A 113,494-nucleotide genomic window follows, 5' to 3' on the forward strand; every position below is an offset into this window, starting at 1 on the left:
AAAGCGACGGCGTTGGGTTTGAACGTCGCGTCCTACGCTCTGCGGCGCAGAGATCGACATGGAGGGCGTATTTCGTTGAAAAACTATGCTTGTTTGGTGGCCTGAGCGCCGATTCAATCTCCCTGGGTGGAGGGGATATCGATCGCGATGTTGAGACCGAGGCAGGAAGTACAAGCGGCGCTGTTTTACGAGTTTTCGATTGAGGATCACGTTCCGCAGGACCACCTTCTTCGATCAATCGACCGTTTCGTAGACTTGGACAACATTCGCGATCATCTCGCTCCGTTCTGTAGCCATACTGGCCGACCGTCGGTTGATCCGGACCTACTGACCCGGATGTGTACAGCATCAAGGCCATGGGAACCCACGAATTTTCTTCCGATAGTCAGATTTTGTATTTGGGCTCAGTGTGAATGAACCAATGTCCCTGTTGGCCACCCACGATCGGTCGCTGAATAGGAAAAACGACATGAAACACACTGATCGAAACGAAAGGGTGCGAAAGCTCCTTGACCAGATCGATGCTGCGCGAGACGCGCTTGCGCGAGAATACCTGTCCGCGTGCATTGAAAAAGAAAGGGTAATTCCGCCGAAGGACTTTGTGCCTTGTGAAACTGAGATTTTGAGCGAAGCATACGAAGTAGCCGACCACTATGCGTATTTGGTTGACAGTGGTCGGGATTACGATTGGGTTGATGCCTCAGATTTCATTTGAAAACGCGCGGGCAATGCCCCGGGAAACCGAACCGAACTGTCCAATGATCCCTCTGGTTCAGCGCAATCACGTGGAAGCAGCCGAGGTTTTCCAGCCATTTCCTGGCCCTCCAATCTGCGGGATTATCATATCCCAGTTGGAGAGCCACGTCCTTTGGGGCATTCCACAAGCGCGAACTCGCCGGTTAGCAGCGGCGTGAGAATCCGACCTTCCGATGCCGGCGGGGCTTCTGGCGCTCAATCAGAACCGGACAGTACTTCCGGGTTGATCATGTGGGTCGGGGCGCCCTCTGAATAGGCGACGATCTGATCGAAAATATCACTGAACTGAAGATCGAACTCATCCTCCGTCACGAAGCCGATATGTGGTGTGGCGATGAGGTTGGGGTGGGCGAGCAGGGGGTCGTTCGGATTGGTCATTGGTTCGCTATCAAACACGTCGATGGCGGCCATGCCTGGGCGGCCGGCATTCAGCGCATCGAGCAATGCACCGGGTTGGATCAGGCCCGCCCGGGACGTGTTCACGAAGAGCGCATCCTTTCGCATCATCTTGAGATCGTCTCGCGTGATCGCCCCCCGCGTGCCGGGCTTCAGACGAACGTGGATCGAGACCACATCGCTGTCGGTGAAGAATGCTTCGCGGCTCTCGGACACGGTCATGCCAGCAGCCGCAGCGCGCGCTCGGCCGTCTTGCGACCCCCACCAGACAACCTTCATTCCGAACGCCTCCGCGTAGCCGGCAACAGCCTTTGCGATCCGGCCATACCCATACAATCCAATCGTGCGCCCACGGAGCGTTTTGCCGACGCCCATCTGCCATCGTCCCGACTTGACAGAAGCGATCTGCGCCGGGATTTGCCGCATAGAGGCAAGGATGAGCGCCCAGGTCAGTTCGGCAGCGGCATAGGACGGGGCGCCGGCAGGCATTCTTGAGCAAAGCAATATGCCAAGGTCTGTGCAGGCCGGCACATCCACATGTGGATAGACCCCGCGCTGGCTGATCAGTCGAAGGTTCGGAAGGCGTTGCATTAGGGCACGTGTCACTCTCGTGCGTTCTCGGAAGAGAACCAGCGCATCGGCTTCTCCCAACCGATTGGCCAAGGTTTCAACGTCGGCGGTGTGGTCGGTCCAGACGGTCACGTCGTGCCCGTCGAGCTTCTTATAGCACGGCAGCCCGCGCAACGTGTCGAACCAATCGTCGAGGATATGGACTTTCACTGGTCTTGGTCCTTGTCGGTTGATTTCTCAGGAGTTCTGGCCAGCCTGAGTCCGCGCCAGCATCTTTCGCAATTCCCGGGGCTTAGTCCCAATCAATCGGGGATTTCTTGCGCAGGGCCCCGCCAAGATGCTGCCGCATCGCATAGGAGGCTTCGATCAGTTCACCACGCGCAATCAGGTCGAGAATGCCGAGATGTTCCTTGCACTGGACGGCCAGGCGATCCGGATCGATCTTCGCGCGGTACTCCATCAACCGGCGCATGCGGTTCACACGAACCAGCGCGGTGTGGAAATACGGGTTGCCCGACATCCTGATCAGTTCCTCATGGAACTCGGTTCCCTTTTCCAACCGGTTGAAGGTTGGAACACGCGAGGTGTCGCTCTCAAGGATCCGCAATTGCTGGGCGCGGAGGCCTTCGATCACGTCGGACGAGGCCTTGAAACTCGGCTCCAGGATTGCGGCGGGTTCGATCACCATCCGGAAACGATAGACCTGGTCGAACCCTTCCGGCGTCTTTGCCACCGGCAGAAGGTGCCAGCCGTAGCCCTGTTTGCGTTCGGCCCAGCCCTCGTGGCTCGCGCGGTGCAGGATTTCACTCACGCCGGCCTTGGTCAGGTCGTAGCGGTCACGCAGCATCTGCTCGGTGACATCTGCCGGGATCGCATCGTCCAGCCATTCCTCGGCAAATCGCAGATAGGGGTCGTCGGAGGCTTCGGCATTCTCGCCGTTCTTGATATCCAGGCTCCGCTTGCGCGCCGAGGCCGCAACGAAATACCCCCTGTTCTTCTCCCGCAGCAGGATCTTCTTGTCTTCCAGCAATGTCAGAGCTTCGCGAACCGGCGAGCGTGAGACACCGAATTCGTCGGCGACCTTCTGCGCGCTGAGATGCGCTCCGGGCTCAAGCACACCCGACGCGATGCGTCCGGCGAGGTTGCTGGCGATGGATTGCGGAAGGGACGAGGTTTTCATGATATTTGGGCCGCTATGAACTGATTTGGCCATAAAAGCCGATTTTCTGGACTTATCAGACTTGAAAAGCCAATTGTCGTCAAGGCAACATCCGCCGGAACAAGGCTGGCTGACGGGTCGAGGGGGATAGCATCCGTCATTTCTACCCTCTTTGCGCAGCCATGTCCGAACGGGAGCGCCCGCTCCATTCCTGCATCCAGGACAGGTGATCGGTTGTTGCGCCGCTTGGGATGTACTCGAAGCCGATTGTCCCCGCATAGCCGACCTTTGCGAGCAGTCCGAGCAGGTGCTCGAAATTCAGGCGTCCGGTGCCGGGTTCATGCCGCCCGGGGAAGTCCGCGATGTGAACGTGACCGGGTCGGAGCTTCGCGCTCGCGAGGAAAAGACCGATGGAGTCGTTGTTGTTGGCAGCGTGGAACGTGTCGAGCAGAACGCGGACATCGTGTTGGTAAGGCGCAAGGACGGAGATCAGCGCAGCGTGATCATTGATCAGGTATCCCGGTGCAAAGGCGCAGCTGATCGCCTCGACAAGGACGGTGACGGGGCTTTGATCGCAGAGGCGAATGGCAAACTCGATATTGCTGCGATAGGTCGCTTCAGCCGCACCGCGGGACAGCCCGGTCGGCACGATCCCTGCCATCGGGTGTACGAAGGGACAGCCTATCCGCTCTGCATAATCGACCGACCGCCGGAAAGCCTCCTGGAAATCCGTTTCCTTGCCTGGAAGGCATGCCAACCCCTTGAGCCCTCCGCCCCCAATGCCGGATGAAAGCTGTGCAAAGCGCATCCCCTCGCCATCCAGGATCCGCGCCATCTCCCGGGCCGGGATTTCAAATGGATCGGGATGCTCCACAGCTCCAAACCCGGCGGCCCGTGCCGCACTCACCCTGTCGCGCAGCGCGAATTCGGAGAAGAGATATCCAATATGGGCGGAAAGCGGGAAGGTTCCGGTCATGCGACGCATCCGTCCGTCATTCGCGGGAAAGCCGCCCCCGTTTCGGAGGCAAGCTTCTTCAGGTCGGCCACGACGTTGTCGGTGATCGGGATTCCGTCTCTCGCACGCTGCGCATGGCACCTCTGCTCGGGCTCTCCGGGCAACAGGATTTCGTCGCAGCCAACGGCGCGCGGCAGCGTCTTGATGCGCTCGTAGAAGCAATCCATGCGCCCCTCGAAATCTTCCAGCGCCATGAAGAGATCCGGGCGGAAGGCAAAGAAGAGATGGCCGAGATTTTGCGGCTCGGAATGGTCGAAGTAGAGGCTCTTCACGTCACCGCCGAAATTGGCCCCGGTCAGGACGCCACTCATCAGGTCCATGAGCGTCGCCAGGACAGATCCCTTGACGCCGCCAAATGGCAGGCAGACGCCTTCGAAGGCGTCCGCGGCATCTGTTGTCGCCCGTCCCTCGGAATCGAGGGCAAGCCCCTCGGCAATCGGCTCGCCTCGCATCGCCGCGAGACGGATCTTGCCGCGGGCAATCACCGTCATCGACATGTCCATCACGTAGGGCGGGTACTTGCCGCCCGGAATCCCCGCCGCGAGTGGGGCGGCGCCAAGAAAGGCTGTCCGCCCTCCATGCATGGCAAGGGCCGGCGACGAGTTTGTAAAGACCAGCGAGACATAGCCTTGCTCGATAGCCTGCAGGGCATAGAGAGCGCCCATGCCGAAATGGGTGCTGCGGCGCACACCGACGAGACCGATCCCGCTGTCGCTGGCAAGTCGCGTCGCCTCGTCCATCGCCGCATGCGCCGCGATGAAGCCCATTCCATCGTCGCCATCCACAAGCGAAACCGCGGTCGTCCGGGGGGCGATGGTGACCTTTGGCCGTGGGTTCACGACGCCACGACGGATACGCTCGACATACATCGGAAGTCGGGACACCCCGTGGGACGCCAGACCACGCAGATCGGCATGCACAAGGTCGCGGGCAACGGTGTCCGCATGGTCCTGGGACAAGCCTGCCCCGGACAGGATCTGGCAGGCCAGGACCTGCAGATCCGTGTGTCTGAACACAGTGGCTTTCCCCACGATATCCTCCTATTGGCTTTTGAGGCTTACTAATCCAATAAATGCAAAATATCAAGCACCCACATTGGCTTTGTGGCGAGATCGCCCCGAGGCACGCTCCGAGTCAACTGGCGATGAAGGTCACAGACCCATGTTGATCCGTATGGACTGGGGCGGATTGGCTCTTTGGACCGTGATTGTACAATCTTCCGGACCGCAGATCGCCGCTCCCCGTTGGCGCCGCTGATGCGAAAGTTCAAATCGAAGGGTGCCTCAAGATCCCCTCCAGTGAGAAATTGTTGTTGAAAATCAATGTGTAAACGTACTCCGCTATCGCCACCACACGGACGAATATGGACAATGAACTTCAAAAATCCAATTTAGTATTGGCTTTTGTCACGATCATATGCAATCTCAGTGGCGAGCGAAGATTCGTTTCGCTTTCGATTCTGCACAGGGAGGAAACCCGCATGATCACGAAAACCCTCAAGCTGGGTGCGGTCGCGCTGATCGCCGCAACCGGCGCCTTTTCGGCGGCTCAAGCCGAAGGCTTCAAGGCCGAGAACCCGCATTGCATCGCTCCCTCGAACCCCGGGGGCGGTTGGGACTTCATCTGCCGCACGACGGCCAAGTACCTCTTCGATCTCGGAGTGATCGAAGATTCGATGCAGGTCACCAACATGTCCGGTGGTGGCGGTGGCGTCGCCTTCGCGCATGTGACCAAGGAACGCAACGAGGACAACAACCTGATCGTCGCCGCCTCCATGAGCACCAGCGCCCGCATCGCGCAGGGTATCTATGAAGGTGCCGTGCAGGATGATGTCCACTTCCTCGCGACCTTCGGCGCCGAATATGGCGCGATCGCCGTGGGCAAGGATTCCAAGTACGAAACCCTCAACCAGATGATGGATGACATCATCGCCGATCCGAAATCCGTCGGCATCGCCGGTGGCTCCTCGGTTGGCAGCTTCGACCATATCAAGCCGATGCTGGTCGCGCAGAAGGCCGGGCTCGAGGATGTGCGCCAGATGAAATACGTCTCCTTCTCCGGCGGTGGCGAAGCGATGACCGGCCTGCTCTCCGGCTCCGTCGAAGCGCTTTCGGGTGACTTCTCGGAAATGCTCGGCTTCCTCGAAAGCGGCGATATCCGCATCATCGCCATCCTCGCCCCCGAACGCCTGAAGAACTTCCCCGACATCCCGACCGCCAAGGAACAGGGCTATGATGTGGTCGGTGCCAACTGGCGCGGCCTCTACATGCCCGCCGGCGCTTCGGATGAAGCCAAGGAGTTCTGGAAGGGTGCGATCATGACCATGGTGGAGGATCCCGCCTTCCAGGAGACGCTCGAAGCAGCCGCCATCGCGCCGTTCAATAATTTCGGCGACGACATGTACGACTTCGTTGCCGGCAGCATCGCAGATGTGAAGAAGCTCTCCAAAGAGATCGGTATCATCGAGTAATGCGAACCGGGGCCGGCTCCCAGAGGGTCGGCCCCCAATCGGCATCAAGTCGGGAGGAACAACAATGAGTGACCGCATCTTCGGCGGTTTCGGACTGGCCCTTGCCATCTTCTACATCTGGGCCGCGTCGATCATCAAAGACAGCTTCATGGTCGATGTCGTCGGTCCGCGCGCCTTTCCCTATATCGTCGGCACCGTCCTGGGCCTGACCTCGATCTATTTCATGCTTCGGCCCGATGACGAGCCAGAGTGGCCGGCCTTCCGCGACTTCGCCGAGATCGTCTTCGCCTGCGCGGTGATGTTCCTCTACGCCTGGGCGCTGCCCGAAATCGGCTTTGTCATCTCGACCATCTTCGCGACCGCCTACCTGACCTGGCGGCTGGGAACGGCCCCGCTCTGGTCGCTGGTCATCGGGTTCGCAACCTCCATCGGCATCTACGTCACCTTCCACCTGATCCTTGGCCTTTCGCTTGCCAAGGGACCGCTCGGCTTCTGAGGAGACATACAGATGGAAACCCTATCCCTTCTTGCAGATGGCTTCTCGGTCGCCCTGACCGCGCAGAACCTCTTCCTCGCCGTGCTTGGCTGCTTTCTCGGCACGCTCATGGGCGCACTGCCCGGCCTCGGCCCGGCAAACGGCGTCGCCATCCTGATCCCGATCGCCTTCTCTCTGGGGCTTGGCCCGACGCCGTCGCTGATCCTTCTGACCTCCGTCTATTACGGCGCGATGTATGGCGGGAGGATCTCTTCGATCCTGCTCAACATCCCCGGCGATGAACCGGCGATGATGACCTGCCTCGACGGCCACCCGATGGCGCTCAAGGGCCAGGCGGGTGAAGCGCTCTCACTGTCGGGCGTTGCCTCCTTTGTCGGTGCCTTCGTCGCCACCTGTGGCCTGGTCATCCTGGCGCCGCAGCTGGTAAAGATCGCGCTGCTCTTCGGTCCGGCCGAATATTTCGTGCTCTTCACCGTCGCCTTCGCCACTCTTGGCGGCATCTCCTCGACGAACCAGGCGAAATCGGCTTTCGCCGCAGCCCTGGGCCTCGGCGTGGCGATGATCGGCAGCGACTCGCAGACCGGCTCGCAACGGTTCACCTTCGACCATATCCACCTCTATGACGGCATCGACTTCCTCATTGCCATCGTCGGCCTGTTCGCTGTCAGCGAGGTGTTCATCTTCCTCGAACGTCATCGCGGCCAGTCGCCCAACGCGACCAGCGCGTCCAATATCGGCCGCATCCTGCCCGACCTCGGGATGATCAAGCGCTGTCTGCCCTCCATGGCGCGCGGCACCGGGCTCGGCTTCTTCGCCGGTGTGCTGCCGGGGGCAGGGGCCTCGCTCGGCTCCTTCCTGGCCTATTCGCTTGAAAAGCAGACGGTCGACCATGATGGCAAGACCTTCGGCAAGGGCGACCCGCGCGGCGTTGCCGCCCCCGAGGCCGGCAACAACGCGGCCTCCGGCGGTGCCCTTGTGCCCATGCTGGCGCTTGGGGTGCCGGGATCGGGGACAACCGCGGTGCTGCTCGCCGTGTTGCTCCAGCTGAACATCACCCCCGGCCCGCTGCTCTTCCAGAAGAACCCGGACGTCGTCTGGGGCCTGATTGCCGCGCTCTTCATCGCCAACATCATCCTGCTGGCCATGAACATCCCGCTGGTGGGCCTCTTTACCCGGGTGCTGATGGTTCCGACACGGATCCTGATGCCGGTCGTGGCGATGATCTCTTTCGTGGGCATCTACTCGATCACCGGTTCCACCTTCGATGTGATGATGATGGTTGGCTTCGGCTTCGCCGGATGGGTGCTGCGCAAGCTCGACGTGCCGCTGGTGCCGATCATCCTCGGCATCCTGCTGGGCAACCAGATGGAGGTGAACCTGCGCCGCGCCATGACGATCTCGGATGGTGACTGGTCCGTCCTCGTCGGCAGCCCGCTCGCGATCATCCTCTGGCTCATCGCCATTACCGGCTTTGTTCTGCCGATGTTCATGGGCAAGCGCATGAAGGCCCGCATGCAGAAGAGCCGCACCGAAAGCGTTTCCGAAGGTGTGTCCGAAGGCGGCTGACACGTCCCCGGCGCCGCGGCCCTCGCGGCGCCTCTCCCGAAATACCCCTCTCAAGCGGCCCCTGCAGGGACCGCACTGACCCGACACGCGTAAAATCTGGAGAAATCCCATGCGTATCATGACATTGCCCTGCGACGGTATCGGCCCGGAAATCATGGCAGCGACGCTTGAAGTGGTTGAAACGGCCAATGCGAAATTCGATCTCGGCCTGACGTTTCACGAAGAAGAAAGCGGCTTTCCCAGCCTCGAGAAATACGGCATCACGCTGCGCGAAGAGGTGCTCGACCGCGCGCGCACGGAGTTCGATGGCGTGATCCTCGGCACCCAGTCCCACATGGACTATCCGCCGGTCGTAGAAGGCGGTCGGAACGTTTCCGCCGGGTTCCGCATCGGGCTTGACCTCTATGCCAATGTCCGCCCGGCCCGGACGCGCGAGTTCCTGCCCTCCAAGGCGCCCGGCATGGACCTGGTGATCATGCGCGAGGCGACCGAAGGCTTCTATCCCGACCGGAACATGTTCAAGGGCGTGGGCGAGATGATGCCCACCGAGGATATCGCGCTGTCCGTTCGCAAGATCACGCGGGCCAGCTGCATGCGGATCTGCCGTCAGGCCTTCATCCTCGCCATGCAGCGCCGCAAGAAGGTCGTGGCGATCCACAAGGCCAACTCCTTCCTGATGACGGACGGTCTGTTCCTCGAATGCTTCTACGCGGTCGCCAAGGACTTCCCAGAGGTCGAGGTGGACGACAAGATCGTCGATGCCTTCGCCGCCCTGCTGGTGCGCCAGCCGGAAATCTATGACCTCGTCGTCACCACGAACTTCTATGCCGACATTCTGTCGGACCTCGCCTCCGAACTGTCCGGAAGCCTCGGTCTTGCCGGTTCGATCAACGCCAACGCCGAGACCGGCCTTGTCTGCGCCCAGGCACAGCACGGCTCCGCCCCGGACATCCAGGGGCAGAACATCGCCAATCCGACCTCGTTGATCCTTTCGGCGGCCATGATGCTGAGTTGGCTCGGCGAGCAGCGCGGCATCGACAAGTTGATGACTGCGGGCGACGCCATTTCCAAGGCCGTCGATGACGTGCTGGACGATCCGGCAAAGCGCACCCGTGATCTTGGCGGGTCTGCGAACTGCGACAGCTTCGGCACATTCGTGGCCGAGGCCGTGACAGCGGGCTGATCTCCCTCCCTGCATCAGCCCCTTCGGGTGGCGCCATCCCGCGATGGCGCCACCCCCAACCGACCCAAGGATTTTGGCCTATGGCGAGACTTGTCCTGATCCACGCAACCCGGCTGGCAATGGAGCCGATCGAGCAGACCCTCCGGCAGGACTGGCCCGAGGCTGAGGTGGTTTCGATCCTCGAAGAGGGCCTCTCCATCGACCGCGCCAGGCCCGCTGCTTCCAACGAGGACCTCGACCGTCGTATTGTGGCTCTGGCCCGATATGGTGAGAGTATTGCGGCTGATGGAATCCTCTACACCTGCTCCGCCTTTGGACAGGGGATTGAGGAAGCGGCGCGCACCTCTCCCTTGCCGGTACTGAAACCCAACGAATCCATGTTCAAATCCGCCTTCAAGGCGGGTGATAGGGTGGCAATGGTCTACACATTCGAACCAGCCGTTGCCGGGATGGAGCGGGAGTTCCGCGAAGAAGCCGCGAGGCGACGCCCCTCGGCCACCATCCGGTCGATCCTCGCCCCCGGCGCGCGCGACGCCCTGCAGGCCGGGGACGCGGATACGCATAACCGGATCATCGCCGAGACAGCCGAAAACGTGACGGATGCCGACGTGATCCTTTTGGCGCATTTCTCGATGGCGCCGGCCGCCATTGTGACGCGCGAGATGACCCGCACACCTGTTTTGACCAGCCCGGAAGCCGCGGTGGAAGAGATGAAGCAGCTCATTGCCGGGAAGAAGGACCAGGCCTGATGCTGATCGGTGTGATTGCAGACGACTTTACCGGTGCAAGCGACATTGCCAACACGCTCGCCAAGGGCATCGAACCCCAAGGTGGGTTGGTAACGGCGCAGTTCCCGGGGATCCCCGACGGCCCGGCACCGGCGGGGGTCGAGGCCGGGGTCATCTCGCTCAAGAGCCGCTCCGCGCCCGTCAAGGAGGCTGTTGCGGACTCGCTCGCGGCACTCGACTGGTTGCGTGCGCAGGGGTGCCGGCAGATCATATTTAAATATTGCTCCACCTTCGATTCCACGCCGGACGGCAATATCGGCCCGGTGGCCGAGGCTTTGGCGAGTGCTCTCTCGGCGAAGGCAGCCGTTGTCTGCCCTGCCTTCCCGACCACCGGTCGGACCATCTACCAAGGGCATCTCTTTGTCTTCGACAAGCTCCTGAGCGAGAGCGGGATGCAGAACCACCCGCTCACCCCGATGACCGACCCGGACATCCGCCGCTTCCTTGCCCGCCAATGCAAAGGCGTGGTCGGGCATGTCCCACAGACAGCGGTTCAGGCAGGCGTACTTTCGGTTGCAGGCGCACTTGCGGCAGAGGCTTACAAAGGAACTGGACTCTGCGTGGTGGATGCGATTTCCGACGCAGATCTCCTGACAATCGGAGAGGCGATCGCCGAGGCTCCGCTTGTCACCGGTGGGTCGGGAATTGCCCTTGGCCTGCCACGGAATTTCATCCGGCGTGGCGAGGCGAAAGGCGGCAGGAGCGCGTTCCAGCCTGTGGTTGGACCGGAAGCCATACTCGCTGGTTCTTGTTCCGGCGCCACACGTGGCCAGATCGATCAGCACGCACAAAACCACCCCGTCTACCCGATCGACGTCCCCGCCGTCATGTCCGGCGATGTCACGCCGCAGACTCTCGCTCAATTCATGGCGGAAAACGCAGGTCGCGCACCACTGGCCTATTCTTCGGGCGCACCGGAAGACGTGACAGCCCTTCAGAGACGCTTCGTTCGAGAGGCCGTCTCGGCAAGGCTCGACACACTCTTTGCTGAGACGGCGCGCGCGTTGCTGGCCCAAGGCTGTCGACGGATCGTTGTCGCCGGTGGCGAGACCTCTGGTGCCGTCGCGCAGGCTGTTGCCAGTGCGCTTGGTTCGCCTGCCATGGTCATCGGCCCGGAGATCGACCCCGGCGTACCGATACTGACCCTCGGGTCGGAGGCGCCCGTCGCGCTCGCTCTCAAATCCGGCAATTTCGGCGCATCCGATTTCTTCGCCAAGGCGCTGTCCATCATGGAGACTGGCCAATGACGACGACCGAATGCCGCCTTCGCGAACAGATGGCAAGGTTGTGCCGCTCCCTGTTCGAGCGGAGGTTCTCGGTCGGGTCGGCCGGGAATGTCTCGGTTCGTTTGCCCGACGGAATGCTGATGACACCCACCAACGCGAGACTGGGGGAGGTCGATCCGCATGCAATCGCCAAGATCGGTCTCGACGGGCAGCACATATACGGTGGCCGTCCCACAAAGGAGGTTGTCCTGCACCGGGCCTACTACGAGACCCGACCCGAAGCGGGCGCCATCGTTCACCTTCATTCGACCTGGGCCACGGCGCTTTCCTGCATGGAGGAGACGGACCCCGAGGACTGCATTCCAGCGATCACGCCCTATGTCGTAATGCGGGTAGGGACGGTGAAGATGGTGCCCTATGTCAGGCCCGGTGATCCGGCTATGGGCGACAGGATCCGCGCTCTGAAAGGGAGGCACGCCGCCGTGCTACTCGCCAATCACGGGCCGGTTGTTTCGGGCACGGACCTGCATTCCGCCGTCAACGCTGCGGAAGAGTTGGAGGAAACCGCGAAACTCCTGGTCGCATTGCGCGGCGTTCCGACCCGTATGTTGTCGCCGGAGAAAGTCGTCGAATTGAAATCGACTTTCGGAACCATCTGAGGACAGACATGAAAACCGCAGACCTGATCGACTCGCATGCAAGCAAGCTGACCCTTGTCCACCTCCCGTTCCGCCAGTTTGGTTCCAAACCGTTCTTCCGGGGGATGGTGCAGACCGTGAAATGCTTCGAGGACAACACGGAGGTTCGCGCGCAGCTCGAACAGCCCGGAGACGGGCGCATCCTGGTTGTCGATGGGGGCGGCTCCACCCGGATTGCGCTCCTCGGCGACATCCTCGCCGATCTCGCGATCAACTCGGGCTGGGCCGGGATCGTCGTCAATGGCGCAATCCGTGACAGCGCCGAGATCGATATGATGCCGACGACCGTCTTTGCCCTTGCCACCTCCCCGGTGAAGAGCGCCAAGGAGGGCTGGGGCAAAACCGGCGGTGCGATCAGCTTCGGCGGTGTCGTATTCCGGCCTGGCGGTTGGGTCTTTGGCGATGCCGACGGTGTTCTCTACAGCGACGATGAACTGGCCTGACGGACGGGGAAGGGACGGCATGCGAACCGAGATCCGAGTTGAGACGGCCTCCGGGCCGCTGACGGTCACGGACCTGCGGAGCGTTCTCGGTTCGCGGGTCACCCGCCTTCCACACGTCCTGCGCCTCCTGTCCGAGAACCACATTCGCGCAACCGGTGGTGGGATCACACCGCTCCTCGACGCGCTCGACGCCTGGCTCGACGGCCGGCCAAGCGGTTTCGAGTTCACCTTCCAACCCAATCGCATCCTGATGCATGACACGACCTGCACCCCGGCGCTGGCCGATATTGCCGGGCTCCGGGATGCGCTGGCCGAGGCCGGGCACGATCCCGAAATCCTCGCTCCCCTCCTACCGGTTGAAGTTTCGATCGATCACTCGCTCGCCGTGGACTGCTACGCCACGCCGGAGGCATTCGAGATCAACCGGAGCAACGAGATCCGGCGCAACGCCGAGCGCTATGGCTTCCTGAAATGGGCTGCGCAGACCATGGAGACGGTGCGCGTCAACCCGCCCGGCACCGGCATCATGCACACGATCAACCTCGAACAACTGGCAAGCGTGCTGGAGATCGGCGAGGACGGCAGGGCACATCCCGACATGCTGCTGGGCACGGACAGCCATACGCCAATGATCAACGGCATCGGCGTGCTGGGCTGGGGGATCGGCGGGCTGGAGGCCGAGAGCGTCATGTTCGGACAGGCGACCTCGCTCGCCATACCCGAAATTGTCGGTGTGCGTCTGGAGGGGCGCTTGCCGGCCGGAACCCTTTCAACGGATCTTGCGCTCGAAGTGACCCACCAGCTGCGCAGGATTGGTGTGGCAGGGGCGTTTGTGGAGTTCTACGGCCCCGGAGTGGCGGATCTTTCGGCCGATGACAGGGCCGTCCTTGCCAATGTGGCGCCGGAATACGGCGCCTCCACCGGTTTTTTTGCCGTCGACGCATCGACGGTTTCCTATCTCGAACGTACCGCGCGGCCAGAAGCGCTCGTCGCCTCGATCGAACCCGTCTTCCGCGCGATGGGGCTTTGGTTCGACACAACCGAGGCTCCACGTTTCGATCGAGAGATCACCATTGATCTCGGCACGCTTTCGCCGCTGATTGCTGGACCGCGCAGACCGCAGGACCGGAGGCCGCCTCGAGAGGCTGTTCCGGCTATCGAGGCCGCGATCAGCCGAAAGCTGCGTCATGAGGACGGTTCTGGCGTACCGGACGGCGCCGTCGGGGTTGCCGCCATCACCTCCTGCACCAATACATCCGATCCGCGCCTGCTGATCGCGGCCGGGCTTCTGGCACGCAAGGCGAGGGCGAAAGGGCTCAGCCCGCCCTCCTGGGTCAAGACCTCCTTGGCGCCGGGCTCCCCCTCCGCGCGCGCTGTCCTCGAACGCGCGGGCCTTTTGGAGGATCTTTCTGCCGTCGGCTACGACATTGTCGGCTTTGGCTGCACGACCTGCATCGGCAATCCCGGCCCCCTGCCGGATGTGATCGAGACGGCTCTGGCCGATGGCAAGGCAATCGCGGCCATCCTTTCCGGCAACCGGAACTTCCCCGGACGGGTCCATCCGAAGCTCGACCTTGCTTACCTGGCATCGCCGCCGCTCGTGATCGCCTACGCGCTCAAGGGCGACGTATATGGTGATGTCCTGCGCGACCCGCTTGGGATAGATCCGGCCGGGTCCCCAGTTTACCTGTCGGATATCTGGCCCACAGGCTCCGAGATCGATGCCGCAATGGAGACTGGCTTCCGCGCCGCGGATGTTCCCCAGGCCTTCAAGGCGGCTTGGCGGAGCAAGGCCTGGGACGCGATCAACGCTCCGAGCACCGCCCGCTTCCCTTGGAACCCGACATCGCGCAATCTGCGCCGGCCGAAATTCGCCTCATTTGACGAAGGAAGTCGCCTGGGGTGCTACAGCGCCCATCCGTTGATGGTGCTTGGCGACGACATGACCACGGACCATATCTCTCCCGCCGGCTGGATCGACACGGAAAGCGAGGCCGGAAAGTGGCTTGTCGCACGCGGCGGCGATCCGGATGATCTCAATGTCTACGCGTCCTATCGCGGAAACTGGGAGGTCATGCTGCGCGGAATCTTCACCAACCGGCTGGCGCGGAACTATCTCGCCCGCGACCTGCCGCCAGCGCACACCCAGATCGACGACGGAACGATCCTGCCTGTTCACGTCGCCGCCGAACACCTGCAGGCCCAAGGCGCGTCAAATGTGATCCTCGCCGGCGAGCGATACGGGATGGGGTCCAGCCGGGACTGGGCTGCCAAGGGCGTGGCTCTCCTTGGGACCCGCGCAGTCGTCGCCCGAAGCTTTGAACGCATCCACCGATCGAACCTCATCGGTATGGGCGTCATGCCGATCGAAATTCTGGATGACTTCAATCCGCAATCCGCGGGAATAGCCTGTTCTGACCGGATTGAAATCGACCTTCCTGCGAACCGGCTTTCCCGACGCCTGGAGTTCCCAGTGGGTCTTGTACGGGCCAATGGTCTTCGTGAAACAATCTCCGCAAGAGCAGCCGTGGAAACGCTCCAGGAAGTGGAATTGCTTCGTTGCGGTGGAGTTCTTGCCGCCATATTGGGAAGGTCTGCTTCCGCTGATGGACCATGAGATCGGTGCGGCTGTCGTGAGTTTCGGAAAACCGACGTTCTTGATCTACTCCGTTATCGCGAAGCTAGCAGAATTGCGCTCGCAGCGAAGGTCCGCAATGTCGGCAATCTACCAGCTCCTGCGAACGGCTGCATTCGAGATTTCGGGTTCGCTCCAACCGTCCGCCGCGGCTGACATGAATGACCGGATTGGGCCGTTCACGCTCGTTGGGCCGAACAGAGAACCTCCCATGTTCGCTGATGCAGAAACCTACAGGGAGGGCGGATTGCCGACATTCGCTGCTACCATCGAGTAGGTCCACAGTGCGGAAAAATCGGTCGTTCAGTTTCTTTCGCCGCACAGCAACGTCCCACCCTCAGCGGCCATTCATTGGGCTTTATCGACCGGCCATGACAGAGCCAAACCGGAAGTGCGACCGTCTGCGTGGTCCCACTCTAAGCTTGGGGCGCGCCGCGGATCGACCGGGTTCAGTTGACCTGTTCGATCTCCGGAAAGGTCCAACTGCCGTCGAGGATTTCCGCGCGCGGCTCATAGAGGCGGATGGAATGGTTCCAGCCGGGCGAGATCGGGATGCAGTTGATCCGGCCATCCTCGCAGCTGCCGAAATGCAGTGTGTAGGACCCGTCATCATTCGGCTTGGCGCTGACATCGTTGTAGCTGTTCACGCCAAGATCGTTCGGTTCCAGGTAGCCATCGGCATTGTAGACGGTGACGGACCAGAACGCATCCACCGGCACGTCCTTGATCGTCACGGCATGCGCAACCTCGCCATCATTGGCGGCCACGCTATCCACGACATAAGAGGCAGCGGTGCGCGGCAACCCGCCCCAGCCCGCCGCGGCGCCGACAAGGTGGTCGATTGGGCGCACCTCATCCTTGCTGCCAAAGGCGAAATCCGCATTGAAACCAAGCACAGCGACGTCGCTCAGGGCTTGGCGGGCCACGGTCAGAGCCTTGAGGTCCCAGTCGGGCGTCTCGAACGGACCTTCGCCACCGCCACTGACCTCGATGGCGTCTTGCGCGGCGTGTGCCTTTTCAATGTCGTCCGGGTTCGAGACATCAACGAATGTGCGGAAGCTGACAGAGGCAAATCGGGTCCCCACCTCTTCCTCGGTCAGCGTGTAGGTTCCGGGCTTGGCCTCGGCGAACATATAGTGATCCTGACTGACCACATGCATGGACTGATAGCGGCCGTCGATTTCAGGCAAGGTGATCTCGGCCGGCTCAGAGAGGTCCAGCACCAAGCCGGAATACAGCGTGTCCTGGTTCATGCGAATTGTCGGCTGGTTGTCCGGCGCAATTGGGTCGCGCAAATGATGCAGCTCCCCCAGCCCATAGCCGAAGGCCTCCATGTTTGCCCGGATGTTGTAGTCGGATTCCGCGCGGACGAAGGTTTCGACCGTTACGCTTTCAGCAACGGCCAGTGTCGGTGCGCAGAGCGCAACTGTCAGCAGTAGCTTGGTTTTCATGTTCATTTCCTTCAATTGGCAGGAATAACGGTGGGGAAGGTCCAGCTGCCATCGATGACCTGTTGCTCGGGCCGGTACATCCGCACGATGTAGTTCCACCCCTCCACCAGCGGCAGGCAGTTCACACGGTCGTCGTCGCAACCGCCAAGATGGATCGTCATCGAACCGTCGTCGTTTGACGTCCCCATGACCGAATTCACGTTGTAGGCGTTGCGGTCATTCTTCTCGAAGAAGCCGTTTTTGTTGTACAGGCTGACCGACCAGAACGCTTCCACCGGCACATCCGCGGGAATTTCGATCTTGAATTCGCCCACGGGCAACCCCGGATCGGCGCCATCATAGAACGCCTCGCGTTCGGGCAAGCCGCCCCAGCCGATCGCGGTGTTGAGCAGGTGGTTGATCGGATCGACCTCGTCCTTCGAACCAAAGGCGCCGGAGCTATCGGCCAGGAATGGCAGCAGCGCGTTCAGCCCCGCGACCAACGCTTCATAGCTCTCCTCGTCATAATCCGGCAGGATGAATGGCTGCGACGACGCGGCTTCAATCGTCATCTGATCCTGAATCGCATGCACGGCCTCGACGTCTTTGGGATCGCTCGCATCCACAAGCGTGCGCATGAAAACAATGACATAGGGCGTATCAAAACTCTCTGTGTCGAGCGTGTAGCTGCCCCCGCCATGGAACACATCGTTGATATAGTGGTCCTGGTTGACGATCATCGCGGACATGTAGCGTTCGCCCACCTCGGGCAGTGTCAGCTTCGCGCCCTCGCTGATATCGACAACTGCGGTGCTGTAGAGCGTGTCGAAATTCATGCGGATGGTCGGCTGGTTTTCCACGTCCCCCGGCTCGCGGAAGTGGAAGAAACGGTTCACGCCACCGGCGAGAGAAACGTACTTGGCCAGTTCGATATCGGTCGCGGCGCGGGTGAAGTTGCCGATCATCACCGGGATTTCCCGGGCCTCTACCAGGGCCTCAAGAGTGGCGCCCGCGTTCTGCGCGTCGGCGCCCGCCTCCCCAAGGAATGCCGCCCCGGTCAGGGCGAACGCAAATGGCGCAATCCGGCCATGGGTGGTTTTTTTCATTTCTTGCTCCCTTTCTGGCAGTTTCTGGAAGTGGCGCTTCAGGTCATTCAAATGCTTCGAACGTTTCCTTGACTGCAATATCGACAGCGCCGGACAACAGCCTGCCCGGATCATCATCACAGGCGTCTTCCAGTTCTTCGACGAATTCGTCCTTGAGGCTTGCACGGTCCTGTTCGCCGGGAACCTCTGCCAGGACGTCGATCTGGCGATTGTAGAGGGAAACCATCGCCATCAGGCGCACGATCTCCGCAACCTTGTCCTCGTCATCGCCATAGGTGTCGAGAATGCTTCCACAGCTGTGGTGCATGTACGGTTGGGCCTCGGCGAAAGTCTGGTCCATGATCTCGTCGGCTTGCGCAAGACCGCCAAGGGCGAACAGGCACGCTGTCGCGGCGGCAAGGTTTGTAAAGGGGCGTATCACTATGAATTCCTCGTCGTTTTGGGTCAGGTCATTCGGGCGATCAGAGGATCATCTTTTCTTTCTGTAACCAGAAATCGCACCGACAACGGCTCCGCCTTTCGCTCCGTTATTGCCACCGACAAGGTAGCCGACACCTGCTCCCACCACCGCGCCGCCAACTGTGTTCTCGAGCTGTTTGTTCGCCACGGCGGGCGAGGAGATCGCAAAGCCCATCGCCAGTGCCATTGCGAATGACGCCGTGAGGACCGTTTTTCTGTTTGGCATGTGGAATCTCCATTCCTGTTGGGTGAAAAAAGGTGCGGCGTCGCACCCTTTTCTTGTGAAACTCTGACACTCGGCAACGCGTAGGATGCTCGGGCTGCTGCCCGCATCACCCCTTCGGGAACACGAACTGAAGCTGCAGGCGAAATCGCCAGTCCTCCGGCCCGCCCTCGGGGCTCTCCAACCATTTGCCGACGCCGGCCTGGAAATTTATGGGTTTGTCGCCGATGACCGCCAGCTTGGACACCGAGGCGTTCAGGGGCACAGACCAGCTTTCCGTTTCCCAGTCATAGGTGCTTTCGCTTTGGAGTGAGTAGGTCCACGCGCCTTCCGTTGAATAGGCCACAAAGGGCTGGACGAAACTGGCATTGGTGGGCGCCTTCGGATCGTCTTCCAGATCCCACAGGTGGTTGGACAGCATGCCAAGGGTCCACGGGCCCGTCTGCTGCAGCACAATGCCGGTGATGCCGGCAGCCCAGGTATCGCTCGAGACGTCGGAATAGGTCGGGAAGCGGACAACCGGACCAACGCCCCAGGTCAGGTTCGCCTCGGTGGTCCGGGAATGCCAGGCCTTCGCAAGAACGTCGCCGAAGCCGCTCTGAGAGGTGCCGGGGATCACGTCCTCCTGCCAGATATAGGGGATGATCGTTCGCGTGATGATGGTGGCACCGTTGTCGAGCGCAAAGGGAATGATCGGCTGCAGGTTCAACGTTGTCCGGTTGCCTTCATTCGTCAGACCGAGATTGTCGTCATAGTTCAGCTGGAATGGGACGGAGTTGATGGCCGCGAGTGGGTTCGCCAGTTCTTGTGCCAGCTCGGCAGCGTCCTGCGCTGTGGTCGCCAAGGGAAAGCACAGACAACCGATTGCCAGTGATACGCGAAGACGGTTGGTTGTCATCTTTCGGGCCTCCCTGCGACTTTGTTCGAGGAACAGGACCAGTCCGTCGCTTCACCCTGCCGACAGGATAGCATTGCATCACCGGACATTTTGCGACAATGCGGTCCCATGCATGGTAAACTGGTGAACCTCATCGAACTCGCTCACGTTGTGGACCTGCTGGATCGGTTCGCAGGGCGGTTGATCGTGGACAGGGCGCTTCGGTCGGCGGGGCTTGATCGCACGATGCTCGACGGTGTGTCGGGTTTCATCCCCTATGCGTCTGAGGCCGTCTTGATCGACACGGTCGCTCGTGCGATCGGCGATCGCCATCTCGGAGCACGGATCGGGCAGGCCTACGAGTATTCGGCCTATGGCGCGTATGCTCATTTCGTATTGGGCGCGCCGGATTTGGCATCGGCATTGGAACGCGGGCGGCGGGCCTTGTTGTTTACGCATCCCGGCTCGGAGATCACCCTGCGGGAGACCGAGACGCACTTGGTCGTCGGACGCGATTCCAAGGGTCTGTCCGTGGTCGGGCACCACCATCTTGACGAAGGCGCGCTGTTTGTTATCGGGCACGTTGTTCGCCATTTCCTGGGCTCCGAATGGACGCCGGATTGGGTCGAAGTGCCGGAAACCAACGCCCGCGAACTCGCGGTCCTCGAAGACCTCTTGGGCACCACGATCCGCGCGGGCGCCCCGGTTCCGGGCATTGCCATTCGCGTGAGCGACCTCACGGCGGTCAACCCGGGACCACCACAGCCGGAGAGAACGATCTCCCTCGGCGAATTGGGGCGCCTGATGGACATCGCGCCGGCTCAAACCATGGAAGCTGCCGTTGTTCAGATGCTGACCATAACGTTCCCGACCGGTCTGACGGATGAAAACACCGTCGCCGGGTTGCTTGCCATTGGACCGCGATCCCTCCAACGCGCCTTGAAGGACGAGGCCACGACGTTTCGCCAGGTCCGGGCGCGGGTCGTCTCGGATCGTGCACGGTCGCTTCTGTCGGAAACGGACATGTCCCTCGCCGAGATCGGCAAGCTGTTGGGATACTCAGATCCGAGAGGCTTCCGGCGAGCCTTCAAGGATGCAACAGGGCTTTCCCCGAGCGCTTTCCGGAAGGCTGAACAAGCACGATGAACAATGGGCGGATGTCAGGCTCAACCGTTCCAAAGCACCCGGATTGCGGGCGGTTGCTGAGATGCTGCTACAGATGGCATAGTCGTCCACTGCCCCGTCGACTCGAAGCTAAGCTGTCGACAGTAGATTTTGGGATCCGCAATTCTGAACGGCAGATATGTAGCCATCTCGGTCATCGGAGCGTCGCTCACCGAAAGCCTGAAGACCGCCCTTGTCGACCAATGCTGCGCTCGCAAAATGCCTGCATGGGACTCATCGCTGTCGTTCGCCGTGTGAAGCATGAATGACTGGCTTGGGCCGAAACCGACTGTCTTTGGGTCGAACGGCACGCTGCCGACGCCGCGGCGCAGAAATGTGCAGGGAGGGCGGGAAGCAGGCTTTCTCTGCGACCGCAAAAACGATCTGCCCAAGTCTACAAAGCAGTCGTTGGTTGGACCCCGGTTGCTACCTGCACCTTTCACCCCATTAAAAACCTCGCAGCGGGCCGGCGTGACCTTGGTCACAAACGAAGCCGGGTTATCTCATCGAATTTGGCGGTTTCGACCAGGCTGCTGATCAGGAAATTCACCAAGGCCAACGATGGGGAATGCTTCCCGGCGTTGGCGGGCCAGATCGCCAGCAGTTCCTTGGACGGAAGCTGCCATTTGGAAAGCGGTTCGACCAGTTCACCTCGTGCAACGTGGTGATGGGTCAGGAAGTCCGGCAGGATCGCAAGTCCCATGCCCCGCAGAGCAAACTGGTAGGCAAAATGACGGGTCTCGACGGAGAAGCGGGAGCGGACTGTTGCTTTCTGATAACTCTCCACGTCGGAGACCTGCGAGACAAAGACCGGGCTGCGCTGCATTGCCGGGAAGCCGACAAACCAATGTTTGTCGAGATCCTCTGGCGACTCGAGTAGCGAGCTCGCGTTCAGATAGGCGGGGCTGGCGACCAGCGCCTCGCGGATCTGGACCACATGGCGGCATTTCAGGGCGGAATCTTCCACCGGACCGACGCGCAGGGCGAGGTCGATCCCCTCTCCGATCAGATCCGTGTTGAGATCGGAGAAGCTCAGGTTGATGGTGATTTCTGGATATTGCGCCGAGAAACGCGCGATTTCGTCGACAAAGGCTCCGTTCTGCAGCCAGCTCGGGGCCTGGACCTTGAGTTTCCCGCTCGGGGTCCGCGTGTGTTCCTCGATGATGTCGCGCGCCGAGATTTCGGCGTCGAGAATGCTGCGCCCTTCGCCCGCGATCTTGCGACCTGTTTCGGTCAAGGTCAGCTTGCGCGTGGAGCGATAGAGCAGCGCCACGCCGTAGCGTTCCTCCAGTTGCGAGACATGGCCCGAGACCGCGGCGGGCGAAAACCCGAGCCGCTTGGCCGCGCCGCGAAAGGAGCCGGTTTCAGCGACCACGGCAAAGACGGCGAGGCTGCGTGTATTCTCCAGCATAGGCGCTCCGATACTGTCGGTTTTCTGAACGATGAAGTCAGACCATTCTGGGTTATCATCCAATCTGTCCTGCTGTCTATTGCCCGCGGACGGCATCACCGTCGTACCCGAGAGAGGACAGATGAAACCGGATTTCATGACCGTCGTGAAAGCGGAGCTGACGCCGCAGAAACTCGTGCCGGGCATCGCGTTCGTTGCGCTTCTAATGGGAGCTGCAACCGTCAAGACAATGGTCTGGGCCAGCCATGACGAATGCTCCATAGACAATTTCGCTGCCGACGCCTTCGTGGCCTGGGACAGCAACGGGCGGTTGGCGCATTCGAAATGCTACGACATGTATTTCCGCAACGATGCCGACCTGTCGAACAGCCAGCACTACGCGGAAGCGTTCGAGGCGCTGATGGCGGAGAAATACCCGCGCCAGGGCTACAAGATCGGCCTGCACGACCCCGAACTGCAGGAAATGGTCGGCATTCCCGACAGCATGTTCGGCGTCTTCTATGGCGCGCCGTTCCATCAGAACGGGGACGTGGTGAAGCTCGACGGCCAGACCTTCAACTACGAGCCGGACATGCTCATGAAGGTCGCCGATGCCGGCATAATGGAGGCGACCAACGTCGAAGAGGTGATCAAGCATCTCGACGGCGTCTATGCCTTCATCGAGCTGCCGGCGATGCTGGGAGACCCGGATGAGCTGCCGGATTCAGCGGTTGCCTCCTTCCACATGCAGGCGCTGAACCTCGGCGCGCGCACCGGCGTGATGGGCGAGTACTTTCCCTTCGACCAGTCCGACCCGGACCTGCTGGAGACCCTGCGCAACATGACCGTGGTCTCGGCCAATCCCGACGGCACCGAGCGCTCGATCTATCACACCAACGAGGAAAATGTTCACTGGCTCATCACCGCGGTGGAGACGGTCGAACATATGAAACGCCGGGGCGAGAGCCTGAAAGCGGGCGACCTGATCAGCGTCGGCGCGATGATGGAAGCCTTCATGGACTTCGTCGAGCCCATCGAGGGCAAACGCCACGTGCATTATTACATCGGCGACGAGGTGATCTCCGTCTCCGCCGGCTTTGAGGAATGAGGGCAGGACAGATGAAAAACATCCTCGATTACACCTGCGCATCGCGCTTTGCGGCCAATCACATGCTGCTTCTGCTGACCCTGATCCTGACGGCGGGTTTCTGTTTTGCCGGCTACAACAAGGCGACGCAGTTCTGGATGATGATCTTTGCCTTCGATGGCTACGGGTTGCCGATCTGGTTCATGTCCTTCCTCGGCATGGCGGAGCTCTCGGGCGCGATATCGCTCTATCTCAAACGCTGGGCACTGCTCGGCTCCGTGGGCCTGTGCGTGGTGTTGACCGGCGCCTCCTCCATCCACATCCTCAATGGTGACCCGATCGAGATCGGCGGCATGGCCTGGATCATGACCCCGATGATGTACCTGGTCACCTTCTACCATTTCCGCGCAACCCAGACGGAGATGGAGGCGGCCAGCCTGGCCGCCTGAACCGCCGGATCACAGGTGATGCCTTCGAGCCGTTCTTGCTCTACGCCGAACCCACCTTCCATTTTCACTTCGCCGAAAAGCTGGCGCAGATCATCGAGAAAGCCGCCGAATGACCGAGGAAACTGTCCCGGGGAGTCCCGCCCAGCCGAGCGGCACTCGCCTCTCCAAGCCGGAATTCGTCGCCATGATGGCGCTGCTCATGGCCATCGTTGCCTTCTCGACCGACGCCATGCTGCCCGCCTTTCCGGAGATCGCCGGCACGCTCTCCCCCGGCGCGCCCAACCGGGTGCAGCTGATGGTCACCTTCTTCCTGCTCGGTATGGGGATCGGAACGATCTTCGCCGGGCCGATCTCGGATGCCTGGGGGCGCAAGCCGGTCATCCTCGGCGGAACGGCCCTCTACATCGCCGGGGCGGCGGTCTGCTGGCAAGCGGACAGTCTTGACGTGCTTCTGGCGGGGCGGATCCTCCAGGGGCTTGGCGCCGCCGCACCCCGGACGGTTTCCATGGCCATGATGCGCGACCTTTATTCCGGCCGGCAAATGGCCCAGATCGGCTCGCTGATCATGATGATCTTCGCCATATTCCCGGCCATTGCGCCGACCTTCGGCGCACAGGTCATCGCGCTGGCAGGCTGGCGGGCGATCTTCATCACCTTCGTTCTCGTGGCCAGCACGGGCGCCCTGTGGCTCTGGATCCGCCAGTCCGAAACCTTGCCCGAAACGCGCCGCACCCCGCTTCGGCCGAAATCGCTCTGGAAGAACACGCGCAAGATCCTTTCGATGCGGGTCGTCCTCATCGCCATCACGGTGCAGTCACTGGCCCTTGGCACGCTCTTCGCCATGCTCTCCTCGGTGCAGCAGATCTTCGACATAACCTATGGACGCGGAGAGTATTTCCACTTCTGGTTTGCCGGCATCGCCATCCTTGCCGGTTCCTCCGGCGTGCTCAACGCGGCCTACGTGAACAAGCTCGGCATGCGCTTCATCATTCGCTCGGTCCTGATCGGGCAGATCTGCCTGTCTTCCGTCAGCCTCCTGCTGCTCTGGAGCGGCGCGCTGTTGTCCAATGCCTCGTTCGTCGTCTTCCTCGTCTTCTCGCTCGGGGTGTTCTTCCAGAACGGCCTGATCATGGGGAACTCGACGGCTCTGGCCATGGAGCCCCTCGGCCATCTCGCAGGACTTGCCTCCTCGGCCATGGGCGCCATCGGGACGATCGTTGCTGTCCTGATCGCAATTCCCATCGGACAGGCTTTCAATGGAACGGCCATCCCCATGGTCACCGGGGCGCTCGTTCTGGCCTGTCTGTCCCGTCTCGCCATGAGGTCCATGCCCGAGCGGGCATAGGCGTGGCTTCGTCGGGGGGAGAAGGCCAAAGTCGATGCCTGCTTGCGGATGCAGTGGCGTCTCGGGGTTCGGTCGCAAGGTTGCTTGGTCCTTGCCCGTCGCAACGGAACACTCCATGTCCCCGCGCTTGCGCATCCACTCGACCCTCCGAGCATAAACAACCCCAGCCTCGTTTGTCCGGGCGATCTTCCGTGCGGTCCGGTCGAGACGTGTGACACCAGGACAGGCTTCGAGATCGGAGACGGTTTCGCGCACGCGGGACGGGGGAATGCCGATCTGCCTGGCGGTCACCCGAAAAGAACCACGACCCATGCAATGACGGCAAGGTGATCGAGATGGTCGATCATTGTTCGGTCTGCCGGAACTATGACTTCAGATATGCGTCAATTATTAAAACAATAATTCTCGCATAGGTTTGTCTTCGAAACGACAAGGAGCGGTGAGATGGAGAGCCGAGCAGTGTTCCGGACCGAGAAGGCCAGCCAGTATATCGCCTCGCTGTGCCAGCATTTCGGCCGCAAGGTTCCCGCGAAGACCGACGGCGCCACGGGCCGGATCGAGTTCCCCTTCGGGCAATGTTCGCTGAAGGCCGATGCTGGAGCGTTGGAGTTGACGGTCGCGGCTGATGACCGGGCCGATCTGGAAAAGGCTGCCGAGGTCGTTGGCAGTCACCTGGAACGGTTCGCCTTCCGCGAGAACCCCGAAATCACCTGGCACACAGCCGAGGCCCCGACAGCAACCCGCTAAGCTCTGGCGGCCGCAAGGACGGTCGCCAAATACCCCAGATCCCAAGGAGTCTCCCATGAACACCCGTACCCTTTTTCTGATGACCTCCGCGTCGATTGCTTTTGCCACCCTGGCCCTGGCCGCCGAGACCGCCCCGGTTGAGCACGCGGTGGTCGCGCGCCTTGAAGGCACCCCGGTTGCAACTGCGCTCGACCCGCTTGTCGCCGCCCCACGCGATGGCGCGATCACCGAAAACATCCTGTCGGTGTCCGAACGGATCCTGACCCCCGGCAACCCGATGCTGAAATACAGCAGCGTGCAGCCGGTCGGCGCGACGGGTTTCAGCTCCTGGCAGCTTGCCAGCGACGAAGGCGGCGCAGCGCATGAGCAGACCGCTCCCAACCCGCTGACCTACCTGACCTCGGGCATTGCCTCCAACCTCTACACCAGCCTGCAACGCGCCGTTGAGGTGACGGGGCTCCCGGTCGATGACATTAAGGTCGAGGTCGAGGTGTTCTACCGCTACGACGCGCCCTTCACCGCCGACTGGGCCGGCTTCACGGACAAGGTTGTCGCCAACATCCTGATTGACAGCGACGCGCCGGTCGAAGACCTCGAAACGGTGAAGGCAATGGCGCTGCGTGGCTGGACCGCTGGCGAGGGCATTGGCGGCGACACCGAGATCGACGTTGCCCTCGCCGTGAACGGCGCGCATTGGGGCGCGCGGGGGGCGACGCCCGGAGCTGTCTCCGACCCTGTCTCGCTCGACAACGGCGCGACGCTGTCGCGGAAAATCCCGTTTCCGGCACCGGAGAGCTTCGACTTGGGGGAAGACCTGCCGATGGACGGGTTTACCGGCTCCACGGATGCCATCGCGTTTTCGGTCGTGGCCATCGTGGACTCTGCCGGTGATACCGATCACCCATATCTCCAGCGGATCAACGCCCGGGCCTTGCAGCAGGGCTATACCGGTTGGGAGCTCTTTGCGGATGACAGCTATGGTGTGGGGCGCACGGATGTTGCGCCGACTTCGCTCGACTACCTGACCGCCGGCACCTCGCTCTGCCTGATGTCGCAACTGACCGGCGTTCCTATGGCGCTGCAGCTCGATATCGCGGATTTCCGGGTCGAGCATCTTTTCTCCTACCGGCAGGACGGCTTCATGACCGTCGACATGGCGGGTTTCACCGATGACGTGCAGACGCGGGTCGTGGTGAACAGCACCGAGCCGCAGGAGGCGCTGGAGCAGTATTTCAACGTCTCCCTGAGAGCTTGCTTTGCCGGCGAAGCCTTCGACAACGAAACGCCGATTGAAACCGGCCTCTACGTGAACGGCGCGCAGGTCGATTGACCCCGCAACGCGAACCGAAAAGACCAAACGAGGATAAAGAGATGACCACCCCGATCCCGACGACGAAAATGCAGGTACAGGCAGCGCTTTCCGACGGGATGCGTGTCGATGCCACTCTGCGAGACCACGCATTCGTTATTGACGAGCCGAAGCAGGCCGGTGGCACCGACCAGGGCCCGAGCCCGACCGAGTTGGTACTTGCTGCGCTCGCGGCCTGCGTCAGCATGGTCCTGCGGGTCGCCGCAGTGAAACACGAGATCGCCGTTGCGTCCGTCGATGCGGATGCGGTCGCGAAATTCGACCTTCGCGGCGTGATGTTCAAGGAAGCTGTCGCCGTGCCCTTCCAGGAGATCACCCTGTCGCTGCGCGTGACCGGCAGCGTGGACGATGCGCAATTGGCACTGCTCAAGCAGGCCGTTCATGACTACTGCCCGATCCACCAACTCTTCACACAGGCCGGAACACGGATCCTGGAGGAGTGGCAGGTCACCGCCGGCTGACATCGTCGCGCGCCGGGGGCCCGGCGCACACGAACCGCTCCCCTCGCCATTTTCGACATTGTCGCGACAAGACACAGAACAGGACCCTCCCGATGCCGATCCTTCACACTGACAATCCTGACATAACCTCGCTCAAGGGCTTGCATCTTTATCACGCCGGCATGTCGAACTGCGCCATGCGGGTTCGGTTGGCGCTGGAGGAAAAAGGGCTCGAATGGACCTCACACGAGGTCGATCTCGGCCACCAGGAGAACCTCGAACCCTGGTACCTGGCGATCAACCCCAAGGGGCTGGTGCCTGCGATCGTGCATGATGGCGTGCCGGTGACCGAGTCCAACGATATCCTGCGCTATCTGGAAGAAAACTTCTCCGAGCCCGCGCTCACCTCCTCCGACCCGGCGCTTGCAGCCGAGGCGTGGGAATGGCTCGACCTTGCGGCGTCGTTGCACATGAAGGCCATAAAGACCTGGGTCTATGGCACCACCGGTGGGGCCTCGAAGAAGCGGTCGGACATGGATCGCTACGGCGATATCCAGCCGGACAAGTCACTGGTCGCGTTCCACGAAAAGTCGCTCGACGGCTTCACGGTGCAGGAGATCGAAACCGCGCGCCAGATGCTGGTCGATGTGTTCGACCGTATGGAAGCCCGGCTCAAGGATCACAGCTTTCTCGTGGGAAACGAGCAGAGCATCGCCGACATCGCCTGGGTGCCACAATACGTGCTGCTTGGCATGCTCGGTTTCGATTTCAGCCCCTGGCCCGGCATCGTTGCCTGGGCGACGAACCAGCAGAAACGCCCGGCCTATCAGAGCGCCGTCACTGCCTGGTTGCCGAAGATCCCCGGTTGGGCGTTGCGCAAGGGCATCCAGGCCATGCGTCTCTGGCGCAAGCTCAAGGCCGGCCTTTCGGCGCGCAGGAGCCGGCCCGTTTCCTGAGCCGGAGAAGCGCGGATCCACCGATATGTCGTGACACAGCAGGCCGGCCCTTCTCGGGTCGGCCTCGCGCGGTTGGGGGCATGGCGTTCGCCAGACAGTCAAGGACGGTTCTGTTTTTGGGAACAGTGACTTCCGCAATGAGCGGATACCTGGATCAATGGCGCATCTCTAACTTGCCTTTGAAAGGGTGGATCTTTCCGCTTCCGCAATGGTCACAACGCTCAAAGGAACAAGACAAAGAAAACCGGCCTCTCTACTGTATCTGCCTTCGCAATCGTTCTGGTGCCGGTGGAGCAGGAGCCACCCACTTCATCCGGTTTGGAGAAGCAGCGGCGCTCAGATGCTTTTTCGTTGCGGAGGCGCTGAAGAACCTGATCGGCAATGCCTTGAAACATGGCGGGAAAGCGTTGTCGCTTATCGTGGTTCGAACCGAAAGGGTTGGGGATATGGCGCATGTTACCGTGGATGACGATGGGCGCGGATTGTCCCCGGAGGTGTCCAAGATCGCGTTCAGCCGCTTTTCACAGGTTGAACCATCTGACGGAAGCGGACTGGGCCTCGCAATCGCCTCGTCGGTCGCGGAGCGGCACGGCGGCGTCCTGATAGTCAACTCATCTGCCAACGGAGCAAGCCTTACCATTGGCCTGCCCGTCACGGAAGACCGATAGCAAAATGGAAAGCACACGCTGCGTAGACTCGGCCGCGCGGGGCGGTTGGCGCATTCGAAATTTTACGACAAGTATTTACGCAACGAGCCCAACCTGTCGTACATCCAGAAAAATGCGGAAGAGTTCGAGGCACTGATGGCGGCGACCGGTGCCTCCTCGATCCACATCCTGAACGGAGACCCGTTCGAGATCGGCGGAATGGCCTGGATCATGACCTCGATGATGTACCTCGTCACCTACTACCATTTCCGCGTGACCCAGACGGAGATGGAAACAGACGCCGCGCCCGTAGCGGTCTGAACCGACGGATCGCAGGGCGCGCAGTAAAAGCGCGCCCTATATTGGTGATAGGCCCCAAAAGGGGCCTTTTGCCGTCTTATCAAGCGCCCAGCCCGGCGAACTTCACCCCGCTCAGCTCCGCCATATCGCGTTTCCAGGTGGTGATGTCGTCGTGGTGGAAATCCGAAAGGCTGGAATGGCCGCAAGCACGGGCGAGGACCTGGATGAGTTCGACACTGGCCCCGAAGTAGCGGGCGAGCCTCTCCGCCCCGGTCTGGACATCGAGCCGTTTGCGCAGCTCCGGCTTCTGGGTCGCGATACCGACCGGGCAGTTGTTGGAGTTGCACATGCGCGCGGCGATACACCCGACGGCCTGCATGGCGGAGTTGGACACCGCGACGGCATCCGCGCCGAGCGCCATTGCCTTCGCGAAATCCTCCGCCACGCGCAGCCCGCCAGTGATAACAAGCGTCACCTCGCGACCTGTCCTTGCATCCAGGTGCCTGCGGGCCCGCGCCAGTGCCGGGATGGTTGGCACCGAGATATGGTCGCGGAAAATCAGCGGCGCCGCCCCCGTGCCGCCACCACGGCCATCCAGGATGATGTAATCGGCCCCGACCTCCAGCGCGAAGTCGATATCCTCCTCGATATGGTTGGCCGAAAGCTTGAAGCCGACAGGGATGCCGCCGGAGATCTCGCGCACCTCGTCGGCGACCTTCCGAAAGTCGGCAGGGGTGTCCAGGTCCGGAAAGGTCGCGGGGGAAATGGCGCTCTGCCCTGGTTCAAGCCCGCGCACCTCGGCGATCTTGCCCTGCACTTTGTCACCGGGGAGGTGGCCGCCGGTGCCGGTCTTGGCGCCCTGGCCACCCTTGAAGTGAAAGGCCTGCACGCGGGCCACCAGCTCTGGCTTCCAGCCGAACCTCGCGGATGCCAGTTCATAGAAATACCGCGAGTTCTCCGCCTGCTCCTCGGCCAGCATCCCACCTTCGCCCGAGCAGATGCCGGTTCCGGCCAACTCGGCCCCACGGGCGAGGGCGGTCTTGGCCTCCTCCGACAGCGCACCAAAGCTCATGTCGGAGACAAAGAGCGGGATGTCGAGCTGCAGCGGATTTGCGGCACGCGGGCCGATGGTGACAGACGTGGCAACTTGCACGTCATCAAGCAGCGGCTTGCGCGCCATCTGCGCGGGCAGGATCTGGATGTCGTCCCAATGCGGCAGGTCCTTGCGCGGCACGCCCATCGCGCCCATCTCGCCATGGTGGCCGAGTTTCGACAACCCATCGCGGGCCAGTTCATGGATGCGGGCGACGGTCGGCTCCTCCGGCGTGGCAACGGCCGCCGGCACGTCCGATTTCGGTTCCGGCGCCGAGTCGCCCGCTTCGAAATCGCCAAGACTCGCATGGGTGCCGTCACAGAAGGGTGCGTTGGCACTGGCCTTGCACTGGCAGAGCGCGGCGGCGCCGTCTTTTTCGGCGGTGAACTTCATCGGTGCGAGGCCGGTCCCCGCGTGAGAGCCGTCACAGAAGGGCTGGTTCTTCGACATGCCACAGCGGCACCAGTAATACTCCTTGCCCGCTTCAAGCTCGACCTTCTTGGGAAACTTGGCGGAAATGATCGGAGGGGTCTGGCTCATCTGGCTATCCCTTTTCTTGGATGGCTGGTTTGAAAGACGGGTCGGGGTCAAAAACACTCGGAGTCACGATGCACGGCTCCGTTTCCGAGGCAAGCCTCTTCAGGCCGACGCCAGCAGCCGTTCGACATGTGCCGGGCCGGTGGGGCGAATGCCGCTCGGGTTCAGCGCCTTGATGGCGTAGTAGCCACGGGTGATGTGGTCCAGGTTCACGGTATCGGCCACGCCCGGCAGGCGCAGGATGCGCTCCATATAGGCCGAAAGCCGAGGATAGTCGGCGATCTGGCGGCGGTTGGTCTTGAAGAGGCCGTGATAGGCGGCGTCAAAGCGGATCAGGGTCACGAAGGCGCGGATATCGGTTTCCGTGAGGCGGTCGCCGACCAGATAGTCGCCGGTCAAACGCGCCTCCAATTCGTCGAGCATGGCGAAGACACCGTCCACGGCCTCTTCATAGGCCTCTTGCGTGGTGGCAAAACCGGCGCGGTAGACGCCATTGTTGAGCTCCTCGTAGAGGCGCTTGTTCAGCGCGTCGATCCCGGGCGCGAGGTTTTCGGGATGCAGTCGGATATAGGAGGGAGCGATCCCTTCGAAAGCCGTATCCAGCATTCGCAGGATATCGGCGCTTTCGTTGTTCACCATCACGTTGCATTTCGTGTCCCAGAGGACCGGCACCGTGGCGCGCCCGGTATAGTCCGGATCTGCGTGGGTGTAGATCTCATGCAGATGGCCAGCGCCGAAGAGCGGGTCGTCTTCGGCACCAGGATAGCCCCCGAAGGCCCAGCCTTCTTGCGTCATGACCGGGTTCAGCACGGTGACCGGGAGGATCTCTTCCAGCCCCTTGAGCTTGCGTGCGATCAGTGTGCGCGAGGCCCATGGGCAGATCAGCGCGACATAGAGGCGGTAGCGCCCGGCCTCCGCCGCGAAGCCGCCTTCACCGGTTGGGCCGGGGCGGCCATCGGGCGTGACCCAGTTGCGAAAGCCGGAGACCTGCCGGACGAACCGGCCCATTTCATCCGCGTTCTGGACCGGGTGCCAGGCATCGGCCCATTTGCCGTTCACAAGCATAGGGTGTCCTTTCTCAGGTGTGGAAGACGAAGGAGCGCATGGAAACAGACCCGAGGTCGAAACCGTTCGTCATGAAGGCCAGCCTGTCGCGTTCGTCAGAGGCGCCGGCAATGGTCAGGGCCGGCAGGTAGTGGTCGACAGACGGATGTGCCTGGTGCAGCAGGCTGCCCATGCCCTTGCGATCGGCCAGCGCTGCGAAATCGCGGTCGGTCAGTCGGTCGGCGAAGCGTGTATCGAACTCCAGCGCAAATTCGGGTGGCGTCTTGCTCCGGCTGAGCGCGCCGAGATTATGCACGATATTGCCGGACCCGAGGATCAGCACGCCCCGGTCGCGCAGCTCTGACAGCGTCTTGCCGATATCGAGGTGCCAGTCGAAATCCCGGCTCATGTCGATGGAAAGTTGGAAGACCGGCACATCGGCATCCGGGTAGAGATGCTTCAGCACTGTCCAGGCGCCGTGATCCAGGCCCCAGGTCTCGTCCTCCTGCGCATGGTGGCTGGACAGCAGGGCCACCACGTCGCGCGCAAGCGCCGGATTGCCCATCGCGGTGTAATCCTGATCGAAGAGCTGCTGCGGGAAGCCGTAGAAATCGTGAATGATGCGGGGCATAGCTGACACATCGACCAGCGTCGTGCCGCGGGTCATCCAATGCGCGGAGACGACGAGGATCGCCTGCGGGCGCGGCAGGGTTCGGCCGAGATCGGACCAGCTGCGGGCATAGACACTGTCTTCGATGGCGTTCATCGGGTTGCCATGGCCGAGGAAAACGACGGGCATCCGGTCGGACGCCCGCAGGCGATCGCGCAGGGATTGCAGGGATTGGGAAACGCTCATCGGAAAGCTCCTTTGGAGGTGGCGCCGCCCGAAGACGGCGCCGATTGATCAGGCGAACTGGCCGAGAGCGCGGTCGACGACCGGCAGTTTCAGCGCAAAGGCGCCATTGCCGAGCAGGGCAAGCGAGGCCTGGGCAGCGGCCCAGAAAAGCGGGAATTCCCAGCCGCCGCCTTCATTGGAGAAGAGCCAGCCGGCGCCGGAATGGGCCCAGACCGCGCCAAGCAGCACTGGCAGGACGGCCAGCGAGACGAGCCGGGTGGCGATACCGAGGATCAGCGCGGTGCCCCCGCCAATCTCGGCGAGGATGGTCAGGTAGGCGAAGATGCCGGGCAGGCCGAGGCTTTCGAAGAAGCTGATCGTGCCGGGGAGTGTGAAGACCAGCAGCTTGAGCAGCCCGTGGGCGAGAAAGGCGGTGCCGGTGGCAATGCGCAGGGCAAGCGCGGCGTAGGGGGCGGTGGTCTGATCGATCATTGGATTGGTTCCTGTTTCGGCTGCCCGACCGCGACTGCGGCGGGGTTGGATTTTGCGTCTGAGGAGACGTTAGGCCTTGCAGGACTTCAACAAAATGGCGTCTTTATTGAATGACTGCCCACATTACGTTCCAAATAAAGGCGTACCCCAATGGACCTTGTCGATGGTTTGAAAGCTTTCGTCGCCACCGCCCAGACCGGCTCCTTTACCGCAGCTGCGGAACAGTTGGGGATCTCCAACCGTCTGACCTCGAAATATGTCGGTGCGCTGGAGGCGCATCTCGGTGTGCGGCTGTTCCAGCGCACGACGCGCAAGGTCGGTCTGACCGCGGCGGGTGAGGACCTAATGGCGCGGGCCCCGGCCCTGATGGACGAGTTGGACGACATGCTGGCCGGGGTGACCGAGGACAGCCGTGGTTTCACCGGAACCATTCGCGTCTCTGCGCCCGTGACCTTCGGAGAGACCTATGTGAACGGAATGCTCGGCCGCTTCGCCGCGCGTCACCCAGCCCTGACAATCGACCTGCGCGTGACCGACAGCTTCTCCGACCTCGCCACCGAGGGGATCGACCTCGCCTTCCGCATCGGCAGGACAGAGACGCTCTCTGTCAAGGCGCGCAGGCTCGGCAGTTTCCAGATCCATGTAGCAGCCAGCCCGGAGTACCTCGCCAAACACGGCCGTCCGGAGAGACCTGCGGACCTCGCTGGCCATGTCTGTATCCTCGATACCAACCGCCGGTCACCGACACGGTGGGTCTTTGGCCGGGACGGGGAGGAAACGGCCGTCACGGTTTCCGGAAATCTCAGGGTGAACTCGGCCCGGGCGGCCTGCGAACTCGCGGCCGCCGGTCAAGGCATCACCTACAGCCCGAAATTCGCCCTGTGCGACGCGATCGAGGCGGGGAGGCTGGTTCCATTGCTGGAGGGCTTTGTCGGTGAAACAAGCCCGATCTCGGCGGTCTATCTCGAAGGGCGAACGCTTCCGCGCAAACTCCGCACGCTGATCGACTTTGCGCAGGACGACATCAAATCGGCAGGCATTCTCTGACCGGCCGCCTGCGTGGTGGCCTCACAAGGAGCGGCGCATATCCTTTGGCGAGACGCCGAAATGGTTGTGGAACGAGCGCGTGAAGGACGAATGCGAGGCGAAGCCGCAGCGGTAGGCGATCTCTCCCATCGAGAGCCTGGGCTGCGCATCCGCCGCCAGCAGATCCCTGGCCTTCTCCAGCCGAAGCTGGCGCACCGTCTGCATGAGCGATTGGCCCGAGGCGTTGAAGATCCGGTGCAGGTAGCTTTCGGACAAGCCGCTAAGCCCGGAAATCAGGCCCGGGCTCAGCTCTGCGTTGCCGATATTCTCCTGGATGATCCTCTGGATCCTCAAGCGATGCGCGAAACGAACGCTGGTCTCGTCGGAAACGGGGACGCAATCCTCCTTCTCGACGGCAAGGGCCAGCAGTTCGAGGATGTGTTTCTCGATCAGCCGCGCGGAGTCCGGATCGACCTCCTGGCTTGCTCCTGCGGCCGTCAATTGCTCCAGCATGCAGCTGAGCATCGACATCTTGAAGGATGAGGCCCTGTCGTGGAACAGGATGACCTCCGGCGTATTGGGAATATAGTTGGACAACACCTCGGTGGGGATCATCAACTGGGTGGCGACGAAATCGCCGGGAACGGAAAAGACATTCCCCTTGGGGCTGGAGGAAAACAGCATGTCCCCGGCGCGAACATTCGTCTTCGTACTCCCCTTGGTCAGCGTGCCTTCGCCCTTGTGGACGATATTCAGCGCGTGGAACGATCCGTCGAGAAGCTCGGAATAGCCGGATTTGCGCCGGATCTCCTGCCCTTTGAAGCGAACCTTGTTCAGTCGCAGATTACCGACCTGGTGGCTTTCGACCGTGGCGTCGAAGGCCGTCTTTGACACGGCTGATACATTGGCAGGCCCCCAGAAGTGGGAGAAATACTTCTGCCAACTGGCCATGCGATAGTCCCGGGCGATATTTCCCGCGTCATAGAGGGTATGAGGGCCCTCCTCCCCCGAGCGCGGCTCGCGGTAAGTCATTGAGGCTGTCCTGTTCGCTGTCCCGGCCAGGCAAGGCTGGGTGTCCCTGCGGGGACTCTACCATCCCGGTACGAAGGCGGCCTTGACTCATGTCAACTGGGTGACGTTGGGGGAGGCGCCTTGCCCTTTTTTGTGTGCCGCTGTGTATCTCGGGAAAAGAATGAATGCAGCGGAGGAAAAATTCTCCGCGGGCCCTGCCGGTAGGATCACGCAAGAACATCCCTGCGAACTGAGACCCGACGGAGCCCGCCCATGCCCACCGACATCCCGGACCGCGATGCAGCACCCGCTGCTCGTCCCCCGATCTTCTCCAGAATTGTCCTCCCGGTTCTTGGCATGATCGCCGTGATCGCGATCGCCTTCTCCTGGCTCGTGTTTCCCTACACGATGAGCGGCGACGACATGCTCTACGAGACGGGATCGACGGTGAAGAGCGACCGGGTGAATGCACAAGGCAACCTGACACGCTACCTGTCCCGGCTGGTGCTGGTTCCCGGCGGCACCTCGGTCAAGGCGCTCTACGCGCCGGATGAATACTTCGAGTTCTCCAGCCGCGGTTCGGCCATGGAGGAATTCCGGCCGGACCAGAATTTCGTCTTCTTCATCTGGGAAGACGTGCATACCGAAGACCTGCCGAAGGGGCTGCCGAGTGCCTATCTGGACATCGGCGGCGAATACTACTTCCCCGAGACAACCGAAGGGCCGGAGGTGGCCGAGCATCACAGGCTGACCATCGTCAGTTTCTCCCGGTTCGACGAGGCTGGGCGGCCCATCACCGGCGAAGGTGCCGACGAGATGAAACTGGTGGTCGCACATGAGTGGCTGCGCTCTGGCGAAGGGCTGGACAACCAGGTTTCGGTCGCGTTCGGGTGGCCCTTCCCGTTGGAGATCCCCGAAGAATTGCGTTCGCGCGATACGTTCACAACGGCGATGCTGTTCTCGCTTTCAGCGGGACTCCTTGCGGCGGTGCTCACGCCTTGCCTGCTGCAACTGGCGGTGATCTTTCTCGCCACATTGGGGGGGCTGACGGCACAGGAGGCCGCCAATTCCACCAGCATCTCTCCCGAAGTGCGGCGCAAGGTCTTCTGGGCCGCGGGCGGGTTCGTGATCGGCTATGTCCTGCTGTTCACTGCCTCCGGCGCCCTGATCGGTGCAATGGGCAAGGAGGCGCAGCTCTGGTTTGCGGTCTATTCGCGCCCCGTGGCCATCGGGTCAGGGTTCATTGTCATCGCTTTCGGCTTGTGGATGGGGATCCGGGCGCGCGCGCCGATGATGTGCCGCATTCCCGGCTCGGGCCTGATCGAGAAGATGAAGGCGCGCGGGCCGGTGGGGGCGATTATCGTGTCGATCGCCTTTTCGCTCGGCTGCATGTCCTGCTTTGGCGGCGCGATCATCGGAACGCTATTCATCTATGTCGGCGCCTTGGGGAGCCCGTCGGCCGGCGCGGCCGTGATGGGGCTCTTCGCCGCCGGCGTCGCCGTGCCCTTCATGCTGGCCGCACTGTTCTTCACCAGGATGCAGCCGCTCTTCGCACTGGTCTCGCGGCATTCGAAATCCATCGGGCTGGTCGGGTCTCTGGTGATGATCCTGTTCGGCATTGCGCTCATCACCGACAACTTCCACACGCTCAGCGACGCCGTCTATCCCTATCTGGGACTGTCCTGAGGCAGCACGTCTCCAAACAAAAAGCCCTGCGACATCTCTCGTCGCAGGGCCTTCTTTCATTCGCAGACCATCTCAGAACTTGCCGGAATTGCCCCATTGATCCCGCGGCAGGATCCCCTCGGCATTGTCCCAATGCTCGGCGATCTTTCCATCCGCGACACGGTAGATATCGAACACGGCGATATCCTTGCCACCTGCATGGCGCTTGCCATAGGTCACGACGAAATCGCCCGCACCGATCAGGTTGAACAGCATCTCGTAGCGTCCCGCCGCCTCGGAGGCCAACCAGTCGGCAAGCCCTTCGCGCCCGGCGCCGATGCTCGGCGCGCGCTGAACAAGATCCTCTGCGACGAACTCGGCGAGCTTGTCGTGATTGCCCTCCTGCAGAACCTGCTTGGTGTATTCGCGCACAAGCGCCTTGTTCGCCTCGGTATCGACGGAGCTGTCGATCTCGACCGTACCCCGCACCATGTTTTCGCCCGAGGCGGTCTCGGCCACATAGGGCGCGATCGTGTCCCAATGCTCCAGCACAAGCCCATCGGGATCGGCATAGAACATGTCGGTCGTCACCCATTGCGCCGCCCCGTCATTGAGCGACTGGTAGGCATTGCAGAACACCCAGGCGCCGTCCTGAAAGCTGCGGACAATCTCGATCTCGCGCTTCGGGTTGCGCTCCACGAAGGGTTCGAAAAAGGCGAGGAAGCCCTCGGCCCCGTCGCCAACTCCGGTCGAATGTTGCGTGTAACGGTGCCCGGTGTACTTGTAGACGGCCTCGCGGGCCTTGCCGCCCGCGATCCCCTCAAGATACAGATTTCGGACGTTCTCCAATGCTTTGCCCATTGCGCGAACCTTCTTTGCTTGGGTGAGGTGTCAGGACATGCGACCTTGGCCGGAAAGCTGTCGGCCAAGGTCTAACATGATATTCACGGATCGTCCGAGGCTTGTCTCAGGTCGCCTCGTCGATCAGCTTGCGCAGCTTTGCCACGGCCGCATCGTGGCTTTCGCCGAAGGAGATCATGCCGGCATAGCGGTTGTCCCGATCCATCAGGTAGACGGAGGCCGTGTGGTCGATGGTGTAGTCGCTCGCCTCCTCCGGATCGACAACCTTCTTGGCATAGACACGGTACGCCCTGACAATCTCGTCGATCCGGTCCTGCGGGCCATAGAGGCCGACCAGCTCGTCGAAAAACGCGTCGACATAATAGGCCAGCGTTTCCTGGTCATCGCGCCCGGCATCGACCGAGACAAAGACGTAGTGGAGCTTGTCCTTGTCCTGGCCAAGCTCCTCAACCCAGCCGACCATCTCCGCAAGCGTGGTCGGGCAGATATCGGGGCAGAACGTGTAGCCGAAGAAAATCACCAGCGGCTTGTCGGAAAAATTCGCCTGGGTGGCCGCCTGTCCAAGATGGGTGGTCAGGGCGAAATCACCGCCAATGCGGGGAAGCGCGGGGGCCTCCTGTGCCTGGGCGGTGGCCGATGCCATCAGCGAGAACGCGGCCAGCAGCGGCCAGAGGGGTTTCAGAAAGGTCATGGCGTTCAATGGGTCATATGTTTCGCCGGGGCCTTTGCGCCGACCGAGCCGACCTCGACATCGATGCTCACCTTGCCGGCCTTGCGGAATTCCAGCTCGACGGGGATCACCTGACCCTCCTTCAGCGGCGCGTGCAGGTTGATGAACATGACGTGGTAGCTGCCGGGTTTCAGCTCCAGCGTGCCTTCGCGCGGCACGTCGATTGTCTCGACCTTGCGCATGCGCATCACCTCGCCATCCTTGATATGGGTGTGCAATTCGGTGCGCTCGGAGACATCCGCGGAGGCGCCGATGAGCGTGTCCGCACAGCCGATATTGGCGATGGTCATGAAGCCGCCGCCAGCCTTGGCCATGCCGGCCGAGGCGCGGGCGAAAGCGCCGGAAATGGTCAGCGCGCCATGCTCGACATCGGCGGCGAGACCGGGTGTGGCGAGGCATGCGACGAGGGACGCCGCGAGAGCGAGGGTTTTCATGGGGTTACCTCCCGAGGGTGGGTTTCAGAAACTGAGTTGCTTTTCGGATTGCTCGATGGCGTCGAGCACGTCGTAACCGTTGACGATGGCCACACCGTCGATGAGCTGGCCTTCCTCGACAGACTGGACCGACAGGCACATCTGGCAGATCGAGACGGTCACACCGTCCTCGATGACCATGCCGAGCATCTCCTGCGGGGTCTTGCCATAGCCGGCAAAGGGCGCGGTCTCCACGCCCCTGGTGGCGAATTTGAGCGCCTCTCCGATAACAAGCACATGCACCGAGCGCCCCTTGCCGCGGAAGGTCCGGGCCAGGTGCAGCGCCGCGCCGGCCTCGTTCACCTCACCGCTGGTGAGCGTGAAGAAAAAGGAGGGGGCTGCGTCCTCCGCATGGCTCGGAAGCGACCCGGCGGCCAGGAGGGCTGCGCCAACCAGGGCGTTGCGGAGGGTTTCAGTGACAAATCGCATTGACGACTCCCATTTTCGTTCCCCGGACATCTTCCAGCCCGGTATTGATCAGCGCCTGCACCTTGTTCTGGCGGACCGAGATCTGGGCGATCTGCCCGGTGGAGGGGATGGCCGCGAGCAGGGTCTCCATGTCGGAGGTGACAAGCCCGTCATCGGTCGGGCCGGGAAGCTCGATGCTGTCGAGTTGCTTGAGCGTCATGAGGTCGACAACCGCCATGGTTCCACCGTCTCGCGGCATCACATAGGCGCGGGTGTCGAAGAAGCCGGTGTTGATCGCCTGTGCGGCGATGCCGGTCTCTATCTTAGTGACGACGTCCAACGTCAGCATGTCGATGACGTTGAAATCGCGGGAAAGCTCGTTCGCCACAAGCAGGTAGGCGCCGTCATTTGTGGCGTAGGGCCGGACCGGAGCGTCGCCGACAGGGATCGAGCGGGTGATCCTGTAGCTGTCCAGGTCGATGACAAGCACGCGGTCTTCGCTGCCGACGGCAATGAAACCGGTGTGACCATCGAGCGAGCGGGTAACGGCGGAGATGTCGCGTGTGCCCGCTTTCAGTGTCAGGTCCGCGACGCCGACGATCTTGCCCGCTTCGAGGTTGATCGCGAGGAGCTGGTTCCGCTCGCCCTCGACAACGAGGATGTCATGGCCGGAGGCGGAGAAGGCGATCCTGGCGCCGGGCTGGAAGCCAGCGTTCTGATAGATCGGCCGGATGTTTTCGAGATCGAAGACAAGCAGCTCGCCTTCAGCGCCGACAAAGGCCGCGAACTGGTCTTCCGGGCCGAGGATCGACTGGACCGGCGTGAAGCCGATCGCGAAACCGGGGGCGAGGCTCAGGTCCTTGAGAAAGACCGGCGTGACGGCGTTGTTCTCGGGATCGTTGACAAAAAGCATGTCGAGCATCTTCGACACCAGGATATCCCCGACCTTGTGGGGGAAATCGATCTCCGCGACCTTGGTCTGGTTATGGGTGTCGATGGCGACGACCTTTTGCGCGTCGAAGCTGCGGGCAAAGGCAAAGCGGTAGTCGTCGCGCAGATCCGTGAGCTGTTGCGGCGAGGCTTCGGCCATCAGGAAATAGCCGGCAACAGAGGCTGCAAGAATACCGGTGAAGGATAGCAGGAGGCGGGCGGGTTTCATCTGTCTGCTCCGTGCAGGGATGACATGAGAAGGGGGCGGGATGGGACGACCGGGTGCCGCCCCATCCCTTGTCCGAGGGAGGTCTCAGTACAGCAACGGCTTGCCCTTGGCGGGGTGGATGTCGCTGTGGAAGTTGCCCTGGTCGCGGACGACACGCAGGTTGGCGTTCTCGTCGGCGGTGGCCCAGACGAGGCCGTGGGCGTCGCCATTGCCGGGCATGTCCATCACCGTCTTCAACTCGTAGGTCGCGGCGTCATAGACATAGATCCGGCCTTCGCCATTCGAGGTCGCCCAGATCTCCTTGCCGTTCGGGGCAAGCAGGACGTGGTCGGTCATGTAGCCGGTCATCAGCGTGTGCTTCGGCCAGCCGGTATTGGCGTCGAGCACCGTCAGCGTGCGCCCGAAGAGGCCCGTGGTCTCGCCCTTGTTGGCCACCCAGACCTCGGTCTCGTCCGCGTTCAGCGTGGCGCCATAGGGGCCGGTGCCGACCGCGTTGGCCCAGACCAGCTCGCCGGTGTCCAGCTTGACCTTGGAGATGTTGCCGGTGGCGCCGGCGGGGATGTACATGTGCTCCTTCTTGGAATCGATGGCGATCCAGTCGCCACGATGGCCGGGATAGGTGTATTCATGCACGACTTCCCAGGTTTCGGGGTCGATCTTGGCAACCCAGAAGTCCCGCAAGGTGGTCAGCTTGCCGACCTTGGTCATCACGCCGCCCATGTAGCCGGTATGGGTCAGCGACATCGGATCGTAGCCCACGGGTTCCATCAGCACGTAGATGAACTCGTTGTCGGTCCAGGCCGTGTAGGCCGCACCGCCCAGATCGACGTTGCGCACGCCGCCGATCACGCTGTCGGTCTCCGGATCGTACAGGAACACGTCCAGCCCGTTTTCGGCGGTCGAGAAGGTGTCGATCAGCAGGTAGCGATCCTGGAACAGCTGCCCGTGGTGGACACGGCCGCCGATATCGACCTGGGCCACTGGGCGCAGGGTTGCGGCCTCGACCTTGATGAGGGTCGCAGGCGCCGACATCAGCTCAAGCACTGCCGCCATCGACGAGGCTGCCGCAGGGCCGTCGGCCATCGCGTCGAGGCTGAGTTCCTCGTGGTCATGCGTATAGGACATGACCTGCCCGTATTTGCCGCCGGAGATATAGATATACTTGCCGTCGGCGGTGGCGAAGGTGGAGTGGATCGTGCCCTTCATCTCTGCAGGCAGTTCGCGGCTGGCGATGACTTTGTGAGTCTCGGCATCGCCGATTGTCACACGCGGTTTCACAGCCTGGAAGTCTACCAGATCGGCCGAGCCGGGGTGTTTGTCGATTCCGGTGTTCTCGTAGAAATAGGTCTTGCCCGGTTCGGGCCTGAAAACCACGTCTTCCGCCGGCCAATCCCAGGTTTCCAGAACCTTGCTGTCATAGGTCTGCTTCAGCGACCCTTCCTTGGCGCGCCGTTCCCATGTCTCCTCGGTCTCCCAGGGGGAGATCTCCATGATCGCTTCGTCGCGGGAGGTCAGGGTGAAGCCTTCCAGGGTCGATTTGGCCGAGAAGGTTTCGAGCGTGGCATGGAACTCCGCCATCCGTTCCTCGTGCAGCTCCTCCTTGGCCAGCCCGTTGGTCAGGAACATGGCGATGGCGAGGTAGTCGCGCTTCTCGGGATTCAACTCGTTGACGAAAGGCGCCATGCGCGGCACCGTCTTGAAGGCGATCGACACGTCCAGAGGCGTGCGCGCCTTGGCATTCAGCGCCGGGCCAGCATCGCCGTCCCCGACTTCGCCGTGGCAGTTCACGCAACCGCCGTCTTCAAAATAGATCTGCTCGCCACGGGCCAGCAGATCGTCGATGGAATCGCCCATACCGCCCATGTCGGCCATGGTGTCGGACGCGGCTGCGGGCAGCGCACCGATGCCGGCAAGGGTTGTTGCGAGGAGTACACCCCGTTTCATGCTTAACGCCATTTTTTCCTGTTTCCTTTGCGTTTGGCGGCGGTTCCAAGAGCCTGGCTGGCAGCTTTGGCGCCGCCTTGTCCGAGGTGGATCAGCACTGCAGGCCGTGTCCCTTGCCTGCCTGGTCTCCTCGTAAGTTCCCGGAAATCCGTGACCGGAGCCTACCCAAGCCGCAGCGGCGATTTTTGTCAGTCTCTACACGGAAGTTTTACGCGCAGCCGCTTGGAGCGGGCGCATGCCGTCGTTGGCGGACGGCGCATCGACTCGAAAATGGCCTGCTATCTGTGGTGTTCGGACAGAAACCGCACGAAAAGAAGCGTAAGGTTCTCGCGTCGGGATTTGTCTGGCCAAACGGCATAGACACCCAGCGTTCGAAGGCTCCACTCGGGCAGCAGATGCACCAGTTCTCCGGCGGCAATCCCGCGCTCGGCGAGGTGGGCAGGCAGAAGTGTCACGCCGAGATCCATGCGGGCGAAATGGTCGAGGGCATCTGCGCTGTCGACCTGCAGCTGGGACTGGCCGGATATTTTCACAACCTCTCCCGAGGGCGCTATAAGCTCGGTCACGTCGGAGCGATGCTGAAACCTGATCCAGTCCCACTCCTCCAGATCCGTTGGATGTTCCGGTTCCGGCCTGGAGGCCGCATAGTCCGTACCGGCAACCAGAAGGCGCCCGATTTCCCCGAGCTTTCGGGACATCATCGAACTGTCGTCGAGCCAACCGACCCGGATGTTCATATCGTACCCGTCATCGATCAGGCCGACCGGGTGATCGGTATAGGTGACAGACAAGGCAACATGCGGATGCAGGCGAATGAACTCCCCGATTGCCGTCGAGAGGCCAGACGACGACATGAAGGCGGGGAGCGAGACCCGCAAGGCCCCCGCAGGTTCCAGCGCCAGGGCGTTCAGCTCGTTCAGGCCTGTTTCGGCGGTCCGCATCATGTCGGCCACTCGGGCATAGAAGATGCGGCCCTCATTCGTAAGCGCGATCTTGCGCGTCGTACGATAGAGCAACGTGACCCCGAGGAAGGCTTCGAGGTCGGAGACGGTCTCACTCACCCGGGACGGCGACAGGCCGATGCCCCGCGCCGCGGCGCGAAAGGAGCCTTCATCCACAACCCGCGCAAAGATGGCCATGTGTTTGAGATGGTCGATCATTGTACGGCTCACCCGATCTATAACTTCTGTAATTACTCAATATTCAAAACAATGAGGCACCGCTACCTTCCTCTCGAAACATGAAGGAGCGGTACAATGAAGAGTTTCGCACAACTCGAAACAGCGAAGGGGGCCCAATACATGGCCTCCCTGTGCAAGCATTTCGGACGCAAGGTGCCGGCGCAGAATGACGGCACGACCGGTCGGGTCGAGTTTCCCTTTGGCCGCTGCGATCTGAAGGCTGACGAGAGCCACCTCGAGCTGCTGGCCTCGGCCGACACCCAGGCCGATCTGGACAAGACCGCCGAAGTAATCGGCAGCCATCTGGAGCGCTTTGCCTTTCGCGAAAACCCCCGGATCGACTGGGGGCCGGCGCGTCAGACCTGACGTAGTGACCTCAGGAAACGCGGTCACTTCCCCCACCACTTTCAAGCAATGAACAGGACAGATCATGAAAGTCAGGCATTTCGTCTCGACACTCGCCTTTGCGGCAGCAACGGCGTTGCCCTTCGCCGTCATCGCGGACACCGCGGACACTGCGGCCAACAAGGCGTTCGCCATCGAGGCGCTTACCGAGACCCTCGCCAAGGGCAACCCGGAGGCGGTCGATACCTATTTCGACCCCGGCTACATCCAGCACAACCCGGATGTGCCCAATGGCAGCGACGGCCTCAAGGGGATGATCTCGATGCTGGCGGGGGGCGGTAACTTCAAGGCCGATTTTGCCCGCGTGATCGCCGATGGCGACATGGTGGCCTTTCACGGCCGCTACGAGGGCTTTGGCGAAACGCCGATGATCGCCTTCGATGTCTTCCGGCTGGAGGATGGCAAGATCGTCGAGCATTGGGACAACCTGATCCCCGAGCAGCCGCTCAACCCGTCGGGCCACAGCCAGATCGACGGCGCGACCGAGATCACCGATCTCGACAAGACCGTGGCGAACAAGGCCAAGGTGCTCGACTTCATCAACAAGTCACTGATCGCGCATGAGGAGGTGAACATCACCGACTATATCAGCCCGGTGACATACACCCAGCACAACCCGATGGTGGCCGACGGGCTCGAAGGGTTTGGCGCCTTCATGCAGTCGATCGCGGAGAAGGGCATAAGCATGGAATATGCGAAGGTCCATCACGTGATCGGCGAGGGCAATTTCGTGCTGACGCTTTCCGAAGGCGCCTTCGGTGGCGAACCGCAGGCCTATTACGACCTGTTCCGCCTCGAAGACGGCCTGATCGTCGAGCACTGGGACGTGATCGCGCCGATGCCCGGCCCGGACGCCAAGCATAACGACGCCGGTAAATTCTGAATCCCCCCAGCCCCGGGGGTGCTCCGGGGCCACCAAGCCATGAGGACACCATGCAACGCAGAACTCTTTTGACAACAACTCTCGGCGCCTCGCTGGCGCTCATCCTCGGACAGACAGCAGGAGCACAAGAAATGGACGACACCACGCAGGCAAGCTTCGATACCGTCATGGGTTTCATGGGCGCAATGGGCGGCGGCGAGATGGAGAAGATGTCGGCGCTGATGGCCGATGACATGGTCTGGCACAACGAAGGCGACAAGACCCTGCCCTGGATCGGCACCTGGGAGGGCAAGGAGGCGATCTTCGGCTTCCTCAAGGTTTTCTCCGAAAACCTGCAGACGACGCTCTGGGAGAACACCGATGCCTTCGCCTCCGGCGACACGGTTGCCGTTTTCGGCAAGATGAACGGCATCACGCCGAAAAGCGGCAAGGAGATTGGTGAGTTCACCTTCGCCCTGCGCGCCAAGGTGAAGGATGGCCAGGTCGTGCTCTGGCACTGGTTCGAAGACAGCTTCGCCGTGAGCCAAGCCTACCACGGCTGACGGGACGTGGTGCTGGGCCCGGTGATCCGGGTCCAGCAGCAAAGAATTTGGGGCGTGCAGGTCAAATTCCTCCAGCCTCGATGACGTAAGACGGGCTTGCAAGCGGCAAGAGGGAACGGGCGATCAAACCCGAAACGAGGTTGAACATGACAGCAAGATTGATCGCGGCTGCGACAATGGCCCTGGGGCTGTTGCCGATAGGCGCTTCGGCGGAGGGAGCCTTCGACTACGAGGCAACCAAGGCGAAATACAGCTCGGAGGCGTTCGTCTACGAGCCCCTGCCGAAAGAAGGGTACGGCTACTACAAGGTCGCCGAGAATGCCTGGTTCGTCTACGATGACTTCGAGAACATGGTATTCTTCGTCACCGACGAGGGCGTCGTCGTCTACGATGCCAAGCCGGACGTCACACCCTACCTGCTCGACGTGGTAAAGGACGTCACGGACAAGCCGATCACCCATGTGATCTATTCCCACCATCACCGTGACCACTCGGACGGCGCCCATCTCTTCCCCGAGGAGGCCATCCTTATCGCCGAGAACGAGACGGCGGAGTTCCTCGCCGAGGCCAACGACCCCAATCGTCCTATGCCGGACGTCGTATTCGACGATGAATATGTGCTGGAAACCGGCGGCTTCCGGTTGGAACTCAAGGATCCGGGCCGCAACTGGCACAGCCAGAACGATCTGATCGGCTGGGCGCCGGAACAGAAGATCCTCTTTGCCGTGGACATGTTCCACCCCGGTGCTGCGCCCTGGATCCACTGGGGCGAAAGCTCCGACCCGTGGTTCGCCTTCGGACTGCCGAAGAAACTGCTGGCGGAATACGATTTCAACTTCGTTATCGTCGGGCACGAACGGATCGTCGGCACGCCGGAGCACATGGAAATCTACCAGACCTTCATCGACGACATGAAGCAGACGCTCATGGGGATCGTCCAGGGCGACGCCTACAAGCTGGCGATGAAAGAAGCTGCCGGCCGCTACGACGAGTCGGCGATGCATTACACCTACAAGGAAGGGATCATGACCGCCTCGAATGCCTGTGCCGTGCAGATGAGCGAGAAATGGTACGGCAAGATCCGCAATGCGCCGCTCAACATGGTCGAGAACTGCCAGACCATGTTCATGCACATGGTCATCCTCGATCCGTAAGACGCGACGGAAAGTGATAGCAGCCCCGTAGAAAAGGCGAACACAAACAGGACATCGTACCGCGGGCCGAGATGCCCGCGGTCCGTATCTCCAAAGGCCCAAGACATGAAAAACATCAAGATCGCCCTCTGGGCCATTCCCGGCCTGTTGACCGCGTTCTGGCTCGCCGTGAACCTGCCCCTTCCCGAGAACCTGAACGTGATTGCCGTCCGGAACCTGCTGGTCCAGTATTTCGGCGTGCTCTCCATGGGCGCGATGAGCGTTGCCATGATCCTCGCCACGCGCGCGAAATGGTTGGAGCCCTGGCTGAACGGGCTCGACAAATCCTACCGCCTGCATAAATGGCTCGGCATCTCGGCGCTGATCACCGCACCACTCCACTGGATCGCCGCCATGGGGCCGAAATGGGCCGTCCAGTGGGGGTTGATGACCCCGCCGCAACGCCCCGCACGCCCCGAGGGCGCCCCGGAATTGCCCGCGATGCAGGAATTCCTCAACTCCATGCGCCCGACGTCCGAGATGCTGGGGGAATATGCCTTCTACGCCGCGGTCGTCCTGATCGTGCTCGCCCTGATCAGGCGCTTCCCCTACAAGTATTTCGTCTCCACTCACACGATCATCGCAATTGCCTATCTGGCGCTCGTTCTGCACGCGATCCCGACCTTCAACTACGCCGCATGGTCGCAACCGCTGGGCATCGTCATGGCGCTGCTGATGGCTGGCGGCACGGTTTCCGCCGTGTTGGCGCTCACCCGCCAGATCGGCCGGCGAAACCGCGCAACTGGCATGATCGAAGCCCTGCGGATCTTCCCGGAGCTCGGCGCCACCGAGATCAGCATCGCGCTGGAGGACGGCTGGAAAGGCCATGACGCGGGCCAGTTCGCCTTCGTCACCTTCGATCCGCGCGAGGGCAAGCACCCGTTCACCATCGCCTCCGCCTGGGACGCGGACTCACGCCGGGTCACCTTCATCACCAAGGGGCTTGGCGACTACACCGACTTCCTGCCGGAGACGTTGAAGGTCGGCGGCGAGGCCATCGTTGAAGGCCCCTATGGGCGCTTCACCTTCGAGGACACAAGCGAGCGCCAGATCTGGATCGGCGGCGGCATCGGCATCACCCCCTTCATCGCGCGCATGAAGCATTTGGCGAGGACAGGCGGCAACAAGAGCATCGACCTGATCCATTCTACGAAGGAGCTGTCGGAGGAGGCGATGAAACTCCTCAGGGCCGACGCGGCGGCTGCCGGCATCACCCTGCATGTCCTGGTCGACGACCGGGACGGCTTCCTGACCGGCGACCGGCTGCGCGAGATGGTGCCGGAGTGGAAATCGGCTTCCGTCTGGTTCTGTGGTCCGGCCAGCTTCGGGCAGGCTCTCAAGGGCGACCTTGTCGAGCGCGGCCTCGCCTCAGGTGCCTTCCACCAGGAACTCTTCAACATGCGGTGAGGGCGCAAGCCCTCCCGCTCGAACACAGGAAAGACTCCCATGACCATCGCCGTCACCGCCGCCTCCGGCCAGCTCGGAGCTGCCATCGCACGTGCCCTTGTCGAGATGGGCGGCTCCGAGCCGATCATCGGCCTCGCACGCACGCCCGAAAATGCCCGCGATCTTGGAGTCGAGGTTCGCCCGGGCGACTACGACGCCCCAGACCAGCTACGGGCCTCGCTGGCCGGGGTCGATACCGTCCTGCTGGTCTCCGGCATGGCCGCCCCCGAGGATCGCATTGGCCAGCATCGCAACGTGATCGAGGCGGCCCGGGCCGCAGGCGTGAAGAAGATCGTCTACACCTCGGTTCAGGGTGCCGACGAAGGCACGGCCTTCTCCCCCATTATCCAGAGCAACCGGCAGACCGAGGCGGATGTGCGGGCGAGCGGCCTCGACTGGGTGATCGGGCGCAACGGCATCTATATCGAACCGGATGTGGAATACATCGAGAGCTACAAGGCAGCGGGCGAGATCGCCAATTCCGCCGGCGAGGGCCGTTGCGGCTACACCACGCGGCCGGAATTGGCCTACGCCTACGCTCGAATGCTCACCGGTGCGGAACACGACGGTCAGACCTACCTTTTGCATGGCGAAGCCCTTACGCAGACGCAACTGGCCGCGTATCTCAACCGGGCCTTCGGCACCGAGCTGACATACCGCCCGATGTCCCACGAGGCCTACATGGCCGACCGGATTGCCGAGCTGGGCGAGTTCATCGGCACGGTCATTGCCGGGATCTACCAGAGCATCCACGACGGCGCGCTCGACGCCCCCAGCGACTTCGAGAAAGCCGCTGGCCGCCCGCATCAGAGATGGGACGCGTATTTCGCCGCGGTGGGTTGATCATTCCCAGCCATCCGGCCAAAGGCCCTCGGCGCGAACCGGGGGCCAGAGCGGGTGTGCGCCACCGCCATACGCGCCAAACCTTCGGGCACGTCTTCCGGTCCGGCTGGCAGAACGCATGCAGGAAGCGCACCTGCTGCAATACATCGAGCCTTTCCAGAACCACGTCGCGGCACACCGCGGGCAAACCACGCCATAAAACTGGTCAAGCGGACATATGTGGGGATGGAGGCGGTGAAGGTTGACGACGTTACGTAGCGCGCCACAATTAAGCGCGGCCGTCAGGAGTGGAAGATTGGTTTGTTTGGAGGAGAGACGCGAGGAATACGAAACGGTGCGACTCTGAGCCCGAGCTTTCTGAGGCTGGTAAGGCGGGAGAATGGTTTTTGGGAGGCGTCCTGGCTAATGAGCAGCCAAAAACTCCGTCCGGTGCTGCAAAGTACAGGAATGGCCGCTTTTTAGCATCCCAATTGATGCCACGGCAGCCCGACAAATGTCGGCTAAGGGCCGTTCGCGTCGATCGAAGTTATGCTGCGGTCGAGAAGGGCATCTACTGGACGAAGGCCCGCTCTGCGCAGTGAGCCGACCAACCCGCTGTCGGCGGGAATGGCGGCTCGATCCGCATAGCTGACCCTCTGACAGTCGTACGAACAACTGGAACGCACCGTAGGCTGATTGGGTATCTTTTGGCAGGTGCAGAACATGAGCTTCTTGGTGCCCGCGACGGAGAGCAAACTCGCTGATGCAGAGAAATCCGAAGCGAAGGACAGAAAAAACGGCATGATTGCCATCTGTCCGCCGCAATCGGCCGAGCTTGAAGGCGACGGTTCAGCAAACGCGGCACAAGCCGCGGCCGTTCGCCGAGGAAGCACGAATGTGCTACCGGCTCGGAATCCCGCCCTGGAATACCTTTTGTTCGGAGGAACTGGTGGATGCGATCTTCCCAGCATGTCCGGGCACGCTCATCCTGGGTCGACCAAGTGCAGACGGAGAACGGACTCTCGTCAATAAGTTGCACCTTGAAGAGCATGTCGCGATGGCACGCGGTTTCCAGCAGTGTTTTACAAAGGCGTCCGCCCGCAGGCGCGGGGTCGCGGGCTTGACCTCATCATATTCGGCGTCAGTGGCATCGCAACGGCGATCCAGCTTTGTTCTCAGCCTGCCTGCCCTCATGATCTCCAGAACATCATCAACTTCATTCGCGGAGATATCCTCGAACGGGAGTCCTTGGTTCCCAAACACCTGACGGTGGACACGAGCTGCCAAGGTCGATGAATTTCCCTGGCTATCGAGCAATTGTACCCGATAGCCAGGAACAGATCCCGGATGAAGCAGGAACATCAAAGGCCCGCAATGAAGCGATCGACTTCGGAGAGCCTCCAGCGCGAAGACCCACCGATTTTCACCTGCTTCGGGAAAGCTCCACGTTTGATGTCGCGATAGACGCTTGCTTTCGAACGTCCGAGAGCTTCGACGATGGTGTGAATGCTGACAAGTTGATCTTCCAATTGGGCGTTCCTCATGTTTGTGCCTTTCAATTTCGTGTTGAAATGATTTGGGACGCTTTGCGTTGACGCGGAAAAGAAAAATCTGCGTCGTCGATCAGAGAGCCTTCAACAAACGATTGCAGGCCAGTCGGAGGTTCCAGTGACCCGAGCAGGAACTTGATGTCTGGACCGATAAGACGAACTCAGGAAAGGCCTACAAAGCTTCACGGCGAGATAATGCCGGCACGCAATCGCGTACCCTCACACTTCTGCCGTATCGCGCCGGCACGGGGCGCAAGAACCCCGGAGAGCCATCATTCAGCGATTCGACGTCTTGTCGTAAGCCTGGTTCCGTGGTGGGTTGGGATGTCAGGTATCGCCACAGGAACTGGCTTTCGCCACCCCGGCGCCACCCCAGACAAAGCGGGTTCCAAGCCCAACCCAAACACAACTGGAGGAGTGGTCTGAAACAAAAGGAAATTTTTGGTAGCGGAGGAGGGACTTGAACCCCCGACACGCGGATTATGATTCCGCTGCTCTAACCAGCTGAGCTACTCCGCCCCAAGGCGTGGGCGCGGCGTAAAGGAGTTGAGGTGGGCCGTCAAGAGGGACCGTACCGTTTTTCGGTCTCTCTGGTGATTGTGCGTTGAGAAGAAGGATGTCCACTCCTGGGGGGCGCTCTGGTCCAGCCGGAAAGTGCCGGAGACCGCGCAAGTGGCGACCATATTCCAGGTGCACGCGTCCTTCAGCAAATGATCGCGTGGAATTCTGAACGGACACCCGCGAGCGCGAGCGCCTGTAGTCGGAACGTCGCCCGCCGGACATAACGTCTGGCTGCCGGGACAGGTGTGGGTTCGGTGATCAGGTACGTGGTCAGGCCAAGGATGATCCCTATTGTTTGCCGGGGCAGGGAGGGTGCCCCTCCGCGTTTTCGATCTGGCCCGCAATGTTGCCCTTTCGGATCCGATGGATGACCCGGCTTTGCCCGCAAGCACATCCGGTACCAAGGACGACTGTCTTGCCATTGATGTGTCAGCCCGACCGGCTCAGGAAAGACCGCGCCCGCGCGAAGGTCGGCATCCGTGGATTTGGGACAGAAAAGCAGTCCTCTGCTTGGGCGCTCCGGCTCGCCCTGCGGACAGCCGGGCCCCAATTTCAGGGCATCGGCGTGTAGCTTGGACTTACTCCGACTCCGGCACCAGGATCTCGCGCTTGCCGACGTGGTTCGAGGCGCTCACCAATCCTTGCTCCTCCATCTGTTCGACCAGGCGCGCGGCCTTGTTGTAGCCGATAGCCAGCTTGCGCTGGATATAGGAGGTCGAGCATTTGCGATCCTTGATGACGATCTGCACCGCCTGGTCGTAGAGAGCATCTTCGCCGTCGGTATTGCCCCCGAGACCGAGTACGAGGTCGATATCGCTTTCTTTTTCCTCGTCCGGCCCTTCGACCACGCCGCCGATATAGGAAGGCGGCCCGAAGGACTTCAGATGGGTTACGATTTCTTCGACCTCCTCGTCGGAGACGAACGGACCGTGCACACGCGTCACACGCGAGCCGCCGGCCATGTAGAGCATGTCGCCCATGCCGAGCAGCTGTTCGGCACCCATCTCACCAAGGATCGTCCGGCTATCGATTTTCGACGTCACCTGGAAGGAAATCCGGGTCGGGAAGTTTGCCTTGATCGTACCGGTGATGACATCGACCGAGGGGCGCTGCGTGGCCATGATCAGGTGGATGCCGGAAGCCCGCGCCATCTGCGCGAGGCGTTGGATGCAGGCCTCGATTTCCTTGCCGGCGACCATCATCAGGTCTGCCATCTCGTCGACGACAACAACGATGAAGGGAAGCAGCTCGGGCGCGAACTCCTCCGTCTCGAAGATAGGCTCGCCGGTCTCGTCATCGAAGCCGGTCTGGACCGTACGCGAGAACATCTCGCCCTTGTTCATCGCGTCGCGCACCCGGCCGTTATAGCCTTCGATGTTCCGCACGCCCATCTTGGACATCTTGCGGTAGCGATCCTCCATCTCGCCCACGACCCATTTCAACGCCACGACGGCTTTCTTGGGGTCGGTCACGACGGGGGAGAGCAGATGCGGGATGCCGTCATAGACGGACAGCTCAAGCATCTTCGGGTCGATCATGATCATCCGGCACTCCTCCGGCGAGAGCCGGTAGAGCAGGGAGACAATCATGGTGTTGATGGCCACCGATTTGCCCGAGCCGGTGGTGCCCGCGATCAGCAGGTGGGGCATCTTGGCGAGGTTGGCCACGATTGGCGCGCCACCGATATCCTTGCCGAGCGCCAACGGCAGCGGCATGGAGGTATCGCCGAATTCCCGCGCCGACAGGATCTCGCGCAGCACGACCTTCTCGCGGTTCACGTTGGGCAGTTCGATGCCGATCACCGAGCGACCCGGTACGGTGGAGACACGCGCGGAGAGTGCCGACATGGAGCGGGCGATGTCATCGGCCAGACCGATCACTCGGGAGGCCTTGAGGCCCGGCGCGGGTTCCAACTCGTACATGGTGACGACCGGGCCGGGGCGCACGGAGACGATCTCGCCCTTGACGCCGTAGTCGTCCAGAACATTCTCCAGCATGCGGGCATTCTCTTCCAGCGCCTCGTCCGAGAGGACGTGACGCTTGATCGAGGTCGGGCTGGTGAGCAGCGACAGCGGCGGGTGCTCATAGGCGAGCACCTCCTGCGGCTCCAGCTCCAACTTCGGCTGGGCCTCGGCCTGAGCCTGTCGAGAGGGCTTGGGCGCCGTCCGGTCCGGATGTTGGACCATCGGCTTCGGCTCTTCGGGGGTGACCGGCATGGCACGCTGCTGGATACGCGGCGCAACCTGCGGACCTGCCTGTCCGGCGGGTTGCGCGATGTCGATCGCCGCGTGGTCTTCTATTTCCTCCAGCGCCGGCTCCTCAGGCAGGTACGCCACGGGCTCGGGTGTCTGGATCGCGGGCACGGGGACCGGCGGGGTGTCGTCGATCTCGGCCATGGGCGCGGGTGGAACTGCGCCGGGTACCTTGAGGATCAGCGGATCCGGCTTGCGACGGCGCATGACAGGGGGCTCGGTGCGTCCGATCCGGGGTTGCGCGCGTGCGCCACCCGTGCGGGCACGCAGCTTGATCGCATCGGCGATGCGCGCCTTGATCCGGTCCTCCGAAGGCGCTTCGAGCTCCTCCATTGCCTCGGCCAACTCCGGCTCAGGCGCGGGCTCGACAATCTCCGGCTGGGGTGAACGGCGCACGAGGGTCGACACTGTGGCGAGAAGACCAGTGGGCGCGGGCACGGTTTCAGCTGCGGGGCCATCGACCTCCTCGGTCAACACAAAATCTTCGGCCTCGTTCAGTTCGGCCGCAGCGGTCCGCGCTTCGGCCCGTCGGGCCCGGCGTTCATCATTCCGCGCAGCGACGCCGCGCGCTGCGACACCCGCGCCGTTCAGCCCGGCGCCGAAGAGCCGCAGCAAACCCGCATAGGAGAGCACGATTCCGACAAGGATGAAGCGGCCCGTGCGGCGAAGCTCGTCCGGGGTGAAACCGCAGACAAAGAGAGTCAAGCCGAGCGCAAGGAACAGGATCGGGATCGACAGCAGGCGCACGCCGGAACTGGCCGAAATTGGCAACATGTTCAGTACAGCCCCGAGCACGGTATCACCGAAAAGACCGCCCAGCCCGAAACTGTGCGACCAGCCCGTCGCCGGGGCGATGGAGGAGGCGTAGACCGCGGCGGCGGCCACGGCGATGGGCGCAAAGAGCAGGCGTGCGATGGCGCGTTCCGAGCCGATGTTGAACAGCAGCCGCATCCCCCAGGCCAGTGTGGCCAGCATCAGCACCCAGCTGCCGAAACCCACCACGATGAAGAGCGGCGAGGAGATGGAGGCGCCGAATTTCCCGAGCATGTTCTGGGCCGGTGCGTCCGTCGCAGAGAAGAAGGACGGGTCCTGCGGCGTGTAGGAGGCGAGCATGGCGGCGAGTGCCGCGGCGAGGCCGAGCAAGGCCAGGCCGATCAGTTCGCGGCCGCGTTTCTCGATCGCTTCCTGCATGTTCGCATCCAGCAGGGGGTCGCGCTGTCGTGTCTGATATGCCATCGGATTCTGTCGTCCCTGTTATTCGTAGAGGCAGTCGCGCAGTCGGGTCAGTCCGCGCCGCAACTCGTCCATTTCGGCCACCATAGCCACGCGCACATAGCCCGCACCCGGATTGCCACCAAGTGTTTCCCGTCCCAGATAGGCGCCCGGCAGCACCCGAACGCCGGTCGCCTCAAAGGCACGGATTGCCGCCGCTTCGCCATCGGCGACTGGCAGCCAGAGGAAAAAGCCGCCCTCGGGGCCGGCATATTCCGGCACCCCACCAAAGATCTCATCGGCCAGCTGGAACTTCTGCTGATAAATGGCGAGCGAAGCCGCGACATGCGCCTCGTCGGCCCAGGCCTGTTCGGCAACGCGCTGTAGCGGTAGCGGCAGCGGAGCACCGGCATAGGCGCGCAACTGGCGGATCCGGGCAAGGCAGGCCGGACCGCCCGCGACGAAGCCCGACCGCAGCCCCGGCAGATTGGAGCGCTTGGAGAGCGAGTGGAAAATGACAACCCGCTCTGGGTCTGCGCCGGTTTCGCGGGCGACCTGAAGCGCGCCGACGGGCGGGGCGCTCCGGTAAATCTCGGAGTAGCACTCGTCGGCGAAGATGCGGAAATCGTGTTTCTCGGCCAATTCCAGAAGGCGCGTCCAGTAGGCGCGGTCGGCAACGGCGCCCTGCGGGTTGGAGGGGGAACAGATATAGGCGATGGCGACACGATCGAGCAGATCCGGCGCGAGCGCTGCGTAATCAGGCAGGAAGCCGGTCTCCGCTGTCGCCGGAACGAAGACGGGGTCGGCCCCGGCAGTCAGCGCTGCGACGGCATAGACCTGGTAGAACGGATTCGGCACGAGGATCGCGGGTTTCTGGCCACGTTTCTCTTCGGCGCAGAGCGCGATGGCGGCTCCGAAGAGCCCCTCGCGGGTGCCGTTGAGTGCCATGACCTGGGTCTCGGGATCGAGCGCGACTCCATAGCGGCGCGAAACCCAGTCGCAGATGGCGCCACGCAGCTCTGGCGTGCCTTCGTTGGGCGGATATTTGGCAAAACCGTCGATGTTTTCCGCGAGCACTTCGGCGACGAAACCGGGCATGGCATGACGCGGCTCGCCGATGGTCATGTTGATGACCTCGCTTCCGGGCCGGGAAGCGGAGAGAAGCTTCCGCAGGCGCGGAAACGCGTATTCGGGTAGGTCCGAGAACCTTTCGGGGAACGTCATGCGCTCGATTTCTGTACTGCCTCAGGGTCGGGGTCATAACGCCCCGTTTGTTTGCAGCTTAGCCACTGCGCCGCGTCGGGTCCAGAAATTGTGTGCCGTGCCGTGTCGCTTGTGGCTTTTACGCCAATGGAGCGGCAGGTCGGGAGGCCGTCCCCAGCCCGACGGGATATTTGTCGAAACAGAAAGAGCTTAGCGCAAAATCGGCGCGATCACGCTGCCCAGTCGAAGCAGGCGCTCTTCGCGCAGTGGCGCGTCGAGGAGCATCAGGCCGGTCGAGGGTGCGCCCGTCGGCAAGGTCAACCCGCAAAGGCCGAGGACATTGCCGATGCGGGTGTTCCGCAGGGCGAGCAGGTTCTCGGTGGTGAAGTAATCTCCATCCGCCTCAAGCCTGGCCTTGTTGGGCGGCATGTTCGGGACAGAGGGGACGAGCACGGCGTCATAGGCGGCAGTCAGGGACAGGTATTCGGCGCGGAGGGATTCGAGCGTCTGCCAGGCCTGGACGTAATCCGGTCCGGAGACGTTGCGGCCACCCCGGAAGCGGGCCAGGACCTCGGAATACATCAGCTCTGGATTGGTCTCGATGACGTCTTTCCAGGTACCATACGCTTCCGGGGCGAAGAGCTTCGGCGACAGCGCCATGGCTTCGGCCACGACGGGCAGCGCGCGACGTTCGATCCGGGCACCGGCGGCGCCGAGGCGGTCGACGCAGGCCTCGAAGGCGGTGCGCGGTTCCGGGCGCAGGTCGTCCAGAGCGACGGTCTCGAGGACAAGGAGGCGTTTGCCTTTCAGCGTGGCGCCGGTCAGGTCCGCCGGCTTGCCGCCTTCCAGTGCGGCGAGCAGGAGGGCGGCGTCCTCGACGGTTCGGCAGAGCGGTCCGACCGTGTCGAAGCGCACACAGAGCGGGACAACTCCCTTCAACGAGAGCCGTCCAGCTGTGGTCTTCAGCCCGACAAGGTCGTTCCAGGCTGCGGGGACGCGAACCGAGCCACCGGTGTCGGAGCCGATCCCGGCTGCGGCCAGCCCGAAGGCGACAGAGGTCGCTGCGCCGGACGAAGAGCCGCCCGAAACAGCGTCATGATCATTGACGCAGGGGGGGGACGCGGTGACCGGGTTGAGCCCGAGGCCAGAGAAGGCCAGTTCGGTCATATGGGTCTTGCCAAGGCAGACGAGCCCAACCGAGGTGGCGTTTCGAAGCACTTCGGCATCGGTCTGCGGCGTGCGGCCCTTGAGCAAGGCGCTGCCGGCCTCGGTCTTGGTGCCGGCCGAGTCGAACAGGTCCTTCCAGCTGATCGGCACCCCGTCCAGCGACGAACGACGCAAGCCGGCGCGGGCACGCTCGCGCGCTGCCGTGGCCTCGGCCAACGCCCGCCAGCGGGTCGGACGAGTGTAGATCCTGTCTCCGAAGGGATGAGCGGCGATCGCGGCGTGGAAGGCTTCGGTAAGTGCCACGGGATCGATTTTCAGATCCTCGATTCCGCGCCCGAGATCCGCGGCACTCATAGTCAGCCACTCGTTCATGATTTCCTCCGGAAAAATCGTTCCGCGCGACGGTAGCGGCAGGGCAGCGCATGGACAATCCCGCGCAGGAAGGTATCTCTGAGGACGATGAAACATGATTGCGATATCCTTATCGTCGGCGGCGGTCTGAACGGCCCGTCGCTGGCCCTTGCCGCCGCCCAGGCCGGCATGTCCTCTATTGTCGTGGACCGGCTCAGCTTCGACGCGCGAGCCGATGCGGCGTTTGACGGGCGCTCCTATGCCTTGGCGCTTGCTTCGCAGCGGCTTCTGGCCACCATCGGGATCTGGGAGCAGGTGGCAGATCATGCCCAGCCGATCCTGCATATCGTCACCTCCGACGGCCGCCCCGGCGAAGGCCCGATCTGGCCCTTCGCAATGCATTTCGATCATGGCGAGCTTGACGAAGGCGTCATGGGCTACCTGCTGGAGGACCGCTATCTCCGGCGCGCGCTGCTGGAGGCGATCGAGGCCAACCCGCTTGTGACCGTGCGCTCGGGCGTGGATGTGGTTGCCCAGGAGATCACGCCTCAGAATGCGCGGATCACGCTGGCTTCGGGTGAAGAGCTCTCCGGCGCGCTGCTGGTGGGCGCCGATGGGCGAAAATCGGGCGTCGGCCTGCGGGCCGGTATCCAGCGGACCGGCTGGGATTACAGGCAAACCGCGCTGGTCTGCGCCGTCGAGCACGAACAGCCGCATGAGGGCACTGCGCATCAGTTCTTCATGCCGAACGGGCCTCTGGCGATCCTGCCGCTGCCGGGCAATCGGAGCTCGATTGTCTGGAGCGAGGATCCGGCCACGGCACAGCAGATCGCAGCGATGGATGACGAAGGTTTCCTGGCCGCGCTGCGCCCGCGCTTCGGTGATTTTCTGGGTGAGATCCGGTTGGCCGGCGCACGTTTCAGCTATCCTCTGAACCTGACCATGGCGAATCAGATCGTCAAGGAGCGGTTGGCGTTGATCGGGGATGCGGCCCAGGGCGTGCATCCGATTGCGGGGCAGGGGTTCAATCAGGGGCTGGTCGATGTCGCCACGCTGACGCAGGTCCTGGCCGAAGCACGTCGGCGCGGCGAGGATATCGGTTCGATTCTGGTTCTGGACCGACACCGCCAATGGCGCAGCTTCGATCGGGCCACGCTGGCCATCGGGATGGATACAGTCAACAAGCTGTTTTCGAATGATAATCCGATCCTGCGTTTTGGCCGCAGCCTGGGCATGGCCGCCATCGACAGGATGCCCGCTCTGCGCCAGCGGTTCATCCGCGAGGCGGCCGGTGTGACCGGGGATGTGCCGAATCTGCTGAAGGGCAAGCCGGTCTGAGGCGAGACCGGACCCGGCGCCGACCGCCGCAATCCCTGCGCGGATCGAACGCGCGGGATTGGGCAGTCACATCGGCATCTTATCGATGGAGCAAGCCCTCTCTGGAGCGGGCCAGCCAGTCCGGCAATTCGCCGCCGGTCACGCTGGTTTGATGGAATTGACACTGGTCAGCGCAGGCCCCAGCCCATACTCATGAGGCATGATCAGGAAGTTGCTTTTTACCCTTGCGGCCACGCTCGTTCTGGCCGGACCGGCAGCGGCGGAGAAACTCTCTCTCAACGCTATCTCGAACTATTTCAACGCCTTCCAGACTGCGGCAGGCGAGTTCACGCAGATCAACTCGGATGGAACGATCTCCACCGGCCAGCTCTATATCAAGCGCCCCGGCCGGATCCGTTTCGAGTACAACCCGCCCGACCGCTCGCTTGTCATGGCCGGCGGCGGCACGGTCGCGATCTTCGACGGAAAATCGAACAGCAATGCCGAGCAATTCCCGCTGCGGCAGACGCCGCTCAACCTGATCCTTGAGAAGACGGTCAATCTCGGCCGCCGCAACATGGTGGTCGGCCATAAGAGTGATGGCACCAAGACAACCGTGGTGGCACAGGATCCCGAGCATCCCGACTACGGCACGATCCAGCTCGTCTTCACCGCCAGCCCGACCGAGTTGCGCCAATGGGTCATCACCGATGGCGGTGGGGACCAGACGACGGTTATTCTTGGTGAACTCAAGAAGGGCATGGACCTGAAACCGAGCCTCTTCAACATCCAGCATGAAGAGGCCCGGCGCCAGTAAGCGCGTTACCGGATCTTGCCGCAGCTGCGAAGCTGCCGGTCGTACATGGTGGCGCGATCACCCACCTTGGCGGCGACATTCACCAGCCAGCCTTTGGACTTGTAGGTGCCGCGCTTATAGCCGGTCCAGCCGTCGTGATAGGCGAGATACTGGCGGCGCGCATCCGAGAGCGGAATCCCAAGCTTGTCGCGGGTCTGGTTCATGTACCAGCCCATGAAATCGGTCGCGTCGCGGATCTTGTCCCGCTTGGCGGAGCGATTGCCGGTCTTCTCACGATACTCGTCCCACGTTCCATCCAGAGCCTGGCTGTAGCCAAATGCCGAGCTCTGCCGGCCCATCGGGATCACGCCGAGCGACCACTGATAGGGCGTGCGGGCATCGCCGTCGAACTTGCTCTCCTGATGGATGATCGCCATCTGGACCGGGACGGGAACGCCCCAATTGCGTTCGGCCGATTTCATGGCCCGCAGGTAGTTGGGCCGTTGACTGACGATGCTGCACGCATTGTCGAGATTGTTGGGGGAGCGCTTGTTGCCACCGCCGCAGCCGGCAAGGGCCACGAGGATGCACAGGGCGCAGATAAGTCTGGTCATCTGCCTGTCCGATTAATGTTTTTTTGTCTGCTCGTCTTTTATTGGCCCCAGTCTAGGCCAAACCTGACGCCGATGGAACAATCAACCTGAGCGGGACGATGACAAAACCGTTGGTCAGAGCAAAAAAGCCAACGCGATCGGCAAAACTGCCACCGAGAGCAGCGATGAGACGACAACCAGACCGGCCACGGCCCCGGAATCGACACCGAAGCGGACGGCCAGGAGATAGGAGGTCACGGGGACCGGAGTGATCATCTGGACCACCAGGACGGCGAAGGGTATCGGCGGAAGCGCAAAGGCAAGCCCGACCGCGACCGCCGAAAACCCGCAAATAGCGGCCTTGATCAGCGAAAGCAGGACCGCAGGCCCGATATCGGCAGGGCGGAGTTTGCCGATGGCGACGCCGAGGGTGAGCAACATCAGCGGGATCGCCATCTGTCCGACAAGCGTCAGCCCATTGATCAGCCAGACTGGCAGTTGCCATCCCTGCCACAGGAATACGAGCCCGAGGACGGTGGCGACAAAGATTGGCTCCCGCAGGACGCGTGTGGGGTTGCTGGTGCCCGAGACCATCCAGATCCCGATTGTGAAAACGAGGATGCTGGTTACAGCTAGCACCACCACGGCATAGTCCAATCCGACCGCACCGAAAGCGAAGAGCGCCAGAGGCAGACCGAGATTGCCGGTATTGCCGAAAGTGAGGGGCGCGAGGTAGCTGCCGCGGTCCAGCCCGACAGCCCGGACGAGGGCCCAGGAGGCGAGGGCGATTACGCCATAAGCGCAGAAAGCGGCAATCGAGATCGCTGCCAGCGCCGAAGGATCCACCTCCGTTTTCATAAGCGACGTGAAGACGAGGCAGGGCACGGCGAGTGTCATCGCCAGGCGAGTGACAAACTCGACTGGATAATCCCATCCGGCCTTGTCCCAGCCGATGCCAAGTGCAGCCAGCAGGAAGACTGGTGAAGTGATTTCCAGCACTGTCAGGACGATGTTCACAAACTGTTTCCGGTGTTTTGGGCCCCAACGCATGGACACGGGCGCCTCAACGCCTTAGGCAGGAATTGTGGGGACATCAATGTATGCTTAAGAGTCAAGCCAAATATCATCTCGGACAGATCGTGCGACACCGGAAGCATCCCTTCCGGGGCGTTGTGTTTGATGTCGACGCGATGTTCTCGAATACCGAGGAGTGGTATGACGCGATTCCGGAGGAGTCCCGTCCGGCCAAGGAACAGCCTTTCTATCACCTGTTGGCGGAGAATGATCAGAGCTACTACGTGGCCTATGTCTCCGAACAGAACCTGGTGCCCGACTATTCCGGGGAACCGGTGGATCACCCTGACCTGCCCGACCTCTTTGGAGAGTTCGAGGACGGTATCTATCCGCTGCATTTTCAGCTGAACTGAGGTCTCCGCACGCGAACGGGGGCGCTCCCGCCCACATCACGCGCGCTGTCGCGCTTGGATGCGGTTGAGGGTGGCGCGCTGCGCGCGCCGCTCTCCATTTGATTTGCGTCGATCAGTAGCCGAGCGCAATGCCGTCTTTACGAGGATCGGAGGCACCGGTCAGCATGCCACTGTCCGGGTCGATCAGGATCGCTTGTGCACCGCCGAGTCCGGCTTCGGGGCGGACCACCTTGTGGCCGTACCGCTCCAGTTTCTGTCGGACGCTCTCCGGATAGCCCTCTTCCAGCCTCATTTCGCCATCGAGGGCAAAGGCGCGCGGAGCGTCGATGGCCTCCTGCGGGTCCATACCGAAATCGACCATGTTGCTGATCAATCGGCAATGGCCGGTTGGTTGGAACTGTCCGCCCATTACGCCGAATGGCAGGATGATCTTCCCCTCCCGTCGCGCCATGCCGGGGATGATGGTGTGCAGCGGACGCTTGCCTGGGCCAGCCTCGTTCGGGTGGCCCGGTGTGAGCGAGAAGCCCGCGCCACGATTGTGGAACAGGATGCCGTTGCGGGAACTGGCGATGCCGGAGCCGAATCCGTGGAAGATCGAGTAGATCAATGAAACGGCCATGCGGTCGCGGTCGACGACTGTGATCAGGATGGTGTCCTGGTGGGTGGCTTCCGCCGGACTGCGCAGGCCGGGAACGCCGCCGAGATCCATGCGCGCGACGAGTTTCTGCGCCAGGGCCGGGTCATGCAGGCAGGCCGGATCCGTCATATGCTCAGGGTCGGCGAGGAGTTGGTCACGGGCCTCGTAGGCAAGCCGGGCAATCTCGGCCTCAAGATGCACACGGTCCGCGCCGAAAGGGTCCAGCGAGGCGATGTCATGAGCGCCGAGCATCTGGAGCATGAGAAGTGCGATGGCGCCCTGCCCGTTGGGCGGATGCTCGACGATCTCCAGGTCGCGATAGAGGCTGGAAACCGGCTCCGTCCAGTCAGCACGGCAGGAAGCGAAATCCGTCTCCGTGTGGCTGCCGCCCCGGGCGCGCAGGCTGGCAACCATGTCCTCGGCAATTGCACCGCGGTAGAAGGCGTCCGGACCGCTTTCGGCGACCGCGCGCAGGACGTCGGCCTGCCCGGGCGCGCGGAATATCTCGCCGGTGCGGAAGGCGCGGTCATCCTTGAGAAAGAAGCGGCGGGCATCGCCCGACAGGCGCTCTGCGTCCAGGGCCCAGTCGAACCCCACGCGTGGCGCGACGGGGACGCCCGCCTCGGCATAGTCGATGGCCGGCGCAAGGCACGCGGCCAGTCCTTGACGCCCAAAACGTTCGGAAAGCTCCGCGAAACCAGCGATGGCGCCTGGAATCGTGACCGCGTCGGCGCTGTCGATCGGCATCGTGGACTGCCCGGCCGCTCGCAGCGCTTCGGGATCGAGGCCGGCGGGCGCGCGGCCGGAGCCGTTCAGCGCGTGGATCCGACCATCGGAAGGGGTGCTGACAAGGGCGAAGCAGTCCCCGCCGATGCCGGTCATCTGTGGCTCGCAGATCCCGAGCAGGACAGCCCCGGCAATCGCGGCATCAACCGCGTTGCCGCCTTGCTTCAGGCAGTCGATTGCTGCCAACGCCGCCAACGGGTGGGACGTGGCGCAGAGCCCGCGCTCTGCATGGACCGTCGAGCGGCCTGGTCTGTGGAAGTCTCGCATCTTGTTCTCCTCCGGCGCCAATCTGGGGGCTCGAAGGGAAATGGTCCAGAGCGATTGGGGAGTTCCTCGGCGCCGCACACTAGGTGGGGGCTGTGATTTACGGCGCCGAGGGAAGCCTTTTCCAGCTACGAGAGAACGATGTCTGATCTTCCTGTCCAGCTCATGGAACCATTGCGGCAATGATTTGACGGCCCGGACAAGCTCACTCCGACTGACCGAGAGAGATATTGAAGGAGAGGCTGTTGCGATCTGCTTCGCGGCTGTAGTTGAGATCCTGCGTCAGCTCGCGGATCAGGAACCAGCCAAACCCGCCTTCCGGCAACTCGTCCAGATCGACCGAGAGATCGTGCTGGTCACCGGTCGGAATCGCAAGGCCGGGCATTGGTTTGCCCCTGTCCTCGACACGACAGAAGAGGCTCTCCTGCGTCAGGCAGAGCTTGAGTTCGAATTCTCCGTTCGGGTTCTCGCAATAGGCATGCTCGACGACATTGTTCATGCACTCCGCCAGCACCACCTCGACCGCCTCGCGATCTGATTCCGACACGCCAAGGCGGCCGAGATCCTCGGCGACCCGCTTGAGTGTCGCACGCACATCCTCAGGTGTGCTCCCGACAACGCGGGTCAGGGCATGGCTAACCTTGATGGGCATGTCTTCCGGTGTCGGTTGCCGGGGGATGCCGTCCGATACCGCGCATTCGGAGGGCCCAACAGCCTTCCCGGGTGGAACGTCAACCGGCGTCATCAGGCGGCACTAGCATTCGAGTTCATTGCGGCATCCGCCGAGTTGTGGATCGTGAACACGGAATCCATCCGCGTGAGCCGGAAGACCTTGGAGACCTTGCTCGACAACCCAGCCAACTCCAGGCGCCTGTCCTTGCCGAGGAGTTTCATTGCCGCAACGACGGCACCAAGGCCGGAGCTGTCAAGAAAATCAACTTGTTGCAGATCAAGGACCACGCGTGCGGGCTCCGTTCCACACAGCTCGCGCATCCGGTCCTTGAACTGGATCGCGCAGGCCGCGTCGATCCGTTCCGCCAACACGTTGATTCGCAGGATGTCTCCCTGGCGGACAGTTTCGAATTCCATGCCCCGTCTCCATTTACGCTCTGGACCCGGCCAAGGCTGGACGAAAAAGCTTACCATTCGGTATGCGTTGTCCCAAGGGAGGACGAACAACATGAAAGAAGTCTTCATTTCCGGCGCGGCCCGGACGCCGATGGGCGGATTCCAGGGGGCATTCGCGCCGCTTCAGGCGCCGGAACTGGGGGCCGCCGCGATTCGGGGCGCGCTACAGCAGGCTGGATGCGGCAGCGTGGACGAGTTGCTGATGGGGTGTGTATTGCCGCATGGGCAGGGCCAGGCACCGGCGCGGCAGGCAGGGTTCGGCGCCGGGCTGGGCGAAGAGGTGCCGGCCACGACGCTGAACAAGATGTGCGGCTCTGGCATGAAGGCAGCGATGATCGGCTTCGACCAGATTGCGCTCGGACAGGCGGAAACGGTCGCCTCGGGCGGTATGGAGAGCATGAGCAACGCGCCTTACCTGCTGCCCAAGATGCGGGGCGGTGCACGGATCGGGCATGATTCCGTGGTTGATTCGATGTTTCTCGATGGGCTGGAGGACGCCTACGACAAGGGGCGGCTCATGGGCTCCTTCGCGGAGGATTGCGCGGAGCACTTTCAGTTCACCCGCGCCGCACAGGACGATTACGCGCTCGGCTCCCTGTCCAATGCGCTGGCGGCGCAACAGGGCGGGGCCTTTGCCGGCGAGATCGTTCCGGTAACCATTCGCGGGCGCAAGGGTGAGGTGATCATGTCCGAGGATGAGCAACCCGGCAACGCGCGTCCCGACAGAATTCCGCATCTCAAGCCCGCCTTCCGCGCGGGCGGGACGGTGACACCGGCCAATGCCTCTTCCATTTCGGACGGGGCCGCGGCGCTGATCCTGACGTCCGACGAGTCCGGGCTGCCGCGGCGGGCTCGAATCCTGGGACATGCGAGCCACGCCCAGGCGCCGGGTTGGTTCACCACTGCGCCTGTTCCGGCGGCGCGCAAGCTGTTGTCGCGCATCGGCTGGGAGGTCGGGGATGTCGATCTCTGGGAGGTCAACGAGGCGTTTGCCGTTGTGCCCATGGCTTTCATGCGCGAGATGGGGATTACGCGCGAGATGGTGAACGTGAACGGCGGCGCCTGCGCGCTTGGTCATCCGATTGGGGCCTCGGGCGCGCGGATCATGGTGACGTTGCTCAATGCACTCGAGACGCGTGGCTTGAAGCGCGGCGTGGCCGCGATTTGCATCGGCGGCGGTGAAGGCACGGCGATTGCCATCGAGCGCTCATGAACAAGGGAGTGGGAATGCGGGTCGAATATGACGAGTTGGAGAAGGTCATCGTTGCGCTGACAGAGGGCGAGACGGATTCGGTTGCGCTGATGGCGACGCTGGCCTGCGAGATCCATCACGCGGATGACCGCTTCGACTGGACCGGGTTCTATCGGGTCGTGGCGCCACAGCTTCTGAAAATCGGTCCCTATCAGGGCGGACATGGATGTCTTGTGATTCCCTTTGAACGGGGCGTTTGCGGAGCCGCGGCGCGGACCGGCGAGGTCCAGCTTGTGGCGGATGTCGACGCATTCCCCGGCCATATCGCCTGTGCCTCCTCGACACGATCGGAGATCGTCCTGCCGGTGTGGAACGGCGCCGGGAAGCTGATCGCGGTGCTCGATATCGACAGTAACCGTCCGGCGGCCTTTGACGACAGGGATGCCGCGGGGCTTGCGCGTATCCTTGGGGCGGTGTTTGCCGATGCCGAATGAGATTCGTGGGCAATGCCTGTGCGGACGTGTTCGTTTCTCCGTGTGCGGGCCGGTTTCGCGGGCTTCTATCTGCCATTGCAGCCAGTGCCGGCGACAGGACGGGCATGTCTGGGCCTCGGCGCAGGCACCACGGGAATGCGTCCACATACGCGGGCGGGTGACCTATTTCGCGGCCAGCGACGTGGCGGCCCGGGGCTTCTGCCCGCGCTGCGGCTCCTTCCTGTTCTGGGACGAGACAGGCGCGCCAGACCTGTCCTTCTCGCTCGGAGCGCTTGAGGAGCCGACCGGGATTCGTGTGGAGAAACACATCTTCTGCGCGGATAGAGGCGACTACTACGACATTGGTGAAGACGGGGTCCCGCGACAGCCGTGATTGATGACTACGATCCTCCGTCAGAACCACCGGTGATCTTGCATCAGGACGCGGATCTGCTGCTTGTCGACAAGCCGTCGGGGCTGCTCTCCGTGCCGGGGAAGGGGGCGCATCTGGCCGATTGCCTGCTGGCACGGCTTGAGGCCGCCTTTTCGGGGGTCTTGCTGGTGCACCGGCTGGATCGGGACACGTCCGGCGTGATGGTCTTCGCGATGAACAGGCGCGCACAGCGGCATCTCGGGATGCAGTTCGAACGGCGGCATTGCTCGAAAAGTTACATTGCGCGGGTCGTCGGGTGCGTGGCGGGGGAGGAGGGTGTGATCGACCTGCCGCTGATCGCAGACTGGCCGAACCGACCGAAACAGATGGTGGATTTCGAACGCGGCAAGGCTGCGCGCACCGGATGGAAGGTGCTGGAGCGGGAGGCGGCGGCGACCCGGATGAGGCTGCTGCCGGAGACCGGGCGGAGCCATCAACTTCGCGTGCATATGCGCGAGTTGGGGCATCCGATCCTGGGGGACCCGCTTTACGCGGAGGGCGCCGCTCGGCACGCCGAGCGGTTGATGCTTCATGCCGAGGCGCTGACGCTTCGGCACCCCGATGGTGGGAAACACGTGACGTTTCGAGCGAAGTGTCCCATTTGAGGGAAGATCGTCGCCAATACTGCCGAGCCAGAGAAACGTCTGAACCAATCTGACACGCCGCCGAGCGGACATTTCTACCGTCCGCGGTGGTTTCAACAGAGCGCAACGATAGCCGCACCAAGATTCGCAACGAAAGCTTGCACAAACGCCTCCTTGCGCCGGTTTTCCTTTCGCCGGAAGTCTATTGAATCTCGACACTCGCGCGCGACGCGCGCCCTTCTGCGTCGATCACGGACAGGTCGAGGAACCCTGCGCCGGGCAGATCCAACACGCTCTCGCGCTCCCGTGTGCGCAGGATGACAGGGGCGCCATTGGCCAGCCATGTGAAGGGCGGGGTGCCGTCGCGAACCTTGAGCAACAAGCCGTCCCGCGCCTCGATCTCTGCGCCATCGGGCGGGAAGGCCAGTTTCGGCGCATCCGCCTCGGCGCGGAAAATCGCGTTGCGGGGACGGAACTTGCGCAGCGGTGGCGGCAGTTCGGCGTTGGAAGCGAGCAGGACCGAGGGCGGCGGTGGGCCGAGCCGTTCTGTGCGTGGTGCGATACGGGAAAAAACCTGGAACAGGACCGGCGCGGCCAGCGCGCCCCCGAAGGCACCGGGCACGGCCGTTCCATCAGGCCGCCCGATCCAGACACCGGCGACGTGACGCCCGTCAAACCCGATGGACCAGGCATCGCGATGGCCATAAGAGGTGCCGGTCTTGTAGGCCAGCGGCAGTCGCGCGGCATGGCGCGGCGGCGGCATCCCGGCGAGGATATGTCCGACCTGCCAACTCGCCTCCTCCGACAGCACCCGGCGCGGCTCTTGCGGCGTGGCGTCCCCTTCATGCAGAGGCATGGAACGTCCACCGCGCGCCAGCGTTCCATAGAGCCGGATCAGGTCCTCCAGCGTCACGCCAACCCCGCCAAGTGCAACGGCAAGGCCCGGCGTATCGCTCGGGATCACCGGTTCGATCCCGGCGCGCCGGAGCTTCGACACCAGTCGTGCCGGACCGAGCGCCTCGGTCAGGGAGACCACGGGGATGTTGAGCGAGAGCTGCAGCGCTTCGCTGAGGCGAACCGTGCCGCGATATTGCCCGTCGAAATTGACCGGCGCATAGGGACCGAAGGCGACCGGGCGATCTTCGATCAGGGTCTCGGGATGGGCGAGCCCGGCGTCGAAGGCGAGCCCGTAGACCAATGGCTTGAGCGTGGAGCCGGGTGACCGCAGCGCGCGGGTCATATCGACCCAGCCTCCGCGCGCCTCGGCGAGATAGCCAGCGGAGCCGACCGAGGCGAGCATCTCGCCGGTCCGGTGATCGGCGACGACGATGGCGGCCGAGAGTTGTTCGCCCGCCCCACGCGCGGCCTGTCCGGCCAGAGTTTCGAGCGAGGCCTGCAGGTCGCGGTCCAGCGTGGTCTGGTGCAGCGCGCGCATCGGATGCTCGGCGCGCAGGCGTTCGGCCAGATGCGGGGCGAAGGCCGGGAAATTGCGCCGGATATCCGGGACCGGCGTAGTGCGGGCGGCTTGGGCGGTGTCGGTGTCGATCACGCCCGCGCCCGCCATGCGGGCAAGCACCCGGTCGCGGGCGTGGGTGGCGCTCTCATTGTGCCGGTCGGGACGGCGCGAGCTGGGGGCCTGCGGGATGGCCACGAGCAGGGCGGCCTCGGCCGGGGTAAGCCGGCGCGGCTCCTTGCCGAAATAGGCCAGTGTCGCAGCGCGTACCCCTTCGAGATTGCCGCCGAACGGAGCGCGATCGAAGTAAAGGGCAAGGATCTCCTGCTTGGACAGCCGGGTCTCCAGCGCCAGCGCAAGCCGAAACTGGCGCAGCTTGCCCGCCATCTGCCCGGTCGTGCCGTCCTCCAGCAGGCGCGCGACCTGCATGCTCAGCGTTGAGCCGCCGGAGATCACCCGACCGTTGCGCAGAGCCTGTCCAGCAGCACGGAGCATCGCCAGCCAGTCGACGCCGTGATGGCGGTAAAAGCGCTTGTCTTCATAGGCAACCAACATCGCCGGGTAGATTGGGTCCACCTGCCCGGGCCGCGCCGCGAGCCGCCAGCGCCCATCGCCAACTGTGAAACCGCGTAGGAGCCGGCCCTCGCGGTCCAGCACCTCGACGGAGGTCTCGGTGACCAACACCGGCAACTCCGTCTCGGCCACCCATCGGTCGAAGGCGTCCCGCCCGGTGGCCCCCAGAAAGAGCAGCAGGGCAAGCAGGAAGAGGCCGATCCGCCTCATTCAACCACCGTCACCCGCCCCTCGCTCGTTCGGGCGCGGAACTGCGGTCGATACATGTCCTCGACGTTCGCAGCCGGGTGGTGATACGCGCCCGGCGAGACGGCGCGGACGATATAGGCAAGGCGGAAGCTGTCATCGGAGCGCCAGTCGACGGCAGCCATGAAGCGCTCCTGACGGAATTCGGCGTTCTGCACATCGGCCGTCTCCAGCCAGGACAGCTCGCCGATATCGCCGGAGCGGATCAGGCTCGGATTGTCGATCTCGAACCCGGCCGGCAGCGGGTCGTTTACCATCAGTCGCGCTTCCATTGGCTGGAACGGCGCGACCGTCAGCACTGTGACCAGTCGCGTGCCCTGCGCCACGCGGGCGGGATCGGCCGGGGCGCCATCCATGGTGAAATACTCCCGCTCAAGCGACATGCCATAAGCGCGGCGTTCCTCCGGTTGGGCAGGGACGCCGAAGGTGGTCAGCGTGAGCTGCGCCTCGCGGTCCGAGGCGTTGGTGATGACGACCGGCGCCGCACTCGTCTCGTCCTCCATGACCTCCAGCATCGGGCCTTCGACCGGCGCGCCGTCGATCAGGAAACCTTCGCCGGTTGTCTCGATCAAAGCGTGGGCGGCCAGCAGCGTCCAGACCGATTCTTGCGTCGAGCGCCGGCGGTCATTGGCGGCCAACTGGTCGATCAACGGCTGTGTGTCGAAGACCTCGCTGCCGGATTCCACCGCGAGGGTAAGCAGCCCGGCGCTGTCGCGCAGATTGGAGCCGTAGTCGGCGCGCCAGACCATACGTTCCTCTTCGCCCATGCGCGGCAGGAGCTGGCGCGCGGCCCGGGTGAACATCCGGTCCGCCCGTGGCTGGTCGCCATACATGGCCAGCGCCGCGCCGATCTGGGCGGTGGCCAGCGGGGTACCGAAATCGCCGCCCTTGACGTCCGCGTAATAACGCAGATCGCCGATGGGAGCCGCACCCTCGCGAGCCAGAACGAGCAGTGCATAGGCGAGATCCTCGCCGCCGGTATCAAAATCGGCGGCGTAGTTGAGCTGGTTGCGCAAGTTGTCCATCGCCTGACGGAAGGCGATTTCCGGTATCTCGTAGCCCTCGCCCTTCGCCCGCGACAGGAAATCGCTCACATAGGCGTCGAGCCAGAGATCGCCGTCATAGGCGCCCCAGAGACCGAACCCGCCCGAGCTGCTTTGCCGCGAGAGCACGATATCCACCGCGCGACCGACCTTCTCGGCGATTTTCTCACCCTCTTCCAGCCCCATGGCGCGGGACATCTGGTCGAAATAGAGCAGCGGCAGGGCCTGGCTTGTCACCTGTTCGGTGCAGCCATAGGGGTAGCGGTCGAGCGCGGAGAGCAGGCCGGGCGCATCAAGTGTGCCAAGCGGTCCGAGCGCCAGCGTGGCCGAGCCGGTGCCGGGGCGCAGCCCGGCAAAGACATCGCGTGAGAGCGTGAAGCTGGCACCGGCGGCGAGCGGGAAGCGGCTCGTTGTGGCAACTTCCGGATCGTTGAGCTGCACCGGCAGCTTCAAGCTCTTCTCAAGCCGTTTGCCGTCGGGCGTGATCACGACGAGCTCGATCTCGCCGAGGCCGGTCTCGCTGGAAGAAACGGGCAGTTCCAGCACCGCCTTGCCGCCTTCGTCAAGCGACACGCTGGCGGGGAATTGCACCGGCATGAGCGTCACGCCCTGCGCCGAGGCTTCCAGCCCGAATGTGCCCGCCGGGCCGTCGGCATGGATAAGCTCCAGCCGCATTCGCGTTGTGTCGCCGGGGGCGAGGAACCGCGGCAGGGTAGCGGTCAACACGGCCGGGTCGCGCACGAGCACATCCGTTGCGGCCTGTCCGACCGCGTTTTCGCTCCAGACCACGGCCATCAGCTTCACCTGCCCATTGAAGGCGGGCATGTCGAAACTGGTGCGGGCATAGCCATCGGCATCGACTTCCAGCGGGCCGCTGAAGAAGGCGACCAGCTCCTCGGTCGGCGGTGGGCTCTGCATCCGCAGGAAAGCCTCGTCACCGCCTGACCGCAGGCGGCCGGGGGCGCCGTTCTGGCCGTCAATCAGGCGCCCGTAGATGTCGCGCATCCCGACGCCAAGCTTGCGTTGGCCGAAATAGTAGCCTGTCGCGTCGGGCGGCTGGTGACCGGTGAGGTTGAGGATGCCCTGGTCCACGGCGGCGATGGTGGCGAAGCCGCGGGTGCCCGCGTCCAGACCGGTTACCTTGAGCGCAACGTCGAATGTCGCGCGCGGAGCGGCGGAGTCCGGCACCTCGAAAGCTGCCGAGAGTCGAGCCGGTCCGGGGTCGACCGCCGCGTGGGCCAGTCCGAGCGCGCGGGTCGGCGCACGGCTTCCGGATTGCCCGTCCATCGGGCGGATCAGCGTTGCGGTTACATAGGCGCCCGCCCCCCACTCGTCGGTCACGGGCAGTTCGATCACGCTCTCGCCTTCGGGCAGCGACACGGTCTGCATGTCGATCAACCGGTTCGAGGCGACCGTGATCAGCGCCTTGCCTTCGCTGCGCGGCACCAGCCGCAGCTTCGCCGTCTCGCCGGGGCGATAGGCTTCCTTGTCAAGCGACACCTCAAGCAGGTCCGGCGAGGCGGCGGCATCGGCAGGTGCGTACCAGCCGGTATCGAAACCGACCGAGGCGGCGGTATAGGCACCGTCCAGCCGCTCGATGACCAGCTCGTACCGACCCCACTCCACCGGCGCGGAGAGCGCCAGCGCTGTGCCGTCCAGCGTGGCTTCGCCTGAAGCGACCCGGGTTCGCCGCGTCATCGGCTCCCAGTTCCAGTCGCCATAGGCGGAGTACCATTGGTAGCGTGTCTCGACGCGGTTGACCTTCCATGTCACCCGCATCGGCGCGGGGGAGAGATCGGCGCCGATACCGATCACTTCGAACTGCGCCTCGCTGCCCTCGGGCACGACACCGTCGAAGAGCGCCTTGATGCCGATCAGTGGCCCGGACGGGGTCAACGGCTCGGTCATGCGCCGCTCGACCGGGCGGCCGGAGCCTTCGGTCACACGCAGGGAGAAGCGCGCCTCCAGCGGGTGGGTCGTCTCGCCGATCTCGGGGAAGGCGACGGGGATCACGGCTGTGCCGGACGCATCGGTGCGCGTGGCGTCAAGGGACTCCAGGTAAGGGTCGAACGGGGCGTCATGGCGCCCGAAGCTGTAGCCGGGATAGGCGTTCAGCCCGTCGGCAGCCGAGAGCCGGACCTCGCCGCGCACCGGCAGGTCGCCGCCCGGTGCGCCGAAGAGATACCGCGCTTCGACAGTCAGCGGCGGTTGGTCCTCAAGGCGCAGCGCAATATCAGGCAAAGACATCTCGAAATCGATCCGCTCTGGCAGGAAGTCCTCTACCAGCAAGCTTGTGGTGGCCAGTGCCGGGGCGTCGGGATCGGTGTGCAGCGCCAGCGTCCAGGTCCCGCGCGGCACGGCGCCGCCAAGCGGCAGGGCCATCACATGCCCGCCGGCCGCGTCGCCATCGGAAAGGTGACGCGAATACTCCACGCCGTCGGGGCGGCGCAGGATCGACGTGACCGGCAGCCCGACAATCGCTTTCGCCTGCCCGTCTCGCGCAAGCGCCGTGGCATGGATCACCTCGCCAGCACGATAGGCACCACGATCTGTGGCGAGGAAGAGATCCACCGGCCCGGCCGGCTTGCGCCCTTCGACGCCGCGGTCGGAGAGGTCGAATTCCGGGTCCGAGAGCGACAGGAAACCCATATCCTCGTCGCCATTGCGCGCCAGAACCAATGCCGGTGCCGCGCCGCCGCGCCCGTTGGTCAGGCCGGGCTCGAAGCCCGCATGGCCGTTTGCGTCGGTGTCAACCGTGGCCAGCACCCGGTTGGCACGGGAGACAAGCTGGACCTCGATTCCCTCCAGAGGTTCAGCCGAAGCCAGAGAGCGCAGAAAAACATGCAACCCGTCCGCCCCGCTCATCGAGGCAAGCCCCAGATCGGAGATCACGAACCACTGTGTCGCGGGCGGGTTATCATAGGGGTCGGCCCCCGTGACCGAGGCCTGCAGGGCGTAGAGTCCGGCCGGAAGGTCGCCGATGGCCTCGCCCATGGGAAGAAGCGTCGTCACATCGCTGTTGAGCGCTCGGTCCACTTCGCCAGCGCCGCTCCAGACCTCCTCGGCCAGCTTGGTCCGAAGCTCCTGCTCCTCCCATTGCGAAAGCTGCTGGCCGAACATGTTCTGCTGGATCATCTGCATCAGGTTGCGGTCATCGACCCGCCGCAGCGCCAGCGCGATCTCGTCGAGATTGACCGTGACGACCGGCAGCGCGGCTTCCGGCGTGCGCGCCAGAACATAGGCACGGCCCGGGAAACGCACAGAGGGCTCGCGATCACGGACATAGACCTCCAGCGGCACGTCCTTGATCAGCCCCTCGCCCGACTCGGCGGGCAGGCCTGCGCGGAAGGTCATCCGGTAGCGGCTCCCGTGCTGGACACCCTCGACGCAGAGCTGCTGCCCTTCGGCCTCGACCGAAAAGCCGGTCTCGGGAAGCTGCACATAAGGTTCGAAATCGACCGCCTTGGCCAGATCCTCGCTGAAGGTCGCGCAGATCCGCGGCACGGCCGGGTCGCTGTCGACCCGGTGCTCGGTGACCCGGAACCCGTATTTGGCGATGGCATCGTCCAGCGCGGCTCCCACAGCCGGCGATGGCTGGAGCATGTCGGCCAATCGCAGTGCCGAGAGACTCGTCCGGCCGCGCCGTTCCGATTGCAGCGCTTCGGCCAGGACCAGAAGCGCCTCAACTTGCTGTTCCGCGCCCCGGGAGCGCAGATAGGCATTGACGGCGGAAGGCAGCGCGCGGGCGTGCAGGCTGCGGGTCTGCTTGTCGTTCTCTCCCTTGGAGCGCAACGAGCTGTCGGCATAGACGCGCCAGGTCTCCGCGCTGTCGGTCAGCGCGATCGCCGCGCCGGCCCAACGCAACGCATCTGCATGCGCCCCGCGCGCGCGCTCATCTGCCATGCCGCGCAGAAGCTCCGCCTCGCTCCAGCCGCCCGCGAGATGCCGCGTCGAGACAGCCTCCGCCTCCTTGCGCGCTGCCGCGAGATCGCCCTCTGACAGGAAATCCAGCTCTGCCGCGCGCAACATGCCCCGTTCGATCACCTCGGGCGGCGTGTCGACCACTGTCGCGGAGCGCGCACCCTCATAGGGGGCGCGCCGGGTCAGACCGCTTTTGGGGAAACAGGAATTGGACCGCCCGTTGAAGGTGAAAGCGCGGCAGGACGGGTCGCTCAGGCAGGCACGTTGGCAGGCCTCGTAGCTGGTGTCGAACATCGCCCGAAGATCGGCGCCGAAATAGTCCATATCACGTTCGACGATGAGTCGTCGTTCCGGGATGGGGCTTTCCTGTGCCTGGAGGGGCGCAACGAACAACGCGGTGACAAGAATGCTCAAAAGGCGGAGAACCGGGCGCATGGCAAAAAATCTCCAAGGAAAATCCTCTTCACAAAGTCTCGCACGGCGGCTTTCCTGTTGGCAACTCTTCCTGACGCGCCCGGGTTAAGCATCCGTTCACCAAAATGCGCGAAGACTCGCGTGAATGCCGCGAGAAGCGGTCGCTGGGGAGAGTGCTTGCGATGAGCCTGACGGACAAACTGGCCGCCGAAAGACGGGCGAGACTGGCTGCGGAACGCAGGTTGGAGCTCAAGAGCCGGGAGCTGTTTGAGGCAAATCGTAAACTGTCGCAGCACGCCTTGAAACTGTCCGGACAGATCATCGAGCAGCGTGAGGAATACGAGCAGGTGCGCGAGGAGGCCGCAGAGCTCAAGGACCGCAACAAGCGCACCGAGGCGCAGCTCGAACTTGCGGAGAAGTTGGCGGAAATCCACGAGCGGAGGCTGTGGGATTCCGTTGAGACGATCACCGACGGTTTTGCCGTTTTCGACCAGCAGGACCGGTTGATCGCGGCCAATACGGCCTGGCTGTCCTTGTTCGACTATTCGGACGTGATCCGGCCTGGTGTGCCCTATCTCGATGTGATCCGCTTCGCCGCCGAGGAAGGCGTTTTCGATATCGGCGATGCGACGCCCTCGAATTTCATTGCGGATATGCTGGATCGCTGGGATTGCGCGGAAATCCCGGAGGTGACGATCCAGCTTTGGAATGGCCAGTATTACCGGCTGTTGGACCGTCGCGCGCGAGATGGCGACATGGTCTGCCTTGCCGTCGACATCACGGCGATGAAGCGGCGCGAGGAGGAGCTGCGTGATGCGCGGGTCAAGGCCGAGGCGGCAAACCGCGCCAAGTCTTCCTTCCTCGCCAATATGAGCCACGAGCTGCGCACGCCGATGAACGGTGTCGTGGCGATGACGGACCTTCTGTTGGAAGGCGATCTCGATGAGGAGCAGCGGCTCTATCTCAAGACCATCCGTTCGTCGGGGGAATCGCTCCTGTCGATCATCAATGACGTGCTGGATTTCTCCAAGCTGGAGGCGGAGAAGATGCAGCTTCGCCCTGAGCCGTTCGACATCGAACGGATGCTGCACGAGGTGCTTACCCTCGTCGCGCCGATGGCGCGGGACAAGGGGCTGGATCTGCATGTGGATTGCGATCTTTTCCTGCCATCGCGTCTGACGGGCGATCCGGGCCGGGTCCGGCAAGTGCTGACGAACCTGGTCGGAAATGCGGTTAAGTTCACCCTGGACGGCTATGTGCTGGTGCGCGTGGTCGGGATCGAGGGAGAAGATGGCGACTGGCAGATCCGTGTGACGGTTGAAGACACTGGCGTGGGGATCGCCGCTGACAAGCAGGCACATATCTTCGATTCCTTCGCTCAGGAGGAACAGGAAAAGAATCGCAGCTTCGAGGGGACCGGGCTGGGACTGGCCATCAGCCGGCAGATTGTCGAACGGATGGGGGGCGAAATCTGGGTGGAGTCAGACAAGGGCAAGGGCTCCTGTTTTGGCTTCAGCCTGTCCTTGCCCTGCGACGAGCAGGACCGTCCCGACCCGCATGGGTTGGCGCCGGGCCTGTCAACGGCGATGATGGTCGGCGGCGGCGACCTGGATCAGGAAATCCTCTCGCGTCAGCTGTGCCAGCTCGGCATGGAGGTCCGCTGTGTTGCCGGAGGCAGCGATGCGCTGGCGGAAGTGCGGGACAGTTTCTGCCCCCAGATCGTGCTGATCGACGAACGCCTTCCGGATGCGCGAGGAAGCGAACTGGCCGGTGCCATGCGCCTCGCTGGCCTTCACTCTGCGACTGTACTGCTCTGCGCCGACACGCGGTCCACCGAGCAGGAGACCGAACGCGACACGGTTGACGCCATTCTAAAGCGACCAATTCTTCGCTCCGAGCTCTTTCGTATCCTGGCCAGTCTAACGGTACAGGATGAGTCCGATTCTGCGCCATATCTCGATGACGTTCAGGCCCCGCCTTCCAATCCGAAACCTGAGCTGAAACCTGAGCCGAAGCTCGAGCCGTCCGCACCGGCCCCCGTCCCTGCTTTCAGTTCCCGGCGGCATTCTACGCCTATCAAGCCTGCCTCGGCGCCCAATACGGCTGCCGCACCAGCCTTTCGCCAGATGCGCGTGCTGGCAGCCGAGGACAACCGCACCAACCAGTTCGTCTTTGGAAAGCTGGTCAAGGAGCTCGATATCGACCTCGCCTTTGCAGCCAATGGGCGTGAGGCGGTCGAACTCTATGACAGCTTCCGTCCGGACCTTGTCTTCATGGACATCTCGATGCCGGAGATGGACGGAAAAGACGCGACCAGCGCTATCCGCAGGCTCGAAGCCGGCACACGACATATCCCGATCGTTGCCATGACGGCCCACGCTCTATCCGGCGACAAGGAGGAGATCCTGTCCGCTGGTCTCGATCACTATCTCACCAAGCCAATGCAGAAAGCCGTGATCATGGCCATCGTCAAGGAAGCCTGTCCGCGCGGATGCAGGCCACCATTGGTCGAGCAGGTCAGCGTCGCGGAGTAGAGCGTCCGGTCAGGCCGCCTGGATGTCTTGCGCCGCTCTCAGAAAAACGGGACGGTCCGGTTCGGACAGCTCGGTCTGATACCGATAGCCGCCGGTGTCGAATTCCGAAAGGTGATCGGTATTGGTCAGGCGCCGCTGGATGATGTAGCGCGCCATCGCCCCTCGTGCCTTCTTGGCAAAGAAACTGACGATCTTCGGCCCGCTTGGTTTGTCTTCCAGAAAGACCGGCGTCACGATCCGCAGCCCGAGATCCCCCTCACGCACGGCCGAAAAATACTCCTGGCTCGCGCAATTGACGAGAACGCTCGACCCGGTCTGCGCCGCCGCACGAGCAAGCGCGTGGGCCGGGTGTGCGCCCCAATGGTCATAGAGATTGGCGCCCTTCCGCGTTTTCAGCCGCGACCCCATTTCGAGCCGGTAGGGCTGGATCGCGTCGAGCGGGCGGAGCACGCCGTAAAGGCCGGACAGGATCCGCAGGTGATCCTGCGCCCAGGCGACTTCCTCGGGGTCGAGCGAGGCGGCTTCCAGCCCGGCATAGGTGTCGCCTGCAAAGGCGTGCATGGCGGGCCTGCAACGGTCCGGCGCGGGAGCGTCCTGGAACTCCGCGAAGCGTTCCTTGTTGAGCCGCGCCAGCTCGGCGCTTATCCCCATCAGCGCCTGCAATCTCGGCTTGGAGAGCTTGCGGGCTGCCCCGGCAAGGGACACGGCCTCGTCGAGAAACTCCGGCTGGCTCATCTCGAGCCCGGGCATTTCCGACCAGTCGAGGCGTTTGGCGGGCGAGATGACGACGAGCATGAACGATCCTTTCGAAAGACTTGCCAAATCTAGTCATCTGCGCGCCGGGTTCCAGCCCTCAACTCAGGTTTTCCAGCGCTGCGAGAAAGGCCGGCCCGAAGCGCTCGACCTTCTGCGCTCCCATGCCCGGAATTCTCGCCATGTCGTCCAGCGAACCGGGGCGACGTTCGGCGATCTGGCGCAGGGTCGTGTGGGGGCAACTCAGATATTTTCCGGCACCATCGTCGCCCCGTGCGAGGTGCAACTGGATCTCCTGCAACCGGTCGAAGACGTCACCGCTTTCGCGCCCGGCCAATCGCCGCCGCGCCGGGTGCATCTCCTCGCTGGCTCCGGTGATGACCTCCAGGAAGGTCGCGCCATATCGTTCCAGCTTGGTTGCGCCGATACCGTTGATCCGAGCCATGTCGTCCAGGGTCGCGGGGCGTTGCTGGGCCATCTCGATCAGGGTCCGGTCCGGGAACACGACATAGGCCGGCACGCCTGCCGCTTCGGCCAGCGCTCGTCGTTTGGCTTTGAGCGCCGAGAGCAGCGGTGCGTCTTCCTCGGAGACCAGTGCCCGGACACGGGGGCGGTCCTTCGCCTTTGCAATGGTGTCTTTGCGCAGGGTGATGCTGGCCTCGCCGCGCAGGATCGGTCGGGCCGGCTCCGTCATCCGCAACGCGCCATGCCGTTCCGGATCGGGCCGAACGAGGTCATGGCCCATCATCTGCCGGAAAATCGCCTGCCATTCCTTGCGCCCGTATTCCTTGCCGACCCCGAATGTTGGCAGGCTGTCGTGGTTGCGGGCACGAACCTTGTCCGTTTCGTTTCCGAGCAAGACCTCGATCAGGTGGCCGGTGCCGAAATACTCGCCCGTCCGCAGCATCGCCGAGAGTGCCTTGCGGACGGCGGTCGTTCCGTCGAAGGTCTCCGGCGGTCGTTCGCAGAGGTCGCAATGCCCGCAGGGCTCCGCTTCATCGCCGAAATAGGCCAGAAGCACCTTGCGCCGGCAGCCGAGCGACTCGGCCAGACCAAGCAGCGCGTTGAGCCGCCCGTGATCGGCCACTTTACGTTCCGGCGGGGCCAGCCCCTCGTCAATCTGGGTGCGGCGCAGTCGGATATCGTCCGGGCCGTAAAGGGTCAGTGTCTCGGCCGGTGCGCCGTCGCGGCCAGCGCGTCCGATCTCCTGATAGTAGGACTCGATGCTCTTTGGCAGATCCGCATGAGCGACCCAGCGGATATCGGGTTTGTCCACGCCCATGCCGAAGGCGACCGTCGCGACCACGATCAACCCGTCTTCGGTCTGGAACCGGTGTTCGACTGCGCGGCGGTCATCCGCGTCCATGCCGCCATGGTAGTGACAGGCTGAGTGGCCGGCCTCACGCAGCGCCTGGCCCAGCGTCTCTGTCTTGGCACGGGTTCCGCAATAGACGATGCCGGAGCGACCCTTGCGGGCGGCGGCGAAGTTCAGGATCTGGGTGCGCGGCGTGTTCTTGGCTTCGAAGGCGAGGTGGATATTTGGCCGGTCGAAGCCGTGCAGGAAAGTGCGGGGCTGGATCCCGTCGAAGAGCCGGTTGACGATCTCGGCACGGGTTTCCTCGTCTGCCGTGGCAGTGAAAGCCGCGAGAGGCGCATTCAACGCCTCTCGTAACTCGCCGATGCGCAGGTAGTCGGGGCGGAAATCATGGCCCCACTGGCTGACGCAATGGGCTTCGTCGACCGCGATCAACGTGACGCCGACACGACGCAGCATGTTCACCGCCGCTCCGGATGCGAGCCGTTCAGGCGCCATGTAGAGCAGCTTCAGAGCGCCGCGATCCAGCGCTTCGAACACGGCGTCGGTCTCTTCCGGAGTGTTGCCGGAGGTGAGCGCGCCCGCCGCCACGCCAGCGGCCCGTAGCGCGCGCACCTGGTCCCGCATCAGCGCGATCAGCGGAGAGATCACCACAGTTACGCCGTCTCGGCAGAGCGCGGGAAGCTGGAAACAGAGCGACTTTCCCCCGCCCGTCGGCATGATGGCGAGGGTGTTTTCACCGGCAGTCACGGCCTCCACGATTTCCGCCTGTCCGGGGCGGAAGGCGTCGAATCCGAAGACGGATGACAAAAGTTCAGAAGGGGAGGCTGCGGCCATGGCCGATCCTGCGTGGTGCTATTCTAACTGCTCGTTGTTGGATGCAGCATCCCACACCAAGAATCTGTTCACAAGGCCGCTCAGCGGAGGCCGAACAACGTCGGCAGCAGGATATCACGCAGGACGATGATGCAGATGAAGACGGCCAGCGGAGCGAGATCGAGCGGCCGGGTATCGGGCAGGATGCGTCGAACCGGCGTGTAGATCGGCTCCAGAAGGCGATTGAGCCCGTCCCAGATGCCGCGAACCGTCGGTTGGCCGTAATTCAGCACACCGAAATTCAGCAGCCAGCTCATGATGATATGGACGATCATGATGAAGAAGGCGACGTCCAGCAGCAGTTTCAGGATATCATAGATCGCCAGCATCTTCGGTCTCCGTCATGGGCGTGTCGGGCAAGCATGTAAGGCGCGAGGCGGGTGTGTGCAACTGCCCCGGTGCCGCAATGTTCATATTGACGTGAAGGTAAAGATCCGGTTGACGGGGGTCGAAAGGACCGCTGCCCATGTATCCGTTTTTCCGCCTCGCCCGCGAGAGCTTCCGCAATCGCAAGGCCGACCCCCTGCCGCTCCTCGGCACCCATGAAGCCGATCACATCTGTTGGCCGTGGGATATCGACCCCTGGATGGAGCTCAACAATGGACGCGCATTGACGCTCTATGACATGGGCCGTGTCGGGCTGTTTCTCCGCGTGGGCGCGGTGGCCGTGATGCAGGAGAACCGATGGGCCGGGACCGTGGCCGGCTCGTCTGTCCGGTATCGCCGCCGTGTGCGCGCCTTTGACCGCTATCGGTTGCGGTCCCGGATGATTGGCTGGGACAAGCGGTTCTTCTATGCCGAGCAGTCGATGTGGCGGAAGGGCGATTGCACCTCGCACGGGCTCCTGCGGATGGCGATAACGGATCGCAACGGGCTGGTCGAGACCGCGAGAGTGGCGGTGGCTTTTGGCCATGATGGCGAAAGCCCGACGCTGCCCCACTGGGTCCGGGCCTGGATCGAGGCCGAGGACAAGCGCCCCTGGCCGCCGATGCAGGAACAGCGCACCGTGATTGCGGCCTGAGCCCAAAGCGGCTAGGCCATCGGGCGATTCACAGGAGTGCCCATGACCGATCCCGTCCAGCTGACCGCCGACCTGATCCGATGCCCCAGCGTGACGCCCGAAGCGGGATCGGCGCTCGACTTGCTCGGAACCTTGCTGACCGAGGGCGGGTTCGCCTGTACGCGAGTTGACCGCAATGGCACGCCCAATCTTTTTGCCCGCTGGGGCGAGAAGGGCCACGCCAGCAGCTTCGGTTTCAATGGGCATCTTGATGTCGTCCCGGTCGGCGATGCGGCGGCCTGGACGGTCGATCCCTTTGGCGCAGAGCAGAAAGACGGCTTTCTTTGGGGACGCGGCGCGACAGACATGAAATCCGGCGTTGCCGCCTTTGCCGCCGCCGCGGTGGATTTCGTCCGTGATACCCCGCCCGATGGCGCGATTCTACTGACGATCACCGGCGATGAGGAGGGCGACGCGACCGATGGCACCGTGGCCCTGCTCCACTGGATGGAGGCAGAGGGCGAGGCGATGACCCATTGCCTTGTCGGCGAGCCGACCTGCCCCGACGAGATGGGAGAAATGATGAAGATTGGCCGGCGCGGCTCGATCACCGCCTGGTTTGAAGCGACCGGCATCCAGGGGCATGCGGCCTATCCCGACCGCGCCCGGAACGCGGTCGCCGCCATCGCCACGCTGGCCGCCCGCCTGGCCGCGCACACGCTTGATGACGGTACGGCGCATTTCGACCCGTCGACTCTCGCCGTGGTCAATATCGACACCGGGAATGCAGCGACCAACGTCATCCCCGGGACCAGCCGCGCCGTGGTCAATATCCGATTCAACGACACCCATAGCGGCGCCAGCCTCACCGAATGGCTCGCCGCTCAGGCGCAGGAGGTTGCCGCGCTGTTCGATCTCGAAATCGCGATGACGACAAAGATCTCCGGCGAGAGTTTTCTGACCCCGCCTGGCCCGCTCTCCGACCTCATCGCGAAGGCCGTCGAGGCCGAAACCGGACGGCTTCCCGGCCTGTCGACCTCGGGCGGCACATCGGATGCGCGTTTCGTCAAGAATCACTGCCCGGTGGTCGAGTTCGGCCTTGTCGGGCGCACGATGCACCAGGTCGACGAGCGGGTCTCCATAGTGCAGATCGGTCAGCTCAAGACGATCTATACCCGCATCCTGCAAAGTTATTTCGCCTGAGACAAATGCGCCGCCAGCAGCTCGTCATCATGCTCAAGGAGCCGCGTCCGGGTCGGGTGAAGACCCGGCTGGGTCGCGATATCGGCGCCACGGCAGCCGCATGGTGGTTCCGCCACCAATGCGCCGCGCTACTGCGGCGGCTGGATGATCCGCGTTGGCAGCTCACGCTTGCCGTCTCGCCGGATCGGGAGGGGCGCGCCTCGCGGATCTGGCCACCGCATCTGCCACGTCTGCCTCAGGGAACGGGCGATCTCGGCCACCGGATGGAGCGCGTCTTCCGCACCGCACCGCCCGGCCCGGTCCTCATCATCGGCGCGGATATTCCCGGCGTCACATCCCGGCATATCGACACTGCCTTCCGCGCCCTCGGCACGCATGAGGCGGTGCTCGGCCCGGCGCCCGATGGCGGCTACTGGCTGATCGGCCTGAAACGCAGCCGCCCGGTCCCGCCCGCGCTGTTCGAAAACGTCCGTTGGTCGACACCCCACGCCATGGAAGACACCTTGCGCAGCCTTGGTCCGGTCCGCGTGGCCGTTACCGACGTGTTGCATGACATTGACACAGTTGCAGACCTTGACCGCCTGCGCAGTCAGCCCTCGCCCGCGCCCCAATCCGCCGCCTGCATTTCTCGCAACCGACTCGCAGTGCGCTCGAATTCGAAGGTTCCCTCCCCCTCGAGATAGAGCATTTCCGGTTCGGCGGCTGCGGTGCAGATCAGCTTCACTTTCGCCTCGTAGAGCGCGTCGATCAGGGTCACGAAGCGCTTCGCCTCGTTGAAGTTCGACCGCCCCAGGCAGGGAATATCCGTCAGGACCAGCACCTTGGCGGTCTCCGCGATTGCGAGGTAATCCGCCGGTCCGAGCGGGACGCCGCAAAGATCGAAGAAGCCCGCCCGCGCCACGCCGTTTCGGAAGGCCGGGATCTCCACCGGCCGCGCCTTGACCGTCAGCACCAGTGGTGGCGCATCTCCGCCGGAGAGGTCGTCCCAGACCGACTGGATTGCCGCGCGTGCGCTGTGATCGTTGGGCGTGAAATAGACCGGTGAGCCCGCGAGCCTGTCCTGCCGGTAATCCGTGTCCGACACCAGCTCATGCACGACCATGCGCGTCTTGATCATGTCGATGAAAGGCAGGAAAAGGTCGCGCTGCAGCCCGTTCTTGTAGAGATCGTCCGGCACTCGGTTGGAGGTGGTGACCACCACGACTCCGGCGGCGAAGAGCCGTTCGAAGAGCCGCCCCACGATCATGGCGTCGGCGATATCGGAGATCTGCATCTCGTCGAAACAGAGCAGGTCGACATGGGCGATCACCTCGTCGGCCACCGGCAGGATCGCATCATTGACCTTGCGCTTGCGCGCCTCGTGCAGCCCGGAATGGACCTCCTGCATGAAGGCGTGGAAATGGACGCGCCGCTTGCGCGGGGTGCGCACGGCTTCGAAGAACAGGTCCATCAACATGGACTTTCCGCGCCCAACGCCGCCCCAGAGGTAGAGCCCCCGCACCGGCTCGGGCTCGACGGGTTTGGAGAACAGCCCCCGCAACCCGCTCACCTTCGGTTGCGCCGTGGCGCGATGCGCCAACTCGTGCCGTACGCGCTCCAACTCGGGCAGCGCAGCGGCCTGGGCCGTGTCAGGCGTCAACAGCCCTTCAGCGGCACGGTCATTGTAGATTTCGATCAGTGTCCGGGTCATTTGGGACGGTTTAGGCGTGGTTGTCAGAATTTGGAAGCCGCCATCGGTCGCAGGCGAAGCACGGCATGGAATCCTGACCGGCCCGAGGGGGCTTCTCGGGGGGCGATAACCTAAGCGGCCACGGATTCCCGACAGGCGTCAACAAAGGCCCCGTTGCCGTCTGGCGGTCTCGCGGATCAGGGGAGAACGTTGTCCACCCCGATGCGGGTCATGGTGCGTCTGGCTGGTTCTCGGGACGGGCGGCGTCGAATGCGGGCAATATGAGCAAGTCCCGTTCAATCTCCAAAAGCCGTGCAAATGGGGCAAGGTCGAGTCCCCAGCGATGGGCATTGTAGAGCTGCGCCACGAGGCAGATATCGGCGAGCATTGGCGCGTCCCCGAAACAGTAACGTGTGTTCGCTGGCAGCATCTGCTGGAAGGCGGCGAGCCCCTCTGCCATCCAGTGAAGCATCCAGGCCTTTGCCGCCTCGTTATCCACGCCATGTTCGGTCTTGAGCCGGTTGATGATGCGCAGGTTGTTCACCGGGTGGATGTCCAACGCAACAAGATGGGCGGCTGCCTGCACATGGGCTCGGTCAAGAGGATCGGCGGGCAAGAGCGGCGGCTCCGGGACGAGATGATCGAGATAGTCGAGGATCGCGAGCGATTGCGTCAGCACCGTCCCGTCCGCGAGCTCCAGTGTCGGCACGCCTGCGCCGGGGTTCAACGCACGATAGGCCGGGCTGCGCTGCGCGCCGGACAGAAGGTCCACCGGCACGGTTTCATAGGTCAGCCCCTTGAGGTTGAGCGCAATGCGAACGCGGTAGGACGTGGTCGAGCGCCAATAGGAATGGAGCTTCATGCGGGCCCCGTCTTGCGCGCCGCTTCCAACGCGGCGGAGAGCGTTTCCCGGTCACCGATATGGTTGGCCAGGATCAGCACGAGGCGGGCGTTGAGCGCATCGCTTTCCGCCTTGTTCAACCCGTCATGGGCGGCGAGGAGGTCGGCGTAGAAATCATCCGCGCCATCGATATTCGGAGTCAGGATCAGGGCGCTCATGCCGGGATCTCCTTGGCGCAGGCCCTGCGCAGCGCCGAGCGGAGCCGGGTTTCGTCGTAGCTGTCGAAGCGGGCGACGACATGTTGGTCCGGACGGATCAGGTAGATCGCGGAGGTCGCTCCGCCGAGATAGCGCTCCGCCAGCGCGCCGGTCGGGTCATCTGTCGCCGAAAGCGCGAGACGGCGCAGTGTGATGCCGTCCACGTCCAGCCGGTCGGGCGCGTCGCAATCGAGCGTGAGCAGCGTGAACCCATTGCCGATCTGGCGCAGCAGGAAGCCGTCGTCCAACGGGGCGTCGGGGCAGGGGGCGCCGGGGCGGCTGCGTTCCGGGCCGTCGGGCAGCGCGTCGGGCGTGTTCAACGGAGAGCCGTCATGGGTGCAGGGCACCGAGAGGCGGCCGGAATTGACCAGCGGACGGGCGAAGGGATGATGCTCGGACAGATCGAGAACCGCGTCGCGCAGGATCCGGCTCATCTCCGATTTTGGAGTGATGAAATCGGTGGAACGGGAGGAGTTGAGGATATTCTCTTCGGCCCCCTGGATGCGTTCGGCATCATAGCTGTCGAGTAGGGTTTCAGGCGCCAGTCCGTCCATCACCAGCTTGAGCTTCCAGACGAGGTTATCCGTGTCCTGAACCCCGGAATTGGCACCGCGTGCGCCGAAGGGCGAGACCTGATGCGCGCTGTCGCCGGCGAAGATCACCCGGCCGTGACGGAACTTCTCCATCCGTCGACATTGGAACGTGTAGATCGAGACCCATTCCAGCTCGAATTTCACGTCCTCGCCCAGCATCGCCTTGAGCCGGGGGATAACGTTTTCCGGCTTCTTCTCTTCGGCCTTGTCGATGTCCCAACCGAGCTGGAGATCGATCCGCCAGACCCCGTCGGGCTGCTTGTGCAGCAGCGCCGACTGGCCGCGATTGAAGGGCGGGTCGAACCAGAACCAGCGTTCGGTTGGGAAATCGGCCTCCATCACCACATCGGCGATGAGGAAATTGTCTTCGAAGACACGTCCGATGAAATCCAGCCCGAGCATCGCGCGGGTTGGCGAAGCGGCGCCGTCGCAGGCGATGAGCCACTCGGCTTCGAGATCGTATTCCCCCTCCGGCGTGTCGACCAGCAGTGCCACGTGGTTTCGCGTCTGCTCGACCCGCAAGACCTTGCTGCCGCCCCGGATCTCGATGGGCTTGCCCTCGGCTTCAAGTTCCCGGACCCGCTCCACGAGATATTGCTCGAAATAGTATTGCTGCAGATTGATGAAGGCCGGCCGCTCATGACCTTCCTCCGGCAGCAGGTTGAACTCATAGACCTGCCGCTCTTCGAAGAAGACCTTGCCGGTTTCCCATTCGACGCCTTTCTCCACCATCGGCTGGCCGCAGCCCAGCCGGTCGAGGATCTCCAGCGGGCGCTTGGCGAAACAGATGGCGCGGGAGCCGAAGCTCACCTTGTCATTCTCGTCCAGCACCACGACCGGCACGTCCTGCTGTGCCAGATCGATTGCGGCCGCGAGCCCGATCGGACCTGCGCCGATCACCACGACCGGATGGCGAATGGCATGAGCGCAGCCCTGATCCGGGCTGCGTTGATATCCGTAGAGCGGTTGCTCGAAGATTTTTTTCATCTCTCCCCCCATGATGCGGGTCAGCCCTGAAGCTGGGCCCACATTTCCAGGTCGCGTTCGGCGGTCCAGATGCGTGGGGTATCGATGCCGCGAGCCTCGTCAAAAGCGCGCGCGACGTTGAAGGGCAGGCAATGCTCGTATATGGCGTAATCGGCGAATTTCGGGTCACATTCCGCGCGAACAGCGTCCCAGGCGTCCTTGAGAGAGCCTCCACGTGCTGCGACCTTTGCCGCCGGACGATAGGTGGAAAGGACGAAATCGCGCGTGTTCTCGATGGCCTTGCCGACCATCGCCTTGCCCACCAGTGCGTCGCCGCGTCCCGGCGCGATGGCGTCCACGTCATAGGCGGCGATGTTGTCGAGTGTCCCGGACCAGTCCTTGAAATGCCCGTCGCCGCAATAGCAGGCAGAGTGGTACTCGACGATATCGCCGGTAAACATGACGTTCTGATCCGGCACATGGATGACCATGTCACCCGCCGTATGAGCGCGGCCGAGCTGCATCAGGTCGACCCGGCGCTTGCCGAGAAAGACCGACATGCGACCCGTAAAGCTCGTCGTCGGCCAGGTCAGGCCGGGAATGCTCTCATGGCCTTCGAACAGGCGCGGGAAACGCTGGAACTCGCTGTCCCAATCTTCCTGCCCACGCTCTACCACCATGGCGCGCGCCGCATCCGACATCAGGATCTGTTGCGCGCCAAAGGCCGAGGCGCCAAGAACGCGGACGGCGTGATAATGGGTCAGCGCGATATGGGTGATCGGCTTGTCGGTCACCTCGCGGACCTTTTCGATCACCTTGTTGGCCAGCCGCGGAGTGGCCTGCGCCTCGACGATCATCACCGACTCGTCGCCGATGATCACGCCCGAGTTCGGATCCCCCTCGGCGGTGAAGGCGTAGAGCCCTTCGCCAACCTCGGTGAAGCTGATCGTCTTCTCGCTCATATCCCCTTGGGATGCGAATTCCCTGGCCATCCGGGCCCCCTCCCTGTTTCGCCGGCGCCATTCTTGCGTTGCCCCGGTGCGCGCGCTAATTTGACCGGAATATCGTTTCAGTCGCAACGATTGTCAATCTCGTTTCGATCGAAACGAAATCCGACGGAGGCCGCCATGGCAAGTGATGTGTTCAACCTGTCCGAATTCCTGCCGTATCGGCTTGCGGTTCTCTCGGAGCGGATCAGCAAGCGGATCTCGTTGGTCTATGGCGAGAAATACGGGCTGTCTCTGCCGGAATGGCGGGTCATCGTGCATCTGTCGCGCTGTCACCGGGTGTCGGTGCGGGAGATCCACAATTGTGTGAACCTCGAAAAGCCGCGCGTGAGCCGTGCGGTGTCGCGGCTGGAAGCGGCGGGGCTTGTGGTCAAAGAAGCGGGGGCAGAAGATCACCGGCTGGTCGAGATCTCGCTGACGAAGGCCGGCTGGAAAGTGCTCGACGGGATCGTGCCGGAAGCCCTGGCGGTCGAAGCGCGGCTTCTGGGGCGGTTGTCGGAGGCGGAGCAGGAGACGCTGGTCGCTCTGATGGAGCGGCTACATGGCGAACTGGACGAGGATCCGAAGGCAGTACCGCGCTCGCGTATGGATCTGGCGCAAGTCGAGACCTGACTGACCTTCGCACAAACCGGCGATCAAAGCGCAGCCGCGCCCGCGCAGCGGGCGCTACCCCCGACGGGCGGAGCGCATCTCCGATGCGGTTCGACGGGAGGGAAGCTCGCCCGTCCGGTCGAAATGTCACGGCGGATTGTCTCTCCCAGCCCCGCGCATTAAAGTGCGCGCGCGGCCGATCGGGCCGCGTCGTTCTCAGGGCGGGGTGAAATTCCCCACCGGCGGTATGTGGCCTCCGAGCCGCGAGCCCGCGAGCGCCTCCCTTCCGGGGAGGGTCAGCAGATCCGGTGAGAAGCCGGAGCCGACGGTTAAAGTCCGGATGAAAGAGAGCGGACATCGGCTTGCCCTCGCAGGGGCCGGTCGCGTTGTCCTGTCTGCCTTGAGTCGTGAGCGGAGAGAAAGGACATCGCCATGACTCGCATACCCAACGCATTCGGCCCCATGGCCGCCGGTGCGTTTTTCATGATCGCGGCGGGGGCGCTGTTTGCCGCCGTCAACACGCTGGTCCAGTATGGTGCCATGGTGCAGGGGATCGCCCCGGCCCGGCTCGCCTTCTGGCAATATCTCATCGCCTTCTGTTTCTCGCTGCCCTGGCTCTGGGCCCATGGAATCGCCGCCCTCCGCACGCGCGCGCTTGGTTGGCACCTGCTGCGGGTCGGTTTCGCGGCGGCAGGGGTGCAGCTCTGGGTCGCCGGGCTCGCGCATGTGCCGATCTGGCAGGCCATTGCATTGATCATGCTGGCGCCCATGTTCGTCACCATCGGTGCCGTGGTCTTCCTGCGCGAGGTCGCAAGCGCGCAACGCTGGACGGCGGTCGCGGTCGGGTTCGCGGGTGGTATGGTCATCCTCGCCCCGTGGTCGGAGGCTTTCACACCTCATGCGTTGCTGCCGGTAGGCGCGGCGGCGTTCTGGGCGGCCTCCTCCGTCGTGACCAAGTTCCTCACCTGGCGCGAGACGCCAGAATCGCTCACGGTCTACCTTCTGCTCCTTCTGACACCGGTCAATGCGGCTGTGGCATGGGGCGACGGGTTTGGGCTCGATTTCGGGACGTCGGGGCTTTTGCTCCTTTCGACCGGGCTGCTGACGGCACTTGCGCAATACGCCATCGCGCGGGCCTACAGTCTCGCGGATGCCGCCTATTTGCAGCCCTTCGATCATGTGAAGCTGGTCTTCAACGTGCTGCTGGGCGCGGCGGTCTTCGGGTTCTACCCGCCGGGGAGCCTGTGGATCGGTGCGGCACTGATAATCGGGGCGTCGTCCTGGTTGCTGCTGCAAGAGGAGGGGGAGGTCGAAGCGACGGCGTGAATGGCCGTCGCTTTCAACCGCTCTCAGGTATTGGGGCATGGCACGGGGTGACGGCCGAAAAGCCGCCGTGCCAAAGCCTGCCCGTCAGTTCCTTCGCGGATCGGCCGGATAGACGCCCAGGACGTCCAGCCGGTCGGTGAAGTATTCCAGTTCTTCCAGCGCGAGCTGGACCGAACGATCTTCCGGATGCCCTTCGATATCGGCGTAGAACTGCGTCGCCGTGAAGGAGCCGTCGACCATGTAGCTTTCCAGCTTGGTCATGTTCACGCCATTGGTCGCAAACCCGCCCATCGCCTTGTAGAGGGCGGCCGGTATGTTGCGGACCCGGAACACGAATGTCGTCATCATCTGCTCGTCGCCGCGTCGCGTCATGTTGGGCTCGCGCGACATGATGAGGAAACGCGTCGTGTTGTGGTCCTGATCCTCGATATGCCGGGCGAGGATATTGAGCCCGTAGGTGTCGGCCGCGAGGTCCGACGCCAGCGCCCCCACGTTGCGCTCCCCATTCTTGGCAATATCGGCGGCGGCGCCGGCACTGTCGGCCGCCGCTTCACCGCGAATCCCCAGTTGGTCGAGGAATCCGCGCGATTGTGGCAGCAGCACCAGGTGCGCCCGCACCACCTCGATCTCGTCGAGATGCACGCCGGGCAGCGCCATCAGCGAGATATGCACCCGCACGAAGGCCTCGTCGATGATATGCAACCCGCTCTCGGGCAGCAGACGGTGAATATCGGCCACGCGCCCATAGGTCGTGTTCTCCACCGGCAGCATGGCGAGATCCGCCTTGCCGGATTGGACTGCCTCGATGGTTTCTTCGAATGTATGGCAGGGCAACGGATCATAATCGGGGCGCGCGTCATGGCAGGCCTGGTGCGAATAGGCACCAAGCTCTCCCTGGAAGGCTATGCGAGGACGGTCGGTCATTGGTATTTCGCAGACATATTCAAGAAGATGCGACTTTTTGGCGGGACTTTGGTCAAACTTCATCTTGCGTGAAGGGGGCGGAACCATGATAGATGCGCGAAACGTTTGTTTAGCGGGATGCGACATGTTCGACACGATGACACTTACCAAGACCGTCGGCGCCGTTTGTGGTTCGCTGCTGGTCCTTCTTCTTGCCGGCTGGGCCGCCGGCGGACTCTATAACACCAGCGGCGGTGGCCATGGTGATGAGCATGCGCAGGCCTATGTGATTGATACCGGGGACGGTGACGCCGCAGCAGAGGAAGAGGCCGAACCGGTCGATCTCGCCACGCTGCTGGCCAGTGCTGATATCGGCAAGGGCGAGAAGCTCTGGAAGAAATGCCAAGCCTGCCACAAGCTGGAAGACGGTGCCAACGCCACCGGCCCGTCGCTCTACCAGATCGTGAATCGTCCGGTGGAAGCCGTGGACAGTTTCTCGGGCTATTCCGGAGCGCTGGCCGAGGTGGTCGATACCTGGACGCCGGAAAACCTCGACGGCTACCTGGCTGACCCGAAAGGCTTTGCCCCGGGCAACAAGATGTCCTTCGCCGGCTTCAAGAAGCCCGAAGATCGCGCCAACATCATTGCCTTCCTGGAGACTCCGGAAGGCTGATCAGGCGCAATGGCGGCACGAATTCGACCCTCCGGAGCGATGGCTCCGGGGGGTCTTTTCTTGGGTTGGCCTATCCGGCGTACTCGACATTGACCGCGCACCGCGGGCACCTGTAGCTTGGCGAAATGCTAGCGGGGTAGCCATGTGACTCGGACGAGTACAAATCTTTATCGGGCAATCATCGACGGAAGTTCGAATTCCGATCCGGATTCCCGGGAGGAGCCAGCTGTCGATGGCGTTCTTTACCCGCGCCTCGAGGCGGAGACGCATCTGGACAGGAACGGCCGGGAATGGACCCGTCGGGCCGACATGACCGTCTTTGCCATGGGCGAGGAAACCATCGTCGATTGCGATGGCGGCACGGTGCTGTTCGATCAGACGGGCTGGTATGGTTTTATCGGCTGGCGCTATTTCGATCTGCCGGAGGGAACGGTCATTCCCGATTCCCTGGTCGTCGAACGCAGTCGCCGAGTCCAGGTGAGCCGTGACGGCCGGCGGCAGGGACGGCGCTATGTTATCGTTCCGCGCGGTCGGATGAGCCTGCCGGCCTACCGGGCCGCGCTGGATAATCTCGCGCGCAACGCGGTTGTGCGGAAGACCGAGCTGGCACGCTAGGCGCCGGGAGGAAAGATATGCCCGAGATTGGCGGTTGGACGCTGGTAATGGCGGTGCAGGCCATCGAGACGGAGATCCGGCGGCTGCGGCGTCTGACGGACGAGAATGTCGTGCCCGGCGATGAGCTGTTGCTGGTCGATTACGAGACGGCGGCGGAGGAACTCGAAGCGGCCTATGAGGAGGCGGTGCGCGTTCAGCCGAACCTTCCGCCATATGCGCAACTCGTGAACCGACGGGAATAGGCGACCGGCGAGCCGGAGCGTCCACGGCATCGCGCGCGCCTCCCGTTCCCGGCCTCCGCGGCGCGACCGGTAACCGTCGTTCACGCAAGTTCACACAATCTCGCCTTGTTCCCCGCGAGCCGTCTCTCTAGCCTTGGCGCGACAACTGCCACCTTGCCGGAAGGATGCCTCGATGACGACATTGCCCCTGCACGCCTCAGGATGGACCCGCGCGCGCCTCGCGCTCTCGGCCGGTTTCCTGCTCGCGGCAAGTGCGCTGGCGCAGGCCGCCCCCGAGGGCTGGATCTCGTCTCATGGTATCTCGACTTTTCCGGGCGAGCTGAAATATCCCGCCGATTTCGCCCATCTGGACTATGTGAACCCAGACGCGCCCAAGGGCGGCGAGATGTCGGTCTGGGCCTTTGGCGGCTACGACTCGATGAATCCCTATTCGATCAAGGGCCGTTCGGAGCGGCTCGCCAGCGCGCCATATGAGAGCCTGCTGGAGAGCGTGGCCGACGTGATTGGAGACGAGTACGGGCTGCTGGCCGAGACCATAGAATATCCGGAAGATCGCAGCGAGGTGATCTTCACCCTGCGCGAAGAGGTCCGCTTTTCGGACGGCTCGCCGCTCACAGCCGAAGATGTGCTCTTTTCCTATGAACTCTTCCGCGAGAAGGGCCTGCCGAGCTTCCGCGCCGTGCTCCAAACACAGGTAGAGCGCGCGGAAGTGCTGGACGAGCGCCGCATCCATTTCACCTTCCCCGAGGACCAACCAAAGCGCGACCTGATCCAGACCGTCGGCGGGCTGCCAATCTTTTCCAAGGCGCATTACGAGGCCAACGGGCTGGATCTCGAAGAGAATTCCATGACGCCTTTCCTCGGCTCCGGACCCTATGTCCCGGACCAGCTCGATGTCGGCAAGCGCTCGGTCTACAAGCGCAACCCGGACTATTGGGGCAAGGACCTGCCGCAGAATGTCGGGCGGCACAATTTCGACAGCCTCCGGCTGGAGTATTTCGGCGACTATGTGGCCGCTTTCGAGGGGTTCAAGGCGGGTGCCTACCATTTCCGCAACGAGGCCAGCTCGAAGACCTGGGCCACGGGGTACGATTTCCCGTCGCTGACGAACGGCCATGTGATCAAGGCCGAGCTGCATGACGGGACGATCGCGACCGGCCAGAGCTTCGTGATGAACCTGCGTCGGCCGCAATTCCAGGACCCGAAGGTGCGCGAGGCCATCGGGCTGCTCTTCAACTTCGAATGGTCGAACGACCAGCTCTTCTACGGGCTCTACGAGCGGGTGAACTCCTTCTGGGAGAACTCGGACCTCGCGGCGACGGGCCTGCCTTCGGAGGCGGAACTGGCGCTGTTGGAGCCGTTGGCGGACAAGCTGCCGGAGGGCGTTCTGGATGCCGAACCGCCGGTCGGGGCGGTGTCCGGCGAGCGGCAGCTCGACCGGGGGAACCTGCGCAAGGCGCTGAAACTGCTGGACGAGGCCGGCTGGGAAATCGGCAAGGACGGGATGCGGATCAAGGACGGCAAGACCTTGAAAGTCGAGTTTCTCAATGACAGCCAGACCTTCGACCGGGTGATCAACCCTTATGTCGAGAACCTGCGTCGCGCCGGGATCGATGCCAGTCACAACCGGGTCGATCAGGCCGAGGCGACCAATCGCGAACGCTCGTACGATTTCGACATCATGACCGACCAGTTCCCGATGGGATACATCCCCGGCGCCGGGCTGAAGCAGTATTTCGGCTCCGAGACGGCAGACAGTTCTGTCTTCAACTCAATGGGGTTGAAGTCGGAGGCCGTGGACAGCCTCGTCGAGACGATCATTGCTGCCGAGACACAGGAAGAGCTGGAGACCGGTGTGAAGGCGCTGGACCGGGTGCTGCGCGCCGAACGGTTCTGGATCCCGCAATGGTACAAGGACAAGCATACGGTCGCCTATTTCGACATGTTTGAGCACCCCGATCCGCTGCCGCCCTTCGCGCTCGGCAATCTGGACTTCTGGTGGTACAACGCCGAAAAGGCGGAAAAGCTGAAAGCAGCCGGCGTGCTGCGATAACAAGAGGCGAGCAGAGAGCACCTAGATGGGCGCCTATATTCTCCGGCGATTGCTGCTGATCATTCCGACGCTGTTCGGGATCATGCTGATCAATTTCGTGCTGACGCAATTCGTCCCCGGCGGACCGATCGAACAGATCATCGCCCAGGTCGAAGGCGAAGGCGATGTTTTCGAAGGGATTGCCGGGGGCGCCGATGCGGGCGCCGGCGGCGCGGGCGAGGGCTCGGATGACGCCTATCTCGGCGCGCGAGGCTTGCCGCAGGACTTCCTCGACGAGCTTGAGATCGACATGGGCTTTGCCCGGATCACCTGCGCCGACGGGTTCGAAGGCACGCCCAATCTCGACGACCCGGCCAGCGAGAAGGAAGCCATCGGCATTGTCGAGCGCTTCACCATCCTGATGGGCAACTACATGCGCTTCGATTTCGGCGAGAGCTATTTCCGCTCGATCTCGGTGGTGGATCTCGTCATCGAGAAGATGCCCGTTTCGATCACGCTCGGGCTCTGGTCGACGCTGATTGCCTATATCATCTCGATCCCGCTGGGCATCCGAAAGGCCGTGAAAGACGGCTCCAGTTTCGACACCTGGACCTCTGGCTTCATCATCGTCGCCTATGCGATCCCGGGTTTCCTCTTCGCCATCCTGTTGCTGGTGCTCTTCGCGGGGGGCTCATACTGGCAGATCTTCCCGCTGCGCGGGCTGGTCTCGGACGGGTTCGACCAGATGTCGACGCTTGAGAAGATCGGCGACTATTTCTGGCACATCACGCTGCCGGTGCTGGCCTCGACCATCTCCAGCTTCGCCACGCTGACGCTGCTGACCAAGAATTCCTTCCTCGACGAGATCAAGAAGCAATATGTGATCACCGCCAAGGCGAAGGGACTTTCCGAAAGCCGGGTGCTTTACGGCCATGTCTTCCGCAACGCGATGCTGATCGTGATCGCCGGCTTCCCGGCCGCCTTCCTCAGTGTCTTCTTCGGCGCCTCGATCATCATCGAGACGATCTTCTCACTGGACGGGTTGGGCCGGCTCGGTTTCGAGGCCGCGGTGGCGCGCGATTACCCGGTGGTCTTCGGCACGCTCTATGTCTTCGGGCTGATCGGGTTGCTGGTCGGGATCCTCTCCGATCTGATGTATGTCCTCGTCGATCCGCGGATCGACTTCGAAAGCCGGCAGGTGTGACATGAGCAATGATGCCATCTCCCGCGCCGAGGCCGCCGAGCCGAAGAAGGGGCTGTTCAGCCTCTCACCGCTCAACCAGCGTCGCTGGCGAAACTTCAAGCGCAACCGGCGGGCGTATTGGTCGCTGATCATCTTCATGATCCTCTTCGTCAGTTCGCTTTTTGCCGAGTTCATCGCCAATGACAAACCGATCCTGGTGAACTACCGGGGCGAATTGCATTTCCCGATCCAGAAATTCTACCCCGAGACAGCTTTTGGCGGAGATTTCCCGACCGAGGCCGTCTATCGCGATGTCGAGGTGCAATGCCTGATCGTCTCTGGCGGGATCATCGACTGTTTCGACTATCCCGAGGACATCATCGTCCAGGTCGAGGCCGGGGCGACGGAGATCGAGGGCGAAGAGGTCGTCAAGGGCTGGATGCTCTGGCCGCCGGTCCCCTACAGTTACAACACGCCGAACACGCTGGGCCAGCCCGCACCCTCGCCACCGGATGCCGATCACTGGCTGGGCACGGATGACGCAACGCGGGATGTGCTGGCGCGCGTGATATATGGCTTCCGGCTGTCGATCCTGTTTACATTGATCGTCACCGTCTCGGCCTCGGTCATCGGCATCGTCGCCGGCGCCGTGCAGGGCTTTTTCGGCGGCTGGATAGATCTTGTTTTCCAGCGGGTTATCGAGATCTGGACCTCGACGCCCCAGCTCTACATCATCATCATCATGTTCGCGATCCTGGGCCGAAGTTTCTGGCTGCTGGTCTTTCTGACGGTGCTCTTCGGCTGGCCGGCGCTTGTCGGCGTGGTTCGGGCGGAGTTCCTGCGTGCGCGCAACCTCGAATATGTCCGCGCGGCCAAGGCTTTGGGCGTGTCCAACTGGACAATCATGTTCCGCCACATGCTGCCCAACGCGATGGTGGCGACGCTTACCATGCTGCCCTTCCTCGTCACGGCGACGATCGGCACGCTGGCCTCGCTCGACTTCCTCGGGTTCGGGCTGCCCTCTTCGGCGCCGTCGCTTGGTGAGCTGACGCTGCAGGCCAAGCAGAACCTCCAGGCGCCCTGGCTCGGCTTCACCGCCTTCTTTGTCTTTGCCATCATGCTTTCCCTGCTCGTCTTCATCTTCGAAGGCGTTCGGGATGCCTTCGATCCGAGGAAAACCTTCCAATGATGACAGGGCAGACGCTTCTGAAAGTCCGTGATCTGAACGTTTCCTTCCGGCAAGACGGGCGCGACATTCCGGCCGTCAAGGGTGTCTCCTTCGAAGTTGGCGAGGGAGAGACTGTGGCGCTGGTGGGCGAGTCCGGCTCGGGCAAATCGGTGACGGCGCTGTCGACCGTGTCCTTGCTGGGCGAGAATGCGACCATCAAGGGCTCCATCGACTATCGCGGCAAGCAGATGGTGGGCGCCTCCGAGGAAGACCTGATGGATGTGCGGGGCGACGATATCAGCTTCATTTTCCAGGAGCCGATGACCTCGCTCAACCCGCTGCACACACTGGAACGGCAGTTGGTCGAGTCGATCACATTGCATCAGGGGCTGGTGGGCGAGCCTGCGCGAGCCCGCGTGCTGGAGCTGCTGCACAAGGTCGGGATTCGCGACCCGGAGAGCCGGCTCGGTGCTTATCCGCACCAGCTGTCCGGCGGACAGCGGCAGCGGGTGATGATCGCAATGGCGCTGGCCAATGGGCCGGAGCTGTTGATTGCCGATGAGCCGACGACCGCGCTCGACGTGACCATCCAGGCGCAGATCCTTGAGCTTCTGGCTGAGCTGAAGCGGACGGAGAAGATGAGCCTTCTCTTCATCACCCATGATCTCGGGATCGTGCGGAAAATCGCGGATCGGGTCTGCGTGATGAAGGACGGAGAGATCGTCGAGACCGGCCCGGCGGAGGAGATCTTCGCCAATCCGCAGCATGAATACACGCAGACGCTGCTGGCGGCCGAGCCGAAGGGCGTGATGGAACCGGTGGAAGGCGACCCGGAGGTGGTTGTGTCCACCGAGGCGCTCAAGATCTGGTTCCCGATCCAACGTGGTTTCCTGCGGCGGACGGTCGGGCATGTGAAGGCGGTGAACGATGCGAGCCTGAGCGTTCGCGCCGGCGAGACGCTGGGGATCGTGGGCGAAAGCGGCTCGGGAAAGACGACGTTGGCGCTGGCGATCATGCGGCTTATCGCGTCGGAGGGGCCGGTCGTCTTCATGGGCGAGGATGTGCAGGGGTGCCCGCAACGGGCGTTGCGCGATTTGCGCCGACATATGCAGATCGTGTTTCAGGACCCCTTTGGCAGCCTCAGTCCGCGCATGACGGTGGAACAGATCATCGCCGAAGGGCTTGGCGTGCACCGGACGGTGCGGGCGAAGTCGAAGCGGGAGATGGTGGCGGATATCATGGAGGAGGTCGGGCTGGACCCGAGCCTGATGCATCGTTATCCGCATGAGTTCTCCGGCGGACAGCGGCAGCGGGTTGCTATTGCGCGAGCGATGATCCTTGAGCCCAAGCTGGTGGTGCTGGACGAGCCGACCTCGGCGCTGGACATGACGGTGCAGGTGCAGATCGTCGAGCTGTTGCGGCGGCTACAGGCCAAGCACGGGCTGGCCTATCTCTTCATCAGCCATGACCTGCGGGTCGTGCGGGCGCTTTCGCACAAGGTTATCGTCATGAAGCAGGGCGATATTGTCGAGAGCGGCACGACGCGGGAGATCTTTGCGGCGCCGAAGACAGATTATACCCGCGAACTGATCGCGGCGGCCTTTAACCTCGACGAAGCGCTGGAGCGAGGCGCCTGAGCGTACTCTGGGGGAGCTTCGCGCTCTTGGTCGGAGTGTTGAGTCTTGGTGCGTTCCTGCTGTTCGGTTGGGACAAGTTCTGCGCCTCGCGCTCAATGCGCCGGGTGCCGGAGAAGGTGCTGCTTTGGGTGGCGGTCTGGGGCGGCTCGCCGGGCGCGATTCTCGGACAGCAGGTCTTCCGGCACAAGACGCGGAAGGAACCGTTCCGGAGTCGACTCGGGTGGATCATTGTAGGGCAGCTGGCGCTTGCCGGCGCAATGGCGGTCTGGCACCTCTTCTGAAAGCGAAACGGGGCAGGAATGGGAGCAACAGATGAATGACGATACGGAACCGCATGGCGAATTGACGCTCCGAACGCTGGCCATGCCGGCGGATGTCAATGTGAGCGGGGATATCTTCGGCGGCTGGGTACTGGCGCAGATGGACATCGCTGCGGGCATGGCGGCCGGTATGCGCGCGCAGGGCCGCGTGGCGACGATCGCGGTCGACGCGATGAAGTTCATCCGTCCGGTGCGGGTGGGCGATGTGCTCTGCATCTACACCCATATCGCGCGGGTCGGGCGCAGCTCGATGGCCGTTTCAGTCGAAGCCTGGGCTATTCGTGACCGGATCGGGGCGCAGGAGAAGGTGACCGAGGCGGTGTTTACCTTCGTTGCCATCGATGAGGCCGGACGGACGCGGCCCGTGCCGCAGATCTAGCGGACCGGCGGAGCGGAACTGGTTGCTGGGGGTTTGCCGCCGAGCAAAGCTCGAGCGGCGGTGGCGCCGCTTCGCGGCGTAAAGAAATATCCGTTGAAGGAATCGCAACCGCCGCGCGCCGAAGGTGCGCGGCCACCACCGCTCGGCCTGGTGCGCATCTTGATGCGCCACGGCCGGCGGGGAGCTGCCGGACCAACGCGCGCTGCGTCGCATCTCGACGCGATGAAACGGTTTCAGCTTCAGATCGCCGAGCTGTGGCCGGTTTTGGCCATCTCATAGGCATCGAATGCCTTGGCGATGATGCGTGTAAGAGGGCGGCCCTCGGGCGGGATTTCAAGCCCGGTCGCATCCACGGTGACGAACTGGCCGAACTGTGCCTTTGCATCGGCGAAGAGCGCCGTAATCAGGTCGGGATCAGCGCCGTATTGCTCGATGATCTCGGCGCGCTCGATGCGGAAATTGCACATCAAGGTCTCGATCATGCGGGCACGGATGAGATCCTGGCCGGCGAAAATATGGCCCCGACCAGTGGCAAAGCGTTTTTCGCGGATCGCCTTCGTGTAGTCGCCTGTGCCGGAGATGTTCTGCGCGAAGCCTTGGGGGAAGCGCGAAATGGCGGAGGCGCCGAGGCCGATCAAGGCAGGGGCCGGGTCGACAGTGTAGCCTTGGAAATTGCGGCGCAGGGAGCCATCGCGGGCGGCGACGGACATGGAATCTTCACTCCGCGCGAAATGGTCGATGCCGATCTCGTCATAACCGTCCCAGAGAAAGAGGCGACGGGCGGTGTCGAAGAGGTGGAGGCGCTCTTCCGGAGTGGGCAGCGCCTCAGAAGGGATCATGGTCTGGCGCCGCGCCATCCAGGGCACATGTGCGTAGCCGTAGAGCGCGACCCGGTCGGGCGAGAGCGAGAGGAGCTTCTGCACCGAATCGGTGATCTTGGCGCGGGACTGGTTCGGAAGCCCGTAGAGGATATCCGTGTTGAGCGAGGTGACGCCGCGGGCGCGGATTCCGTCAACGGCGGCCTGGGTTATCTCGAAGCTCTGTTCCCGGCCGATGACTTTCTGGATCTCGGGGTCGAAATCCTGAACGCCAATCGAAGCACGGGACATACCGGCCTCGGCCAATGCGTCAAGCCTGGCATCGTCGATCTCGTTGGGATCTATCTCGACGGAAAACTCGCCCGACTCGGCGAGAGGAATCGCCCGGAAGACCGTCTCGGCGAGATCCTTCATCATTTCAGGCGACAGAAGCGTGGGCGTACCGCCGCCCCAATGCAGGGCGGACAATTTGACGCCGGAGGGCAGGGCGGCCGCCAACAGGTCGATTTCCGCCTTCAGCGTCTCAAGATAGGTGGCGACCGGTGAGAGGGTCGAGGTCCCCTGGGTCCGGCAGGCGCAAAACCAGCACAGCCTTCTACAAAAAGGGATATGAATATAAAGTGACACGTCCGAATCAGGTGGCAGGGCCGCCACCCAGTCGGCAAAATGATGCGATCCGACCGCGTTGTTGAAATGCGGCGCAGTTGGATAGCTGGTATAGCGAGGCACCCGGGCATCGAAGAGGCCGAGTTTCGCAAGTTGCGATACGGTTTCCATGAGCCTACATCTAGGGGCGGGGCGCCGGGAGGACATTGATTGAAATCAAGTGGGCGCGCGCGGATGGAAATGCAGGATATCGAACTCACCACGGTTGATTGTGCGGACTGCCCGATACGGCATCGGGCGGTTTGCGCGCGCTGTGAGACCGATGAGCTCGAGCTTCTGGAAGAGATCAAGTATTACCGGACGTTCGAGGCCGGGCAGACCATTGCCTGGACCGGCGACAGGCTGGATTTCGTGGCGACCGTGGTCAACGGGATCGCGACGCTGAGCCAGACGCTTGAGGACGGTCGCACCCAGATGGTCGGCCTGTTGCTGCCGTCGGACTTCATGGGGCGGCCCGGCCGCGAAATGGCCAGCTACGACGTGACCGCGACCACCGAAGTGACGATGTGCTGCTTCCGACGGCGGCCTTTCGAGGAATTGATGCGGACGACGCCGCATATCGCGCAGCGCCTGCTGGAGATGACGCTGGACGAGCTGGACGCGGCGCGCGAATGGATGCTGCTGCTCGGTCGCAAGACCGCGCGGGAGAAGATTGCCTCGCTGCTGACGATCATTGCGCGACGGGATGCCTCGCTGAAGCTCGACAAGGTCGAGAATTCGCTGGAATTCGACCTGCCGCTGACACGGGAAGCCATGGCCGATTATCTCGGCCTGACGCTGGAGACGGTGAGCCGACAGGTCTCGGCGCTCAAGCGCGAGGGCGTGATCGAGCTGGCCGGCAAACGGCATATCTCGGTGCCCGATTTCGACCGTCTTTTGCTGGAGACCGGCGACGACACCGATGGTGGCTTGCCGGTCTGAAGGTCAAGGCCAAAGCCGGTTCGCATCGCGCAGATGCATCGGGCAATAGTTGAGATCGAGCTCGGGACGTGTCCGTGCAAGGCCGGCATCGGGCGGCGGGTAAAGCCGCGCGCCCTTGGTCTGGTTGCAACCGCGCGCGCCGCTTTCATAGGACTTGCACAGCACAATCGCATTCAGCGCGATGTTCGACGCGTTCGGGCTGCCGCGAAACTCCTTGTCCGGAACGAGATGGTCGATGTCGAAATACATCCGGTCGGTCTGGCAGAACTTGCAGTTCTCGCAGAAATAGATGTGACCGGCGAGTTTGTCGGCCATGTGGCGCTCGTCGATCATGATGCCGGAGACATGGTGTATGAGATCGGTTGCGTTCCAGCGATAGACCTCGTCGCGCAGGATCGCGCTGAATTCCTGTCGTGCCATTGGCAGCCTCGTTCTGAAAAACCCTAAACAATAGAGACAGGATATCACGAAACGTCAGCATTCCGAATGGGAGCGCCGGCGTTTCGTGTCAGAAAGACTGCTTCAGTGGCTCATGAAGACCGGGATCTTCGCAGCTTCCAGCATATCGCGGGTGGCGCCACCCATGATCGCCTCGCGGAAGCGGGAATGGCCATAGGCGCCCATGACCAGCAGGTCCGCCTGTTGGTCCGCACAATGGCGGGCGAGCACATCTGCGGTGCGCGGCATGGTGCCGGCGATGACAGAGATCTCGGCGCGCACCCCGTGGCGGGACAGCATCTGGCTCAGCATGCCGCCGGGGTCCGAGCGGTCCGGACCGTGGCGCGGCGGGTCGATGATGACGATATTGCTGATCGCGGCCTGGCGCAGCAGCGGCATCGCCGCGCGCACGGCATCGAGCGATTCGGCACTCTGGTTCCAGGCGATGACCACCTTTTCAGGCCGTCTCAGCTCGGTCTGACGCGGCAGCACCAGCACCGGGACATTGCCGGCAAAGAGCGCGGCTTCCATCACCGCTTCCTCCGCCACGCCCTTGTCCTCGCCATATGGCTTGGGCAACACGACGAGATCCGAGAAGCGGGCACGGTTGCCAACCAGGGTCTGGATCGTTCCAATCTGCGCCAGCGCGGCCTCGCTCGCCCAGCGGCATTGGCGCGTCTTCATCGCCGCGCGCACGGCAGCCTCGATTTCGTCGGCCTCCTGTCGCGCGCGCTCCATCGTGGCCTGTTCGATCATCGCATTGGTGCCGGCATAATAGTAGCCGGGCGTGGAGTGATCGACGCCGAGCGCGAGGATCTCCAGGTGGCCATCCTGCGCCTGAGTCAGCGATACGGCACCATCGAGAGCCGAGTTTTCGAGGTCTTGTCCGGAAATCACAGTGAGAATCGACTTGTACGCCATTGCGGGTTCTTTCGATATTGCACTTGCGGCAAGTCTAGAGCGCGTGTCATTGCGGCGCCTTGACCTGCCTCAAGGGCGGAGTGCGACGACATTGACCTAGATCAAAGCGTCGTACTGCCCGTACCCTCAGAAGCGGACAAGGAACACGAGAGGGGGAGTCTAACTTCTCCCGAATTATAACAAGGGACACACCATGTGGGATTACGCCAAGGTCGCGGCGTTGGGTCTGTTGGCGCTTTGTGCGGCAATTGCAGCCAATTACGCGCGTGACGCAGCCTATCTCGTCCATGCGATCATTATCATGCTCGCAGCAGGGACGGCGTTCGTCTGGAGCATTCGCCAGCTCGACGAGGAGAAATTGCCGCCGGAAGTGGCGACAGGCTATTTGGACGGGGTGGTGCGCTACGGTGTCATCGCAACAACATTCTGGGGTGTTGTCGGCTTCCTGGTCGGGACGTTCATTGCTTTCCAGCTCGCCTACCCGGTGCTGAATTTCGAATGGGCCGAGGGCTATGCCAATTTCGGCCGGCTTCGCCCGCTGCACACCTCGGCGGTGATCTTCGCCTTCGGTGGCAACGCGCTGATCGCGACCTCGTTCTATATCGTGCAGCGGACCTCCGCGGCGCGGCTCTGGGGCGGTAACCTCGCCTGGTTCGTGTTCTGGGGGTACAACCTCTTCATCGTGCTCGCGGCCACCGGCTATCTGCTCGGCGCCACGCAGTCGAAGGAGTATGCCGAACCCGAGTGGTATGTTGACCTCTGGCTGACCGTGGTCTGGGTGGCCTATCTGATGGTCTTCCTCGGCACGATCCTGAAGCGCCAGGAAAAGCACATCTACGTGGCCAACTGGTTCTTCCTGAGCTTCATCGTCACTGTCGCGATGCTCCACATCGTCAACAACTTGTCGATCCCGGTCTCGATCTTCGGCGCCAAGTCGGTGCAGGTCTTTGCTGGTGTGCAGGACGCCATGACGCAATGGTGGTACGGCCATAACGCCGTGGGCTTCTTCCTGACCGCGGGCTTCCTCGGCATGATGTACTATTTCGTGCCCAAGCAGGCCGAACGTCCGGTCTTCTCCTACAAGCTGTCGATCATCCACTTCTGGGCGCTGATCTTCCTGTATATCTGGGCCGGTCCGCACCACCTGCATTACACCGCGTTGCCGGACTGGGCCTCGACCCTCGGCATGGTGTTCTCGATCATGCTCTGGATGCCCTCCTGGGGTGGCATGATCAACGGCCTGATGACCCTCTCCGGCGCCTGGGACAAGCTGCGCACCGACCCGATCATCCGCATGATGGTCGTCTCGGTCGGCTTCTACGGAATGTCCACCTTCGAAGGCCCGATGATGTCCATCAAGGCGGTCAACTCGCTGTCGCATTACACGGACTGGACCATCGGTCACGTGCATTCCGGTGCCCTCGGCTGGAACGGGATGATCACCTTCGGTGCGCTCTACTTCCTCGTGCCGAAACTCTGGAACCGCGAGCGGCTCTACTCCTTGTCCGCCGTCAACTGGCACTTCTGGCTCGCCACTATCGGCATCGTACTCTACGCGGCGTCCATGTGGGTGACCGGGATCATGGAAGGCCTGATGTGGCGTGAAGTCGATGCCAATGGCTTCCTGGTCAACTCCTTCGCTGACACGGTTGCCGCGAAGTTCCCGATGTATGTCGTGCGGGGTCTGGGCGGGGTCTTGTTCCTCACCGGTGCTATCATCATGGCAGGCAACCTCTGGCTCACCATCACGCGTGGCGAGCCCAAAGCCGAAACCGCAGCAGTCGCTGCGCCGGCTGAATAAGGGAGGGAGACACAATGGCCCTTATCGACAAGCACAAGATCATCGAAACAAACGCGTCGATTCTCTTCGCGCTGAGCTTCCTGGTCGTCACCATCGGCGGGATCGTAGAGATCGCCCCGCTCTTCTATCTCGAGAACACGATCGAGGATGTGGAGGGCGTGCGCCCCTACTCCCCGCTCGAGCTCGAGGGACGGAACATCTACATCCGGGAAGGCTGCTATGTCTGCCACTCCCAGATGATCCGTCCGATGCGGGACGAGGTGGAGCGCTACGGTCACTACTCGCTGGCGGCCGAATCGCAATATGACCACCCGTTCCAGTGGGGATCCAAGCGCACCGGACCGGACCTTGCCCGCGTGGGGGGGCGCTATTCGGATGACTGGCAGGTCGATCACCTGACAGACCCGCAATCCGTCGTTCCGGAATCGGTGATGCCGAAATACGGTTTCCTCCTGAACAGGATGGTCGATGGGAAATACATCCAGGACGTCATGAAGACGAACCGGATGGTCGGCGTGCCCTACACGAACGAGATGATCGAGAACGCCTTCTCGGACTTCAACGTTCAGGTCGATCCGGATGGCGATTACGAGGAGATGCTCGAACGGTATCCGGGGGCGCAGGTGCGCAACTTCGACGGACAGCCCGGCATTTCGGAGATGGACGCCCTTGTCGCCTATCTGCAGATGCTCGGCACGCTCGTCGACTTCTCGACCTTCACACCTGTCGCAAGCCGTTAAAGGAGCTGGGGAATGGACACATACGGTGTCATGCGTCACTTCGCGGACAGCTGGATGCTGCTGTTCCTCACTCTATTTTTCTTGGGAGTGGTCTTCTGGGTGTTCCGCCCGGGAGCCTCCAAGGAACAACGCGACAGTGCCAATATCATCTTCCGTCACGAGGACTCGCCTGAGCAGGACGCGACGGAACTCGACCCCAAGGAGGTTCGGGAATGAGCAAACAACCCATCAAGAAGAAGAAGGACGAGGTGGAAACCACCGGTCACAGCTGGGACGGGATTGAGGAGTACAACAATCCCATGCCGCGCTGGTGGCTGTGGACCTTCTATGCCTGTGTCATCTGGGGACTGGCCTATACGGTCGCCTATCCGGCCTGGCCGCTGGTCAACAGCGCGACGGCGGGCCTGCTTGGCAAGTCGACCCGTGCCGATGTCGCCGCCGAGATCACCCGTTTCGAGGAGGCCAATGCCGGCATCCAGCAGAAACTGGTCGATGCGGAGTTGACCGAGATTGCCGCCGATGCCGAGCTGAACAGCTATGCGCAGAATGCCGGTGCAGCCGTGTTCCGCACCTGGTGTGCGCAATGTCACGGTGCCGGTGCGCAGGGCGCGCAGGCCGCGGGCTATCCCTCGCTGCTGGATGACAGCTGGCTCTGGGGTGGAACGATCGACGAGATCCACACCACGATCACCTATGGCATCCGCTATGACGACGACTCGCGCTTTGGCGACATGCTCGCTTTCGGTCGCGACGAGTTGCTCTCTGACGAGGAGATCAACCAGGTCGTGGCCTATGTCCAGAAGATCTCCGGGCAGGAGCATGACTCCGCGCTCGCGGAAGCCGGTCAGGTCCTCTACGTGGACAATTGCGAAAGCTGCCACATGGAAGACGGCACTGGTGAGATCTCGCTCGGCGCGCCGAACCTGACGGACGCCATCTGGCTCTATGGCGGCGACGCGGAGACGCTCTACGAGACGATCTGGGGCGGTCGCGCCGGTGTCATGCCGCCGCGTGGCGGCGCACCCGCTGCCGTCGTGGACGAAGCGATGATCCGCGCCGTTGCGACCTATGTGCACAGCCTCGGCGGCGGCGTCGCCTCCGAGTAACCGGGCACAGCCTGAAGTGAACAGACGCCGCGCCCTGAGAGGGGCGCGGCGTTTTCTTTTTGAAAGCGGCAGGTGGACCGCATTTGTCGGCTTGGATCCCGTGGCGGGGGGGAGCACTGATAGGCATGTCAGCTGTTGCGCGCGCAGAGACGGACGGAAGTTTTCGCAGTCCAAAGGGCGCCCCAATCTGTTCGAATGGCAACACCCGGGCTGAGATCTGCGCCACGCGCATGTGTGCTATGCGCGCTAAAAGCAATATCCAGAATTCGCATTTGATCTGGATCAAGGTGACGCCCTGTCTGCGCGCCTATCAAGACTTCAACGGAACGAAGCGAGATTGGCCAGCCAATCGGACAATCTTTCTTCGCACCAATCTTACATAGCGTTTCCAGTGGGTGTCCTCCCCTGGAAGATACGCCCCGGCTCTCCGTCCTGTTCGCGCGTTTCCTAGGAGAGCTGGGGCGACTTTATTTTCAGCCCTCACCAGAATACCCTCCGACGGATCGAGTCTTGCCTCCCGGAATCATATTCGCGATTCTGCGCGCGACACGCGGGCGCAGGGCCGGTTAAGGTGGTTTTTGCTATCACCCGCTGGACTTGCCCCTGGCGCGCCCTATTGATGCATATCAAGGACGCCTTTTTGAAACTGCCCCTAGAACGGGCGAAATCTGAACCTTCAGCCACCGGAGAGCTTCCTTGAGCGATACTGGCAGCCAGCCCGACCAGCTATACGCCGCGCGAGAGCCGGTCTTCCCCCGCAAGGTGCACGGACAGTTCCGGAACCTGAAATGGGGCATCATGATCGTCACCCTGGGCATCTATTACCTGACGCCCTGGATCCGGTGGGATCGCGGTCCGAATCTGCCAGATCAAGCCGTTTTGGTCGACATGGCCAACCGGCGCTTCTTCTTCTTCTGGATCGAAATCTGGCCGCATGAGTTCTATTTTGTCGCCGGCCTGCTGATCATGGCCGGTCTCGGCCTGTTCCTCTTCACATCGGCGCTTGGCCGCGTCTGGTGCGGCTATACCTGCCCCCAGACCGTCTGGACTGACCTCTTCATCCTGGTTGAGCGCTGGATCGAAGGCGACCGAAATGCCCGTCTTCGACTGCATCGGCAGAAGAAGATGGACGCCCGCAAAATGCGGCTCCGGATCACGAAATTCGTCGCCTGGACGCTGATCGCCATCGCCACAGGCGGTGCCTGGGTGTTCTATTTCACCGATGCGCCGACGCTGCTGGTCGAGCTTGTCACATTCTCGGCCCATCCGGCCGCCTATACCTCCATCGCCGTGCTGACCTTTACCACGCTGGTCTTTGGCGGTTTCATGCGCGAGCAGGTCTGCATCTATATGTGTCCCTGGCCGCGGATCCAGGCCGCAATGATGGATACCGACACGTTGACTGTCGGCTATCGAGACTGGCGCGGCGAGCCGCGTGGCAAGCATCGCAAGAAGGCGACGGACGTGGTGCTCGGCGATTGCATCGACTGTATGGCTTGTGTGAATGTCTGCCCGACCGGCATCGATATTCGCGACGGTCAGCAGCTCGAATGCATCACCTGTGCGCTGTGCATTGATGCCTGCGACGACATCATGGACAAGATCGGCAAGCCGCGCGGTCTGATCGGATACATGGCGTTGTCGGACGAAGAGCGCGAGCGTGCCGGGAACCCGCCGAAATCGGTCTGGAAGCACATTTTCCGTCTGCGCACGATCCTTTACACGACACTCTGGTCCGTTGTCGGAATCGGCCTTGTGGTCATGCTCTTCATCCGTCCGGATATTTCGGCAACCGTGCATCCCGTGCGCCAACCGGTCTTCGTGACGATGTCAGACGGGACGATCCGCAATACCTATGATTTCGGTCTGCGCAACAAGCATGGCGATGACCGCCGTTTCCGTGTGACGCTGAGCTCGGAGGCCCCCGACCTGCGCCTCAATGTCGAGGGAACGCCCTATGAGAGCTTCATGGTGCCAGCTGATACGACCGGCAAGCAGCGCATTTACGTGCTGGCGCCGAAGGGCTCTGAGGCCACGAAAGCGGACCGGACCGACATCCGTTTCTGGATCGAGGACTTGTCCAATGGCGAGCGTGTTTATAAGGACTCCACATTCGTGGGAATGGGAGCTCGCTGACATGGAACTCACTGGCCGCAAGGTTTTCATCATCACCGCCAGCGCTTTCAGCGTCATCATCGGGGTCAACCTGACCATGGCTTACCTGGCCGTGGGCAGTTTCCCTGGGCTCGAGGTGAAAAACTCCTACGTGGCCAGCCAGAACTTCGATGCCGATCGCGCTGCGCAAGAGGCGCTCGGCTGGGATGTCGCGGCCGATGTCGAGGACGATATGCTCACCATCGCCTTCACCGGGCGCAACGGATACCCGGTCGAGGTTGCTAGCCTGGAGGCGGTGGTCGGTCGGGCGACCCATGTCCAGGATGACGTGGAGCCGGACTTCGCCTATCACGACGGTGCCTTTACGGCCCCGGTGGACCTGCGCCCCGGAAACTGGAATATTCGACTGGTCGCGACGGCGCCCGACGGGACGACGTTCCGGCAAAGGGTTGTCCTGAAAGTCGACTGATGCATGTCTGACAGCACCTATTCCGAAGCCCCGACGGCTTCTGCCTGCCCGGCGTGTGATGTCACGCCGATGGCACGACGTCTGGCTGCGAGCGGTGCGCTGGACGATCTGCCCGAGCGCGGGGCGCTTATGCTGTCGCTGCCGGGCGTGCATTGCGCACTCTGTATCACGACGGTCGAGCGGGCGCTGGAGAAGCATCCGGGGGTAAACTCCGCCCGCGTGAACCTGACGCTGCGCCGTGCAACCGTCGAAGCGGAGCCGGATGTTACCGCCGAAGCGCTGGTCGGGGCGGTCAACAATGTGGGCTACGAGGCCCACGAACTGGACCCGTCCGCGCTCTCGGCCACCGCGACGGACCGGCAGGGGCGGGAATTGCTGATGCGGCTGGCCGTTGCCGGCTTCGCGGCGATGAACGTGATGCTGCTCTCGGTCGCGGTCTGGTCCGGGGCCGCGGATGCGACACGGGACCTGTTCCACTGGATCTCCGCAGCCATCGCCATTCCAGCGATTGCCTTCTCCGGTCAGCCTTTCTTCCGAAACGCCTGGGCGGCGCTGAAACATGGCCGGCTCAACATGGATGTGCCGATCACTTTGGCTATCCTGCTCGCGCTCGGCACATCGCTCTATGAGACCGCGCATTCGGGCGAACACGCCTATTTCGACGCCGCAATCTCGCTGACTTTCTTCCTGCTTGCCGGCCGCTATCTCGACCATCGCACCCGCGCCATCGCACGCTCCGCTGCTGAGGAACTCGCGGCGCTGGAGGTCGCGCGGGCGGACCGTCTGACCGAGGCCGGCGAAGAAACGGTCGATGTGGGGATCCTTGTGCCGGGAGACCGGATCCGCGTACGTGCGGGGGGCCGGATGCCGGTGGATGGGGTGATCGCGGAAGGGACGAGCGAGCTGGACCGGTCGCTGCTGACTGGCGAGACGCTGCCCGTCTTCGCCGAGCCGGGGCGCGTGGTCAGTGCCGGCGAGGTGAACCTGACCGGACCGCTCGTGGTCGAGGTCACGGCGGCGGGCAAGGACAGTTCGCTGCACCGCATGGCCGATCTCGTGGCGATGGCCGAGACGACTCGCAACCGCTACACCTCGCTCGCCGACAAGGCGGCGGGGCTCTATGCGCCGGGCGTGCATATCCTGTCGCTGGTGGCGGGACTGGGTTGGTACCTCTACACAGGCGACGCGCGGCTGGCGATCAACATCGCCGCGGCAGTTCTGATCATCACCTGCCCCTGCGCGCTTGGTCTTGCCGTGCCGGCAGTGACGACGGCGGCCTCGGGGCGGCTCTTCAAGAAGGGCATGCTGATCAAGAGCGGCACGGCCCTGGAACGGCTGGCAGAGATCGATACGGTCGTCTTTGACAAGACCGGCACACTGACCCTCGGCGCGCCAGAGCTTGAGGCGGCGGAGACCCATGCTCGGGCAGATCTCGCGTTGGCGGCCGGGCTCGCACAGGCGTCCTCGCACCCGCTTTCCAAGGCATTGCGTGAGGCAGCGGAGCAGGCCGGGGTCGCGCCGGAGCCGATGGACGAGCTTGTCGAAGTGCCGGGCTACGGGACCGAAGGGCGCTGGCAAGGCAAGCGGGTCCGGCTGGGGCGGGCGAGCTGGATCGGCGTGGAGCCGGGGCAGCAGACCTCGGCCTTTCTCTCGGTCGACGGCTCCGAACCTGTGGCTTTCCGTTTCGCCGACAGGATGCGACCGGGCGCGGAAGAGGCCGTGGCGGGGCTGCGCGCGGCCGGATTGCGCGTTGAACTGATCTCGGGCGATGCGGCCCCGGCGGTGCATGCTTTCGCCGCGCGGCTTGGCATCGAAGATGTGATGGCCGAGGCGTTGCCCGAGGAGAAGGCCGCGCGCGTGGCGGCGCTCTCCGAGGAAGGGCGGCATGTGCTGATGATCGGGGACGGGCTGAATGACACGGCGGCGCTGGCCGCCGCCCATGCCTCCGTCTCGCCAGCCTCGGCGCTGGATGCGGCGCGCGTTGCCTCCGATATCGTATTGCTGGGCGAGGATATCGGCACCGTGCCGGCGGCTGTGACCACATCGCGCTCGGCGGTGAAACGGATCAAGGAAAATTTCACAATCGCCACGGTCTACAATTTTATTGCCGTGCCGATCGCTATTGCCGGTTGGGCCACGCCGCTCGCCGCCGCACTGGCAATGTCGGCCTCGTCGATCACCGTCTCGCTCAATTCGCTGAGGTTGAAATAGCCCATGGAAGTGCTCGTCTTCCTGATCCCGATCTCGCTCTTCCTGGGCGGGCTGGGCCTCGCGGCCTTCTACTGGACGGTGAAGACCGACCAATATGACGATCCGGATGGCGACAGCCACCGGATCCTGTCAGACGAGTATGACGATCACCCGAAGGAATAGGATGTCCTGAATGGGGTCAGGATGGCCCGAAGGTTGTGCATTCCGCGCCGCGCGCTTCGAGTCGGCGGCAGGCGAGATCTGCCTGTTCCTGGCTCATGCCGACAAATTTCGCATCATGCCCCTTGTTCCCCGCAGTCACCTTGCGCAACGCGCCATCGAGCGTCGCCATTTCCTTCAGGGCGGTCTTCAGCAACACCCGCTCGGCCTTGTAGCGTGACGGGTATGTGCCGACATTGATGCCCCAATGATGTCCGCCCGAGCTCGACGCCCGGGTCACGACAACGCCGCTGTCCTGAGCGTAGGCGATCGGCTTTTGCGCTGTGAAGTCCAGCTTTGGCGGGCGCGGCTTCGGCAACGCGCTATCCTTGGGAGCGACCTGGCTTGAGTTGTTTTCGCTTGCCGGTGCCACGACGGACCGCGCCATTTCGATGGCTTCCTCGATGCCCGTCTTGAGGGCCGGATTGGAGGCAACTGCGACCCTCACAGCCCCACCGGGACGCGCGACCGGTCGTACCGATTTCTGGACTGCGGTGGCGACACGGATTGTCTTCGCGCCAACTGGCGAGGTGTCGTTGCCGGCATAGACCGGCAGTTTCGGCTTGCGGATCTGCGCATGGCGCGGCGCGCGCTTGAAGCCCATATCCATCAGTTCCGCGACCTTGGCGTTGCGGGCCGCCGAGCCGGAGGCGCCGAAAACGGTCGTGATGATGCGGACATTGCCCCGTTCGGCGGAGGCGACCAAGTTGGAGCCGGCTGCTCGGGTATAGCCGGTCTTGATCCCGTCCGCGCCCTTGTAGGCGGCAAGGAACTTGCGGTTCGTGTTGTAGACGGTGCGGATCTTGGCGTCGGTCGAACGACGGGAGAAGAGATTGTAGTATTCGGGATAGTCGTAAAACAGGTGCCGTCCGAGCGTGGTCATGTCGGCGGCTGTCGACAGGTGTCCGTCGGCGGTCAGGCCATGGGCATTCTTGAAGGTCGTGCGGGTCATGCCGAGCGACTTGGCGGTGCGGTTCATGCGGCGGGCGAATCGGGCCTCGCTGCCGGAGATCGCCTCGGCCAGCGCTGTTGCCGCGTCATTGGCCGATTTCACGGCCGCAGCGCGGATCAGGTAGCGCAGCTCGATCCGCTGGCCGGCCTTCAGGCCGAGCTTGGACGGAACCTCGTTGGCGGATCTCTTGGAGATCTTCACCTTGGTGTCGAGGCCGATCTCCCCATGCTCCACGGCCTGGAAGACAACATAGAGCGTCATCATCTTGGTCAGCGAGGCCGGGTGCAGCCGCGTGTTTGCATTGCGGGAATGCAGCACCTCGCCGGTGCGCGCGTCGATCACCATGGCGGCATATGGTGCTGCGCTCGCTCGCAGGCTTGCTCCCAGCAGGACCACGAAAAACAACAGGAAGAAAACGGAAATAAAGAGGGCGTTGCGCCCTCGGATGCTCGAAGTCATCGCGTTACTGCCTCTGTCTGCCTCGGACCGCCCTGTTTTCAGGGTCGGAAACACTTCTTGATTAGCGCTAGCGTAGCACGGGATGCGAGTCCGGAAAAGCATTCGAATTCAATGTGTTTTGCGGTGACATTCACGCAACATCGCAAGATGTCGGGGCGTAGGCAGGCTTTGGCACAAGATCTCAGTCAAGCTGGTTAACGAAATCTTGCAGTTCCCCAAGATCGTTAAGAGAGTGGAAACGATGGTTACCGACCGGCGGGTCGGCGGCTTCGAGTTCCCAGGCGAGGTCGAATGGGACATGCACAGCCCAGGCGCCGGCCGCGAGGGCGGGCAGGATGTCGGATTTCATCGAGTTGCCGACCATCATGGCTCGGTCCGCGCCGTCGCCGTGGTCGCGGAAGATTTGCGCATAGATCTCGGGGGTCTTTTCGGAGACGATCTCGACCCGATCGAAAAACGGGCGCAGGGCCGACTCGGCGAGTTTGCGTTCCTGGTCCAGCAGGTCGCCCTTGGTGATCAGCAGCACGCGACGATGTGAGGCGGCCAGGGCCTCGACGGCCTCGCCTGCATGGGGCAGCAGTTCGATCGGGTGCCGCAGCATCTCCTGGCCGAACTCGAGAATTTGCTGGATCGTGATGGCCGGAACGCGGGCCTCGGTGACCTCGATAGCGGTCTCGATCATCGAGAGCGTGAAACCTTTCACACCATAACCATAGTGGCGGATATTGCGCTTTTCAGCCTCAAGCAGGCGGGATTCGAGATGATCCCGATCCGTGAACCTTTCGAGCAGCGCGGCGAACCGGTCCTGGGTGAGGACGAAGAAGCGCTCATTGTGCCAGAGCGTGTCGTCGGCGTCGAAAGCAATTGTCGTGACTTTCAT

At 62.8% G+C, this 113,494-nt stretch carries 107 protein-coding genes, 1 tRNA gene, 1 pseudogene and 1 riboswitch; of the genes and pseudogenes, 61 read left to right on the forward strand and 48 right to left on the reverse strand.

Features of this window, described 5'->3' with window-relative positions:
- The 3 genes and pseudogenes from R3X27_RS12825 to R3X27_RS12835 all read left to right on the forward strand — a co-directional run.
- A partial coding sequence (locus R3X27_RS12825) for a hypothetical protein (protein WP_317709408.1) occupies nt 1–203 on the forward strand: 203 nt, incomplete at its 5' end.
- Nucleotides 148–339 (forward strand): annotated as a pseudogene (locus tag R3X27_RS12830) (IS5/IS1182 family transposase); the annotation flags it as partial. The gene R3X27_RS12825 and the pseudogene R3X27_RS12830, both read left to right, overlap by 56 nt.
- Before the next feature lie 130 nt (nt 340–469).
- Complete coding sequence (locus R3X27_RS12835) at nt 470–715, forward strand: hypothetical protein (RefSeq protein WP_317709260.1); 246 nt, start codon at nt 470–472, stop codon at nt 713–715.
- 236 nt (nt 716–951) lie between these two features.
- On the opposite strand, the gene R3X27_RS12840 is transcribed toward R3X27_RS12835, so the two are convergent.
- The 4 genes from R3X27_RS12840 to R3X27_RS12855 form a co-directional block, all read right to left on the reverse strand.
- Complete coding sequence (locus tag R3X27_RS12840) at nt 952–1,932, reverse strand: D-2-hydroxyacid dehydrogenase family protein (RefSeq protein WP_317709261.1); 981 nt, start codon at nt 1,930–1,932, stop codon at nt 952–954.
- 82 nt (nt 1,933–2,014) lie between these two features.
- Nucleotides 2,015–2,902 (reverse strand): GntR family transcriptional regulator, encoded by an 888-nt coding sequence (locus R3X27_RS12845; RefSeq protein ID WP_317709262.1) that lies wholly within the window; start codon nt 2,900–2,902, stop codon nt 2,015–2,017.
- A 142-nt stretch (nt 2,903–3,044) separates the two neighbouring features.
- A complete protein-coding gene (locus tag R3X27_RS12850; protein WP_317709263.1) occupies nt 3,045–3,857 on the reverse strand; it encodes a TIM barrel protein in 813 nt (270 codons plus the stop codon).
- Entirely contained in the window at nt 3,854–4,927 is a 1,074-nt protein-coding gene (locus R3X27_RS12855) for an Ldh family oxidoreductase (protein WP_317709264.1), read from the reverse strand. The genes R3X27_RS12850 and R3X27_RS12855 overlap by 4 nt, the downstream gene beginning before the upstream one ends.
- Before the next feature lie 449 nt (nt 4,928–5,376).
- On the opposite strand from R3X27_RS12855, the gene R3X27_RS12860 reads away from it, so the two are divergent.
- The 9 genes from R3X27_RS12860 to acnA all read left to right on the forward strand — a co-directional run bounded on the left by R3X27_RS12860 (nt 5,377) and on the right by acnA (nt 15,383).
- Complete coding sequence (locus R3X27_RS12860; RefSeq protein WP_317709265.1) at nt 5,377–6,366, forward strand: Bug family tripartite tricarboxylate transporter substrate binding protein; 990 nt, start codon at nt 5,377–5,379, stop codon at nt 6,364–6,366.
- A 64-nt stretch (nt 6,367–6,430) separates the two neighbouring features.
- The gene (locus R3X27_RS12865; RefSeq protein WP_317709266.1) at nt 6,431–6,862 is read left to right on the forward strand and encodes a tripartite tricarboxylate transporter TctB family protein; all 432 of its coding nucleotides are present in this window, start codon (nt 6,431–6,433) and stop codon (nt 6,860–6,862) included.
- 12 nt (nt 6,863–6,874) lie between these two features.
- Nucleotides 6,875–8,428, forward strand: coding sequence for a tripartite tricarboxylate transporter permease (locus tag R3X27_RS12870; protein WP_317709267.1), 1,554 nt, complete (start codon nt 6,875–6,877; stop codon nt 8,426–8,428).
- A 109-nt stretch (nt 8,429–8,537) separates the two neighbouring features.
- The gene (locus tag R3X27_RS12875) at nt 8,538–9,611 is read left to right on the forward strand and encodes an isocitrate/isopropylmalate dehydrogenase family protein (protein ID WP_317709268.1); all 1,074 of its coding nucleotides are present in this window, start codon (nt 8,538–8,540) and stop codon (nt 9,609–9,611) included.
- Between the two features lie 80 nt (nt 9,612–9,691).
- On the forward strand, nt 9,692–10,360 hold the full coding sequence (locus R3X27_RS12880) for an aspartate/glutamate racemase family protein (RefSeq protein ID WP_317709269.1): 669 nt from the start codon (nt 9,692–9,694) through the stop codon (nt 10,358–10,360).
- Entirely contained in the window at nt 10,360–11,646 is a 1,287-nt protein-coding gene (otnK, locus tag R3X27_RS12885) for a 3-oxo-tetronate kinase (RefSeq protein WP_317709270.1), read from the forward strand. Before R3X27_RS12880 ends, otnK begins: the two co-directional genes overlap by 1 nt.
- Entirely contained in the window at nt 11,643–12,284 is a 642-nt protein-coding gene (gene otnC, locus R3X27_RS12890) for a 3-oxo-tetronate 4-phosphate decarboxylase (protein ID WP_317709271.1), read from the forward strand. The genes otnK and otnC overlap by 4 nt, the downstream gene beginning before the upstream one ends.
- A gap of 8 nt (nt 12,285–12,292) precedes the next feature.
- Complete coding sequence (gene rraA / locus R3X27_RS12895) at nt 12,293–12,766, forward strand: ribonuclease E activity regulator RraA (RefSeq protein WP_317709272.1); 474 nt, start codon at nt 12,293–12,295, stop codon at nt 12,764–12,766.
- Between the two features lie 19 nt (nt 12,767–12,785).
- Entirely contained in the window at nt 12,786–15,383 is a 2,598-nt protein-coding gene (gene acnA, locus R3X27_RS12900) for an aconitate hydratase AcnA (protein ID WP_317709273.1), read from the forward strand.
- A 467-nt stretch (nt 15,384–15,850) separates the two neighbouring features.
- Here acnA and R3X27_RS12905 read toward each other — a convergent pair whose 3' ends face one another.
- The 5 genes from R3X27_RS12905 to R3X27_RS12925 form a co-directional block, all read right to left on the reverse strand.
- On the reverse strand, nt 15,851–16,852 hold the full coding sequence (locus tag R3X27_RS12905) for a DUF1214 domain-containing protein (protein WP_317709274.1): 1,002 nt from the start codon (nt 16,850–16,852) through the stop codon (nt 15,851–15,853).
- 11 nt (nt 16,853–16,863) lie between these two features.
- Nucleotides 16,864–17,988: a DUF1214 domain-containing protein gene (locus R3X27_RS12910; protein ID WP_317709275.1), complete on the reverse strand. Its 1,125-nt coding sequence runs from the start codon at nt 17,986–17,988 to the stop codon at nt 16,864–16,866.
- Nucleotides 17,981–18,358, reverse strand: a complete 378-nt coding sequence (locus tag R3X27_RS12915) for a hypothetical protein (protein WP_317709276.1) — start codon at nt 18,356–18,358, stop codon at nt 17,981–17,983. Before R3X27_RS12915 ends, R3X27_RS12910 begins: the two co-directional genes overlap by 8 nt.
- A gap of 48 nt (nt 18,359–18,406) precedes the next feature.
- A complete protein-coding gene (locus R3X27_RS12920; RefSeq protein ID WP_317709277.1) occupies nt 18,407–18,622 on the reverse strand; it encodes a glycine zipper 2TM domain-containing protein in 216 nt (71 codons plus the stop codon).
- Nucleotides 18,623–18,728: 106 nt separating this feature from the next.
- On the reverse strand, nt 18,729–19,517 hold the full coding sequence (locus R3X27_RS12925) for a transporter (RefSeq protein WP_317709278.1): 789 nt from the start codon (nt 19,515–19,517) through the stop codon (nt 18,729–18,731).
- A gap of 108 nt (nt 19,518–19,625) precedes the next feature.
- On the opposite strand from R3X27_RS12925, the gene R3X27_RS12930 reads away from it, so the two are divergent.
- Nucleotides 19,626–20,642, forward strand: coding sequence for a helix-turn-helix domain-containing protein (locus R3X27_RS12930; protein WP_317709279.1), 1,017 nt, complete (start codon nt 19,626–19,628; stop codon nt 20,640–20,642).
- A 499-nt stretch (nt 20,643–21,141) separates the two neighbouring features.
- On the opposite strand, the gene R3X27_RS12935 is transcribed toward R3X27_RS12930, so the two are convergent.
- A complete protein-coding gene (locus tag R3X27_RS12935; protein WP_317709280.1) occupies nt 21,142–22,071 on the reverse strand; it encodes a LysR family transcriptional regulator in 930 nt (309 codons plus the stop codon).
- 121 nt (nt 22,072–22,192) lie between these two features.
- On the opposite strand from R3X27_RS12935, the gene R3X27_RS12940 reads away from it, so the two are divergent.
- The 9 genes from R3X27_RS12940 (at nt 22,193) to R3X27_RS12980 (ending at nt 29,411) form a co-directional block, all read left to right on the forward strand.
- Nucleotides 22,193–23,158: a hypothetical protein gene (locus R3X27_RS12940; RefSeq protein ID WP_317709281.1), complete on the forward strand. Its 966-nt coding sequence runs from the start codon at nt 22,193–22,195 to the stop codon at nt 23,156–23,158.
- An 11-nt stretch (nt 23,159–23,169) separates the two neighbouring features.
- Nucleotides 23,170–23,586: a DoxX family protein gene (locus R3X27_RS12945; RefSeq protein ID WP_317709282.1), complete on the forward strand. Its 417-nt coding sequence runs from the start codon at nt 23,170–23,172 to the stop codon at nt 23,584–23,586.
- Nucleotides 23,587–23,695: 109 nt separating this feature from the next.
- Nucleotides 23,696–24,931, forward strand: coding sequence for a multidrug effflux MFS transporter (locus tag R3X27_RS12950; protein ID WP_317709283.1), 1,236 nt, complete (start codon nt 23,696–23,698; stop codon nt 24,929–24,931).
- 444 nt (nt 24,932–25,375) lie between these two features.
- Nucleotides 25,376–25,678 carry a DUF2218 domain-containing protein gene (locus R3X27_RS12955; RefSeq protein WP_317709284.1) on the forward strand — a complete coding sequence of 101 codons (303 nt, stop codon included), beginning with the start codon at nt 25,376–25,378 and terminating at the stop codon, nt 25,676–25,678.
- 55 nt (nt 25,679–25,733) lie between these two features.
- Nucleotides 25,734–27,008: a hypothetical protein gene (locus tag R3X27_RS12960; RefSeq protein WP_317709285.1), complete on the forward strand. Its 1,275-nt coding sequence runs from the start codon at nt 25,734–25,736 to the stop codon at nt 27,006–27,008.
- Between the two features lie 41 nt (nt 27,009–27,049).
- Nucleotides 27,050–27,508, forward strand: coding sequence for an OsmC family protein (locus R3X27_RS12965; protein WP_317709286.1), 459 nt, complete (start codon nt 27,050–27,052; stop codon nt 27,506–27,508).
- 92 nt (nt 27,509–27,600) lie between these two features.
- Complete coding sequence (locus R3X27_RS12970; protein ID WP_317709287.1) at nt 27,601–28,443, forward strand: glutathione S-transferase family protein; 843 nt, start codon at nt 27,601–27,603, stop codon at nt 28,441–28,443.
- Nucleotides 28,444–28,580: 137 nt separating this feature from the next.
- A complete protein-coding gene (locus R3X27_RS12975) occupies nt 28,581–29,111 on the forward strand; it encodes a sensor histidine kinase (RefSeq protein ID WP_317709288.1) in 531 nt (176 codons plus the stop codon).
- A 135-nt stretch (nt 29,112–29,246) separates the two neighbouring features.
- Complete coding sequence (locus R3X27_RS12980) at nt 29,247–29,411, forward strand: hypothetical protein (RefSeq protein WP_317709289.1); 165 nt, start codon at nt 29,247–29,249, stop codon at nt 29,409–29,411.
- 79 nt (nt 29,412–29,490) lie between these two features.
- Here R3X27_RS12980 and R3X27_RS12985 read toward each other — a convergent pair whose 3' ends face one another.
- From R3X27_RS12985 to R3X27_RS13000, 4 genes are all read right to left on the reverse strand, one after another.
- The gene (locus R3X27_RS12985; protein WP_317709290.1) at nt 29,491–31,023 is read right to left on the reverse strand and encodes a glutamate synthase-related protein; all 1,533 of its coding nucleotides are present in this window, start codon (nt 31,021–31,023) and stop codon (nt 29,491–29,493) included.
- A gap of 99 nt (nt 31,024–31,122) precedes the next feature.
- Complete coding sequence (locus tag R3X27_RS12990) at nt 31,123–32,085, reverse strand: glutathione S-transferase family protein (RefSeq protein WP_317709291.1); 963 nt, start codon at nt 32,083–32,085, stop codon at nt 31,123–31,125.
- A 13-nt stretch (nt 32,086–32,098) separates the two neighbouring features.
- Complete coding sequence (gene ygiD, locus R3X27_RS12995) at nt 32,099–32,920, reverse strand: 4,5-DOPA dioxygenase extradiol (RefSeq protein ID WP_317709292.1); 822 nt, start codon at nt 32,918–32,920, stop codon at nt 32,099–32,101.
- A 48-nt stretch (nt 32,921–32,968) separates the two neighbouring features.
- Complete coding sequence (locus R3X27_RS13000; protein ID WP_317709293.1) at nt 32,969–33,391, reverse strand: DoxX family protein; 423 nt, start codon at nt 33,389–33,391, stop codon at nt 32,969–32,971.
- Between the two features lie 150 nt (nt 33,392–33,541).
- Here R3X27_RS13000 and R3X27_RS13005 point away from each other — a divergent pair, with 150 nt between their 5' ends.
- Nucleotides 33,542–34,438 (forward strand): LysR family transcriptional regulator, encoded by an 897-nt coding sequence (locus R3X27_RS13005; protein ID WP_317709294.1) that lies wholly within the window; start codon nt 33,542–33,544, stop codon nt 34,436–34,438.
- A 21-nt stretch (nt 34,439–34,459) separates the two neighbouring features.
- On the opposite strand, the gene R3X27_RS13010 is transcribed toward R3X27_RS13005, so the two are convergent.
- Complete coding sequence (locus R3X27_RS13010; RefSeq protein ID WP_317709295.1) at nt 34,460–35,449, reverse strand: AraC family transcriptional regulator; 990 nt, start codon at nt 35,447–35,449, stop codon at nt 34,460–34,462.
- A gap of 252 nt (nt 35,450–35,701) precedes the next feature.
- Here R3X27_RS13010 and R3X27_RS13015 point away from each other — a divergent pair, with 252 nt between their 5' ends.
- Nucleotides 35,702–37,114 carry a cytochrome c biogenesis CcdA family protein gene (locus R3X27_RS13015; RefSeq protein WP_317709296.1) on the forward strand — a complete coding sequence of 471 codons (1,413 nt, stop codon included), beginning with the start codon at nt 35,702–35,704 and terminating at the stop codon, nt 37,112–37,114.
- 72 nt (nt 37,115–37,186) lie between these two features.
- Here R3X27_RS13015 and R3X27_RS13020 read toward each other — a convergent pair whose 3' ends face one another.
- The 7 genes from R3X27_RS13020 to R3X27_RS13050 form a co-directional block, all read right to left on the reverse strand.
- Nucleotides 37,187–37,954 (reverse strand): nuclear transport factor 2 family protein, encoded by a 768-nt coding sequence (locus R3X27_RS13020; RefSeq protein WP_317709297.1) that lies wholly within the window; start codon nt 37,952–37,954, stop codon nt 37,187–37,189.
- Nucleotides 37,955–38,060: 106 nt separating this feature from the next.
- Nucleotides 38,061–38,645, reverse strand: a complete 585-nt coding sequence (locus R3X27_RS13025) for an SCO family protein (protein WP_317709298.1) — start codon at nt 38,643–38,645, stop codon at nt 38,061–38,063.
- Nucleotides 38,646–38,650: 5 nt separating this feature from the next.
- Nucleotides 38,651–39,118, reverse strand: coding sequence for a copper chaperone PCu(A)C (locus R3X27_RS13030; RefSeq protein WP_317709299.1), 468 nt, complete (start codon nt 39,116–39,118; stop codon nt 38,651–38,653).
- Nucleotides 39,119–39,142: 24 nt separating this feature from the next.
- On the reverse strand, nt 39,143–39,586 hold the full coding sequence (locus R3X27_RS13035) for a DsrE family protein (protein WP_317709300.1): 444 nt from the start codon (nt 39,584–39,586) through the stop codon (nt 39,143–39,145).
- A complete protein-coding gene (locus tag R3X27_RS13040; protein WP_317709301.1) occupies nt 39,570–40,724 on the reverse strand; it encodes a hypothetical protein in 1,155 nt (384 codons plus the stop codon). The genes R3X27_RS13035 and R3X27_RS13040 overlap by 17 nt, the downstream gene beginning before the upstream one ends.
- Nucleotides 40,725–40,808: 84 nt before the next feature.
- Nucleotides 40,809–42,668, reverse strand: coding sequence for a hypothetical protein (locus R3X27_RS13045; protein WP_317709302.1), 1,860 nt, complete (start codon nt 42,666–42,668; stop codon nt 40,809–40,811).
- A 278-nt stretch (nt 42,669–42,946) separates the two neighbouring features.
- On the reverse strand, nt 42,947–43,828 hold the full coding sequence (locus tag R3X27_RS13050; RefSeq protein ID WP_317709303.1) for a LysR family transcriptional regulator: 882 nt from the start codon (nt 43,826–43,828) through the stop codon (nt 42,947–42,949).
- 96 nt (nt 43,829–43,924) lie between these two features.
- Between R3X27_RS13050 and R3X27_RS13055 the strand changes: the two genes are divergently transcribed.
- The 6 genes from R3X27_RS13055 to R3X27_RS13080 all read left to right on the forward strand — a co-directional run bounded on the left by R3X27_RS13055 (nt 43,925) and on the right by R3X27_RS13080 (nt 49,161).
- The gene (locus R3X27_RS13055; RefSeq protein ID WP_317709304.1) at nt 43,925–44,215 is read left to right on the forward strand and encodes a DUF2218 domain-containing protein; all 291 of its coding nucleotides are present in this window, start codon (nt 43,925–43,927) and stop codon (nt 44,213–44,215) included.
- Nucleotides 44,216–44,279: 64 nt separating this feature from the next.
- Nucleotides 44,280–45,137 (forward strand): nuclear transport factor 2 family protein, encoded by an 858-nt coding sequence (locus R3X27_RS13060; protein WP_317709305.1) that lies wholly within the window; start codon nt 44,280–44,282, stop codon nt 45,135–45,137.
- 131 nt (nt 45,138–45,268) lie between these two features.
- Nucleotides 45,269–45,679 carry a nuclear transport factor 2 family protein gene (locus R3X27_RS13065; protein WP_317709306.1) on the forward strand — a complete coding sequence of 137 codons (411 nt, stop codon included), beginning with the start codon at nt 45,269–45,271 and terminating at the stop codon, nt 45,677–45,679.
- Between the two features lie 146 nt (nt 45,680–45,825).
- Entirely contained in the window at nt 45,826–46,833 is a 1,008-nt protein-coding gene (locus R3X27_RS13070; RefSeq protein WP_317709307.1) for an MBL fold metallo-hydrolase, read from the forward strand.
- A 105-nt stretch (nt 46,834–46,938) separates the two neighbouring features.
- Nucleotides 46,939–48,279, forward strand: a complete 1,341-nt coding sequence (locus R3X27_RS13075; protein WP_317709308.1) for a ferric reductase-like transmembrane domain-containing protein — start codon at nt 46,939–46,941, stop codon at nt 48,277–48,279.
- A 39-nt stretch (nt 48,280–48,318) separates the two neighbouring features.
- A complete protein-coding gene (locus R3X27_RS13080; RefSeq protein ID WP_317709309.1) occupies nt 48,319–49,161 on the forward strand; it encodes an SDR family oxidoreductase in 843 nt (280 codons plus the stop codon).
- Between the two features lie 1,340 nt (nt 49,162–50,501).
- On the opposite strand, the gene R3X27_RS13085 is transcribed toward R3X27_RS13080, so the two are convergent.
- The 5 genes from R3X27_RS13085 to R3X27_RS13105 form a co-directional block, all read right to left on the reverse strand.
- The gene (locus R3X27_RS13085) at nt 50,502–50,669 is read right to left on the reverse strand and encodes a helix-turn-helix transcriptional regulator (protein WP_317709310.1); all 168 of its coding nucleotides are present in this window, start codon (nt 50,667–50,669) and stop codon (nt 50,502–50,504) included.
- Nucleotides 50,670–51,132: 463 nt separating this feature from the next.
- Nucleotides 51,133–51,209, reverse strand: a tRNA-Met gene (locus R3X27_RS13090).
- A gap of 620 nt (nt 51,210–51,829) precedes the next feature.
- Nucleotides 51,830–54,739, reverse strand: coding sequence for a DNA translocase FtsK (locus R3X27_RS13095; RefSeq protein WP_317709311.1), 2,910 nt, complete (start codon nt 54,737–54,739; stop codon nt 51,830–51,832).
- Between the two features lie 18 nt (nt 54,740–54,757).
- Entirely contained in the window at nt 54,758–55,939 is a 1,182-nt protein-coding gene (locus R3X27_RS13100; protein ID WP_317709312.1) for an aminotransferase class I/II-fold pyridoxal phosphate-dependent enzyme, read from the reverse strand.
- A gap of 189 nt (nt 55,940–56,128) precedes the next feature.
- On the reverse strand, nt 56,129–57,457 hold the full coding sequence (locus R3X27_RS13105; protein WP_317709313.1) for an amidase: 1,329 nt from the start codon (nt 57,455–57,457) through the stop codon (nt 56,129–56,131).
- 87 nt (nt 57,458–57,544) lie between these two features.
- Between R3X27_RS13105 and R3X27_RS13110 the strand changes: the two genes are divergently transcribed.
- Nucleotides 57,545–58,774, forward strand: a complete 1,230-nt coding sequence (locus R3X27_RS13110; protein WP_317709314.1) for a UbiH/UbiF/VisC/COQ6 family ubiquinone biosynthesis hydroxylase — start codon at nt 57,545–57,547, stop codon at nt 58,772–58,774.
- Between the two features lie 199 nt (nt 58,775–58,973).
- Nucleotides 58,974–59,570, forward strand: a complete 597-nt coding sequence (locus tag R3X27_RS13115) for an outer membrane lipoprotein carrier protein LolA (RefSeq protein WP_317709315.1) — start codon at nt 58,974–58,976, stop codon at nt 59,568–59,570.
- Nucleotides 59,571–59,575: 5 nt separating this feature from the next.
- On the opposite strand, the gene R3X27_RS13120 is transcribed toward R3X27_RS13115, so the two are convergent.
- Nucleotides 59,576–60,163, reverse strand: coding sequence for a lytic transglycosylase (locus tag R3X27_RS13120; protein WP_317709316.1), 588 nt, complete (start codon nt 60,161–60,163; stop codon nt 59,576–59,578).
- Nucleotides 60,164–60,277: 114 nt separating this feature from the next.
- Entirely contained in the window at nt 60,278–61,159 is an 882-nt protein-coding gene (locus R3X27_RS13125; protein WP_317709317.1) for an AEC family transporter, read from the reverse strand.
- An 83-nt stretch (nt 61,160–61,242) separates the two neighbouring features.
- Between R3X27_RS13125 and hspQ the strand changes: the two genes are divergently transcribed.
- The gene (gene hspQ, locus R3X27_RS13130) at nt 61,243–61,569 is read left to right on the forward strand and encodes a heat shock protein HspQ (protein ID WP_317709318.1); all 327 of its coding nucleotides are present in this window, start codon (nt 61,243–61,245) and stop codon (nt 61,567–61,569) included.
- A gap of 112 nt (nt 61,570–61,681) precedes the next feature.
- Here hspQ and R3X27_RS13135 read toward each other — a convergent pair whose 3' ends face one another.
- The 3 genes from R3X27_RS13135 to R3X27_RS13145 all read right to left on the reverse strand — a co-directional run bounded on the left by R3X27_RS13135 (nt 61,682) and on the right by R3X27_RS13145 (nt 64,345).
- Complete coding sequence (locus tag R3X27_RS13135) at nt 61,682–63,259, reverse strand: gamma-glutamyltransferase family protein (protein WP_317709319.1); 1,578 nt, start codon at nt 63,257–63,259, stop codon at nt 61,682–61,684.
- A gap of 202 nt (nt 63,260–63,461) precedes the next feature.
- On the reverse strand, nt 63,462–63,908 hold the full coding sequence (locus tag R3X27_RS13140) for an ATP-binding protein (protein WP_317709320.1): 447 nt from the start codon (nt 63,906–63,908) through the stop codon (nt 63,462–63,464).
- A gap of 92 nt (nt 63,909–64,000) precedes the next feature.
- Complete coding sequence (locus R3X27_RS13145; protein WP_317709321.1) at nt 64,001–64,345, reverse strand: STAS domain-containing protein; 345 nt, start codon at nt 64,343–64,345, stop codon at nt 64,001–64,003.
- 91 nt (nt 64,346–64,436) lie between these two features.
- Here R3X27_RS13145 and R3X27_RS13150 point away from each other — a divergent pair, with 91 nt between their 5' ends.
- Genes R3X27_RS13150 through R3X27_RS13165 form a run of 4 tightly spaced genes read left to right on the forward strand, consistent with a single transcriptional unit; the run spans nt 64,437 to nt 67,087 of the window.
- Nucleotides 64,437–65,597 carry an acetyl-CoA C-acyltransferase gene (locus R3X27_RS13150; RefSeq protein WP_317709322.1) on the forward strand — a complete coding sequence of 387 codons (1,161 nt, stop codon included), beginning with the start codon at nt 64,437–64,439 and terminating at the stop codon, nt 65,595–65,597.
- Between the two features lie 14 nt (nt 65,598–65,611).
- Entirely contained in the window at nt 65,612–66,070 is a 459-nt protein-coding gene (locus R3X27_RS13155; RefSeq protein ID WP_317709400.1) for a GAF domain-containing protein, read from the forward strand.
- Nucleotides 66,060–66,443, forward strand: coding sequence for a GFA family protein (locus R3X27_RS13160; protein WP_317709323.1), 384 nt, complete (start codon nt 66,060–66,062; stop codon nt 66,441–66,443). The genes R3X27_RS13155 and R3X27_RS13160 overlap by 11 nt, the downstream gene beginning before the upstream one ends.
- A complete protein-coding gene (locus R3X27_RS13165; RefSeq protein WP_317709401.1) occupies nt 66,443–67,087 on the forward strand; it encodes a pseudouridine synthase in 645 nt (214 codons plus the stop codon). The genes R3X27_RS13160 and R3X27_RS13165 overlap by 1 nt, the downstream gene beginning before the upstream one ends.
- 181 nt (nt 67,088–67,268) lie before the next feature.
- On the opposite strand, the gene pbpC is transcribed toward R3X27_RS13165, so the two are convergent.
- Together pbpC and R3X27_RS13175 are read right to left on the reverse strand one after the other, a co-directional pair.
- The gene (gene pbpC / locus R3X27_RS13170; RefSeq protein ID WP_317709324.1) at nt 67,269–69,302 is read right to left on the reverse strand and encodes a penicillin-binding protein 1C; all 2,034 of its coding nucleotides are present in this window, start codon (nt 69,300–69,302) and stop codon (nt 67,269–67,271) included.
- Complete coding sequence (locus R3X27_RS13175; protein WP_317709325.1) at nt 69,299–74,737, reverse strand: alpha-2-macroglobulin family protein; 5,439 nt, start codon at nt 74,735–74,737, stop codon at nt 69,299–69,301. The genes pbpC and R3X27_RS13175 overlap by 4 nt, the downstream gene beginning before the upstream one ends.
- Before the next feature lie 161 nt (nt 74,738–74,898).
- Between R3X27_RS13175 and R3X27_RS13180 the strand changes: the two genes are divergently transcribed.
- On the forward strand, nt 74,899–77,250 hold the full coding sequence (locus R3X27_RS13180) for a response regulator (protein ID WP_317709326.1): 2,352 nt from the start codon (nt 74,899–74,901) through the stop codon (nt 77,248–77,250).
- 9 nt (nt 77,251–77,259) lie between these two features.
- Here R3X27_RS13180 and yaaA read toward each other — a convergent pair whose 3' ends face one another.
- From yaaA to R3X27_RS13195, 3 genes are all read right to left on the reverse strand, one after another.
- Nucleotides 77,260–78,045: a peroxide stress protein YaaA gene (yaaA, locus tag R3X27_RS13185; RefSeq protein WP_317709327.1), complete on the reverse strand. Its 786-nt coding sequence runs from the start codon at nt 78,043–78,045 to the stop codon at nt 77,260–77,262.
- 58 nt (nt 78,046–78,103) lie between these two features.
- Nucleotides 78,104–80,155: a DNA helicase RecQ gene (gene recQ, locus R3X27_RS13190; RefSeq protein ID WP_317709328.1), complete on the reverse strand. Its 2,052-nt coding sequence runs from the start codon at nt 80,153–80,155 to the stop codon at nt 78,104–78,106.
- 80 nt (nt 80,156–80,235) lie between these two features.
- Complete coding sequence (locus tag R3X27_RS13195; RefSeq protein ID WP_317709329.1) at nt 80,236–80,523, reverse strand: YggT family protein; 288 nt, start codon at nt 80,521–80,523, stop codon at nt 80,236–80,238.
- Nucleotides 80,524–80,660: 137 nt separating this feature from the next.
- On the opposite strand from R3X27_RS13195, the gene R3X27_RS13200 reads away from it, so the two are divergent.
- Genes R3X27_RS13200 through R3X27_RS13210 form a run of 3 tightly spaced genes read left to right on the forward strand, consistent with a single transcriptional unit; the run spans nt 80,661 to nt 83,080 of the window.
- Nucleotides 80,661–81,215, forward strand: coding sequence for a thioesterase family protein (locus R3X27_RS13200; RefSeq protein WP_317709330.1), 555 nt, complete (start codon nt 80,661–80,663; stop codon nt 81,213–81,215).
- A 36-nt stretch (nt 81,216–81,251) separates the two neighbouring features.
- On the forward strand, nt 81,252–82,397 hold the full coding sequence (dapE, locus tag R3X27_RS13205; protein ID WP_317709331.1) for a succinyl-diaminopimelate desuccinylase: 1,146 nt from the start codon (nt 81,252–81,254) through the stop codon (nt 82,395–82,397).
- Between the two features lie 5 nt (nt 82,398–82,402).
- On the forward strand, nt 82,403–83,080 hold the full coding sequence (locus R3X27_RS13210; RefSeq protein WP_317709332.1) for a TIGR04282 family arsenosugar biosynthesis glycosyltransferase: 678 nt from the start codon (nt 82,403–82,405) through the stop codon (nt 83,078–83,080).
- On the opposite strand, the gene zapE is transcribed toward R3X27_RS13210, so the two are convergent.
- The 5 genes from zapE to R3X27_RS13235 all read right to left on the reverse strand — a co-directional run bounded on the left by zapE (nt 82,987) and on the right by R3X27_RS13235 (nt 87,715).
- On the reverse strand, nt 82,987–84,087 hold the full coding sequence (zapE, locus tag R3X27_RS13215) for a cell division protein ZapE (protein WP_317709333.1): 1,101 nt from the start codon (nt 84,085–84,087) through the stop codon (nt 82,987–82,989). The two genes, R3X27_RS13210 and zapE, sit on opposite strands and share 94 nt — an antisense overlap.
- Before the next feature lie 208 nt (nt 84,088–84,295).
- A complete protein-coding gene (maiA, locus tag R3X27_RS13220; RefSeq protein ID WP_317709334.1) occupies nt 84,296–84,928 on the reverse strand; it encodes a maleylacetoacetate isomerase in 633 nt (210 codons plus the stop codon).
- Nucleotides 84,925–85,125: a DUF2783 domain-containing protein gene (locus R3X27_RS13225; protein WP_317709335.1), complete on the reverse strand. Its 201-nt coding sequence runs from the start codon at nt 85,123–85,125 to the stop codon at nt 84,925–84,927. Before R3X27_RS13225 ends, maiA begins: the two co-directional genes overlap by 4 nt.
- Nucleotides 85,122–86,744, reverse strand: a complete 1,623-nt coding sequence (locus R3X27_RS13230) for an FAD-dependent oxidoreductase (protein ID WP_317709336.1) — start codon at nt 86,742–86,744, stop codon at nt 85,122–85,124. Before R3X27_RS13230 ends, R3X27_RS13225 begins: the two co-directional genes overlap by 4 nt.
- A gap of 20 nt (nt 86,745–86,764) precedes the next feature.
- The gene (locus R3X27_RS13235) at nt 86,765–87,715 is read right to left on the reverse strand and encodes an MBL fold metallo-hydrolase (protein WP_317709337.1); all 951 of its coding nucleotides are present in this window, start codon (nt 87,713–87,715) and stop codon (nt 86,765–86,767) included.
- Nucleotides 87,716–87,850: 135 nt separating this feature from the next.
- Between R3X27_RS13235 and R3X27_RS13240 the strand changes: the two genes are divergently transcribed.
- Together R3X27_RS13240 and R3X27_RS13245 are read left to right on the forward strand one after the other, a co-directional pair.
- Nucleotides 87,851–88,342, forward strand: coding sequence for a MarR family winged helix-turn-helix transcriptional regulator (locus tag R3X27_RS13240; protein ID WP_317709338.1), 492 nt, complete (start codon nt 87,851–87,853; stop codon nt 88,340–88,342).
- A 187-nt stretch (nt 88,343–88,529) separates the two neighbouring features.
- Nucleotides 88,530–88,677: riboswitch (FMN riboswitch) on the forward strand.
- Nucleotides 88,678–88,753: 76 nt separating this feature from the next.
- The gene (locus tag R3X27_RS13245) at nt 88,754–89,647 is read left to right on the forward strand and encodes a DMT family transporter (protein WP_317709339.1); all 894 of its coding nucleotides are present in this window, start codon (nt 88,754–88,756) and stop codon (nt 89,645–89,647) included.
- 84 nt (nt 89,648–89,731) lie between these two features.
- On the opposite strand, the gene R3X27_RS13250 is transcribed toward R3X27_RS13245, so the two are convergent.
- Nucleotides 89,732–90,571: a prephenate dehydratase gene (locus R3X27_RS13250; protein ID WP_317709340.1), complete on the reverse strand. Its 840-nt coding sequence runs from the start codon at nt 90,569–90,571 to the stop codon at nt 89,732–89,734.
- Nucleotides 90,572–90,695: 124 nt separating this feature from the next.
- Here R3X27_RS13250 and R3X27_RS13255 point away from each other — a divergent pair, with 124 nt between their 5' ends.
- The 9 genes from R3X27_RS13255 to R3X27_RS13295 all read left to right on the forward strand — a co-directional run bounded on the left by R3X27_RS13255 (nt 90,696) and on the right by R3X27_RS13295 (nt 98,799).
- Nucleotides 90,696–91,223 (forward strand): c-type cytochrome, encoded by a 528-nt coding sequence (locus R3X27_RS13255; protein WP_317709341.1) that lies wholly within the window; start codon nt 90,696–90,698, stop codon nt 91,221–91,223.
- 144 nt (nt 91,224–91,367) lie between these two features.
- Nucleotides 91,368–91,838 carry a hypothetical protein gene (locus tag R3X27_RS13260; protein ID WP_317709342.1) on the forward strand — a complete coding sequence of 157 codons (471 nt, stop codon included), beginning with the start codon at nt 91,368–91,370 and terminating at the stop codon, nt 91,836–91,838.
- A gap of 17 nt (nt 91,839–91,855) precedes the next feature.
- A complete protein-coding gene (locus tag R3X27_RS13265; protein ID WP_317709343.1) occupies nt 91,856–92,080 on the forward strand; it encodes a hypothetical protein in 225 nt (74 codons plus the stop codon).
- 172 nt (nt 92,081–92,252) lie between these two features.
- Nucleotides 92,253–94,133: an extracellular solute-binding protein gene (locus tag R3X27_RS13270; RefSeq protein WP_317709344.1), complete on the forward strand. Its 1,881-nt coding sequence runs from the start codon at nt 92,253–92,255 to the stop codon at nt 94,131–94,133.
- Between the two features lie 25 nt (nt 94,134–94,158).
- A complete protein-coding gene (locus R3X27_RS13275) occupies nt 94,159–95,316 on the forward strand; it encodes a microcin C ABC transporter permease YejB (RefSeq protein ID WP_317709345.1) in 1,158 nt (385 codons plus the stop codon).
- Between the two features lies 1 nt (nt 95,317).
- Complete coding sequence (locus R3X27_RS13280; RefSeq protein ID WP_317709346.1) at nt 95,318–96,484, forward strand: ABC transporter permease; 1,167 nt, start codon at nt 95,318–95,320, stop codon at nt 96,482–96,484.
- Nucleotides 96,484–98,100 carry an ABC transporter ATP-binding protein gene (locus R3X27_RS13285; protein ID WP_317709402.1) on the forward strand — a complete coding sequence of 539 codons (1,617 nt, stop codon included), beginning with the start codon at nt 96,484–96,486 and terminating at the stop codon, nt 98,098–98,100. The genes R3X27_RS13280 and R3X27_RS13285 overlap by 1 nt, the downstream gene beginning before the upstream one ends.
- A gap of 38 nt (nt 98,101–98,138) precedes the next feature.
- Nucleotides 98,139–98,381, forward strand: coding sequence for a DUF1294 domain-containing protein (locus R3X27_RS13290; RefSeq protein ID WP_317709347.1), 243 nt, complete (start codon nt 98,139–98,141; stop codon nt 98,379–98,381).
- A gap of 31 nt (nt 98,382–98,412) precedes the next feature.
- Nucleotides 98,413–98,799: an acyl-CoA thioesterase gene (locus tag R3X27_RS13295; RefSeq protein WP_317709348.1), complete on the forward strand. Its 387-nt coding sequence runs from the start codon at nt 98,413–98,415 to the stop codon at nt 98,797–98,799.
- A gap of 239 nt (nt 98,800–99,038) precedes the next feature.
- Here R3X27_RS13295 and hemN read toward each other — a convergent pair whose 3' ends face one another.
- Nucleotides 99,039–100,394, reverse strand: coding sequence for an oxygen-independent coproporphyrinogen III oxidase (hemN, locus tag R3X27_RS13300; protein ID WP_317709349.1), 1,356 nt, complete (start codon nt 100,392–100,394; stop codon nt 99,039–99,041).
- Nucleotides 100,395–100,457: 63 nt separating this feature from the next.
- On the opposite strand from hemN, the gene fnrL reads away from it, so the two are divergent.
- Entirely contained in the window at nt 100,458–101,204 is a 747-nt protein-coding gene (gene fnrL / locus R3X27_RS13305) for a transcriptional regulator FnrL (protein ID WP_411572494.1), read from the forward strand.
- A 3-nt stretch (nt 101,205–101,207) separates the two neighbouring features.
- On the opposite strand, the gene R3X27_RS13310 is transcribed toward fnrL, so the two are convergent.
- A complete protein-coding gene (locus R3X27_RS13310) occupies nt 101,208–101,624 on the reverse strand; it encodes a hypothetical protein (RefSeq protein ID WP_317709350.1) in 417 nt (138 codons plus the stop codon).
- A 102-nt stretch (nt 101,625–101,726) separates the two neighbouring features.
- A complete protein-coding gene (locus tag R3X27_RS13315) occupies nt 101,727–102,563 on the reverse strand; it encodes a universal stress protein (protein WP_317709351.1) in 837 nt (278 codons plus the stop codon).
- Nucleotides 102,564–102,756: 193 nt separating this feature from the next.
- Here R3X27_RS13315 and ccoN point away from each other — a divergent pair, with 193 nt between their 5' ends.
- The 8 genes from ccoN (at nt 102,757) to ccoS (ending at nt 111,167) form a co-directional block, all read left to right on the forward strand.
- Nucleotides 102,757–104,364 (forward strand): cytochrome-c oxidase, cbb3-type subunit I, encoded by a 1,608-nt coding sequence (ccoN, locus tag R3X27_RS13320; protein WP_317709352.1) that lies wholly within the window; start codon nt 102,757–102,759, stop codon nt 104,362–104,364.
- Between the two features lie 14 nt (nt 104,365–104,378).
- The gene (ccoO, locus tag R3X27_RS13325; RefSeq protein WP_317709353.1) at nt 104,379–105,104 is read left to right on the forward strand and encodes a cytochrome-c oxidase, cbb3-type subunit II; all 726 of its coding nucleotides are present in this window, start codon (nt 104,379–104,381) and stop codon (nt 105,102–105,104) included.
- 12 nt (nt 105,105–105,116) lie between these two features.
- Nucleotides 105,117–105,320 carry a cbb3-type cytochrome c oxidase subunit 3 gene (locus tag R3X27_RS13330; protein ID WP_317709354.1) on the forward strand — a complete coding sequence of 68 codons (204 nt, stop codon included), beginning with the start codon at nt 105,117–105,119 and terminating at the stop codon, nt 105,318–105,320.
- Nucleotides 105,317–106,210, forward strand: a complete 894-nt coding sequence (ccoP, locus tag R3X27_RS13335) for a cytochrome-c oxidase, cbb3-type subunit III (RefSeq protein WP_317709355.1) — start codon at nt 105,317–105,319, stop codon at nt 106,208–106,210. The genes R3X27_RS13330 and ccoP overlap by 4 nt, the downstream gene beginning before the upstream one ends.
- Before the next feature lie 696 nt (nt 106,211–106,906).
- A complete protein-coding gene (gene ccoG, locus R3X27_RS13340) occupies nt 106,907–108,346 on the forward strand; it encodes a cytochrome c oxidase accessory protein CcoG (protein WP_317709356.1) in 1,440 nt (479 codons plus the stop codon).
- 1 nt (nt 108,347) lies between these two features.
- Nucleotides 108,348–108,794 carry a FixH family protein gene (locus R3X27_RS13345; RefSeq protein WP_317709357.1) on the forward strand — a complete coding sequence of 149 codons (447 nt, stop codon included), beginning with the start codon at nt 108,348–108,350 and terminating at the stop codon, nt 108,792–108,794.
- A 3-nt stretch (nt 108,795–108,797) separates the two neighbouring features.
- Nucleotides 108,798–111,005 carry a heavy metal translocating P-type ATPase gene (locus R3X27_RS13350; protein WP_411572492.1) on the forward strand — a complete coding sequence of 736 codons (2,208 nt, stop codon included), beginning with the start codon at nt 108,798–108,800 and terminating at the stop codon, nt 111,003–111,005.
- 3 nt (nt 111,006–111,008) lie between these two features.
- A complete protein-coding gene (gene ccoS / locus R3X27_RS13355) occupies nt 111,009–111,167 on the forward strand; it encodes a cbb3-type cytochrome oxidase assembly protein CcoS (RefSeq protein ID WP_317709358.1) in 159 nt (52 codons plus the stop codon).
- 16 nt (nt 111,168–111,183) lie between these two features.
- On the opposite strand, the gene R3X27_RS13360 is transcribed toward ccoS, so the two are convergent.
- Nucleotides 111,184–112,614: a D-alanyl-D-alanine carboxypeptidase family protein gene (locus tag R3X27_RS13360; RefSeq protein WP_411572493.1), complete on the reverse strand. Its 1,431-nt coding sequence runs from the start codon at nt 112,612–112,614 to the stop codon at nt 111,184–111,186.
- 181 nt (nt 112,615–112,795) lie between these two features.
- Nucleotides 112,796–113,494 (reverse strand): HAD family hydrolase, encoded by a 699-nt coding sequence (locus tag R3X27_RS13365; RefSeq protein WP_317709359.1) that lies wholly within the window; start codon nt 113,492–113,494, stop codon nt 112,796–112,798.

Origin of the sequence: Tropicimonas sp. TH_r6 (genome assembly GCF_033101155.1) — a bacterium.
Taxonomy (GTDB): Bacteria; Pseudomonadota; Alphaproteobacteria; order Rhodobacterales; family Rhodobacteraceae; genus Tropicimonas.

Bases quoted from the DNA above. Each gene is read 5' to 3' on its own strand.
- R3X27_RS13095 (WP_317709311.1), bottom strand. From the start codon at position 54,739: ATGGCATATCAGACACGACAGCGCGACCCCCTGCTGGATGCGAACATG.
- R3X27_RS12925 (WP_317709278.1), bottom strand. From the start codon at position 19,517: ATGACAACCAACCGTCTTCGCGTATCACTGGCAATCGGTTGTCTGTGC.
- R3X27_RS13225 (WP_317709335.1), bottom strand. From the start codon at position 85,125: ATGAGCGCCCTGATCCTGACTCCGAATATCGATGGCGCGGATGATTTC.
- R3X27_RS13280 (WP_317709346.1), top strand. From the start codon at position 95,318: ATGAGCAATGATGCCATCTCCCGCGCCGAGGCCGCCGAGCCGAAGAAG.
- R3X27_RS13365 (WP_317709359.1), bottom strand. From the start codon at position 113,494: ATGAAAGTCACGACAATTGCTTTCGACGCCGACGACACGCTCTGGCAC.
- R3X27_RS13060 (WP_317709305.1), top strand. From the start codon at position 44,280: ATGAAAGTCAGGCATTTCGTCTCGACACTCGCCTTTGCGGCAGCAACG.
- rraA (WP_317709272.1), top strand. From the start codon at position 12,293: ATGAAAACCGCAGACCTGATCGACTCGCATGCAAGCAAGCTGACCCTT.
- R3X27_RS12990 (WP_317709291.1), bottom strand. From the start codon at position 32,085: ATGCTTGTGAACGGCAAATGGGCCGATGCCTGGCACCCGGTCCAGAAC.
- R3X27_RS13040 (WP_317709301.1), bottom strand. From the start codon at position 40,724: ATGAAACCCGCCCGCCTCCTGCTATCCTTCACCGGTATTCTTGCAGCC.
- R3X27_RS13035 (WP_317709300.1), bottom strand. From the start codon at position 39,586: ATGCGATTTGTCACTGAAACCCTCCGCAACGCCCTGGTTGGCGCAGCC.
- R3X27_RS12930 (WP_317709279.1), top strand. From the start codon at position 19,626: ATGCATGGTAAACTGGTGAACCTCATCGAACTCGCTCACGTTGTGGAC.
- R3X27_RS13230 (WP_317709336.1), bottom strand. From the start codon at position 86,744: ATGAAAAAAATCTTCGAGCAACCGCTCTACGGATATCAACGCAGCCCG.
- R3X27_RS13350 (WP_411572492.1), top strand. From the start codon at position 108,798: ATGTCTGACAGCACCTATTCCGAAGCCCCGACGGCTTCTGCCTGCCCG.
- R3X27_RS13055 (WP_317709304.1), top strand. From the start codon at position 43,925: ATGAAGAGTTTCGCACAACTCGAAACAGCGAAGGGGGCCCAATACATG.
- R3X27_RS13070 (WP_317709307.1), top strand. From the start codon at position 45,826: ATGACAGCAAGATTGATCGCGGCTGCGACAATGGCCCTGGGGCTGTTG.
- R3X27_RS13195 (WP_317709329.1), bottom strand. From the start codon at position 80,523: ATGCTGGCGATCTATGATATCCTGAAACTGCTGCTGGACGTCGCCTTC.
- R3X27_RS13025 (WP_317709298.1), bottom strand. From the start codon at position 38,645: ATGACCTTTCTGAAACCCCTCTGGCCGCTGCTGGCCGCGTTCTCGCTG.
- R3X27_RS12870 (WP_317709267.1), top strand. From the start codon at position 6,875: ATGGAAACCCTATCCCTTCTTGCAGATGGCTTCTCGGTCGCCCTGACC.
- R3X27_RS13080 (WP_317709309.1), top strand. From the start codon at position 48,319: ATGACCATCGCCGTCACCGCCGCCTCCGGCCAGCTCGGAGCTGCCATC.
- R3X27_RS13345 (WP_317709357.1), top strand. From the start codon at position 108,348: ATGGAACTCACTGGCCGCAAGGTTTTCATCATCACCGCCAGCGCTTTC.
- R3X27_RS12970 (WP_317709287.1), top strand. From the start codon at position 27,601: ATGCCGATCCTTCACACTGACAATCCTGACATAACCTCGCTCAAGGGC.
- ccoN (WP_317709352.1), top strand. From the start codon at position 102,757: ATGTGGGATTACGCCAAGGTCGCGGCGTTGGGTCTGTTGGCGCTTTGT.
- R3X27_RS12960 (WP_317709285.1), top strand. From the start codon at position 25,734: ATGAACACCCGTACCCTTTTTCTGATGACCTCCGCGTCGATTGCTTTT.
- R3X27_RS12945 (WP_317709282.1), top strand. From the start codon at position 23,170: ATGAAAAACATCCTCGATTACACCTGCGCATCGCGCTTTGCGGCCAAT.
- R3X27_RS12935 (WP_317709280.1), bottom strand. From the start codon at position 22,071: ATGCTGGAGAATACACGCAGCCTCGCCGTCTTTGCCGTGGTCGCTGAA.
- ccoO (WP_317709353.1), top strand. From the start codon at position 104,379: ATGGCCCTTATCGACAAGCACAAGATCATCGAAACAAACGCGTCGATT.
- acnA (WP_317709273.1), top strand. From the start codon at position 12,786: ATGCGAACCGAGATCCGAGTTGAGACGGCCTCCGGGCCGCTGACGGTC.
- R3X27_RS13310 (WP_317709350.1), bottom strand. From the start codon at position 101,624: ATGGCACGACAGGAATTCAGCGCGATCCTGCGCGACGAGGTCTATCGC.
- R3X27_RS12880 (WP_317709269.1), top strand. From the start codon at position 9,692: ATGGCGAGACTTGTCCTGATCCACGCAACCCGGCTGGCAATGGAGCCG.
- R3X27_RS12850 (WP_317709263.1), bottom strand. From the start codon at position 3,857: ATGACCGGAACCTTCCCGCTTTCCGCCCATATTGGATATCTCTTCTCC.
- R3X27_RS13155 (WP_317709400.1), top strand. From the start codon at position 65,612: ATGCGGGTCGAATATGACGAGTTGGAGAAGGTCATCGTTGCGCTGACA.
- R3X27_RS13330 (WP_317709354.1), top strand. From the start codon at position 105,117: ATGGACACATACGGTGTCATGCGTCACTTCGCGGACAGCTGGATGCTG.
- R3X27_RS13015 (WP_317709296.1), top strand. From the start codon at position 35,702: ATGCCCACCGACATCCCGGACCGCGATGCAGCACCCGCTGCTCGTCCC.
- ccoP (WP_317709355.1), top strand. From the start codon at position 105,317: ATGAGCAAACAACCCATCAAGAAGAAGAAGGACGAGGTGGAAACCACC.
- R3X27_RS13010 (WP_317709295.1), bottom strand. From the start codon at position 35,449: ATGACTTACCGCGAGCCGCGCTCGGGGGAGGAGGGCCCTCATACCCTC.
- R3X27_RS12835 (WP_317709260.1), top strand. From the start codon at position 470: ATGAAACACACTGATCGAAACGAAAGGGTGCGAAAGCTCCTTGACCAG.
- R3X27_RS13295 (WP_317709348.1), top strand. From the start codon at position 98,413: ATGAATGACGATACGGAACCGCATGGCGAATTGACGCTCCGAACGCTG.
- R3X27_RS13250 (WP_317709340.1), bottom strand. From the start codon at position 90,571: ATGACCGACCGTCCTCGCATAGCCTTCCAGGGAGAGCTTGGTGCCTAT.
- R3X27_RS13120 (WP_317709316.1), bottom strand. From the start codon at position 60,163: ATGACCAGACTTATCTGCGCCCTGTGCATCCTCGTGGCCCTTGCCGGC.
- R3X27_RS12965 (WP_317709286.1), top strand. From the start codon at position 27,050: ATGACCACCCCGATCCCGACGACGAAAATGCAGGTACAGGCAGCGCTT.
- R3X27_RS13100 (WP_317709312.1), bottom strand. From the start codon at position 55,939: ATGACGTTCCCCGAAAGGTTCTCGGACCTACCCGAATACGCGTTTCCG.
- R3X27_RS12905 (WP_317709274.1), bottom strand. From the start codon at position 16,852: ATGAAAACCAAGCTACTGCTGACAGTTGCGCTCTGCGCACCGACACTG.
- R3X27_RS12980 (WP_317709289.1), top strand. From the start codon at position 29,247: ATGGCGGCGACCGGTGCCTCCTCGATCCACATCCTGAACGGAGACCCG.
- R3X27_RS13255 (WP_317709341.1), top strand. From the start codon at position 90,696: ATGTTCGACACGATGACACTTACCAAGACCGTCGGCGCCGTTTGTGGT.
- R3X27_RS13285 (WP_317709402.1), top strand. From the start codon at position 96,484: ATGACAGGGCAGACGCTTCTGAAAGTCCGTGATCTGAACGTTTCCTTC.
- fnrL (WP_411572494.1), top strand. From the start codon at position 100,458: ATGGAAATGCAGGATATCGAACTCACCACGGTTGATTGTGCGGACTGC.
- R3X27_RS13315 (WP_317709351.1), bottom strand. From the start codon at position 102,563: ATGGCGTACAAGTCGATTCTCACTGTGATTTCCGGACAAGACCTCGAA.
- zapE (WP_317709333.1), bottom strand. From the start codon at position 84,087: ATGACCCGGACACTGATCGAAATCTACAATGACCGTGCCGCTGAAGGG.
- R3X27_RS13160 (WP_317709323.1), top strand. From the start codon at position 66,060: ATGCCGAATGAGATTCGTGGGCAATGCCTGTGCGGACGTGTTCGTTTC.
- R3X27_RS12865 (WP_317709266.1), top strand. From the start codon at position 6,431: ATGAGTGACCGCATCTTCGGCGGTTTCGGACTGGCCCTTGCCATCTTC.
- otnK (WP_317709270.1), top strand. From the start codon at position 10,360: ATGCTGATCGGTGTGATTGCAGACGACTTTACCGGTGCAAGCGACATT.
- R3X27_RS13045 (WP_317709302.1), bottom strand. From the start codon at position 42,668: ATGAAACGGGGTGTACTCCTCGCAACAACCCTTGCCGGCATCGGTGCG.
- R3X27_RS13050 (WP_317709303.1), bottom strand. From the start codon at position 43,828: ATGATCGACCATCTCAAACACATGGCCATCTTTGCGCGGGTTGTGGAT.
- R3X27_RS13235 (WP_317709337.1), bottom strand. From the start codon at position 87,715: ATGGCCAGGGAATTCGCATCCCAAGGGGATATGAGCGAGAAGACGATC.
- R3X27_RS13265 (WP_317709343.1), top strand. From the start codon at position 91,856: ATGCCCGAGATTGGCGGTTGGACGCTGGTAATGGCGGTGCAGGCCATC.
- R3X27_RS13275 (WP_317709345.1), top strand. From the start codon at position 94,159: ATGGGCGCCTATATTCTCCGGCGATTGCTGCTGATCATTCCGACGCTG.
- R3X27_RS13145 (WP_317709321.1), bottom strand. From the start codon at position 64,345: ATGGAATTCGAAACTGTCCGCCAGGGAGACATCCTGCGAATCAACGTG.
- R3X27_RS12955 (WP_317709284.1), top strand. From the start codon at position 25,376: ATGGAGAGCCGAGCAGTGTTCCGGACCGAGAAGGCCAGCCAGTATATC.
- R3X27_RS12985 (WP_317709290.1), bottom strand. From the start codon at position 31,023: ATGAGCCAGACCCCTCCGATCATTTCCGCCAAGTTTCCCAAGAAGGTC.
- ygiD (WP_317709292.1), bottom strand. From the start codon at position 32,920: ATGAGCGTTTCCCAATCCCTGCAATCCCTGCGCGATCGCCTGCGGGCG.
- R3X27_RS12975 (WP_317709288.1), top strand. From the start codon at position 28,581: ATGAGCGGATACCTGGATCAATGGCGCATCTCTAACTTGCCTTTGAAA.
- R3X27_RS12940 (WP_317709281.1), top strand. From the start codon at position 22,193: ATGAAACCGGATTTCATGACCGTCGTGAAAGCGGAGCTGACGCCGCAG.
- hemN (WP_317709349.1), bottom strand. From the start codon at position 100,394: ATGGAAACCGTATCGCAACTTGCGAAACTCGGCCTCTTCGATGCCCGG.
- R3X27_RS13110 (WP_317709314.1), top strand. From the start codon at position 57,545: ATGAAACATGATTGCGATATCCTTATCGTCGGCGGCGGTCTGAACGGC.
- R3X27_RS13115 (WP_317709315.1), top strand. From the start codon at position 58,974: ATGATCAGGAAGTTGCTTTTTACCCTTGCGGCCACGCTCGTTCTGGCC.
- maiA (WP_317709334.1), bottom strand. From the start codon at position 84,928: ATGAAGCTCCATTCCTATTGGCGCTCGACCACGTCCTACCGCGTTCGC.
- hspQ (WP_317709318.1), top strand. From the start codon at position 61,243: ATGCTTAAGAGTCAAGCCAAATATCATCTCGGACAGATCGTGCGACAC.
- R3X27_RS12950 (WP_317709283.1), top strand. From the start codon at position 23,696: ATGACCGAGGAAACTGTCCCGGGGAGTCCCGCCCAGCCGAGCGGCACT.
- R3X27_RS13135 (WP_317709319.1), bottom strand. From the start codon at position 63,259: ATGCGAGACTTCCACAGACCAGGCCGCTCGACGGTCCATGCAGAGCGC.
- R3X27_RS13360 (WP_411572493.1), bottom strand. From the start codon at position 112,614: ATGACTTCGAGCATCCGAGGGCGCAACGCCCTCTTTATTTCCGTTTTC.
- R3X27_RS13020 (WP_317709297.1), bottom strand. From the start codon at position 37,954: ATGGGCAAAGCATTGGAGAACGTCCGAAATCTGTATCTTGAGGGGATC.
- R3X27_RS13075 (WP_317709308.1), top strand. From the start codon at position 46,939: ATGAAAAACATCAAGATCGCCCTCTGGGCCATTCCCGGCCTGTTGACC.
- R3X27_RS12845 (WP_317709262.1), bottom strand. From the start codon at position 2,902: ATGAAAACCTCGTCCCTTCCGCAATCCATCGCCAGCAACCTCGCCGGA.
- R3X27_RS13140 (WP_317709320.1), bottom strand. From the start codon at position 63,908: ATGCCCATCAAGGTTAGCCATGCCCTGACCCGCGTTGTCGGGAGCACA.
- R3X27_RS13270 (WP_317709344.1), top strand. From the start codon at position 92,253: ATGACGACATTGCCCCTGCACGCCTCAGGATGGACCCGCGCGCGCCTC.
- R3X27_RS12860 (WP_317709265.1), top strand. From the start codon at position 5,377: ATGATCACGAAAACCCTCAAGCTGGGTGCGGTCGCGCTGATCGCCGCA.
- R3X27_RS13000 (WP_317709293.1), bottom strand. From the start codon at position 33,391: ATGATCGATCAGACCACCGCCCCCTACGCCGCGCTTGCCCTGCGCATT.
- R3X27_RS13245 (WP_317709339.1), top strand. From the start codon at position 88,754: ATGACTCGCATACCCAACGCATTCGGCCCCATGGCCGCCGGTGCGTTT.
- R3X27_RS13175 (WP_317709325.1), bottom strand. From the start codon at position 74,737: ATGCGCCCGGTTCTCCGCCTTTTGAGCATTCTTGTCACCGCGTTGTTC.
- R3X27_RS13005 (WP_317709294.1), top strand. From the start codon at position 33,542: ATGGACCTTGTCGATGGTTTGAAAGCTTTCGTCGCCACCGCCCAGACC.
- R3X27_RS13105 (WP_317709313.1), bottom strand. From the start codon at position 57,457: ATGAACGAGTGGCTGACTATGAGTGCCGCGGATCTCGGGCGCGGAATC.
- R3X27_RS13210 (WP_317709332.1), top strand. From the start codon at position 82,403: ATGCGCCGCCAGCAGCTCGTCATCATGCTCAAGGAGCCGCGTCCGGGT.
- R3X27_RS13065 (WP_317709306.1), top strand. From the start codon at position 45,269: ATGGACGACACCACGCAGGCAAGCTTCGATACCGTCATGGGTTTCATG.
- R3X27_RS12875 (WP_317709268.1), top strand. From the start codon at position 8,538: ATGCGTATCATGACATTGCCCTGCGACGGTATCGGCCCGGAAATCATG.
- R3X27_RS13180 (WP_317709326.1), top strand. From the start codon at position 74,899: ATGAGCCTGACGGACAAACTGGCCGCCGAAAGACGGGCGAGACTGGCT.
- R3X27_RS13200 (WP_317709330.1), top strand. From the start codon at position 80,661: ATGTATCCGTTTTTCCGCCTCGCCCGCGAGAGCTTCCGCAATCGCAAG.
- recQ (WP_317709328.1), bottom strand. From the start codon at position 80,155: ATGGCCGCAGCCTCCCCTTCTGAACTTTTGTCATCCGTCTTCGGATTC.
- R3X27_RS12920 (WP_317709277.1), bottom strand. From the start codon at position 18,622: ATGCCAAACAGAAAAACGGTCCTCACGGCGTCATTCGCAATGGCACTG.
- otnC (WP_317709271.1), top strand. From the start codon at position 11,643: ATGACGACGACCGAATGCCGCCTTCGCGAACAGATGGCAAGGTTGTGC.
- yaaA (WP_317709327.1), bottom strand. From the start codon at position 78,045: ATGCTCGTCGTCATCTCGCCCGCCAAACGCCTCGACTGGTCGGAAATG.
- ccoS (WP_317709358.1), top strand. From the start codon at position 111,009: ATGGAAGTGCTCGTCTTCCTGATCCCGATCTCGCTCTTCCTGGGCGGG.
- R3X27_RS13240 (WP_317709338.1), top strand. From the start codon at position 87,851: ATGGCAAGTGATGTGTTCAACCTGTCCGAATTCCTGCCGTATCGGCTT.
- R3X27_RS13030 (WP_317709299.1), bottom strand. From the start codon at position 39,118: ATGAAAACCCTCGCTCTCGCGGCGTCCCTCGTCGCATGCCTCGCCACA.
- R3X27_RS13150 (WP_317709322.1), top strand. From the start codon at position 64,437: ATGAAAGAAGTCTTCATTTCCGGCGCGGCCCGGACGCCGATGGGCGGA.
- pbpC (WP_317709324.1), bottom strand. From the start codon at position 69,302: ATGAGGCGGATCGGCCTCTTCCTGCTTGCCCTGCTGCTCTTTCTGGGG.